Genomic DNA, 115,343 nt, shown 5'->3' with positions numbered 1-115,343 from the left:
GATTCATAAAGGCGTATTCCGTTTTCATTGCGGTTTACAGCCGGCATAATTCCTTCTTTCTCATAATATCGCAGCGCATGGATCGATAACCCTGTTTGCTCCGATACTTGACCAATGGTGTAGCTCAAATTCATGCCCTCCGTATCTATTCAATTTTTGTCCCTATTATCCATTCGCTAAAACGAGTAGCTCACCCTCTAAAAGGTGAGCTATTATTTATAGTTCCTGTCTCGTCGGTCTTACGATGATTTCATTGACGGCCGTATGTTCCGGCTGTGAGATGGCATAAAGGATCGCAGCGGCGATGGATTCAGCCGGGAGCGAAATTCGCAAAGACTCATTGATGCTTTTTTTAATTTCTTCATTCGAAATGGTGTCAACCAACTCCGTTCTCACTGCACCGGGGCAAATAATCGTTGTGCGGATATTGTTTCCCGCTTCTTCTTTCCGCAAAGCTTCCGTTATCGCCCGTACGGCAAATTTTGTTCCTGAATAGACGGCCCACGTTTTTCTCACGATGTGCCCTGTGACTGAGGAAACGTCGATAATGTGGCCTTGTTTTCGTTTTCTCATGTACGGCAGAACCGCACCAATGCCGTAAAGTACACCTTTCACGTTAACATCGATCATTTGATTCCATTCCTCTGTTTTCTTTTCGTGCAAAAAAGAAAGAGGCATGATCCCCGCGTTGTTAATCAGAACATCAATTTGTCCGAAGGCATCGATCGTAAAACGAACAAGCTCCTTCATCTCCTCCCTCAACGTCACGTCAGTCACTTTATATTCCACTATGCCTCCTTGATTTTCAAGAGCCAGCTTAAGATTCCTCAGACGCTCCTCTCGTCTTGCAGCTAGCACGACCCTAGCGCCGCTTTCGGCAAGCACCTTTGCGGCAGCTTCTCCGATTCCGCTGGATGCTCCCGTTAAAATCACGACTTTCCCTTCAACATTCATCATATCTCAAACACCCTTTCCTTCGTTTAGATATTGATAGTGTAAGACCTAGAGCGCACTCTAGATCAATGATTAATTTAAGATTCGGATACAGAAAAAAAAGAGCCCTCTCCCACTCGGAAAAGAACTCCATTTCCTTTTTAAAAAATAAAGCCCTGAATACAAGATGTACACAGGGCCAGTTTTATATCATTCTGTGAATATCTAAATCTTATTCATCCAATCCGATCGATAAATATTTCGTTTCCAAATACGGCTCGATGCCTTCCAGTCCGCCTTCGCGTCCGATTCCGCTTTCCTTCATGCCGCCGAACGGCGCCTGAACGGTTGACGGACCTCCGTCATTCCAGCCGAGGATGCCGTATTCGAGGCGTTCTGACAAATATATGCCGCGGCGGTAGTTTTCCGTGAAGAAATACGCGGCTAAACCGTAAGGCGTATCGTTGGCAATCTCAATCGCCTCATCGATCGTTTTGAAAGAAATGATCGGTGCGACCGGGCCGAATGTCTCCTCATGCATAATCGTCATCGATAGATCGACATCCGTCAGGACAGTCGGGTGAACGAAATAGCATGCTTTTTCATCATCGCTGTCATATTCGGCTCCGATTAGCACCTTCGCTCCTTTATCGACCGCATCATTGATTTGTTCGACGATTTTTTGGAAGCCTTTTTTATTGATGATCGGTCCGACTGTAACGCCTTCTTCAAGGCCGTTGCCGACTTTGAGTTTGGCGACTTCCGCGCGGAGCTTTTCGGCAAACTCATCTTTCACCGATTCGTGCACGATCAGACGGTTGGCACAGACGCAGGTTTGTCCGGCATTTCTGTATTTCGACAGCATCGCCTGCTTCACGGCGAGGTCGATGTTGGCATCCTCGTCGACGATCAGCGGCGCATGCCCGCCAAGTTCCATCGATACGTGCTTCACCGTGTCGGCGCTGTTTTTGATCAAATGCTTGCCGACGGGTGTTGAGCCTGTGAACGTAATTTTGCGGATCAGCGGATGGCTCGTAAAAATGCTGCCGATCTCCTCGCCGTCGCCGATCACGCATTGCAGAACGTCTTTCGGAATGCCGGCTTCATGTCCGAGACGCACCAGTTCGAGCGCCGTCAGCGGCGTATCGGGAGCAGGCTTAATGATAAACGTGCAGCCGGCCGCAAGTGCAGGCGCCGCTTTCCTGGTGATCATCGCCGCCGGGAAATTCCATGGCGTAATCGCCGCTACCGGGCCGACGGCCTGCCGCGTCACGACAATCCGCTTATTGGTAACAGATGCGGGAACCGTTCTTCCGTAAATGCGCTTCGCTTCCTCGGCATACCACTCGATATACCCTGCCGCATATATCACTTCGCCTGCCGCTTCCTTGTATGGTTTTCCGTTTTCAAGCGTGATCATTTCGGCCAGTTCTTCTTTATGCTCCATGATGAGGTCAAACCACTTCTTCAATAATGAAGCTCTTTCTGCGGCAGATGTTTTGGACCATTTCTGAAACGCCTTATGAGAACGCTCGACTGCTGCTTCTACTTCTTGTCGGGACTGTTGGGGAACGGTCTCGATTTTCTCTCCAGTCGCCGGGTTAAAAACTTCTAGCATGCTGGTCATGTTGAATCTCCTCCCCGTTTTGTTTTGAATTGCTATTGTATAAAACAATGCCGATCAACGTCCATCCAGCCAATATCAGCCATTCATACGGCCACGCGAGCGCAGCCGGCATGCCCGGCAGATAAAAGGCAAGAAAGATAACACTTAAGAGGATAGCAGATATACCAATCGTTTTCCACTTATTGATCTTGTACGGTCTGTTTAAGTCAGGCTCCGTTTTTCTCAGCTTCATGAACGCCGCCGATACGATCAAGTACCCGACGATAATGCCTGTTCCCCCTGCATTGACGATCCACACGAGGGCCGGCCGCCCTAAAAGCGGTGCGAAAAAAGCAAGCGCTCCAAGAAACAAAATCGCGTGTGTCGGCGTTTTATATGTCGGGTGGATATAGCCGAACCATTTCGGAACCATCCCTTTTTCAGACATCGCATAGAGGATGCGGCTCGCGCCAATGATAAAAGCGTTCCAGCTCGTGATGATCCCCGCCACTCCGCCGAGGACGAGCACCGTTCCGAACAATTGGCTGCCAAGCAGGTTCACCATCGCATCAGCGGTCGCCAAAGAGGACGACACAAGCTCGCTTTCCGATAATCCCAATGTCACGCCGAACACGATCAAAAGGTAGAAAATGACCGCACTGATAATCGAGATGATCAGCATTTTGCCGATGATTTTTTTAGGAGCCTTGATTTCTGCGGCAACCTGGGGAATCACGTCAAACCCGACAAACAAAAACGGGATCATGACGAGCACCGACATCATCCCGGAAAACCCGTCTTTAAAGAGCGGTTCGACGTTTCTATAATCGCCGTTGACCAGAGCGCCGCCCAGCAGCAAAAAACCCGTAGCGATGATCGCAATCGTAAACACCGACTGGAAGATAGCTGCCGGCTTAACGCCGAAATAGTTGAGGGCAGTCAGAACGACCGCGCCTCCGGAACCGATCAAAACCCATGTGAAATAGACATCCCAGCCGCCAAGCGTCCACAAAAACCCAAGATGTTCGACAGGCATCACATAGTCGATCACAGTCGGCAAAGCGACCGCCTCGAAGGTAATCACGGACACGTATCCGAACAGCACGCCCCAGGCCGCGATAAATGCGGTTTTCCTGCCAAACGCCCTGAGGACGAAAATCATCCCCCCGCCCGTTTCCGGGATCGCAGAAGAAAGCTCCGCATACGTCAAACCGATCAATATGACAAGAATTCCGCCGATGATAAACGCGAACATGCTGCCTAAAAAGCCGGCCGTCGAGATCCAGTCTCCGGACAGAACGACCCAGCCCCAGCCGAGCATAGCGCCGATCGCAAGGAACAGGACATCCATCTGTGACATTGATTTTTTCATTTGCTGTTTTTCCATGAACACCCCCCTCCCTAGTCCAGCACTGTTTGCAGCGCTTCTTCGATGATGGCGAGCCCTTCGTGAAGCAATTCATCCGTTATGACGAGCGGCGTCAGAAAACGGATGATATTGCCGTTGATTCCTGCCGTAAGTAACAGCAGCCCGTGTTCATTCGCATACTTGGCGATGGCAGCAGCCGCAGCTTTATCAGGCTCGCGCGTGTCCTGATCCTTGACGATTTCGATCGCCGCCATCGCGCCGAGCCTGCGGATTTCGCCGATCTGCGGATATGTCTGCTTCCATGCGAGCGCTTTGTCTTCGATCGCTTTTCCGATTTCTTCTGAACGCTTGTTCAGCCCTTCCTCTTCGATGATGTCGAGCACTGCAAGAGCGGCAACGCAGCCGAGCGGACTGCCGGCATATGTCCCGCCAAGCTCGCCGGGCGCCGCGGCATCAAGCATTTCCGAACTTCCGATCACCCCGCTGAGCGGAACGCCTGCGGCAAGCGACTTTGAAACCGTCACAAGGTCAGGCACGACATCGAAGTGCTCGATCGCAAAGTACTTGCCCGTCCTCGCAAACCCGGTTTGAATCTCATCAGCCACAAGGACGATGCCGTGTTCCTTGCAGAAGGCTGCGACATGCTGGACAAACCGTTTGGAAGGGATGATAAAGCCGCCTTCCCCCTGCACAGGCTCCATGACGACACAGGCAACCGTCTCAGGCGCGACCGCAGAAACAAAGAAATCGTCAAACGCCTGAATCACCATTTCGTCATAGCTCTCATCGCTCATCCCGAGAGGCTTCCGGTAATAGTAAGGAAACGGAGCCTGATACACCTCGGGAGCGAACGGCCCGAAACCGAACTTGTACGGTTTGACTTTGCTCGTCATGCTCATCGTCATATTCGTGCGCCCGTGGAATCCGCGCGTAAAGGAAACGACGGCTTGGCGTTTCGTATACTTTCTTGCGATCTTCACCGCATTTTCCACGGCTTCCGCACCCGAATTTAAGAAAATCGCTTTTTTCTCATGATCACCGGGTGTCAGCCGGCACAGTTTTTCCGCCAGTTCGAGATAGGGCTGATACATCATGACGTTAAAGCCCGGGTGGATCAGCTGATCGGCCTGCTGTTTGACCGCTTCGACGACTTTTGGGTGGGAATGCCCGACGTTTAATGTGCCGATCGCTCCGGCGAAATCGATAAAACGCCTTCCGTCAATGTCATATACAAGTGCGCCTTCCCCTCTTGCCGCAATGCTGCGGTTTCCGTTGCTGACGCCTCTGGCCACATACCGGTCCCGCTTTGCCTGCCATTCACCCGTTGTTAAGACTGCTGTGTTAAGACTCATCATCATCTCTCCCTTTGATTTATTTCTTATAATTCTGAATATTTTTTGGTATGATGAAAAGTACCAACTTAACATTTTTGATGGTACCAGTAGGAGGCGCGATGATTACGATTGCGATTGACCGTTCACAGGATGCGGATTTTATTTATCATCAAATTTATCAAAAGATCAAAGAGGAAATTTTCAGTCGAAACCTTATGCCGGGAAAAAAGCTCCCGTCAAAGCGGGAGCTCGCAGGAGCACTCAATGTCAGCATCAATTCCGTCAATGCAGCTTACCAGCAGCTTCTCGCCGAAGGGTATCTTTATTCTGAGGAAAGGAAAGGCTTTTTCGTGGAACAAATCGAGACGTTTCATGCCGCACGGCACACCGGTCCGCTCCGGCTCGATGAGGAATTGCGCGAAGAGGACGGCAATAAAGACGGCTGGATTTCGTTTTCTCATATGAGCGTGGATACGGCGCATTTTCCTTTTAAAACATGGTTTCGCTGCGAGCAAAAAGCCGCCGCTTCCCATACCGCCGAACTAGGGGAAATGACGCACCCGCAGGGCGCCTACAAAGTTCGGCAAACGTTCGCTCGCTTCATTGCGCTAGCGAGAGGCGTCAAATGCCATCCCGAACAAATCGTGGTCAGCGCCGGGACCCAGCCGCTCATTCACACCATCCAGGATCTCCTCCCTGAATCGGCGGTGTATGCAATGGAAGAGCCGGGATACAGCCGCATTTATCAACAGTTGAAAAATGAGCGGAAACGCGTGGTGACGATTGGGCTTGACCATAAAGGAATGCGCATTGACGATATTCACCGCCTGAATCCGGACGTGCTGTTCGTCACCCCTTCACACCAGTTTCCGACCGGAATCATCATGCCGGTGTCGCGAAGAATTCAGCTTTTGAACTGGGTATCTGACGGAGAAAACCGCTATATTGTCGAAGATGATTATGACAGCGAATTTAAATACGGAAGCGACACGATTCCCGCTCTGCAAAGCCTTGACCGGTCTGAGAAGGTCATCTACATCGGCACATTTTCAAAATCGCTTCTCCCGGGCTTGAGAATCAGCTACATGGTGCTGCCGCAAAAGCTTCTGAAACGGTACAGAAAAAGGCACCATTCCTCGATTCAATCAAGCAGCGCCCTGACGCAGTTTGCGCTTCAGGAGCTGATTGAATCGGGAGAGTATCAACGGCACATCAAAAAAATGAACCAGATCTATGAGGAAAAACGGACAAGATTGATCGGAAGCCTTGAAAAAACCTTCGCCGGCCGGGTCAAGATCAAAGGTGCGAGCGCAGGGCTGCACTTTGTCGCTGATTTTGACACAAAACGGAGCGAGGAAGAGGTTTTGGCGAGGGCAAGGGAAAACCTTGTCGAAGTGTATGGGATGAACCGGTTTATATTAAAGAAGAAAAACAACGCAGACGGCCAGGTATCGCTGGTGCTCGGATTTGCAAAAATCGGCATTGATGAAATAGACGAAGGCGTCTCAAAACTTTATGAAGCGGTATGCGGCTGAACATAAAAGCACCGGCAGGTTTGGACCTGCCGGTATCATTTTTGTTTACCACTGTTCTTTTTCAACCTGAAGGATCGCGCGGATCAATCCCGGAAACTGCTGTTCCAGCTCCTCTTTGCAAAGCGAATAGTAATGATGTTTCCCTTCGATTCGCACCTTGAGAATGCCGGCTTCCCTGAGCACCTTAAAGTGATGGGACAAGGTTGATTTCGCGACATTGATGTTCGTGCAGGCGCCGCACGTTTTTTCGGCTGTATCAGCCAAAGCTTTGACAATTTCCAGTCTGATCGGATCACTCAATGCGTGCAGAACCGAAGTTAATTTCATGTCTTTTATATTCATGGGTTAAATGTATCATAATCCTTACTTCAAGACAATTGTACCAGTTGGTGCAAAATGGTTGCAGCTTCATTACCGGGCATGTTACGATGCAATCGTTCGATGGTTTTCGAACAATGGCAAACCGTATACAAAGGAAAACAGAAGGTATCCTATATTTTATCTGGAGGTTTTTTACATGATCGTATTGCAGGCTTATATGAAAGTAAAACCCGAACAGCGCGAATCCTTTTTGGAGAGCGTACAGCCGCTGTTGAAGCATTCAAGGGCTGAAGCCGGAAACGCACAATACCAGCTTTTCGAAGACACCGAGAATGCCAATACATTTGTCATGCTTGAGCAATGGAAGGATCAAGAAGCGCTCGACGCCCATAATCAAACCGAGCATTTCCAAACATTTGTCAAAGCTGCGGGCGATCTGCTGGCAGAACCGCTGAACGTGTTGCGCACTGAAACCCATTAATATGGAAAGGACGGAGAGTCAAATGAATGAAGTGATGAAAACATTAACAGATCACAGGTCAATCCGCAGCTATACCGATGAGCCTGTAAGCCCTGAACAGCTTGACGCCATCATCCAGGCTGTCCAAGCCGCACCGACTTCGATCAACGGACAGCAGGTCACCGTCATTACGGTTCAGGATCAAAAACGGAAACAAAAAATCGCCGAGCTTGCCGGAGGACAGAAATGGATCGAAGAGGCTCCCGTTTTCCTTTTGTTCTGCGCGGATTTCAACAGAGCCAAAATCGCCCTCGAAAAAAACGGACAGCCTCTTGCGATTACGGACGGAACCGAATCTGTTCTCGTCGGGGCAGTCGATGCCGGCATCGCCCTCGGAACGGCTACTGCTGCCGCTGAATCGATGGGGCTCGGCACCGTACCGATCGGGGCAGTCCGCGGCCGCGCCGAAGAGCTGATTGAGCTTCTCGACATTCCTGAATTCGTCTTTCCTGTTGCAGGGCTTGTCGTCGGCCATCCGGCGGACCGCTCCGCGAAAAAACCGCGCCTGCCTGAACAAGCGGTAAGGCACAGCGAGACATACAACCATGATCTAAAGCCTTTGATCGACGAGTACGATGAAGTCATATCCGAATACATGAAAAAACGGACCAATGGAGCGGATTCAAGAAACTGGTCAGAAGGCATTTCTTCATATTACAGCCGCGTCTACTATCCGCACATACGGGAAATGCTTGAAAAGCAGGGATTTAAGCTTGAATAGGGATCTTCCTTAAGGCTATCGTCAATCGATAGCCTTTTTTTCACTCCACATTTCGATGTGCATCGAAGGATACACGATCTACAATGTGTTTAAAAAGGAGTGAAAGAAATGAAGCAGCTAAAAAAGTTCGAGACTTTTCAACGTCTCCATCATCAATCAGCCCCTTTTGTTCTGCCGAATGCGTGGGATGCGGCGAGCGCTGCCGTTTTTGAAAGAACAGGCTTTAAAGCCGTCGGAACGACCAGCGCAGGGATCGCCATGTCGTTAGGCTACAAAGACGTGGAACACCTCCCTTTTGAAACATTGCTTGATGTCCTCACAAACATTGCAGGTTCGGTCGATGTCCCCGTCAGCGCTGATATTGAAGCAGGCTATGACACGTCCCCCGAAGAAATCAGCGAAAACGTCCAAAAAATCGCTAAAACTGGTGTCGTCGGAATCAATATTGAAGACGGAACAGGGAATCCTGAACAGCCATTAAGCGACGCTTCATCGCAGGCGGAAAAAATCGCTGCGGTAAAAAAGCTTGACCTCCCCCTTTTTATTAATGCACGCACCGATTTGTACTGGCTCAGGCATTGTGATTCTGATTTCCGCCTACAGTCGGCCGTCCGGCGGGCAAACATCTACAGGGAAGCCGGCGCAGACTGCATATTCGTCCCCGGAGCTGTTGACACTAAAACCATTCATCAACTAAGGAATGGCATTTCCGGTTCGCTCAATGTACTGGCCGGCGCGGGCGCCCCTTCGGTCAAGCTCCTTTCCGACATGGGAATCGAAAGAATCAGCTTGGGATCAGGACCTTTCAGGGCAAGCATGACTCTTCTGAAAACGATCGGCGAAGAGATCATCAGCCGCGGAAGCTTCCGGCACATGACAGAAGGCGTTCTTTCCTATGATGATGCTGCAGAATGGATCCGTCCGCCAAAAAAGTGAAACAAAATCGTTGACGAGTCGGGAGTGCTTCTGCTAATATTTCGTTTATGAAAACTCATGGGTTTTTTCGTGACTCATGAGTTTTATCGTTTGTGAAAGAAGGAGTCAGGATGAAGGATAAAAAAGCAGACATTTTAACGGCTGCCAAAAAACTGTTTGCCCAAAAAGGCTATTCGAATGTTTCTATGCAGGCGATCGCCGAGGAATGCAAGGTGTCAAAAGCTTCGATTTATAAATTGTTTCAATCAAAGGAAGACCTTTTGCTGGCACTAATCAAATACAACCAGCAGGAAATGCTGAAAAGAGGTGCGATGCTGAACGCAGAATCCGCGCTGACACCAAAAGAGAAATTTGCCAAGAAAATCGCTCTGGAGATTACAGAGTTCAGAGAAAACCGCCAATTTATCAATTTCATTTCCAATGATACATCTCCGCATACAGCGGTCTTTAAAGAACATCTCAAACAGACGAGGTCAATGATCATCTGCTGGCACAGAGATTCGATCCTTCAAGCGTACGGAGAAGATGTGAAGCCGTTTATATGGGATCTCGTCATCATTTTCCACGGTCTGATGAGAGAATTTCTTTTTCTGTCTATCATCAAGAAGACGCAGCCGGATATTGAGACGATCCCAAGCTTTATTATGATGGTGATGGATCTGGTCGTAGAGAAAAAAAAGGCCGGAGATCCGAGCACATCATTGAATGAAGACATTATCGCTTCCTTTAGAAATTCGGCGTCATGCAGGATGCCTAATAAGGAAGAACTCTTATCCGGCCACTTGCAGAAGCTGAAAGAAGCGATCGATTCGCTTTCAAAAGAGGAATATGATGTCGATGAACTGCAGTCCGCCTCCGAATTGCTGAAAGAGGAATTATTCGCCAAAGAGCAGCGCGCATTTTTAATTCAGGCTCTCCTTGGTTACCTGGGACAAATTGAAAGGCTGCAACACCCCATTTCACAAATCAAAACGATATGTATAACAGAATAAGAGGGATGCACATGAGCACAGGAACGGAACACCAGACGTATAACAGAAAAATCATCGTAGGTTTACTTATGGCCGGAGCGTTTATTGCGATTTTGAATCAGACGCTTTTGGTCACCGCACTGCCTCATATCATGGCAGATTTGAACATAGATGCGACACAGGGACAATGGCTGACGACGGCATTTATGCTGACAAACGGCATCCTGATTCCGATTACCGCATTTTTAATTGAAAAATTCTCAAGCCGCGCCCTGGTCATCACAGCAATGGCAATCTTTACGGCCGGAACGGTCGTCGGCGCGTTTGCACCAAATTTCCCGGTCCTCTTGGCTGCGCGCATCATTCAGGCCGCAGGCGCGGGGATTATGATGCCGCTGATGCAAACGATCTTTTTAACGATTTTCCCTGTCGACAAACGCGGGGCTGCGATGGGGATGGTCGGATTGGTTATCGCCTTTGCGCCTGCCATCGGACCGACATTGTCAGGCTGGATCGTTGACAGCTTTACTTGGAGATACTTATTTTACATTATTTTGCCGATTGCCGTCATTGATCTTATACTCGTCATCATATTGATGAAAAACGTAACAAAGCTGAGAGAAACATCTCTCGATATCCTTTCGATTATCCTGTCAACTTTAGGCTTCGGCGGTTTGTTGTACGGATTCAGCAGCGCCGGGTCTGACGGCTGGGGAGACCAGACCGTCCTGATTTCTCTTTCAGTCGGCGCCGTATCCTTGATCTTCTTTATTATGAGACAAATGAAAATCAAAAGACCGATTCTCGAATTCCGCGTTTTTCAATCATGGACGTTCAGCCTTACGACATTGCTTGGAATGATCGTGTTTGCTTTAATGATCGGAACGGAAACGATTTTGCCGCTGTATACGCAAAACGTCAGATCGATTTCAGCTTTTGATTCAGGCTTGATGCTCCTGCCGGGTGCGGTCGCAATGGGCATTATGTCTCCGATCATCGGCAAAATTTTTGACAAGATCGGCGGCAAAGGGCTGGCGATTATCGGTTTTGCCATCTTGCTCTTAACATCGATTCCGTTTGCGGATCTGAAAGACGATACATCGATCACCTTCATCGTCATCCTTTACACGATCCGCATGGCCGGAACGTCGATGATCATGATGCCGCTGACGACGGCCGGTATCAATGCACTCCCGCCGCATCTCATCGCACATGGAACCGCGATGAACAACACGATGCGCCAAATCGGAGGATCAATCGGCACAGCCGTTTTGATCTCCGTCATGAGCAATTCGACGAAAAATGCAAGCACGACCAATCCGATAAACGCAGTCATTCACGGAATGAACTCCGCCTTTATCGTCGCCGCCGTGTTGGCGCTTGCCGGATTCATCCTCTCCTTCACGCTGAAGCGCAAAGTGCAGAAAGAAGGACAGCCGGCGCGTTGATGTTTGACACCAGTTCACATGTGAACTGGTGTTTTCTTAAATAAAAAGGCTGCCGGTGCCGGCAGCCTTGTTTTTATTTCAAACCTTTTTCGATTTCTTTCACCATCTCAGACACGGACTCAAGACCGCCGCCGGATAAATACCAGTAGCCCGGGTCAAGGTATGTGATGTGTCCGTTTTTATAGGCGTTTATCGATTTTACGATCTCGTTTTCGATGACTTCTTTAGCTGTTCCTTTTTCGCCGATGGCAGCGCTCCGGTCGATGACAAACAGATAGTCCGGATTCTTTTCTGAAATATATTCAGAAGAGACGATTTGGCCGTGAAGCGAAGCTTTAATCTGTTTATCGGCAGGCTGAACGCCGAGTACGTCGTGAACCAGCCCGAATCTTGACCCGCTTCCGTAGGCGCTGATTTGTTTATCGCTCGTCAGCACGACAAGTCCTTTTCCGCCTTTTTCTTTCGCCAGTTTGCTGACTTTTTCTACCTGGCTATCGATTTTGGCGAGCTCTTGTTTGACAGCGTCTTCTTTGCCGAAGATTTTTCCGATGATCTCTGTGTTTTCTTTAAAGCTGTTCATGTAGTTTTTCTGATCGAGCTCGATGTCGATCGTCGGCGCGATCTTTTTGAATTCATCATATTGGTCTGCCTGTCTGCCTTCGATGATGATCAAATCGGGATCAAGCTCGGCGATTTTTTCAAAATCAGGCTCTTTCAGTCCGCCGACGCTTTCGTATTTTTTATCATTGTATTGTTTCAAGTATGAAGGAAGACTTTGCTTCGGCAGGCCGGCAACACGGTCGCCGAGTCCCAATTTATCAAGCGTATCGAGCATTCCGAAATTGAAGACGACGATCTTTTTCGGATTTTTTGGAACATCTGTTGTATCGCTTTTATGTTTGATCTGAACGGATTCTCCCTTTTTCCCGTCCGTTTGCGCATCCTTGCTTCCGCATGCGGCAATAACTAAAACCGCAATCACAGCCATAAAGAACAACGATAGCTTTTTCAATGCAATCACCTCATCCTTTTTATGAAAAATAGACACAGATTTTTTGGTCTCCGATTTGCTGAATAGGTATGTCCATATCGTAAATTTCTTTCAGCACCGGTGTTTGTATGATGTCCTCCGTCGGCCCTTCCTTGACGATTCGCCCGTTTTTCAGGGCGACAATCCGGTCGGAATAGACGGAGGCAAAGTTAATATCGTGAATGACAATGACAATCGTTTTGCCGTGCTGAACGACAAGCTTTTTCAGCAGCTTCATTATTTCTACGGAATGCTTCATATCCAGGTTGTTCAACGGTTCATCAAGCAGGATGTAATCGGTGTCCTGCGCGATGACCATCGCGATGAATGCCCGCTGGCACTGGCCTCCGCTCAATTGATCCAAATGTTTATGCTCAATGTCTTTCAGCTTCATATAATCGATCGCCTGATCGACGTACGTCCAATCTTCCTTCGTCAGCCTCCCTTGCGAATACGGGAATCTCCCGAAGCTGACGAGCTCCCTCACGGTGAGCCTAATGTCGATCTTGTTGGACTGCTTCAGAATGCTGATTTTTTTGGCCAAATCATCGCTTTTATATGCGCTGATTTCCTTGCCTTCGATCCGAACCTCTCCGGAGTCCGGCGCGATCAGCCTGCTGACCATGGAAAGCAGCGTGCTTTTCCCGGCTCCGTTCGGCCCGATAAAGGATGTGATCTTTCCTTTTTGAATCGATACCGCTGCGTCTTCCACAACGGTTTGATCTCCGTATTGCTTCGTGACATGTGAGACTTCTATCATCATTTACGCTCCTTCAGCAGCAGGTAAATAAAATAAATCCCGCCGATAAAATCAATGATCACCACTAAAGTCGCCGTTAAACCGAACACCTTTTCAACGATGAACTGGCCGCCGACAAGGGCGGTGATGCTGAAAAGCACCGCTCCCGGAATCAAAACGCTGTGTTTGTACGTCTTGAAAAATTCGCGCGCAACATTGACAGCGAGCAGCCCCAAAAAGGTAATCGGTCCGACAAGCGCGGTTGATACAGAAACGAGCACTGCGACGATGATCAGCATTTTTTTCACCGTCCGGTCATAGTCGATTCCAAGGTTGACGGCATGGTCCCTTCCGAGCGACAGCACGTCAAAAATGCGGCGAAACCGCCATGCATAGGCCAGAACCGCGATGATGACGGCCGATGCGAGCAGTAAAATGTCTGTATTTACATTGTTAAAGCTGGCAAACATCTTGTTCTGCACAACCTGAAACTCATTCGGATCGATCAGCATCTGCATAAAGGATGACAGGCTTCTGAACAGCGTGCCAAACACGATCCCCACAAGGAGCAGCAAAAAGATATGCCGTCCCCCGCGGCGGAACATCAGCGCAAACAGCGCGAAGGAAAAGCAGACCATCAGCCCCGTCGACAGCAGGAAGTTCGCGTTTTTCCCGAGTTCGGCCAGCTGCGCGGCGCCGAAAAAGTAAATCACCGCCGTTTGCAGCAAAACATAAAGCGAATCAAGCCCGAGAATGCCCGGCGTTAAAATTCTGTTGTTTGTGATCGTTTGGAAGATCATCGATGAATAGCCGATCGCCGTACCGACTAAGATGATCGCCAATACTTTGGTCATTCTTCGCGGCAGCGCATATTCCCATACCGACGGCAATGCGTAAAACAAAAACAGGCCGGTGCAGACGGCTGCAGCCATGATGAGTACGAACATTTTCCGTTTAGAATCCATAGGCTTTTCTCCTTAAAAGCAAGTAAAGAAAAACGCCGCTTCCGATGATGCCGACCATCAGGCCGACCGAGATTTCATAAGGATAAATGATCAGCCGGCCCAATATGTCACAAAACAGGACAAAGACGGCGCCGAGAACCGCCGTGTGAGGCAGGCTGTTTTTCAAATGGTCTCCGCGATAAATCGAAACGATATTCGGAATGATCAGCCCGAGGAAAGGAAGCGTCCCGACCGTCAAAATGACGACTGACGAGATGACCGAAACAATGATCAGGCCGATGTTGATCACCCGCTGATAATTCAGCCCCAGATTGACTGAGAAGCTCTCGCCCATCCCGGCCACCGTAAATTTATTGGCAAACAGGTAGGCGATGATGACGAGCGGAATGCTCAAGTATAACAGCTCATACCTTCCTTTCATGACAAGCGAGAAATTCCCCTCAAACCACGCATTGACGTTTTGAATCAGGTCGTACTGATACGCTATGAACGTGGAAATGGCACTGACAACGCCCCCAAGCATCAAACCGACGAGCGGAATAAACACCGCGTCCTTAAATCTGATGCTGTCCAAAATCTTAAGAAACAAAAAGCTGCCGAACAGCGAAAAAGCACAGGCAAACACAATCTTTACAACTATGCCCGCTGAAGAAAACAGCATTATCGAAATGATGACGCCGAGCCTTGCCCAATCCATCGTCCCAGCCGTCGTCGGCGAGACGAATTTATTGCGGGTCAGCTGCTGCATAATCAGCCCGCAAATGCTCAGGCTCATTCCCGCAAGCACGATGCTGATCATTCGCGGAAGCCGGCTTATGTACAGCGTCTGAATGTCATCCTCGTTCAATCTGAATAGATCAAGGGGTGACAGTTGTTTGACGCCGATAAAAATTGAACTGAAACAAAGAATGATGAGCAGAAGCAGTAAATACCGCAATTTCATGCTGAATCGCCTCCCCCACGACAAAAAACATACCCTGCCCCAAAACGCTAATGATTATCATTATCAATAAGAGCCCATCCATCATCTTATCACCTTTTCTCACATAGTCAATATGATTCAGATTGAAAGAAAGCAAAAACCGCCCTCTAAAGTCCTCTTCAAAAAACACATTTGTTCATACAGGAAAGAAAAACCTTGATTCTTCCTGAAAAAAGCGTAATAATAAAAATTAAATTTATTGTGAAAATTAAAACTTTAGGAGATGTAAAACATGAAGGTCGTTAAATTTGGCGGCAGTTCGTTAGCAACCGGCGCTCAGCTTGAAAAGGTTTTTGACATCGTCGCACAAGATCCAAAGCGGAGAGCTGTCGTCGTATCAGCGCCGGGGAAACGGCATGCAGCAGACACGAAAGTAACCGATCTGCTTATCGCCTGTGCCGAACGGTATTTATCAAAAGGGGAGGCGCCTGAGCTGGTTGAAGAAATCGTCGGACGGTACGCCGATATTGCGCTGGAAGTCGGACTCGGAAATGAAGTCATCGGCCTGATCCGCTCCGATTTGCTCCGCCTGCTTCAAAGCGATAAACAGAGCCCGGAACGCTTTATCGATGCGATCAAAGCGAGCGGTGAAGACAATAACGCCAAACTGGTCGCGGCTTATTTCCGCCATCGCGGAGTTGAAGCCCATTATGTCAATCCGAAAGACGCAGGCCTTTTCGTAACGAGTGAACCGGGAAACGCCCAGGTGCTGCCAGAATCGTATGATAATCTGTTTCAGCTCAGACAAGAGCTGGGCATTATCGTATTTCCCGGATTCTTCGGCTTTAATGAGGAAGGCGAAGTGATTACGTTTTCTCGGAGCGGTTCAGATATTACGGGCTCGATTTTGGCGAACGGCTTAAAAGCGGAACTGTACGAAAACTTCACGGACGTTGATGCGGTCTACACGGTCAATCCTTCGATCGTTCCGCATCCGAAAGAGATCCGCGAACTGACATACAGAGAAATGCGCGAGCTGTCCTACGCCGGCTTTTCCGTCTTTCATGATGAAGCGCTAATTCCCGCTTTCCGCGCGAACATACCGGTGCAGATCAAAAATACGAACAATCCGTCTGCAGAAGGGACAAGAGTCGTCACAAAGCGCGACAACACGAACGGTCCGGTCGTCGGCATCGCCAGTGACAGCGGCTTTTGCAGCATATACATCAGCAAATATTTGATGAACCGCGAAATCGGATTCGGACGCCGCGTCCTTCAGATTCTTGAAGACGACGGACTGACATACGAACATATCCCGTCAGGCATCGACGACATGACGATTATTTTAAGACAGAACCAGATGGATGATACGATCGAAAACCGGATCATTAAGCGGATCAAGGATGAATTGGACGCCGATGAAGTGACGGTTGAGCACAACATTGCCCTGGTCATGGTCGTCGGTGAAGCGATGCGCCACAACGTCGGAACAACGGCAAGGGCGGCAAAAGCTCTGTCTGACGCTCACGTCAACATCGAAATGATCAATCAGGGCTCATCTGAGGTCAGCATGATGTTCGGCGTCAAAGAAGCCCAGGAAAAACAGGCCGTCCACGCTTTATACCAGGAATTTTTCGCCAAAGTGCTTGTCTGAAAAACCCCTTTTTATGGGGTTTTTTTGTTGTCAGAAAATATTCCGCCCCCATTTAAAATCTCTTGAAAAGGCCCGATATATAAAATAAATAAATGACGGGGGCAACAAACATGAATCTACTTAAAAATATCAAAATCAGGGGTAAACTGTTTATCATCATCCTGCTATCTGCGATTGCCCTGTTAATCGTCGGCCTTCAGGGCATAAACGGCCTCAACAAAATTTCAAAGGGATCTGAGGCCATTTATCAGGGGCAATTAGTCCCCAACCAATTATTTTCGAAGCTGAGGGCAAACAACCTTGAAATAGATGCGAACAATTTCGAACTGATGGTAACCGAAGACGACAGCATCAATGATCAGCTTCAAAAAGACGTTGAGAAAAAAAACGAAGAAAACAAAACCGCAATGGAGCAGATCGATAAGCTGGATTTGCCGGATAACGTAAAAGAAAAATACGAAACATTTAAATCAGAATATACGAAACTGCAAAATGCAAGCAACGACATGCTCAATTTGGCGATAGCAAATAAAAACAAGGAAGCGTACGCGTATTATTTAAAAAATGTGGAGCCGCAAAGAACGGCTGTCAATAAGCTGTTCGATGAGATTCAAACATTAAATTCCGAAAATGCAAAAACGAGATATCAGCAGGATACGAAAGAAGCAGGTTCGATTGTCATGCTGCTCATCATCGTGATTGCCGCAGCCCTTATCCTGTCCGTCACTTGCGGACTCCTGATGACAAGATTGATCGTCAGGCCGATTAAAGAGATTCAGAGATTATTTGCACAAACAGAGCAAGGCGATTTTACCGTCAAAGGAACGTATCAATCGAAGGATGAAGTGGGCATGCTGACGGCATCCTTTAACCAAATGGTAGCAGGTGTTCGCTCGATTATTGAAACGGTCGGCGAGACGTCCCATCAAGTGGCGGCTTCTTCTCAGCAGCTAAGCGCAAGCGCCGAGGAAAGCACAAAAGCGAGCGAATACATTTCCTCGACAATCCAGGAGCTTGCCTCAGGTTCTGAAAAACAGGCAGAAAGCGTTGAAAGCAGCAGAACCATCATTAAAGGGATGACCGAATTCGCCGGAAGAATTTCCTCCAATGCTGAAAAAGCCGCTTCAACAGCAGGCGAATCGGCGCAGATGTCAATCGAGGGAACGAAAGCAATCGAAAAAGTCGGCGCTCAAATGACGTCGATCAATGAAACGGTCGTCTCCCTCTCGGAAGCGTTTAAGCATTTGTCAGATCGCTCAGATGAAATCGGCAAGATTACCGAAGTGATTACGAGCATCGCCGAACAAACGAATTTGCTGGCGTTAAACGCGGCAATTGAAGCGGCAAGAGCAGGCGAACAAGGGAAAGGGTTCGCCGTCGTGGCGGATGAAGTCAGAAAGCTTGCCGAGCAGTCGGCCCACTCCGCAGAACAGATCACTAAATTGATCGCCATCATTCAGAATGATACAAAAGAGACGATGAATACCGTCATTTCGGCAACAGGCGAAGTCAAGGAAGGGCTTGTCGTCGTCAATGAAGCAGGCGGCGCTTTCCGGAAAATCGAGAGTTCGATTAAAGAAGCGGTTGCCCAAATCAACGATGTTACAGCTTTAGTAAGAAACCTGACAGCCGGTACAAACGAAATTGAAACAGCGATTTCCGGCGTACAGGAAGTGGCCGAAACAGCGGCCGAAAGCACGCAAACGGTCAGTGCAGCGACACAGGAGCAGCTTGCTTCAATGGAAGAAATCGCATCTTCCGCACAAATTCTCGCGCAAAACGCCGAAGAATTGCAGCACTTAATCGAGAAATTCAAAATCAAAGACTAAAAGAAAGAAGCCGCCTTTCATGCAAGGCGGCTTCCTTTTTAATCATCATCCCTTAATGTCAGCGGCAGGCGAATCACAAATTTCGTTCCTTTGTTTTTCTCGCTCGTAAGCTCCACTGTTCCTTGATGAAGGGCAACGAGCTGTCTGACGATCGACAGACCGAGCCCGTATTCTCCATAAGGCGTGTTCGTCCGCGACAGATCCGCTTTGTAAAAACGGTCCCAAATGCTTTCGATATCCTTTTCATCAATGCCGATTCCGGTATCCTCTATTTCGATCACCGTTTCCTTGTAGTCTTCCCATCCTCTCAGCCAAACGGTTCCATTCGTTGTGAATTGAATGCTGTTTTTCGTGATGTTGACGAGAATTTGGATCAGCCTGTCATAGTCCGCATGCACCATTACATGCTCCCCCACGTCAAGTATCAGTTTGTCGTTTTTTTCCTCCGCTTGAATCGCCAGCTGTTCTTTGATGATTTCAAATACCTCGATCAGCGGATAATGCAGCTTATTCAGCGTAATCTGGTTGGAGCGGATTTTCTCGTAATCGAGATTTTCGTTGACAAGGCGGATGAGCCGTTTCGTCTCTTCCGTAATCAGCTTCAGGCATTTTTCCTGCTGATTTTCCGGAATGGTCCGGCTGTTCAGCCCTTCCACCAAACCGCTGATCGTCGTGAGTGGCGTCTTTAATTCGTGGGACACATCTGTGATAAACTGCCGTCTCCGTTTCTCAAGCCGGTCGATTTCTTCGCTTGAGCTCTTTAATTTCTGTGCCATGACGTTAAAGTCTGCGCCGAGATCGCCGATTTCGTCCATATTGCGGTTTTCGATATGGATGTTATAGTCGCCCGCCGCCACCTTTTTCGTCGCGTCGCGCAGCTTTTGGATGCGGCCGACGTGGAATTTTGACGTCAGCCAGCTCAAAAGGAAAGCAAGCAGGATGACGCCTGCCGCCGTACACAGCATAAACCGGTTCATTTGGCTGATCATTTCTTCCGTGCCGCTGATCGGAGCCGTAAGCAGGATGCCTCCCTGGAACTCATTGTTGACGAAGTTCGGGAGCGCTACGACCGAGACTTCCTGATTAAAGCGCTGCAGGTCGGTTTTGACGACGACCGGCTTTCCTTCCTTCAGCTCTTTCCACTCTTCATCTTTCAGCAGCAATTTTCGCGGCCGCAAGTGGTCGGGAGTCATCAAGACCTCTTTTTTTGCATTGAAAAGAAAGAAATTGATCTGCCTGCTTTTTAAAATTTCGGCAAAAGGCTTCATGATCGGCTGATCTCCGGGAGGATGCTCTTCCATTTCCCCCATGATGCGGTAGCCGTAGGTTGTCAGCTCGCTGACTTTGCTCTGGTAGGCGAAATCTTTGACAAAGTGCGAAAACACCGCGCCCGTGATCGCGAAAGCCAGAATTAAAATACTGATGTGGCTGGTCAGCAGCTGATAAATATACTTAATCCTCATCAAACTTGTACCCTACTCCCCAAACGGTGTACAGAAAAGGCCGCGAATCGCTGCCGAGCTTTTTTCTCAGCCGTTTAATATGAACGTCAACGGTCCGCTCATCCCCGTAAAATTGGTAGCCCCACACTTGCTCAAGCAGCTGCTCCCTTGAAAAAACCTGTTTCGGGCTTTGCACCATATAATACAATAAATCAAATTCCTTAGGCGTCAGGTTCTTGATTTGTTCACCGTTTAAAAAGACCTCTCTCGTTTTTTTGTTGATTTGAAAGCATTCGGTTTCAAGAATGTCCGGATCAGCGGCGGCCGCTTGCTGCTCTGTGCTTTGATACCGTCTGCTGACCGCTTTGATTCTGGCCACGAGCGCCAGCGGGCTGAACGGCTTCGTCACATAATCGTCGGCGCCGAGTTCAAAGCCGAGCACCTGGTCAGATTCCGTATCCTTTGCCGTCAGCATAATAATCGGTACGGTGCTTTCTTCCCTGACCTTTTTGCAGATCGTGACGCCGTCCATTGACGGCAGCATCAAATCGATGATCAGCAAATCCCACTTGTCCGATTTAAATCGGTTATATCCCTCAAGTCCGTCATGGACGAATTCCGTCTCAAATCCTTCTTTCGCAAAAAACATTTCCGTCATTGTACATACGCTTAGATTATCTTCGATCATTAATATTTTCATGTAAATGCGCCTCCGCTAGACAACGTTAGATTCATTTTACACACGGCTCTCCTATTTCTCAATTCCTTGGCAAACATTTAAAAGACCGGCAACAGTTTGGTCATAATTTTTTCATAAGTACTGACTAATATGAAATCAGTAAGGCAAAAGTCCTGACGTTTTAATTTAAGTGATTCATAAACATATCAATATGGAGGAATAAATGATCATGAATTTTTTCAAACGCGCCTTTTGGAGCATGAAAGCGAAGAAAGGAAAAACACTGTTACAATTATTTGTCTTTACGATGATTTGCGTTTTGGTGCTTACGGGGCTTACGATCCAGTCAGCCGCCACAAAATCGGGCGAACTGGCAAGAGAACAGCTGGGGGGCAGCGTTACCCTGAAGGTTGACAGGGAAAAAATGATGCAAAAACAACAGAAGTCAGGGGAAAAACAACGATTTGAATCGACTCCGGTTTCCGTCAAATCAGCTAAAAAACTCGCAAGCCTTGACCATGTCAAAAGCTATAATTTCATCTCATCAACGTCTGCTTTAGCGGAAAATTTCGATCCGATTGAAACTGGCAGCAGCGATTCTGATTCATCTGATGCAAACAGCGGCCAGCAGTCTGCCGGGCCTGGCGGCAATGGGCAGGGCGGGCAAAAGATGATGCAGGCCGATGTATCGATCGAAGGTGTTACAAGCACATCTTTAGTCGACGATTTTTCTGACGGCACATCAAAAATCACGAAAGGGCGCGCTTTAACGAATGATGACGTGAATAAAAAAGTCGCCGTGATCGAAAAAAACCTTGCCGAAGAAAACGATTTGACAGTCGGGGACACGACCAAAGTCAAAGCAAGTACGGACGAAAACACAACGATCAAATTGAAAATCGTAGGAATTTACAAAACGACGGCTTCAGGTGACAACCAGGCGCAAAACTTCTCGTTTTTGAATCCGTACAACAAGATCTACACGCCGTATACAGCCGCATCGGCTTTAAAAGGAGACAACTATAAAAACGCGATTGACGAAGCCGTTTACAACATGGACGACGCTTCCAATATCGACTCTTTCATTGCGGCTGCCAAGAAAACAGGCATCGATTTGGACACATTCACATTGGATGCAAACGATCAATTATATCAGCAGATGGTCGGTCCTATCGAAAACGTAGCTTCATTCTCTAAAAATGTCGTCTATCTCGTCACGATTGCAGGAGCGGTGATACTCGGTTTGATCGTCATGATGTCGATCAGAGAAAGAAAGTATGAAATGGGCGTCTTAATGGCGATCGGCGAGAAACGCTGGAAGCTGATCGGCCAATTTTTGACCGAAATCTTGATGATCGCAAGTATAGCAGTCGCCCTCTCGGCATTGACCGGCAATTTTATCGCGGGTCAAATCGGGAATCAGCTCCTGGCCCAGCAGCTTGAGCAATCGTCGGACACCCAGACTGCAAGCGGAATGACCGGCCCCGGCAGCGGTATGCCGGGCGGTGGCGGCTTATTCGGCCAAAGCCCGGCTCAAGCCGAAGCCATTGACCAGCTCAACATTCAAGTATCGGTCGGAGATTTAATGGCGCTTGGGGGCATCGGCCTACTCATCGCCGTATTCGCAACATTGCTGCCATCGATATCCGTTTTGCGGTTCCATCCGAAAACGATTTTAACAAAACACGAATAGAAGGAAGGGAACATCATGGACAATATTTTAGAATTTAAAGATGTTTGTTATTGGTATAAAAATCAGGATCAGACGCTGTTTGAAAACGTCAATATCGGGTTTAAACAAGGGCGGTTTTACACGATTGTCGGAACTTCCGGTTCCGGCAAAACCACCTTTTTGTCCCTTGCCGGGGGGCTTGATGTTCCGAAAGAAGGAGAAATCCTCTATAAAGGCCGGAGCATTTCTAAGATGGGGCTCACCCATTTCCGCAATCAGCATGTTTCAATCGTATTTCAATCGTACAACCTTCTGCCTTATATGACGGCTCTGCAAAACATCACATCAGCGATGGAGATTACGGGATCGCAAATCAAAAACAAAGATCAATACGCATTGGACATGCTTGAGAAAGTCGGCATCAGCGAAGAAAAGGCGCGGCAAAAAGTGCTGACGCTGAGCGGCGGCCAGCAGCAGCGGGTGTCAATTATCCGCGCATTCTGCTGTGACTCCGATTTGATCGTCGCCGATGAACCGACGGGAAATCTGGATGAAGACACATCAAAAGACATCGTTAAGCTGTTTCAACACCTGGCCCATCAGGAAAACAAATGCGTGATCATGGTCACCCATGACGAACAAATCGCCAAGGTGTCAGATGTCAACATCAGACTATCAAGAGGCAGTTTCACGATCAAAGAGCGAAAAACTGCCGGATAAAGGCCGCGGCCGCATGTTGCTTGACTGCGGTTACCTGCATATACCCGCTTTCTTCCTTTATGAACGGCGGCGTCCTCAAGTGACGCCGCCGCTTTTTTTATGCGGCAAAGGCTTCCGCCGCCGCAAGCATGTAATAGGAAAGCCCGGTTTGCTCGTTTTCGAGCACGCTCCGATGAAAATCGTCTTCTACGAAAAAGCGCGCCTGCATCTGAAAATCGGCCACCGATATTCCTAAAAAGCCAATGTGCCGTTTGATCGATTCCTGGACTTGCCTGTGATCGTGCTTCAGCCCCGATCTGAGCGCATCTGCCATCCCGCTCATAAACCGGCTCGCTTCCGCGGCCTTTTCATTCATCTCTTCCGCATCGATCGGCTTTTCCGTCAATACATCGTATTCGTACGTCTCCTGTAAATATTGATTCTGCTCCTTTAGCGCATCCTCCCACTCTTCTCTGCTTGAAAATCCTTTAAACATTTGCGATTGATCCATAGCTTCTCCTTTCCGGGTGTGCCTGATCGATTCCTCAATCGTCTGAATGAGCTGCTGCATTCTTTTCTGCTTCGCAAGAAAAAGCTTTTTTTGCCCGTTCAAAACCGTCAGTCGATCAGCATCACCATCCAGCATTTGTTTAATGTCCTTCAGAGGAAATTCCAGCTCCCGGTAAAACAAAATCTCCTGAAGCCGCTCCAGCTCTTTCCTTCCATACAGGCGATAGCCGGCTTCCGTCACCTTGCATGGATATAAAAGGCCGATTTTGTGATAATGATACAGCGTTTTGATCGTGACGTTTGCCATTTCCGCCATCTGTTTTACCGAATAGAGCACATGAAATCACCTCGTTTGTTTATGGTAAAGGGTGCCCTAAGGTCAGGGTCAATGCTTTGCGCTTTTTTTATTTTTGCGTTTTTTAGCAAGCGCAATGAGGCAAATCAAAGCCGGCAGAATGATTTGCATCGGCAAATGGACGTATACAGGGACAAAACTGATTCCTTCTTTAATGTGTTCGGAAATGTTGCTGGCAATGGAAGCCGATAAAAGCAAAATGACGATGCCGACCACATGAACGGCTTTTGACGGCTTCTTCAATTTGAATAATGTAGAAAGCCCTTCAGTAACGGCATATATAAAAACACCCATCTTAAAGAATCCGCCAATCACGAGGACAAGCATGAAAAATACATCAAGTCTGTCCAAAAATTCTGCGACTTGTATCGTTTGGATCGTGCTCAGCAAAGGAAACCGCGAACGTTTATTGAGATCAACGCCGAGCACGCTGATGTTGATGGCTACATTGAGCGCCAAAAGAAAACCGCTGATGGCGATCGCCGACAATCCGGTTTTTTTGACCTTTTTCGGCTCATTGACAAAAGGAAGGATTAATGTCAAGACTATGATTTCGCCAAACGGAAAAAACAATGTTTGCGTAAACACGGCATGCAGGACAGGCCCCGGCCCGTTTCCCAGGACGGGCATCAGTTCATACGGTTTGATCAAACCGGAACTGACAATCAAAATGAAGCCTATTGCCGATATCACAAACATGACCCCAAATAACAGCTCCCCTGCACGGGCAAGCACTTCAATCCCCTTTCGCACGGTATAAATGCATACCGCGATTAACATTCCGTTGACAAAAAGGAGCGGTGTGTTCGAATAGGCAGATGTTAACACCATTTCGCCAAAATCCCGCAAAATCCTCGCCGCAATATATGCATAATAAATAATATAGAGAAAAGACACCGCCCAGCCGATCGGTTTTCCGAGAACCTTAAACATCGATTCGTAAGCCGTTGACTTGGGATCAAACTGATAAAAATAATGATGCATCAAAAACAGGACGAGACCGCCGGCAGTCCCGCCCAAAATTGCAATCCAGGCATCCTGTTCGGCAGATTGTCCGGGGATAACCAAAAGAGAACTGCCCAGTTCAAACAAAATGATCAATACGAACAGCTGCTTTGCACTGATTTTTGCCTTCTCCATTTCGCACGCCCTCCTTTTCTTCCCGTCAGCTTCCTTTCAAAATGCTTGGATTGCTTCTTAACCCGGTTCTCCGGACATACGCGTTTACTGTAATATCGACATCCAAATCGGGAAAATACTGATCAGCCCACTGGTGTTCGATTTTTTTCCATACCTCCGGGTAGCGTCTGTATACAACATCGCCGAATTGAAGGACATCTGTTTTATGTTGCTGGACAAGCTTGACGGTATCCTGCAATTCCTTCTTTAATTTGTCTGACGCTTTTTTTTCGATTTCATTAAGCACTTTCGGATCGTCCAAAAGAACCGGCACTGTCGTTTCTCCGACATCTCCCTCCATATTGACGTATACGGATATGGCCGGCTGATTATTTTTGAGCTTCGCTTCTACTTTCGTGTTTTGCCGAATGACGTCGAATGTAAGGGAGTCCTTTTTATTCATCAAATCGATCGTAAGATAGGATTGACGCACCTTATTCCGCAGCCATAAGACGCCCCTTGCATTCTCCCCTTCAAGCCAATCGGCAAGTTTTCCTTCTTTAAAAACGGCCAGGCCGTTTGCTTCAATCTGCGCCGCCGGATCGGTAGACTGAATGCTTTCCATCTTAGGCGCTTTCTTCTTGCTGCCGGTCAGCTTAAAGGAGGAAATGACCGGATGCCTCGATCGAGACGTTATACATTTGAGCACATCCTGAATGCTTGTTTTAAAATGCTCTCCCAATTGCTGTTCTGTAAATTGCAGCGTTTTGTTGATTTTATTTGCCGGAATTTTATCAACCGGCGTCAGGGCTTTAATCAAATCTTTCGCCTTTGCGCCGTGGGCAATAACGATCGTTGACGTCGTCCGAAAATCCGGGTCGCGGTCAAGTATATCGAGTATTTTGACGAGGCCCTCGTCTTTCGCCAGGTCTTCATCAACAACAACAAGATTTGTATGCGAATAATACAGTTCCCGCGAAATTTTTGTTGAAGCATGGCGGCTGATTTCGGTCAAATTGTTGCCGGGCACAGTTATGCTTGTGATAGGCGGCCGGTCTCCCCCTTGTCCGCCTTGGAGGCCGCCCGTCACGCTGATCGGATTGACAACCTGAAACGTCGCTTCATACTTTGTGTTTTCACCTTTATCAACCCCAAGGGCGGAGATCAGCGCCAGGTCTGTCAGCTCTCTTTTGTCCCAGCATCCTTGAAGAAGGAAAACGGCTGTCAGCATCAGCAACATTTTAATGCTGCGTTTCATTTCCATCACCCTTTGGCTGCTTTGCCTTCATGCTCCGGTCATCCGGAGGCTCCGGTTTTTGATCGTTCCCTTGACGGAGCTTATTGTCGTTGCCAAGCAGTTCCGGCCTTTTCTCATGCGTCCACCAGGGCGTCCGGAAAATTGCGTCTCCCCAATTTTTGGGAATAAACGGCGCAAACGGCGTCATATAAGGAACACCGAAGGAACGAATGCTGCTTAAATGGACAAACATGAAGATCAATCCGAGAATAATGCCGTAAAACCCTGTCGCCGCCGCGGCTATTATGAATAAAAAGCGAATTATCCGGGCGGAAATGGCCATTGCAAACGCCGGCGTCGCAAAGCTGGATATTGCCGTAATCGCCACGACAATGACCATTGCAGGGGAGACGATTCCGGCCTGCACCGCCGCTTGTCCGATGACGATGGCGCCGACGATCGACACAGCAGAGCCGATCGCCTTTGGTAGCCGGATGCCCGCTTCGCGCAATATCTCAAAGGAAATTTCCATGATCAAAGCCTCCACAACGGCCGGAAACGGAACGATTTCGCGCTGGGCGGCAATGACGATCAAGAGCTCCGTCGGAATCATCTCCTGGTGAAACGTTGTAGCTCCTACATAAACGGCGGGAGCGATCAACGATATAAAGAAAATGAGAACGCGTAAAAATCGGATAAATGTCGCAATATCAAAACGGGAATAGTAATCTTCGACAGATTGAAAAAACTGAATGAATACCGCGGGAACGAGCAAAACGAACGGCGTTCCGTCAACAAAGATCGCGACCCTTCCCTCAAGGAGATTGCCGGCGACCATATCAGGCCGTTCCGTATGATAAATCGTCGGAAATGTCGTAAATGAGACATCCTCGATCAGCTGTTCAATATAGCCTGATTCAAGGATGCTGTCCATTTCAATTCCTGCGAGCCTTTTTTTGACTTCTTTCACCGTTTTTTCATTGCAGATCCCGTTGATGTACATGATCGCAACATCGGTTTTCGTCACGCTGCCCATGTTCATTTTTTCGACCCAGAGGTTTGGATTTTTGATGATTTTTCTGACAAGCGAAATGTTTGTATCAAGCGATTCGATAAACCCTTCGCGCGACCCGCGAAACGCCCGCTGGTTTTCAGGCTCGTTAATGGAACGCTTTTCTCCCCCTTTTGTACTGGCGATTATCGCGCTCTGCGTTCGATCCACAAAAATGACGGTATCCCCGGCCATCAGCGAATTGAGAACCGCTGAAAAGCTCGTTTTCTGCTTTACACCGCCCAGTGAAACGGAGTCGGCGGAAATACAATCGATGACTTCCTGTCCTGTCTCTTTTTCATTTAGTTTCTCGGAGTTCGTGATCGATTCAATGAGAAATTCATGAATCGTCTTTTCATCCGCAATGCCGCCGACATAAACAATGGCTGTCTCTACTTTCGATTCGGCGCCGGTCTTCAGCCTGCGGATCACGATATCTGAGCTGTTTCCCGTTTTTTCTTTTATAAGATTAAGATTGTCAGCAAGTGAATAACGGACATCGCCTGCAACATGGTCGTTTTCCGGCGTTTCGTCCCCATTCATAAGAGATTCATGTTTTTGTTTCGCTTGATAACGGCCTTTAAAAAAGAATGGCATAGCTGTCAGAATCCCCTTTTTTTCTTGTTTTTCGTATTTTTCCTAACAACAGATCATTTATACCCGCTTAAGCGCATAGCGCTTCGTGAAAACAGAGAAAATAACGGGGAACGGAGAGTGGTGGTTATGAAGGTCATCGGGATCGGGGTTTTGCTGTTCATCTGCTTAATGACGTTTTCCATCGTGCTCGATTTTTATCAGGGGATGACGCTGCATGAGGCGGTGGTCAATAATATGACGTTCACCACTTTAGAGCTGGGCGAATATGTGATCATCCTTTTCTATTTTCTATTTCTCACGGCAGCAGCGATTTTGAACGGCAGAAAAAAGAAAAAAAGGACATAAAAAACGGGCTCCCTTCGCAATGGGAGCCTTGTTTCTCAAACGATTATGTTTCCTTTTACAACATCTGTCTGATGACTGTGAATCGTCCCTTTCACAACCGTGTTTCCGATGATTCTCGATTGTGTTGAAGCATCGGTTTGGATGGCTGTGATTCCGTCTGCCGAACGGCTGTGGATGGTATTGTTCATGATGAGGGAGCCTGTTGACTGGCTGATGAAGAGGATGATGGCCGGCCTTTCCTCTCTGACGAGAGAAACGGTATTGCCGATGAATTCATGCGTTCCAGACGTCATATAAATCGTCACGACAAGGGAGGAATCTTCAATCATATTGCCGAATATTTTCGTTTCCTTTTCCGTCGAGCAGTAGATCGCAAAATTTTTAAAACCGGTGATGGTGTTATTCTGAATGACGGCGGAAGCCCGATCTGTGACGGATAATGAATAGGATTCCGGCACGATTTGAAACGAGGCCGGTGAAATGAAGTTGCCTTCGATCACCGCGTTCCCCTGTGAGATCCAGACCCCTCTCGAAAACAATTTGATGACGTTTTGTTTCAATTGCACATCATCGCCAGAGCTTCTTACCCCGAGGATGACGCCCGTAATGCTGTTGTTGGAAAAGGTAATGCGGTCTGACTGGATAACGCTGAAGCCGACGCTTTTCTTTTTTTCCGGCACGCCGTTTTCGATATCATTTCCTTCAATGAAAACCTGTGATGCCGCATAAACCGAAATCCCCGCATTTTCAAAATTGTTTATCTTATTGCCTGAGACAAGAACGCTTTTGCCGCGGATATCCATGCCCGTCGAAAAGCCGGTGATCAAATTGCCTTTAATCACCGCATTACGCTCTTCCCCCAAGGTGTCTGTTCCCAGTCCGGCAATGCCCGTTTTCGGCCGGTCTGCATCCGGATTGTTTTCCAAAACATTGCCGGCAATGATCGTCTTGACCCCGTATCCATAAGAAATGGTGCCGTCTGCGTGGTTTCCTTCTATTAACACAGAGGCTCCGTTAAAATTGGTGACCGCGCTGTTTACATTGCCTTTGAAGACGTTATTTCGAATGGTGACATTGACAGGTTTTTCATAGAAGACAGATCCTTCACTGTAACCTTCGATATCGATGCCAAACCGCGGGGCCGTGCCGTTTCCGGTCCCTGCATCCCGAATGTTGCACCCTTCAACCAGTACGCCGTCACAGCCCGTGATCGAGATGTTATTTCTCCGGGAACGGCTGATGTTACAATTTCGCACCGTCACGTCCACTGAAGGTCTGTAGTCTTGACCGCCGGCGCTGATGATGATGCCGTCACCGGTAAAATCGGCTAATCTCACGTTTTCGATCAGCACACGAGACGCACCCTCGACACAGATGCCGAATCCCCATTCGTGCGTCGGCCTCGGCGTTGGCGTGTAAGTGTGATCATCCCTGTCACCGATGATTGCGCCTCCGGATATTTTAACGTTCGATTCACCGCCTATATAAAAGACAGAATATCCCCATGAACCGTTTGGCTTGACCTGCATGACCGCTTCGGCATCCATCTTGATTGCAATGCCGCCTGGTACATTGATTCCCGCGTTTCGAAAAGGGAATGCGGGATCGCCGTTTTGCGTCGCATCAATCAAGTATGTGCCATTCGGTATCCATACTGTATGGATGCCCATAGACTTCGCCCATTTCAGACATTCGTTGATTGCGTTTGTGCAATCTGTCTTACCGTCGCCGACAGCGCCGAATTTTGTCACATCGGCAACCGTCATTGTCATTTCCTCGGCTTGCGGCTCTGGCACAGTATATTCAGCCTCCTTTTGAAAAATCTTCTATTCTCTCATATATATGCCGCTCTATTAACATTCGCTTGTACAAAAATAGATAAAATTTTATCAAAAAATCTTTATATTAAACACTCCCCGAAAATCTTTTTTCTTACCTTATATAAAGCGCTTTATCAGCGGGGTCTTTTTCCCTAATCAATAGATAAATCAATTTAAGGTGTATTGACACGATCATTATATAAGAATATGATTTTTATAATAAGCTCAAAAATGAAGGAGTATTGCGAATGTCTAATCATCAAAATGAAATTATTCAAAACATTCCGCAAAAGGGGTTTTTTGGACATCCCCGCGGGCTCTTCACTCTATTTTTCACTGAATTTTGGGAGCGTTTCTCTTACTACGGCATGAGAGCGATCCTTATCTATTATTTGTATACACAAGTGTCCAAAGGCGGCCTCGGCTTTGATGAAAGCACGGCAAACTCGATTATGGCCGTTTACGGCTCCCTCGTCTATATGTCGGGAATCATCGGCGGCTGGATCGCGGACAGGCTCCTCGGCACGGCAAGAACGGTATTTTACGGCGGCGTGTTCATTATGTTCGGACACATTCTCTTGTCGTTCCCTGGCAGCGTCCCCGCTTTCTTCGCCAGCATGTTTTTGATCATCATCGGGACAGGCCTTTTAAAGCCGAACGTATCAAGCATTGTCGGCGACCTGTACAGCCCTGAGGATACCCGACGCGATTCAGGGTACAGCATCTACTACATGGGGATTAACCTTGGCGGATTCCTTGCACCGATTATCGTCGGCACTGTCGGCCAGACGTACAACTATCATCTCGGATTCAGCCTTGCCGCCGTCGGAATGTTCATCGGACTTGTCACATACGTGCTGACAAGAAAGAAAAACCTCGGACAAGCAGGTCAAGTCGTTCCGAATCCGATGACGCCGGCTGAACGGAAAAAAGTATTCGTGCGCCTCGGCCTCGGTGTTTTACTCATCGCCATCATCGCCGCTTTTTTCATTATGAAAGGCCTTTTGACGATCAACGTGTTTACGATGCTTGTCAGCATTCTCGGCATCCTGATTCCTTTGGCTTATTTCATCGTAATGTTTTGCAGCTCGAAAACGACAAGTGACGAAAAATCCCGTCTTATCGCTTATATTCCGCTGTTTATCGCATCGATGATGTTCTGGGCGATTCAGGAGCAGGGCGCCAATATCTTGGCAACGTATGCAGACAAACGGACTCATTTAGAATTTATGGGCCTGCAGTTGCAATCATCATGGTTTCAATCGTTAAACCCGCTGTTTATCGTCGTGCTCGCGCCGGTATTCGCGTGGCTCTGGATGCGTCTCGGCAACCGCCAGCCGTCGACTCCGACGAAATTTTCGCTCGGGCTGATTCTGGCCGGCTTGTCATTCATCGTCATGATTTTCCCTGCCTACATTAACGGCACTCAATCGCTTGCTAATCCAATGTGGCTCGTACTGAGCTTTTTGATTGTCGTGCTCGGGGAATTATGCCTCTCCCCAGTCGGCTTATCTGCAACGTCAAAGCTTGCTCCTGCTGCTTTCTCCGCGCAGACGATGAGCCTCTGGTTTTTGTCAAATGCTTCGGCACAAGCCATCAATGCACAGATCGTAAAGTATTACAATACAAACACTGAAATCGCCTATTTCGGAACGATCGGCGGAGTAGCTATCGTATTGGGATTGATTTTATTTATGCTCTCTCCAAAAATTCAAAAATTTATGAAAGGCGTTCGTTAATCGAACACCCGGCAGCCTGTCTATAAGACAGGCTGCTTTTTTTTAGAGGATTCGCTTTTGGTTTATCGAATAATTGAATATCAATTTGGAAATGGAGGCTGAAACAATGGAAATCACTGCAACGGCAAAATCCGGATTTACCGGAGTCGGCTTTACAAAAACCGTCACATTCGAAGAAGCCCATGCAAAAAAGCTGCACGGCGTCATTTTGCAATTGAAGAAGCGTTATCGGCAAATAATCGGCGTGAAGGATGACAGGGGAATGTGGGCGATTTCGAAACATTTCGGCGAAGAGCAATTCGATTTCTGCATTTTGATGGAAACAGACGGCCTGCCTGAAGTTCTTCCGGCGGGAATGATCAGCTTTCAGGTTCCTCCCCTGACATATGCGTATGCCAGGCACCCGCAGGATGAAAATCCGGAAGCAACTTATCGAAACGTCTATCAGTGGATTAAAGCAAACGGCTTTCAATTAAACGACAAAGCTTTCACACACATGGAGTTTTATCCGATAGACCAGGATCTAAGCGCACCCGAATTTGATATATACGTTCCAATCATTCGCTCTCCGCATTGAATCTGGACAAAGTTATTTGGAATTCCAGTATGCGGACTATAGAATTCTCCATCTGCATTGGATTAACCCGCTTCTTCTTTAGCAAAAATTAACATTTCTTTAATTTTCAACTTACATATATTTGCTATGATAAATTCCAATAAAAAGGAGGGTGTCATATGAAATATACTTTATCCAAAACGGCCGCTGCATCTGTTCTTGCAGCATGTATTTTCGTTTCTCCATGGAGCGGGCTTCCTCAAACAAAGGCAGCCGCCGCAAAAGACTTCACGGTGACTGCCGATATGGAAACAGAGCCTGTGAACAGCGCCGATGACGCCGCAGATGATCCGGCTATCTGGGTTGATCCAAAACATCCTGATAAAAGCAGGCTGATCACCACGAATAAACAATCCGGCTTAATCGTGTATGATCTTGAGGGAAAGCAGCTTGCCTCCTATCCATTCGGTCAATTAAACAATGTTGACCTTCGCTACAATTTCCCGCTGGGAGACAGGACGGTCGATATTGTCGGAGCATCCAACAGATCAGCCGGAAAAAACACGATCGAAATATACGCGTTCAACGGCGCTAAAGCCGAGCTGACATCGATCGTCAATCCGAAAAAGCCGATTAAAACGGCCATCAATGAAGTCTACGGATTCAGCTTATACCACAGCCAGAAAACCGGAAAGTTCTATGCGATGGTGACGGGAAAGGACGGCGAATTTGAACAGTATGAGCTGTCGGACAACGGAAAAGGACAAGTCGAGGGCAAAAAGGTGCGGGCATTTCAAATGGGCTCGCAAACAGAAGGACTTGCAGCAGATGACGAATACGGCAACTTGTACATCGCTGAGGAGGATGTCGCGATTTGGGCATTCAGCGCCGAACCGAACGGCGGCAAATACGGAAAGGTCATCGATCGGGCTGACGGAAGGCATCTGACCGCAGACATTGAAGGGCTGACCATTTATTACGGTGCAGACGGTACGGGGTATTTGCTCGCATCAAGCCAGGGCGATAACAGATACGCCATCTATGACCGCCAGGGAGATCACAAATATATCGGCGCGTTTACAATCGCAGACGGCAAAGCCATTGACGGGACAAGCGATACGGATGGAATCGACGTCCTCGGCTTCGGACTCGGCAAGAAATATCCGTACGGGATCTTTGTTGCCCAAGACGGCGAAAATACCGAAAACGGCGCGTTAAAGAACCAAAATTTCAAAATCGTCTCTTGGGAAAAGATCGGGGCAGCCTTGGATTCTTTACCTGCTCTGAAAGATCAGGTAAATCCCCGCAGCCTGAAAAACCGCGCAGAATAAGCGAGAAAAATCCGGAGAATCTGATATGCTCCCCTAAAGGTAGACAGATGAAATAAAAAAATCTGTTTGCCTTGGGGGAGTTTTTTCATGGCTGGAAAATGGTTTTCAAAAAAGGAAAAATTGAATATTCTATCAGAATGTGATCAGGAGAATAATTCGGTGAAGGAGATCGCAGAAAAATATGACATTCATGCCGAAACAATTCGTGAATGGAGAACATCGCATGATATGGCGGGTGTGGAGAGTTTGGAACGTTCAAAGCGCCATAAGTTCTATCCCGCAGAATTAAAATACAATGCCGTGAAAGACTTCTTATCCGGACGCTACTCTCAAAGAGAAATCTCGAGAAAATATAAGATTTCCAGTAAATCCGTACTCATGAAGTGGGTTGAGCTTTATAATGGTCATAAAACGTTAAAAGACAGCGGGAGAGGAAGGAATCGTTTGATGACCAAACGGAAGAACGTTTCATTGGAAGAACGGATTGAGATTGCGAAGGATTGTCTAGCTCATGGAAAGGACTACGCCAGATCAATGGAGATTCATCAAGTCTCCTACCAACAGGTGTATCAATGGGTGAAAAAGTATCAAGAAGGCGGAGAAGAGGCCTTAAAAGACAACCGAGGGAAAACGCAAAACCGAAGAAGAACTGACACCTGAAGAAAAAATTCAACGGGAAAACAAACGGCTGGAACAGGAAAATGAGCGTTTGCGCGCAGAGAATGCGTTCTTAAAAAAGTTGGAAGAGATCAAAAGGAGGCGGTTCTAAGTCAGGTTCGGTACGAAGATCGATATCTCGCCATTTTAGAGCTGAATCGAAAAGAAGGCTTTTCTGTCCAAATGTTATGTGAGATTGCCGAAGTTTCGCGCCAGGGGTATTACAAATGGAGGAGCCGAGTACCTTCAGCGAGAGAAAAACAGAATGAAAAGATTATCGCCAAAATGGCGCTACTTCACGAACAAATTGGCGGTATCTACGGATACCGCAGAATGACCTTAAACATGAACCGCCGCTTTAAAGAGCGCCTCAATCATAAGCGCATCTATCGGCTGATGAAAATTGCCAAGCTGGAGTGTGTCATTCGGCGGAAGAAAAAACGTTACGGCAAAGCGACGCCTCAACATGTGTCCGAAAATATCCTGAATCGAGAGTTTAAAGCGGACAAACCAAATCAAAAATGGGTGACTGATGTGACAGAGCTAAAATACGGCCATCGGAAAGCGTACCTCAGTGCCATTTTAGATCTTCATGAGGGAATGGTCGTGTCTTATGTGCTGGGGAAATCCAATAATAACGCCCTTGTGTTTAAAACCTTGAACCAAGCGCTTGAGGCAGCCCCAAACGCACGTCCTCTCCTTCACAGCGACAGAGGTTTTCAATACACGTCCCACCAGTTTAGAAGGATGATTGAAAACGCAAATATGACACAGAGTATGTCCCGCGTCGGCCGCTGTATTGATAACGGCCCCATTGAGTCGTTTTGGGGGAAATTAAAATGCGAGAAATACAGACGGAATTCGTACGAGACATTTGAGGCACTTCAAAGCGCAATTGATGAATATATCCACTTTTACAACCACGATCGTCTACAAGAAAAACTAAACGGCCTCAGCCCAGTGGAATACAGGGCTAAAGCCGTCTAGTGTGTTTTAGTTATTTCCACTGTCTACTTGACAGGGTGCAGATCAATCGTTCTCCGGACTTTTTATTCCGCACGATGGCTCCGGCGCAAAATGGCTGTTCCGTATGGCGGCAACTTAACGGTTCCCTTCTTGCGGGTTCCTTTCAGCACATCTGTAAACGCCTCATCCGGGAGGGCTACGTTTTCGTTTTCCTCTGTAAAGTTTAAGAGAAAAATATAGTCATGCTTGCCGTCTGTACGCATCTGGGCCGTCACCCCGTCCGGAAGGTCTGTATCGAGCACTTTTGCGATTCCGGTTCCTTCGATGAGCTTTGAAACGAAATCCTTTTGAAAAGACGTTTCATTTCTCGATGCGATATAGTAGGCTTTCCCCGCTCCGTACAAATTGACGGTGAGAGCAGGTCGGCCCGCGTAAAAATCTTCTTCGTAAAAGGCGAGCGCTTCGGCGCCTTCAAGATGAATCAAGTCGCAAAGTTCAGCCGCTTCATAGCGTCCGCTGAGCCCGAGCCGATTATCGGCGTCCATGACGATTGCGTTCTTCTGCCCGTCGTGAAGGGCATCGATTTCTTCAGACCAGATGCCAAGCATCTTTCTCAGACCACCGGGAAAGCCTCCGAGGAAAGCCAGATCGTTTTCATCGACAATTCCCGACCAGTATGTCGCGACAAAGGTGCCGCCTTCTTGGACAAACCGCTCGATCCGTTCGGCAGTATCCTGTTTCAGCATATAAAGCATCGGTGCGATCACCAGTTTATATTTCGAAAAATCGCCGTCCATATGAATGACATCGACAGGAACCCCCTCCTGCCAGAACGGCTGGTAAAACGATTTAACCGTCCGTTCGTAGTGGAGACCGATATTGCGCGGACCTTGGGCATCTTCCAGGGCCCAGCGGTTTTCCCAGTCAAAAATAAGCACAACTTCCGGTTCCGCCGTCGTACCGGCGATTTCATCAAGCTTGTCCAGCTTTTCACCGAGCTTTTTCACATCCTGAAAGACGCGCGTATGCTCAGAGCCCTCATGATCGACGACGGCACCGTGGAGCTTCTCGCTCGATCCGCGGCTTTTTCTCCATTGAAAATACTGGACGGTATCAGAGCCGTGGGCGACCGCCTGCAATGAGGACAGCTCATGCATGCCCGGGCGCTTCAGCTTGCTGACGTCGTGCCAGTTTGTCATGCTCGGCGTGCTTTCCATCAGCATAAACGGTTTGCCGCCTTTTAAGGAACGGTTGATATCATGAACGAAAGCGATCTCCGCCCCCAGCTCGTTGTCTGTCTGCCGATTGTTGTGCCATGCCGGATAGGAATCCCACGAAATGACGTCAAGCAGATCGGCGAACTTCCAATAGTTCAGGCCCGGGAATGTTCCCATGAAATTCGTCGTGACGGGCAGTTCAGGATGAAAGGAGCGGACATGGGCGATTTCGTGGCGGCAAAAATCAACCGTCTGATCAGTGACAAAGCGCTTCCAGTCCAAATTCAGGCCGTGAACGGCGTCTTCGCCGTGGGGCGCCGGGGATTCAACCTCGTCCCAATCTGTGTAGGTATGGCTCCAGAATCCCGTCCACCATGCATGGTTCAGCTGATCGAGCGTTTTGTACTTCGCCAGAAGCCATTCCCTGAATTTGGCCTGGCACAGATCACAGTGGCATTCTCCGCTGTATTCATTGGAAATATGCCAGCCGATCACAGCCGGGTGATGAGCGTACCGTTCGGCAAGCTTGCCATTGATCACCGCCGTTTTTCGCCGATAGACAGGCGAGGTGTAGCAATGGGCATGCCGCTTTCCGTGAAGGCTCCGCACCCTGTTCGCATCCGTTCTGAGCACTTCCGGATACTTTTTGGACATCCATGCAGGTTTGGCGCCGCTCGGCGTGGCCAAAAACGCATATATGCCGTTGTCCTTGAAAGCATCCAACACGCGGTCAAGCCAGTCAAACGTAAACCGTCCTTCTTCAGGTTCAAGGGAAACCCATGAAAAAATCCCGACAGACATCACATTGCAGCGGGACAGCTTCAATCCTCTTTTAATACGTCCGGGTAATTGAGCCACTGATCCGGATTATAATCGGCTCCATGCAGCAATCGGGGAACTTTCGGGCTGATCGGGGGAAATGATGTAACCATCCGCATTTCATCCTTTCGTCTTCATTTTCATAGAACGTGATGACAGCGGCGTCTCGCTACGTTAAACGATTTTAATATAAAGGTTCGTGTATTGCCGGGATCGTCCATTTGTTAGATTATATACGATTCTTTCCCGCTTCTTTCCTGCCTGCCGATCTGGATTTTATGGAATATTTGTAAAATATATTCTATAATTGTTATCATCAACAAATTCCGGTTCGGCATATACTTGACTAAAGCAACTATTATATTATAATTGACTAAAGCAACGATTTAACGAGAGAGAGGTTTTCATATGACGGAAGTCGACCGTTCCATCACGTTAGAATTCAGAAAGTTCAATCGATTTTACACCAATGTGCTCGGTTTTCTGAATGAACATATTTATGACAGCCCGTTTTCTCTAACGGAAACGCGGATATTATTTGAGATCAAAAATACGAGCCATTGCACGGCCAAGATCCTCCAGGATACGCTCGGCCTTGACCGCGGATATGTAAGCAGAATCATCAAACGGTTTGAAAAGGAAAACATGCTTTATAAGGAAAAAAGCGAAGAAGACAGCCGCAACCATTACCTGTATTTAACCGGGTTCGGCGAAACCATTTATAAAAAGCTCGAGGCAAAAGCAAACCAGCAAATTGAATATATGCTGGAGCATGTAGACGCTAAAAGCCAGGAAAAACTGGCTGCCGCGATGGAGACGATTGAATGCATATTGTCGGAGCAGCTCTCGCCTAAAGAATCTGCCGTTTCGATAAGAGACTACTATATTTCAGACGATATCAAGATGATCATTGAAAAACAGCGGCTATTTTATAAAGAGGCGCACGGGTGGGACCATACATTTTTGGACTACCTTCTCGAGACGTTTGACGCCGACATCGAAAAGATTTGGATCGCCGAAAGCGCCGGGAGGTTCGCCGGATGCGTCGGGCTCGTCAAACACGATGACCGCACCGTACAGCTCAGATGGTTCCTGGTCGATTCCGCTTTTCGTGGCAGGGGAATCGGCAGCAGCCTGCTCAGAACGCTCATGGATTATTGCAGAGAAATGAAATTTGAACGGATTTTTCTTTGGACTGTCAGCTCAATGGCTGAAGCGCGCCCTCTTTATGAAAAATTCGGATTCAGACTGACCGAGGTCAAGGATGAGGCGCCGTTATGGGGGCAGCGCCTTCAAGAAGAACGCTGGGACATTGAACTAGCCTGATGAAATGGGAGGAGCTATGAAACGAAAATTACACTACGCTTGGATTATCGTATTTGTGACATTTTTGACGCTGTTGGCGGTTCAGGGAGTCCGCCTTTCTTTCGGCGCCTTTATTCAGCCGTGGGAGGAAGAATTTTCGCTGGACAGGGGCACCATTTCGCTTATTTCCATGCTGAGCTTTATCGTCTATGGGGCCTCACAGCCTTTGATCGGCAGGCTGGTCGACAAGTTCGGCCCGAGGATCGTATTATCCTTCAGCACGCTCCTTGTGGGCTTGAGCATCTTTTTTACATATCTCGTCACCGCCCCTTGGCAGCTGTTTATTTTGTACGGGATCATCGCTTCGCTCGGGGTCGGTGGAGCGTCAAATGTCGCTTCAACCGTTATTGTGACCAATTGGTTCAATGAGAAGCGCGGACTTGCATTCGGGATTATGGAAGCGGGGTTCGGCGCGGGGCAGATGCTTCTTGTGCCGGGGTCTTTAATGCTGATTCACTGGTTCAACTGGAAGGTGACCGTCATCGTCCTTGGAATCTTTTTAATCCTGATCGTGTTTCCGATCGTTTTATTGTTTTTACGAAACGAACCGGCAGAAAAAAACCTGCTGCCGATCGGCGGCGCCAATGCGGAAGAAACGAAAGACGAACCATCCGGCAAGGCGAAAAAAGTTCCGTACCGGGCCGTCTTTTTGAACAAAAAATTTTGGTTTCTGATTTTGCCGTTTTTCATTTGCGGGTTTACGACAACCGGATTAATGGATACGCACCTGATCCCTTTTTCTCATGATCACGGCTTTTCAACCGAAGTCACCAGTGCCGCCGTCAGCCTGCTGGCCGGATTTAACATCATCGGCATTTTAATATCCGGAGTTGTCGCAGACCGCTGGAGCAGCCGAAAAATCCTCTGTTTTCTATACGCCGTGAGGGCGCTGTCCCTTGTCATTCTGCTGACAAGCCATCAGCCGCTGCTCCTTCTTGTGTTCGCGGTATTGTTCGGCCTGGTCGACTTTGCGACTGTCGCGCCGACGCAAATGCTCGCCACGCAGTATTTCAGACAGTATTCTGTCGGCTTTATTCTCGGCTGGCTGTTTCTCAGCCATCAAATCGGCTCGGCGCTCGGGGCTTATCTGCCCGGTGTATGGTACAGCCAGACAGGCAGCTACAATCCGTCCTTCTACTTGTCAATCATCATTTTGGCGGGAGCGAGCATTTTGAACATCTTGCTGCCCGAACCGCAAAAGGTGAACCGGATACCGGAAAATCAAACAACGTCCATCGAGCAAAACTGATCATAATAAAAACCTGTTTTTGCCCTATCAAAAACAGGTTTTTACTTTGCAATTAAATGATTTCATTATGAAACTTTATTTTTATTGTATATATCAAAAGCGACGGCAACGAGAAGAACGAGCCCTTTAATAGCCTGCTGCCAGTCGATGCCGAGGCCGAGCAGGGACATGCCGTTGTTCATGACGCCCATGACGAGGCCGCCGATAATCGCCCCGCCGATCGTGCCGATTCCGCCGTAGGCTGAGGCGCCGCCGATGAAGCAGGCCGCGATGGCATCAAGCTCAAACAGGTTCCCCGCTTTCGGCGTTGCCGCATTTAAGCGCGCTGCAAAGATCAGCCCCGAAAGCGCGGCCAAGACTCCCATGTTGACAAAGACGAGGAACGTCAGCCGTTTCGTTTTGATTCCGGACAGCTCGGCAGCTTTTTCGTTCCCGCCGATCGCATAGATTCTCCGTCCGACGACCGTTTTTTTCATGACAAAGGTATAGCCCGCAATCAGTACAAACAGCGTGACCAAAATGAGCGGAATGCCTTCATAGGTTGCGAGAATATAAGTAAACAGATTGATGATCGCGATGATAAACAATACTTTGACGGCAAACAGCCCTTTTCCCTGAATGTCGAATTGATATGTTTTCTGCATCCTTCTTTGCTGAAGCTGATATATAAGATAAAACACAGAGACCCCGATCCCGATAACGATTGTCGTCAGATGAAGCATGCCTCCGTTCAGCCAGTCCGGGATAAAACCCGAGGCCATCCTTTGAAAAGAAATGGGGAACGGCGCGATCGACTTGCCTTCAAGAACGATCATCGTCAGCCCCCTGAACAGGAGCATCCCCGCGAGCGTGACGATAAATGCCGGAATCTTCACATAAGCGATCCAAAAGCCCTGCCAGGCGCCGATCGCGGCTCCCAATAAAAGCGACAGCACGACGGCGGCAGAAAGCGGCATGTCATTCTGGATGATCATCATCGCTGATACGGCGCCGACAAATGCGGCGACCGAACCGACCGATAAATCGATATGTCCTGTGATAATGACAAGCATCATGCCGATCGCCAAAATAAGAATATAGCTGTTTTGCAATACGAGATTGGTAATATTCAACGGCCTGAGCAATATCCCGTCCGTCAAGATTTGAAAGAGCAGCATGATCAATACGAGCGCAATCACCATGCTGTATTTCCTGATATTCTGTTTATACATGGCGGCCAGCAGCTGAAGGTATCCGGGCTGCGCCCGGTCTTTATCGGTTTGCACCGGTGTCTGCATACGCCTCTCCCCCTTTCTCCGTGCGGATGGTCATGTATTTCATCAGCCGCTCCTGGTCGGCATCTTCTTTGGCAAATTCCGCAGTGATCGCACCCTCGCACATCGTATAGATCCGGTCGCACATTCCGAGCAGTTCGGGAAGTTCTGATGAAATGATGATCACCGCTTTTCCTTCCTCGGCCAGCTGATTGATGATCGCGTAGATTTCGTATTTGGCGCCGACATCAATCCCCCGTGTCGGTTCATCGAGAATTAAAATATCGGGCTCTGCAAAGATCCACTTGCTCAGCATGACCTTCTGCTGATTTCCCCCGCTTAAATTTCCCGTTTGCTGATACACGCACGGCGTCTTGATGTTTAATTTTTTGCGGAAATCTTCTGCTTCATGCTTTTCTTTCCGCTCATCCAGCACCATGCGGTGAGACACTCTTTCCAGTTTTGCAAGGGTGATGTTTTCTTTAATGCTGTTCATTAATATCAGGCCGTTTCCTTTGCGGTCTTCGGTCACATAAACGATGCCGTTTTTGATGGCATCCTCGGTATTTTTGATGTTTAGTTCCCGGCCGTCTTTTGTGAGCGTGCCGGAAATGTTTTTCCCGTAAGAGCGGCCGAAAATGCTCATGGCAAGCTCTGTTCTGCCCGCCCCCATCAATCCGGCGATCCCTGCGATCTCGCCTTTTCTGACGGACAGATTGGCGTTTTTGACGACTTTCCGCTCCTGCCTGAGAGGATGATGGACGGTCCAGTCTTTCGCTTCAAATATGACCTGACCGATACGTGCGTTTCTATCGGGATAGCGGTTTTGCAGTTCACGGCCGACCATGCCCTTGATGATCCGGTTTTCCGTCAATTCTCCGCTTTTCACGTCAAGGGTTTCAATCGTCTGACCGTCCCTGAGCACTGTAATCGAATCCGCTACCTTCGTAATTTCATTTAATTTATGAGAAATCATAATCGAGGAAATCCCCTGCCGTTTCAGCTCCAATAAAAGCTGAAGCAAATTCTCGCTGTCTGACTCGTTCAAAGCGGCAGTCGGCTCATCCAAAATCAACAGCTGCACTTTTTTAGCGAGCGCTTTCGCAATTTCCACCAGTTGCTGTTTTCCGACGCCGATTTGCGAAATCAGCGTGTCGGGCGATTCATGAAGGCCGACCTTTTTCATCAATTCGAGCGTTTCCTGCTTTGTTTTCCGCCAGTTGATGACCCCTCTTTTTGCCTGTTCATTTCCTAAAAACAGATTTTCCGCAATGGAAAGCTCAGGAATCAGCGCAAGCTCCTGGTGAATGATAACGATTCCCGCTTCCTCGCTTTGCTTAATATTCTTAAACCGGCAGACTTCCCCTTTGTATAAAATATCACCTGTATACGTTCCGTAAGGATATACGCCGCTTAACACCTTCATCAGCGTCGATTTTCCGGCGCCATTTTCCCCGCACAGCGCATGGATTTCGCCCGATTTGACGCGCAGGTTAACACTTTTAAGCGCTTTGACGCCCGGAAACTCTTTTGTGATGCCTCTCATCTCCAAAATGACATCCGGCATGACGTCACTTCCCTAATTCCGATTCTTTATAGTAACCGCTTTCGACCAAAACCTTTTTGTAGTTCTCTTTATCGACGACGACAGGCTCAAGCAAATAAGACGGGACGACTTTTTTTCCGTTGTCATACGTCTTTGTATCATTGACCTCGGCTTTTTTGCCCTTTAAGACCGATGTCGTCATCTCGACGGCCTTCTTCGCCAGCTCTCTCGTATCTTTAAAGATCGTTGACGTCTGCTCGCCTTTCATGATCGAATTGACCGAAGCAAGCTCTGCATCCTGTCCGGTGATGACCGGCAGCGGCTTTTTATCCGTTCCGTAGCCGGCTCCCTTTAACGATGAAATGATACCGATGCTGATCCCGTCATACGGCGAAAGCACTGCATCCAGCTTCGCCTTTGTATAATGGGCGCTCAGCAGATTGTCCATCCGCGCTTGGGCGGTCGCGCCGTCCCATCTTAATGTTGCTCCTTGCTCAAACGAGGTCTGGCCGCTTAAGACCTTCAGCTTCCCGGAATCGATATAAGGCTTCAAAACAGACATGGCACCGTCAAAGAAAAAGTGCGCATTATTATCGTCGGGCGATCCGGCGAATAGTTCAATATTAAACGGGCCTTTTCCGTCTTTTAAGCCGAGCTTTTCTTCGATATATTTGCCTTGAAGCTCGCCGACTTTGTGATTGTCAAATGTCGCATAGTAGTCGACATGTTCGCTGTTCATGAGAAGTCTGTCGTAAGAAATGACTTTGATATCCTGTTTGCTCGCTTTTTCGAGGACATCTGTCAGCGCTTCCCCGTCAATCGAAGCGATCACGAGGACATTGACGCCTTTCGTAATCATGTTTTCAATTTGTGATACCTGGTTTTCGACCACGTCTTCCGCATATTGAAGATCCGTTTTATACCCGAGCTTTTCAAACTCTTTCACCATGTACTTCCCGTCATACACCCAGCGTTCCGAAGATTTCGTCGGCATCGAAATTCCGACATAGCCTTTCTCTTTCCCTCCGCTCGCCTGATTGCCCGAGCAGGCGGCAACCGTTAGACAAAGCAACAGCAATGCAGTCAACAGCCAGCATTTCTTCACGCTTCATATCCCCCTTTTCATTTCTCCCATCGTGAATCAAGCCAACTGTACCATTTCCCGCAATATCCGTCTTTTGAATTAATTAACTATTTTTATAAAAATCAGACTTTTTTAAAGCGCTTACATTATGATTTTCTACCCGTTTGTTCAATTCCCGACATACGGCGGTACTGATTCGGCGTTACCCCGATCGTTTTTTTAAAAACGGTGCTGAAATAGTGCTGTGTATCATACCCGGTTTGCTCTGCGATATCATGAATCGGCAATGACGTCGTTTTCAAAAGGTGAACCGCTTTTTGCATGCGCATCTCCGTCAGCAGCTGCACAAACGTCATCCCGAGCTCACGCTTCATCATCCGGCTCAAATAGACGGACGAGACTTGCAAGGCATCTGCCGTCTGCATTAAAGAAAAATCCCTTTCAGCAAAATGCTCTTGCATATATTCCTTGGCGCGGGCCACAACCGGTGATCCCCTGAAAGACCGTGCCGCCTGTTCCCTGCAAAATTGATATGCTTCAGGTACGGTTTGCTCCCTTTCGGCAAGATTGATGAAGCAGGAGGAAACACCGGACTGCAACCCGTTCTTCATCATCTCCTCAAACGCCCTCTGTTCTTTTTCCGTCAGGATGCGCCATAAACAAACTCCTACAAGATGACCGTCTCCGAAAACAACGGCTGCTTCAGACTCTTCCTTGAAAAAACGTTCCGCTTTTTCTTTCACATGATTCGGCTTGATCGAAACATTCCCGGTGCTGACGACGCCGAGCATGTCCGGTATCCGCGGCGGAAGCCGGAGGCTCTCGAGCTGTGCGCAGACTTCCTCTTCGCGAATCTGCCCTTTTACCCAATGTTGAAACACATGCTCTTTCAAAAGGCTGAGATTTTTTTGAATATGCAATTGGTCGCGCTGCTTCTTTTTTTCGGCGGCAAGCGAGCTGCTGATATTCTGAAGCACTTTGTCGAGCTGGCCCGGTTCCACAGGCTTTAGCAAATAATCATCGACCTGTAAACGAATCGCTTCCTGGGCGTATGAAAACTGATCATAGCCTGTCACGATGACAAACCGGCACAGCGGCAGCGCCTGGCGCAGCTTCTTCATCAGCGTCAAACCGTTTACGGTCGGCATGTTCAAGTCGACGATCAATAAATCGATCGAATGTTTAAGGGCGAGCTCAAAGGCTTCCTCTCCATTTTCCGCCTCAGCCGCCACCTCCATGCGGTACCGCTCCCATGAAACGGCATCGCGTATCCCCTCCCTGATCCAAGGCTCATCATCAGCAATTAATACGCGCCATTCTTCACTCAAGTGCATTCACTCCCTTTTAAAATCGGCAGCCGGATTGTAACGGAGGTTCCCGCTCCTTTTTGGCTTTCGACCGTTAAACCGTACGGCTCCCCGAAAGTAAGGAGAATCCGTTCATGAACATTGATCATTCCGTAGCCTGCCGTGCTTCCCCCCATTTTCAACTGTCTGGAAATACGCGCTAATGCAGAAACATCCATTCCGGCTCCGTCATCTTCAACGCGTATGAACAGACAGCCGTCTGCTTCCTCTCCTTTGATGCTGATATGCCCCGGCTCCTTCTTTTCTTTAATGCCGTGATAAATCGCGTTTTCCACAATGGGCTGAAGGACGAGTTTGAGGATAAAGCGCTCACCCTCTATTGCAGGCGGAACAATCGAATAATTCAGCTTATCCCGGTATCTCGCTTTTTGGATTTTCAAATAGTTTTCAACATGGGCGAATTCGTCCGATAAAGGAATGATGTCCCGGCCCTTGCTTAACGATATGCGAAACAGCTTTGATAAAGCCTGCACCAAATCTGTCACCTCATGCGCACCTTTTTTTCTCGCCATCCAGTTGATCGTATCCAGGGTGTTGTATAGAAAATGGGGATTGATTTGCGCCTGCAAAGCTCTTAATTCAGCCTCCCGTTTTTGCCGCTCCTGTCTTTCGGTTAATGTCATCAGCTCTTTGATTCTGAGCATCAAGCTGTTGAAGCTTCTTCCCAAAAGGCCGATTTCATCCTGCCTGTCCTCTTCGTAAAGCGTCGAAAAGTCTCCGCCTTCTGCTTTTTGCATAAAAGAATTCAGCTTCAAAATCGGCTTTGACATCGAATGGGACAAATAATAGGAAGCCGTTATTCCCAAAAACGCTGCCGTAAGCAAAAACAGCATTACGTATAAGTGGATTTCCTTCACTTCAAAGACCGGTTCACCCGTTTTAAAGACGCCGATCGTCGTCCAGTTCGTAAAACCGGAAGTCTCATAAATAAACTGATATTCCTCTCCTTTGATCCGCTTCGTAAAGTCCCCCGAGCTTTTCCTTTGAAACCACTTCTTCGGCAAAAACAGCTGCGAAGATTCCGGTGAATAAATATTGCCGCCGTTTTCATCCATAATCAGCAAATAACCCGTTTTTCCCAAACGGATATTTTTCGTCGCTTCAGCGAGCACCCTCAGCTTCAGATCGATTAAAATGACGCCTTTGACACGCTGTGTCTCTGGATCGATCACGGCTCTGACGGCTGTGACGACTTCGTCTTCCCCGTAGCCGACATGGCTTCTGATATTCCGGTTAACGGGCTTTCCGATCATCTTGAAAATCCCTTCATTCTTCACGGCCTCCCGATACCACGGCTCCTCCGTCAAATCGGTCTTTGTCCGTTCATACATCTCATTGCTGATCATGTCCCCTCTGTCATTGACAACGAGAATGCCCGCCGCTTCAGAGTATAAAGAAGTCAGCCCCTGCAAAAACGTCCGCCGCATATAATCCGCTTCACCGTCTTCTTTTTGATGATGAAAAAACGCTTCCATTTCGTCATTCGTCGAAATCAAATATGTCAGGTTCTGCATGTGGCTGACATAGACCTCTGTCGTCTTATTCACTTCGCCGATTAATTGCAGCGTATGGTCGATCACCTGTTTTTCGATGATGCTTTCAACCGCCCACCCCGACAGAATGCCAAGACCGATCGACGGCAGCATGCTGATCAAAAGCAAAAGGCTGATCAGCTTATAGCGGATCGGTGCATTGTTGATCGCAAGCTTAATCATTCGCATAGTAGGATTCTACATTTTCCTTTGTGATAATCGTAATGCCCGTATCGATCGACGACGGAAGCGGGCGTGCGGTTTTCATGCCAGGCGGGAAATGGCGGCTCGAAAGGAACAGCATATGAAGCGACCAGTAGCCCATCTGCCACGTGTCCTGGCCGAGGGTTGCGGCAATCGATCCATCTTTGATGCCGTCCAGCGTTTTTTTGTCTTTATCAAAGCCGATGATGCTGACTTTTCCTGTCAATCCGGCGGATTTCACAGCCTGTGCCACCCCGCTGGCGCCATTCGCTTCAGTCGTGAAAATCCCTTTAATGTGCGGATTTTTCTTCAATAATGCTTCAGCCTGTTTTTTCGAAGCGAGTTCATCCCCTTTTCCGTCGAGAACCGCAGCAACCTTCATCTCCGGATAGCTCTGTTCGATCGTTTTCTTAAAGCCCTTCGTCCTTTCCTGATGATTGTATTGATGAGGCTGGGTGATCACGGCCGTTTCCCCTTTTCCTTTCAAAAGCTTCGCCATTTTATGGGCGGCCTCGGCGCCGGCTTCCCTGTTATTCGTGCCGATGTACGTCGAAGCATTGCTCCCCGGAGCGTCTGAATCAAAAAGAACGATTGGAATCCCCTGTTCGTGCGCTTTATTGATAACGGAATCGAGCACCTTCGGATCAATCGCCGAAACCGCGATCCCCGCCGGTTTTTTGGCGATCACCTGCTCCAGCACGGTCATTTGTTCATGGGCATCATAGTGAGCCGCACCTCGGTATTCGACAGACACATTGAAAAGCTGTGCAGCATCTTCAAAGCCTTTCAAACCGCTTTTCCAATATTCAATCCCGGACTGAAACGTCACCATCACGAACTTTTCCGACAGACTTCCTGTTAAAAGCCCGCCTCCTTCATCTGAAGGGGCTTTTTCGCCGCGGGAATAATTGTAGACATAAACAAAAAACAAACAAAGCAAGACCGCATATACCATCAGCAGCTTTTTCATCTTCATCCCCCTGTTGATACAGGAAACAAGACAGCGGTTTCAAACGGTTCGATTTCAGCATTATATTTTCCATAGCTTCTGATACAGACGTTGGAGAAGTCTTTGTCCCCTTTTTCCTCTTTGTGTATATGAAACACCTAAACTATTTGACATTTCGGGTGAAAAACCTTGTTCGGCCATTTTTTTCTTAACACAACCTTAAATTTCTCGAAAAAGTAAATAAATATCATAACAGAAGGACTAGGTCTTAAGGTCTATACATTGGTTGATAGAGTGCAGATTACTGGAAGTTTCAGCATTTCCATATTACACGCGATTTTCAGGGTCATGGTAACGGTTCATTTTTCCTATTCAACTTATTTATACCATGTAGTAACATTAAAAAGGTCCTTTTTCGAATAACTACCAATATGCCATTTGAATCAAGTCATTAGGAGGTGGCAGATCATGATCATCTGGGAAAAAACGAAGCTATTTACCATGCAAGGCACGCTCAACATCAAAAAAGAAGAGCTGGTACAGCTGAAAAATTGCGAAACCGAGCTGAAAGGCGTAAGAGAGGAATTTAACGATTCGAAAAGCAGCATCAAAAAGCCAGGACTTTCTGCGAAAACGTGGCAGGGCAGTCTTGCCGACTCTTTTAAAGACGTCAGAAATGATATGAAATCAGCCTATGACGATATTTGCGGTAAACAATTTGATGATCTGTTTGAAAAATTAAACGAGGGCATCAAATCATTAAACAGCGAAATCGACTCGCTCGGCAAAGATATCAGCTCACTTCATACAAAGATTGAAAAGCTGGAAAAAGAAGCGAAAAAAGCTCACCACTAAAGGAGTCTGAGAACATGAGCCAAGAAATCAAAGTCAAAACTGGTGAAGTCAAACAAGCACTCTCAAAGCTGAAGCATTCGGCACACGCGCTCAAGCCAAGTGTTCCGACGGACATTAAAGGCCAAAATAAGCTCGATGTCGCCGACAAAATCGAAGACATGAACAAAGACTTAAAAAAGCTGACAACAGCCTACGCTTCAGCGCTCTCAAAACAAATCGCCCAAACCGAATCAGCCGTAGAGATGGTGAAAGATACAGACAAAAAGCTGGCATCATCGATGAAAGCAAAATAGAAGGAAGGGAATCGCATTGAAAACATTAGATGTCCAGGCCTTTCAAAAAGGCCTTGATCAAACGCTCTCAGAATTGAAAAATCAGAAAGACGACATTTCAAAAGTCAAGCAAAGCGTCAAAGGCATCACCTCTCTCGACGACGCTTTAAAAGGCGCAGGCGGCGAAGCGATCCGTTCCTTCTATGAAGAGTGCCACACGACTTTTCTTCTTTTTTATGAATCTTTTATTTCCGACTATAAAGGACTTTTAGAAAAGACGAAAAGTGCGCTTCATTCCCTGGAACCCAACCAAGACGGATTCATCTCACAGAGCTTTCTCGAAAACGAACTCCATGACGGCGTCAGCCAGGCTGAATCGCTGACAGCAAGACTGACGGCAAAAGCCAATCAGACAGCCGCCACAGTCAGCCACATTGTCAGCCTCCCCACCTTAGATGACACCGCCGTCAACGAAAACGCCAAAAAAGCCCAAAGACAAATCAGCGACACGCTCGAAAAGCTCCACACCTTTGACCGTGAACAGACGAAAGCGTTGGAAGCGGCGAGGCAAGATTTGGACACGATGATGCAGTATGTCGAGCAGCTGGAGAAGATGTATACGGGGCCGAGGATTGAGATTCAGGATTATCAGAGCGGGTCGGTATTGGCACAAAAGAGTAAAACGAGCGACAGTTCAACAATAGATGGGATTGACGATAGCCCAATGCAACGAATGCTGGAAAAGATCATAAAAAACAGTGATCAAACATCTTCTGAAGATGAAAAAGAAGTTAAAAGCAGTTCAAAAAAGAAAAATGAAAAAATTGAATATACATATGATAAGAGCGGTCTTTTAGGATTCTATGGAGCAGGTAATGTGTATGGATCTGTAAAAGTAGATGGGGGATTAACAATTAAAGGCGAGTTAAGCTTATTCGACACAAATAAAGCATTTAGAGACAAAGGGATGTCCGAAAAGCCTACTTCCTTTAAAGCAATAGATGCGAAGTTCACCACCACAATCCCCAAACTTCAAGATACACCAAAATATATTTTAGCTGGAGAAACAGTCGGTTCAAAAATAGAAGTGATATAATAGACGCAGAAATTGGACATGAAAAATCCCCAGTTTCTTTTGAAGCCAAATTTGGTCATGCGCAGGCAAATGCAAACATTTCCGAATACACTGCTTCCATAGGAGGCGAAGCAAGTGTTGCTGAGGCTGAGATAACCGTAAATCCTTTAAATTGGTTTGGTTATGAACCGTTAAAAGAATGGTTCAACATTGATATAGATCCCTATGTTGGTTTAGGTGTTTCTATAGGAAGTGTAGGGGTTGGGGGCAGTGTCGGTTTGGAAAATGAAATCTATGCGGCAGATGGCGTCGGTTTATCATTCAAGTTTGGGGCTAAATTAGAGGAAGAATAGGAGAGTCAAGATGACGAATGATACTGATTTTTTTGCAAAACGAATAAATTCAGCAATCATTGTTGCTTCATTGTTGGGACCATTTGCTTGGTTATGTATGCTAATAATTTTAACTGTACTAACAACTCAAGAGCATATGCCAATTAAAATTTTCATGGATTGTGTATTACAAATATCTTTCTTTTTCTTAGTGATACCTTTATGTCTGCATATCTACAGAAAAAAAGTATTACTTAAAAAACATCCTCATCTAGCTAAGAAAAAACGACAACGTTAGGAGCCTATTAGATGACAGAAGTTAAGCAAGAATATAAGTGGCTGCCAATTGGCAGCATTGTCAAACTAAAAAACATTAAAAAAGCCGTAATGGTGTACGGCCGCGATCAAATTCAATCTTCAAGCAAAAAAAATTTTGATTACGTTTCAGTACCATACCCTGAAGGAAATATTACCGAAGAATTCAATCTATTTTTCAATCATAACATGATTGAAGAGGTATTATTTGAAGGTTTTATCAATGATGAAGAAATCATGATGCAAAAAAAACTAAACAAAAAACGAAAAAAACCTTCAGACGCTGATGAGGTGTAACTTTTGTCTAAATTCCTAATAAAGCGAAGGAATAAGGTTATTCTTATTGTTTATCTTATTTTTTTATTTGGCATTACTGCTTCAACTTTAGTGATTCCAGCACTTGATTTTAGAGGAAAGATATTTATACTTTGCTTTAATTTTCTTTCAGCCACAGGTTTCGCCTTTCTAATCTACATTGTTTTGAATAGGATAATGAAAGACTGAGCATCTCCACCGGGATGCTTTCTCTTTATGCTGATTTTGAACAGCAGAGGTACTAAATTCCTGAAATTAAAAGAAATTTTAAACCAGATACATACGAGGACTCTGCCAACCGTCAATATAAATTATGTTGTTAATTGAATCATATGTTAAAAACAAGAATATTTAACGCTCATGTGAACGATATGAAAAAATGATTTATCTCAACCCTGAAAATCCGTCCCAAAAAATAACAAATCTATTCGTTTTCCTTCTTGTAGGTACCGGTTATTTTGTTTGCAGACGTCTTCAAAGATATAACTGGTTCTTAAGAAAACTATATTTCGCTCTTTACCTGCTCGGAAAAGGAATTATAAGTATCGTGATCTTCTATATTTTATCTTCAATTCTTCATTTTATTTTTAGAGTTTAAATCAAATTCAAGACTGGAGAGATAGAAATGCGCAAATTTTTACAAAAACCGAGAAACAAAGCGATCTTTGGCGTCTATCTGTTTTTCGTGTGCGGTTCCCTTATCACCATTCCCTTTAACCCCGAAATGGGCTGGGGGGAAAAACTGTTTATGATCTGTTTTAATATCATTTCAGCGACGATATTCGCGTTTATCTTTTATGTCTTGTTAAATAAACTGATGAAAGATGAAGACCGCAAACATCCGGCAGACCCTGAAAGAAACGGGATCAACCAGGTCATTTGGAAAAAGTACAAAAAGCCGCTGATCCTGTTTTTTTATTTTGGAGGCTTGTTTGCCGTCTGTGGGGCTGTCCTTCCCATGCCGATGTATACCGTTGCTGAAAAGCTCGTGATCCTTTTGATCGCCATTGTTTTGCTCACAATAGGCTGTATCCTGGCTTATAAAGTGACGAATAAAATGCTGCAGAAATAATTGAAAGGACCATGGCATACCATGGTCCTTTTCTTCATTTCCTTAATTCCTCCAGCGTTTCCTCCCACCGCTTTAAAACGGCGGCCTCATCCTTTAACTCAATCTGAACCCCGGAGATGATGTCTGCGTATTTTGCGATGTCTTCCCGGGCCGCTTCGACGGTGCCTGAAAATCGTGCTCTCGGATGTTTCGCATCTTTTAGTTCGGGCAGTTCGGACAATGACAGCCTGACATAATGGGCTTTGCCTTTCCAGCATGTGACGAGCATCGCCCGGCCTGTTCGGGCGATGTTTGCAGTTGTTTTCGTGCCTTGCCAGAGAGCCAGGCGGACATCGGTCTCGTTCAGGGCGAGGATTTCGCCGGCGCTGATCATGGCGGTGTGGGGCCAGCCGTCTTCTGTGACGGTTTGCAGCATCATCGCTTCACACCGTTTAGAAGCGAGGTTTTTGCCGTCCAGCAGCTCCAGCAGTTCGCGTGATATTTGAGATGGCATGCCGGACACCCGCCTTTAGTATTTTCGTTTCGGAACGGCCGGAACTTGGACGGCCGTTTCGACTTCGGCCGGATCGATTTTAAACGACGGATTGTATTTTTCCGGGTTTGTGATCGTCTCAGGCTCTGATGATCTCCATGTGAAAAAGCAGTGCTGGCATTGGTAGACTTCCCATGCACCTTCTACCGGAGACTTGCTGACGGTTTCCGCTTTTTTCGAATCACAGCGTGGACATGTATGCATAGTAAAACACTCTCCTATCTTATCGATGTAGTAGATCCATTAATTTCTTTTCCCATTCCTTCGTGTTGACAGGGGAATCGAGCGGCTGTGAATAGTGCCCTCTTGTTTCCGGCGCAACAGGTGTTGTGGCATCCAGGATCATTTTGTGGGTAATACCCGCCGGTTCAGAACCTGGATCAAGCGCCAGGACGGATAGATCCGGGATGATCACTGCATCGTGTTTTGGATGCATTTTCGTCGATAGCGCCCACATAACCTGCGGAAGGTTAAACGGATCGACGTCTTCGTCAACGACGATCACCATTTTGCAGTAGCCGAGGCCGTGCGGAGTTGTCAGCGCGCGCATGCCGACTGCTTTAGCGAATCCGCCGTAGCGGCTTTTTGTTGAGACAATGGCGATCAAACCGTGCGTATACATCGCGTTTACCGCGACAATTTCATTCGGATATGCCTCTTTTAGCTGCTGGTAGAGCGGCACACATGTATTAATGCCGACCATGTAGTCAACCTCAGTCCAAGGCATGCCTAAATAAAGGTGTTCAAAAATCGGGTTGTTGCGGTGGTAGACGCGTTTGATTTTGATGATCGGCATGCTGCGTCCGCCTGAATAGTGGCCGGTAAACTCGCCGAACGGACCTTCATACTCCCGTTCGCCCGCCAGAATTTCACCTTCGAGAACCACTTCCGCTCCCCATGGGATATCTAAATCAGACAGTTTTGATTTGACGATTTTGTAAGGTTCGCCTTGCAATGCGCCTGCCATTTCGTATTCCGATTGATCGTATAATAGCGGTGTGGATGCCGCTGTTGTAATGACCGGCTCACAGCCGAGCGCAATCGTAACAGGCAGGTTTTCGCCGCGTTCTTCAGCCTGGCGCAAGTGGATCGCAATGTCATGCTGAGGGACGGGCTGAATGCCGAGGCGGTCTTTTCCTTTTACCTGCAGTCTGTATATGCCGACATTTTGCTTGCCGAAGTGTTCCGGATCTTCAACGTCTCTGGAAATAACGCAGGCCTTGTCTAAATAAAAGCCGCCATCGCCCTGATTGATGCGGAAGAGCGGCAGTATGTCAAACAGGTTGATGTCTTCTGTGATTTCGTTTTCGTGAAACGGCGCCGTCTCCTCTCTTTGCACCTTGACAGGAAACTGGTCATAGCGGCGCGCAAATTCAAAGAATTGTTCTTTGACGGGCGTGTCTTTTGGAAGGCCCAGCATCAACGCGTGGTTCGGCCAGGAACCGATGACATTCAGCGCGATTTGAGCATTGTTGTAGCCGTAAATATTGTTGAATAAAAGAGCGGGCGACTTGTCTCCGAGGTTGTTGGCGGCGCGTGCGGCGGCTCCCAAATCGGGTTCCGGCTTCACCTCTTCCTGAACTTCAAGAAGCTGTCCTTCTTTTTTCAGCGTGTTTAAAAAATCTCTAAAGTCTTGATATGCCATTCTGTTGTCCTCCTTATGTCTTCTGTTTCATTCCTTCCCAGCGCTTTGCATCGGACAGATGGATCCCAAATTGGTCCAGCGTCCGGAATACGATATGGTCGACCATTTCAGTCAAGTTTTGGGGATGGTTATAAAAAGCCGGCATGGGCGAGAGAATCATCGCCCCCATTTTGGTCAGCTCAAGCATGTTTTCGAGATGGATTTGGTTGAGCGGGGTTTCCCTTGTTAACAGAACGAGTTTTTTCCGTTCCTTTAGCATGACATCCGCCGAACGGGTCAAAAGATTGTCCGCCAGCCCCGTGCGGATGCCGGCCAATGTTTTCATGCTGCACGGAGCTACAATCATTCCGTCCGTTTGAAAGGAACCGCTCGAAATACGGGCTCCCTGGTCTTTATGGGAATACGTAAAAGAAGCGAGCGCCTCTAAATCCTTTACGGTGTACCCCGTTTCATGCCGGATTGTTGCGCCGGCCCACGGAGAGATGACAAGATGCGTCTCAACGCCGGCTTTATTCAGCCAATCCAGCATCCGCACGCCAAAAACGGCGCCCGTTGCACCCGTTATTCCGACAATGATCTTCATATGCGTCCTCCTTTCTCTTCTGTGATGCCTCCAATTCAAATGATACGCCTCTAATTACCATATTGAAAATATCTATAATATCTATATATAATACTTTTAAGGTATAAAAAGGAGTGTTCCCGAAAATGGATATCCGTCAGTTGAAATACTTTGTCACGATTGCGGAGGAAGGAAAAATTACAGCGGCGGCAAAGCAGCTGCATATCGCCCAGCCGCCGCTTTCCAGACAGTTGAAGCAATTGGAGGAAGAACTCGGAGTCGTGCTATTCGACCGCAACAAAAAGAAGAGTCTGACACTGACCTATGAAGGGGAAGTTTTTTATAAAAGGGCGAAAGACATTTTGCATAAGCTTCGGGATTCGATTCTCGAAGTGCAGGAATTGCGCGAGGAAGTCGCCGGAACGCTTGCCGTCGGCTCAACGATCTACTGTGCCGCGCTTTTGTTGTCAAAAGTGTCGCAGATCAGAGAGAAATATCCCAGCCTGCTGTTTAATATTTGGGAGGGAGAGCCCTCACGGCTTCACAAACTGCTGGAAAACCGGCAGATTGACGCGGCTATTACGACAACTCCTTTTTACAGCAAAAACGTCGAATCGAAAAGTCTTCCCGACATCCCCTGCAAGCTTGTCCTTCCGGGAAATCAATCATACGGCCTCAGCGGGAAAGCCGACATGAAAGAAATTTCAAAACTGCCGTTAATCCTGCTTAGGCCGTCAGATGGAAAAGGTATATACGACAAGGTCGTCGAAGCTTTTCAAAAATCAGGCGCAGAGCCGAAGGTCGTCTGCGAGTGCCATGACTCCACAACGCTCCTCAGCCTCGTCACCTCGGGGTTCGGGGCGACGATTCTGCCGCTATCGATGCTGCCTGAGCATTTTGCCCGGCACGTTCAGACGCTGGAGATAAAAGACAACCCGTTTATTTTGACACCGTCGGTCGTCTGGCGGGCAAACAGCTTTTTGCCGAAGCCTGTGAAGGAGTTTTTGGCTTTGTTTTAAGAACATTTAGTTACCGATAGATAAAGCCTGTATCGCAGATTACCGATACAGGCTTTTTTTGAACATTTCTTCTTCCACTAACGCGGAAGCGGCTCTGCCAATATGACAGCTCCGTATTTTTGCATCCTGAGGATTTAATAAAAGCGGGCGGCTTCGGTTTTTTAATCTTTTTTCCATCACTTCTGCCATCTGTCTCGAATTTGGATTTCCTTCATTTTGTAATTGATCAATGATATTCATATAATCCGTTTCATTTCGGTTCTGACTTAATTTATATGCTGCCTGAATTTCTCCCACCTTAATCTTGAATCCAACAATACCTTTCAGTTGACTTTCTAAGAGTTGAGGAGAAAGTTTGTCCCATAAAATTGGATGTTCTCGATGTTTTTCGTATTTTTCCATCATGATTGTTAATTCCTCTACTAATTCATCTTTCTCTAAAATGCTTGCTTTACCATATACATGGACGGCTTGATAATTCCATGTTGGTACTTCTTCATGCGCATACCAAGAAGAAGAAATGTAAGCGTGCGGCCCCTGAAACATAACAAGCACATCTTCACAGGATTCAAATGTTCTCCACTGGGGATTTCCATAAGCCACATGCCCAGTAATATAGCAATCATCACCTTTTTTATTTAATCCCAATGGCAAATGAGTGGCAATCGGTTTCCCTCGTTCTGTCGTGACAATCGTGCCAAAAGAGTTTTCTTGTACAAAGTCCCAAATTTCATCAGCATTTGTAACCTTATAATATTTTGGAATATACATAATCATCCCCTCCCCTTTAAAAAAAGTTATATGATTGTTTTCGTCATGATAAAATCCGTTTGTTCTTCATCGCCCATATAAAAAGAATGGGCTCCAGTTTGAACAAACCCCATTTTCTTGTAAAAAGCGATCGCATTTTCATTTTTTTCCCACACGCCTAGCCAGACTTTCTTTTTGTTGAACTCCTGTGCGATTTCCAAAGCTTTATTTAGCAGATATTTACCAAGCCCGTGTTTTTGAAAATTGTTCTTTATATAAATCCTCTCGATTTCAAGTGATTCATCACCCATCTCTTCAGACTGGGCATCATTGATATTGACCTTTAAATATCCGGCGACTTCATTATGATAATAAACAAAAAAGAATTGAGAAAAACTATTGGATAGTTCTGTTTCTAACTGTTTTAAGTTAAACGCCCTTTCCAAATAGGCATTCATATTTTCGGGTGAATTTTGATGCTTAAATGTCTCATTAAATGTTTCATAACTAATTTCTTGAAGTTTGCGCAAATCCTCACGGGTACACTTTTTTATATTGATCGTCATTTCAATATGGCGCTCCTTTATCAATAGTTTCTCTTGTTTCCCTTTTTTACAAATTCCCAGTCTTTTTCTATATTTTTTCTTACTCTTTGAAGAAGATTGAAAATGGTTTCCGCTTCTTCTTCGGAAAATCCCGCTAATGCGACACGATTCGAATGAACATTTTCTCTTTTTATAAAAGGAAATACCTCTTTTCCCTTTTCTGTTGGATAAAGTTTTTTTATTTTTTTGTTGTATTCATCATCTTTCCTTTCAATAAAGCCCTTCATTTCCAGTTTTTTTATTGCACGGGCTGCGGTTGTCCGGTCTACTTTAATCATTTCGGCCAACTTTTCTTGAATGATTCCCGGGTTTTCGCAGATTCGGACAAGGTACAAATATTGCCCTTTTGTAAGGTTATGTTCTTTAAACTCGATATTGCTTATAGAATCCAATGCCCTGGCAATCATTCCAATTTCACGAAGAATTTCCTTCATAATGACCTCCATAGTACATATTTTAGTTGCAAATACAATAAAAATGGCGTACATTTAATATAACCCAAATTTGTTGCATTCGCAATAAAAATCATAGTGAAGAGGTCGAGCAAAGTGAAATATGTTTTTTATGTATTGGGAATTTTAATACTAACCCTTGGTATTTCTTTCACGGTCCAATCAGACCTTGGAGCTTCACCTTTTGACGCACTTTTGGTGGGACTGTCCGTAAATGCGGGGCTGAATGTCGGAAGTTGGGAAATCATTATAGCTTTCATGTTGATATGTTGTAATTCAATTTTAAAAAGACAAAGACCGGAAGTGTTGGGGTTGTTGACAGCATGTATAACGGGTATCGGCATTGATATGTGGCTTTTTTTATTGCACTTTTTTGTAACACCGGACCGATGGTACAGCAAAGTTGTTTGTTTTGGAATCGGCTTAGTTGTTATCGGATTAGGAACAGCAACATATTTGCACGCAAATTTTGCACCGGTTCCAACTGACCGATTAACATTAATCATACAAGAATTAACTGGAACAAATCTGTTTTTTTCGAGAACATTCATTTACCTCGTATTCTTGGTTATGGCAGTGGTTTTCAATGGACCAATCGGCGTTGGAACTTTGCTAACCGTATGTTTAGGGGGGCTAATACTTAATTACTGTATGCCTTTTACTAAAAGAATATTAGACCGCATATTAACACACTCTCGTCCATCACCAAATGATAGAAAAGATTGTTCGAAAAGAGAAAAAGCCCCTTCGCACACATAGCCAAAGGAGAACTTGTTTGCTCAGGAATTAAAACCGTCCTTTGAAGAGAAGATCAAAAAGGCTGCCGATTTTCACGGCAGCCTGAAGCACATGATGCGCTCTTGTTGTTTACAGCAGTTTTTTTCCCAGCAGCGACTCGACCAGTTCGACGGCCGCTTCGCCGGTTTTGTTTTTATGGTCCAATATCGGGTTGACTTCGACGAATTCGGCGGACGTGATGATATCTGCGTCATAAAGCATTTCCATCGCCAAATGGCTCTCCCTGTAGCTGATGCCGCCGACGACCGGCGTTCCGACTCCCGGCGCATCGTTTGGATCAAGCCCGTCTAAATCGAGGCTTAAATGGATGCCGTCACAGTCCGCTGACAAATATTCAATCGTCTCCTCGATGACCCGCGTCATCCCTAAACGGTCGATTTCATGCATCGTATACACCTTCATGCCCGTTTTGCGGATATATTCGCGCTCTCCTTCATCAAGGGAGCGGGCGCCGATGATGACGACGTGCTCCGGCTTGATTTTCGGCGCATAGCCGTGAAGATTGACGAGCTTTTCATCACCCAGGCCGAGACTTACGGCCAGCGGCATGCCGTGGATATTGCCGGACGGCGACGTTTCGATGGTGTTCAAATCTCCATGCGCATCATACCAGATCACGCCGAGCTGCTGAGAATGCTTTGCAACGCCGGTCAAAGTCCCGATAGCAATGCTGTGGTCTCCCCCTAACACGAGCGGGAAGCGGCCTTTTTCGATGACATGGTCGACAATATCGGCCAATTTTTGATTGCCTTCCAAAACAGATGCCAAATTTTTTAATCCCTCATCATGTTTAGGCTGATCGCGGTTGATCGGCACATCCCCGAGATCCTCGATATCGTACCCCAAATCGGTTATCCGTTCGACAATGCTTGCGTAGCGGATGGCGCTCGGTCCCATATCGACGCCGCGCCTTGCCTGTCCCAAATCCATCGGCATTCCAATCAGAGAAATCTGTTTGTTCATCAGCCATCACCTCATCGTTCGTTTTGTTTTTGCAGTACCATAAAGCTTTCTTCTTCGTGCGGCTTTGCCGCGCGGCGCTTTTTAACAAAAAAATGATAGACGATATAGCAGCATAACATAAATACGACTCCGCAGATCAATGCCATTCTCTGCTCTGAATCAAAGGCAAGGCTCACAAGCACGGTGCTGTTTAAAATAAATCCTACAAGCGGCAACACCGGATAGAGCGGCGTTTTGAATTTCAAATCCTCGACCTTTCCGCCTTCTTTTATATACCGTTTCCGGAACAGCAGCTGTGACAGCGTGATCGTGATCCAGCCGATTTGCGCACTCAGTCCCGCCAGCGACAGCATCAGCATATACAGCGTTTCAGCTTTGATAAACTTCGAGAAAAGCGACAATCCGGCAAAGCCCAAGGTTATCAAGAGCGCATTCATCGGAATGCCTCTTTTATTGACTCTGCTTAACGAAACAGGGGCCATCCCTTGTTCAGCCATCGAATAAAGCATCCGCGTCGATGCATATAAGCCCGAATTAGCAACCGATAACAGCGCGATTAAAATGACAAAATTCATCAAATCGGCGGCATATGGAATCCCGATTTGATCAAAAACGACGACGAACGGACTTTTCACGACTCCTGCCTGTTTCCACGGAATCAATCCCGCAAGCACGAACACAGACAGGCCGAAAAACACAAGCGTCCGCCAAACCGTTTGTTTAATAGAGCGCGGCACCGTCTTTTCCGGATTTTCGCTCTCCCCCGCCGCAATTCCGATCAGTTCTGTTCCCTGGAAGGCAAAGTTGACCGTGATCATCGTAATAAATACGGCGCTTAAACCGTTTGGTAAAATACCGTTTTCGACGAAATTGGAGAAAAACGGTGCAGGCTGTCCGCCTTTCATGTCAATCAATCCGAACATGGCTCCGCCGCCTAAAATGATAAAAAGAATAATTACGATGATCTTGATGCCTGACAGCCAAAACTCCGCCTCACCGAAAGCCTTTGCCGACAGGGCATTCAGCAAAAACAGCAGCCCGCAAAAAATCAGGCACCAAATCCAGGCGCTCGTATTGGGAAACCACCGATTCATCAGCTGTCCCGCGGATAGAAATTCCAAAGCCGCTGTGACCGCCCAGCCGAGCCAATAAATCCAGCCGACGGCAAATCCTGTCGCCGGTCCGATAAACTTAGTCGCATACGTTTGAAAAGAGCCTGAGACGGGCATTGCCACCGCAAGCTCGCCGAGACATAACATTGTGAAATACATGATCAGCCCGCCCGCCAAATAGGAGAGGATCGCTCCAACGGGTCCGGCTTGACTGATCGTAAAGCCGGTTCCCATAAAAAAACCGGTACCGATCACGCCGCCGAGCGAGATCATAAATAAATGCCTCGATTTCATCGTCCTTTTCAATGTGTGTTGTTGATCTTTTTCATGGTTCAAACCTTTCACACCCTTCAAATACTTCTCCCTGTATTATGCACCCCTTATGCGTCTACCTGATACTAAAATCCCTTAAATCCGACAAAATCATTATTTTTAAAATCTTCTGAATCATTCCCTTATATTTCAATTTTTGACAATTTTCGCAGACCGGGCGAAAAAACGGGCTGAACAACCCCTTATTGCTCAGCCTTTCGCCTTACTTCGACAACACGCGGGAAATTTTTGCGATGGCCCAATCAAGATCCTCTTTGGATATGACAAGAGGAGGCGCAAAACGGATAACCGTCTCATGCGTTTCTTTGCAGAGCAGTCCCTCTTCCTTCAAGCGTTCACAGTAAGGCCTTGCAGCCTCTGAAAGTTCAACTCCGATGAAAAGGCCTTTTCCGCGAACCTCTTTGATTTTCGGATTGTCGATTTGCGAAAGCTTTTCTTTAAAATATTCTCCAAGCTCCAAAGAACGTTCGGCAAGCCTCTCATCTTCCAATACGTCAAGCGCGGCGATAGATACGGCGCATGCGAGCGGATTTCCGCCGAAGGTCGATCCGTGGGAGCCTGGATTAAATACGCCGAGAACGTCGCGGTTTGCCGCGATGCATGAAATCGGAAACACGCCGCCCCCGAGTGCCTTCCCTAAAATGTACATATCCGGAACAACTTCTTCCCAATCGCAGGCAAACATCTTGCCCGTACGCGCCAAGCCTGATTGAATTTCGTCGGCGATAAACAGGACATTATGCTCCTTGCAAATCTCGGCTGCCTGCTTAAGATAGCCTTCCGGCGGAATGACGATTCCAGCTTCCCCTTGGATCGGCTCAAGCAGGAACGCCGCCGTGTTAGGCGTAATCGCTTCTTTCAGCGCCTCGGCATCCCCGTACGGAATCAGCTTGATGCCAGGCAGCATCGGTCCGAAGCCGCGCTTGTATTCTTCTTCTGATGAGAGAGAGACCGCAAGCATCGTCCGCCCATGGAAGTTTCCTGTACAAGCGATGATTTCCGCTTGATTGTCGGCAACGCCTTTAACATCATACGCCCAGCGCCGCGCCGCTTTGACCGCAGATTCAACCGCTTCTGCGCCGGTATTCATCGGCAGCACCATGTCTTTTCCCGTCAATGATGCGACCTTTTCATAGAAAGGGCCGAGCTGGTCATTGTGAAAAGCTCTTGACGTCAAGGTGATTTTATCGGCCTGATCTTTCAGCGCCTGAATGATTCTCGGGTGTCTGTGCCCCTGGTTGACTGCGGAGTATGCGCTCAGCATATCCATATATTTGTTTCCTTCAGGATCTTTTACCCATGCCCCTTCAGCCTCGGAAATGACGATCGGCAGAGGATGATAATTGTTGGCACCGTATTGTGCCGTCTGCTTCATAATTTCTTCGGACTTTGATAAAACAGTCATTCAGATTCCTCCTTCTTGTGTGGCGGACAACAGCCAGATGTTGTTTTTCTTTCTCGCTCTTTCATATTTGCAAGTTTCGTGCCAAGTGAGAAAACTGCGAATTGTGAAGGAATGCCGGCGGTCCCTCCGCAAATATTTTTGCACTTTTCAAAGGGAGTGCAGAATTTCTATGTATAAAAATTTTGCACACTGAAGCGTTCGTGGCTTACAATAAAAGCAGTTTCAAACAAAGGGGGAAATACATGTGCTAAGGGATTTTGAACTGCTGAAGCTGATTTTTCAGCGGATTATCAATGAACTTGATATCGGTCTGCATATCGTCGATGAAAACGGCACATCTGTCGTTTATAACAATAAAATGATGCAAATCGAAGGAATGGATGTCGAGGATGTGCTCGGCAAAAACCTGCTAGACGTGTTTACGTTTGCCGATCAGCATGACAGTACGCTCGTCCAGGCTCTCCAGTACGGGAAAACGATCAAAAACGTCAAGCAGACATACTTCAATAATAAGGGCCAGGAGATTACGACCGTCAATCATACGTTTCCCATTTTGAAAGACGGGAATATTAAAGGTGCGATTGAGATTGCAAAAGACGTCACAAAGCTGGAGCGGCTCATTAGGGATAATATGAATAAAACGGAAAATGCGAAGTACACATTCGACAGCCTGATCGGCGCGAGCCCGGCGTTTACGGAAGTCTGCGAACACGCAAAGCGGGCGACCCGCACCTCTTCATCCATCCTGATCGTCGGAGACACCGGAACGGGAAAAGAGCTGTTTGCCCAAAGCATACATAATGGAAGCCAGAGGTCAACAGGTCCGTTCATTTCGCAAAACTGCGCCGCCCTCCCCGAAAGCCTTGTCGAGGGCCTTTTATTCGGAACGGCAAAAGGAGCGTTCACGGGTGCAGTCGACCGCCCCGGCCTTTTTGAACAGGCACAGGGAGGCACGCTGCTGCTTGATGAAATCAACTCGCTCGATTTAAATTTGCAGGCGAAACTGCTGCGCGCCATCCAGGAGAAAACGATCAGACGAATCGGCGCTTCAAAAGACACGCCGATCGACGTCAGAATCATCGCGACGATGAACGAAGATCCGGTCGATGCCATCAGCGCCCAGCGGCTCCGCAAAGATCTGTTTTACAGGCTGAGCGTCGTCACATTGTTCGTCCCGCCGTTAAAAGACAGAAAAGAAGATATCATCCCTCTCGCAAACCATTTTATTGATAAATACAATGTGCTGTTTCAAATGGAGGTCAAAGGATTGGAAAACGATGTCGCCGATTTCCTTCTTTCTTATGATTGGCCGGGAAACGTCAGAGAGCTTGAGCATTTGATCGAGGGCGCGATGAATTTAATGACATATGAAGAAAAGATCGATCTTACGCACCTTCCTTTGCAATACCGGGCAAAATCGAAAGCATCGGACAAGCTGCCGAAACATCCGGGCTTCGACCTTTTTGCCCAGCAGCCTTCCGGATCGGCTCCTCCTTTAAAAGAGCAGATCGAGAATGCCGAGAAATATTTTATTCAAAAAACGATCAAAAAATGCAACAACAACATATCCCAAGCGGCACGGTCGCTCGGAATCAGCAGGCAGAGCCTCCAATACCGTTTGAAAAAATGGGGGATCCGGCCTGATCGGGAACGGGGATGAAGCTTCTTTATTTTCATCACTAAAAACGTATTTCTTGACTCATACTAAAAAAAGTTTATGCTTTACTTTTGGAAGACCCTTAAGTAAAATCATATCAAATAAATCCAATAAGAAAAGTGGGGAATAAAATGAAAAAAGCAATATTCGCAGTTCTCATGACGCTTTTGATCACCGTAGCTGCAGCTTGCGGAGCCTCCGGTGACAATGCTGACAATAAAAACACAGGCAGTGACAAAAACCTTTGGTCACAAATTAAAGATAAAGGCGTTCTCACCATCGGTACGGAAGGAACGTACGAACCTTTCACATACCATGACAAAAAAGCCGACAAATTAACCGGGTACGATGTTGAAGTCATGCAGGAAGTCGCAAAGCGCCTCGGACTGAAAGCAGAGTTTAAAGAAACGCAGTGGGACAGCATGTTTGCCGGTCTTAACTCAAAGCGCTTTGATGTCATCGCGAACCAGGTCGGAAAAAAAGGCCGTGAAGACAAATACGATTTTTCTGATCCATATACAACATCACAGGCAGTCGTCGTCACAAAAGCCGACAACAACAGCCTGAAATCTGAAAAAGACGTTAAAGGAAAAAAAGCGGCACAATCATTGACGAGCAACTACAACGACCTGGCTAAAAAAGCGGGCGCGAATATCGAGGGCGTTGAAGGAATGGCCCAGTCTTTCCAATTAATCCAGCAAGGCCGCGTTGACCTCACATACAACGATAAGCTCGCAGTGCTCAACTATTTGAAAACATCAGGCAACAAAAACTTGAAAATCGCTTTTGAAACAGGCGAACCTCAGACGACTCATTTCGCTTTCCGCAAAGGCAGCGGCGAGCTGGTTGACAAAGTGAATTCAGCGCTTAAAGACATGAAAGAGGATGGCACGCTTTCTAAAATCGCGAAGAAATGGTTTGGCGAAGATGTTACTCAATAATATTCAGACGGCCATCGGTACAGCCATCCCGTGGGATCTTGTACGGGAATCGTTTTGGCCGATTTTTGTAAGGGGAATCTATTATTCGATTCCCCTTGCCATTCTCTCTTTTATATTCGGGATGATCATCGCCCTCATTACGGCGCTGGCGAGAATGTCAAAATCGCGCATTTTAAGGGCGATTTTCGGCATTTATGTTTCGGCGATCCGCGGAACGCCGCTGCTCGTCCAATTGTTTATCATTTTTTACCTATTCCCGGCGTTTCAGGTCACGATTGATCCGTTCCCAAGCGCTGTCATCGCGTTTTCATTGAACGTCGGCGCTTATGCGTCAGAAATCGTCCGCGCTTCCATCCTGTCGGTTCCAAAAGGGCAGTGGGAAGCCGCTTACTCGATCGGAATGACCCAGAAGACGGCGCTCTCAAGAGTCATTTTGCCGCAGGCTGTGCGCGTTTCGATTCCGCCATTATCCAATACATTTATCAGCTTGATTAAAGATACATCTCTCGCATCGCAGATTCTGGTCGCCGAATTGTTCAGAAAAGCCCAGGAAATCGGCGCCGCCAATCTCGATCAAATTTTAGTTATTTATATCGAAGCCGCATTCATTTACTGGATCATCTGCTTTGTGCTGGCGATCGTTCAGCAGCTGGTTGAGCGGCGCGTGGACCGGTATGTGGCCAAATAAGGAGGGATCAGACAATGCTTTCGATCAAGGGGCTTAATAAATCGTTCGGTGAAAACGAAATTTTGAAAAAGATCGATTTGAATATCGAAAAAGGAAAAGTAATCGCCATTTTAGGACCTTCCGGTTCGGGAAAAACGACGCTGCTCCGCTGCCTGAACGCGCTCGAAATTCCAAACCGCGGCATTCTTTCGTTTGACGACTTTACGATCGATTTTTCAAAGAAACAAAAACAGGCCGACCTGCTTCGCCTGCGGAGAAAGTCGGGAATGGTGTTTCAGGCGTATCACCTGTTTCCGCACCGCACTGTACTCGAAAATGTGATGGAAGGACCCGTCAAGGTTCAAAAACGCGATAAAGCGGAGGTCAAAAAAGAAGCGATCCAGCTTTTGCAAAAAGTCGGCCTTAAAGAAAAAATGGATCTTTATCCGTTTCAGCTTTCGGGCGGACAGCAGCAGCGCGTCGGCATTGCCCGCGCCCTTGCGATCAAGCCGGAGCTGATGCTGTTTGACGAACCTACATCCGCCCTCGATCCCGAGCTGGTCGGAGAAGTGCTGAAGGTCATGAAAGACCTGGCAAACGAAGGCTGGACAATGGTCGTCGTCACCCATGAAATCAAATTCGCGCAGGACGTCGCGGATGAAGTCGTGTTTATCGACGGAGGCGTGATCGTTGAACAGGGGCCGCCTGGGCAAATCTTCTCTGCCCCGAAGGAAGAGCGGACCAAACAATTTTTAAATCGGATTTTGAATCCGGTATAAACGAAAAAACAGCCTGACCGGTCAGGCTGTTTTTGTCGTTTATTCGGCTATTTTAAAGCGGGATGCCGCTTTATTCAGCTCCTCAGACAGAGCTGAAAGCTGCTCGATCGCTGATGCGATCTCCTGCATGCCTGCGCTTTGCTGCTCGGCTGCTGCCGCCACTTCTTCAGAACCTGCCGCCTGCTCTTCTGTAACAGCGGAAATCTGCTCCATGGCTGAAGAGATCTTTTCATACGATTCCTCTACTTTTAACAGCGATTTCAGCAATTGATCCGTTCTCTCGGCAAATTGAGAAATCCCTTTAAAGATTCCTGAAAAATTCTCATACGTTCCATTGATTAAAATCTGTCCTCTATCGACGGCTTCATTGCCCTCTTCAATGCGCTCCATCACAAGACGGCTGCTTTCCTGCGTTCCCGCCACCAGCTGTGAAACGGATAAAGCGGCTTCAGCCGAGCGTTCGGACAGCTTTCTGACTTCCCCTGCGACGACCGCAAAGCCCTGACCTTCTTCTCCGACGCGCGCGGCTTCAATCGAAGCATTCAACGCCAGCAAATTCGTCTGTTCGGCAATTGAAGAAATCATTCCGATGACTTTTTCGATTTCGTCGGTATGGTTCTGCATCTCTTTAGCGGCTTGCTTCGACTCTTCCATGACGTTTTTGATCGTATTGGTTTGCTGCAGCGTTTCTTCCACAAGCTCCTGGCCTGTTTTGGAATCTTTGCTGACGCCTTCGGCAACCTGCTTCATTTCGTTCACTTTTTCGGTCACGTGCGAGATCTGTTTGTCTATTTCAGCAGTGGATGTACTGCAGTCAGTAACCGATGAAACGACCTCGTTGATTCCCTCGCTCATGCTGTTCATCGATTCTGCGACCTGAACCGCGCTCTCGCTCGATTCAGAGGAGACATTTTTCAGCTGAAGGCTCGTTCTTGATACCTCTTCGGAAGATGCTGAAATGTGCCCGATCAAATTCCGCAAATTATCGCTCATCCGCTCGAACGAAGCCGCTAATTTGCCGACTTCATCGCTGCTCTTAACGGTTACTTCAGCTGACAGATCACCGTCTGCGATTTTTTCCGATGCATTCATCAGCTTCCGAATCGGCTTGGAAATGTATGTACCGAGGAAATAAGCCATCAGCATCCCGATCAGCATCACAAATAACGAAATGCCGAGCGTATACCATTTCGCTTTCTCAGCCGTTTGCGGAATGACGGAAGCATCAAGGTCAATGCCCAATATGCCGGTCTGCTGCCCTTGAGAGTCAGTAAGCGGCAGAAAAATCGATTGATGAATTCCGTACTTGTCTTTATATACATCGCTTACCGTCGTTTTATTTTCAGCCAACGCCTCTTTCATCTTAGCTGAAAAAGCATATGGCGTCCCGAAATCATCGGCCGTATCAGATAAAATGATGATTCGTTCTTTTCCTCCCTGATTGGAAAGGATGTAAAGATTTTCGAGCTTGTTTTTCTTTTTCAGCTCATCCACCGTTTTTTTCGTCTGTTGATACAGATCGCTGTCTGCGGATGTAATGTCCAGTTTATTGCCTTTTATCCGATTGATTTGGTCTTCCGCAAGATTAATGTCTGTGTGAAGACGGTTTTGAAATTGCTGTTTTAATTGCTCTGACAAGTCCTTGCTGATCACATTAAAAACGGCCGAAAAGCAGGCGATCGTAATGATCAAAACCAACGCGACGCCGGCCATGATTTTAACGGAAATGTGTCCTGTCAACTTTTTCTTAAGCGTATTCATCATCCATATCCCCTTTTACTTCGTCATGGCAGATTCAAACTGCCGGCAGACTTCTTCTATTTTTTCTTTTAAGTAGGCGACGATATGCGGCACGTGCTCAGGCAATGTATAAGGAGAAATCACGAAAAATTTGCTGACGTACAGCGGAACTTCGATCCCTTCCCGCGTCCCGGCGATCAGGTGCTTTTTCGTATCGCCGAAAAACATTTTGTCCCGATGCTCCCCAAGCTTCTCGAATAATTTTTCATTCAGCAGATTGTTCCTCTTTAGCTCCTGAACGCTGCATTCTCCCGACATCTCATCGGCAAATCTCGGCGCCCCTTCAGGATAGATCCGGAACAGCGTTGACATCCCGTGGTTGTCGGGGTTCATAATGTCCGCCTGCGGAATCTGGCGGATGAGCTCCCCGCGGAAATGATGATTGACGTCAAGGAATTGGCCGAGGAGCTTTTGATAGCCTTCTCGCCCAAACGACAACAGCGCACTGTACATGCTGATGGAGCTGGCCATCCGTGAACATTCCAGCGTATAGCCCGTATGATACTCGCCATAGCCGCGGTGGCCGACATAAGGCGTCTCCTCAGGATCGAGGTCAATTCGTTTCAAATCATTGGCATCTTTGACAAGGAACAGGCTTGTGACATAAGGCGTCTGGCCGAGCTTTTGAAAATCAAAGCAAAGCGAGTCGGCTTCGTGCAAGTGCTGCATTTTCTCCTTGATCGGCTTGATCATGCTGAGGACGCCCGGACTGAAGGATAAAGCGTTCTCATCCAGATCATAATCATTAAAAAACGCAAAAAATCCGCCAAGTGCAGAATCGGCGTGGATGTGCGGTACAGGCAGTTCAAAATCGCGGGATACCTCTTCAGCGGCAAGCCGCACGCCACGGACGTCATCGATCCCGATCGCATCCGTTGTTCCCGTCGTGGCGACGATATAAACCGGAATACCGCCATTTTCGCAAACCTCTCTCATCTTTTTCCGCAAATCGCCCGTGTCCATTGAGTGATCAAGGTTGGTTTTGACTTTGATCAGGCGATCGCTGCCGAGCCCTGTCGCTTCCATTGACTTAAACAAGCTGTAATGCGCAGCTTCTGAACAGAAGGCATAGAAGTTCCCAGGAACGCCTTCCTTAAGTGCAGATGGCGCCATTTTCGCAATCGCGATCCGAAGTCCGGTGAAGACCGCGCCTTGTCCGCCCCACGTCGTATAACCTCCGCTTTTTTCGGCATCATAGCCCGCCAGCTTTGACATCATCGCGATGACCTTCACTTCAGCCTCTGCGCCGGCCGGCCCGTACACATCCCACAAATTATTGCCGTTGACCATGAAGGCCGTGATCATTCCTAAGATTCCCGGAATGCTGGCCATCGGAAGAATGTTGGTAAAAAAGTATTTTGAATGGTACGGATGGCTGTGCAAAAGCTTCAGCAGCTCTTCATTGACATCTTCCATCGGACGTCCTGAAACCGGAATTTTGCTTTCGGAAATCAATTTTTCATAAAAAAGTCCTTCCCGGTCCTTCACTCCATTGAGGTTGACCTGATCCGGATTTTTCAAATCGTCGACTCCGCGGATCAGCTGCTCGATGAGCGATAAAAATTCGCTTCTCTTCGCTTCATTTCCGTCTTCGCTCGGAAACCATTTCTGTACATCTGATGTCTTGCTTTGTTGCATGTTTCTCTCTCCTGACTGTATTTATGTTTATTTCAAAAAAATATCTCACTCGCCATATCGGGCAATATACCTAATTTTTTAGGATTTCTAGCCAATTTTCTTTAAATTGTTTTATTTTTGCGGTTTTTGCGGTTAATGTAAAAAACTTCTTAACGCATTGTTAAGAAGTTTAAGTAAAATTATGTTTAAAAAACATGTTCTATTAACCTTTAAAAAGAAGCTTTCGGATTGAAGGGCTTAAACGCGGGACAAAGGCGAACAAGAGGGGGCAAACCTGCCGGCTAAAAGGCAAAATAACGATAAATCTCCATTCTATTTCATTCGGAAAACCTTTCGTTTCTATTCATTGTACATAAGGACTGGGTAAGCTCTCTAAACTGCTTTTCGATCGGTGTCAGCTGATGATGCAAACGGGTGATCATATACGTATTGACGTATCGGCAGGAAGGCGGCGCCTCCAAAAACGGCCCGGCCTTAAAGCGTTTTGCGACTCTTTTGGAAACGAGGGAAATGCCCATGCCGATTGAAGCAAGCTGGACGAGCGTCTGCATGTCGCCGACCTCGATCGTTTCGCCGCGGGTGATGTTCATGTCCGCGAACATATTGTTCAAGATCGAGAGATACAAACATTGATCTGAAAGGATAAGGACGTTTTTGCCCTCTATGTACTCTTCCAATCTCGTCCTTTCTTCAATCCCTTCCCCGATGATAACCATTTCCTCCACACCCGATTGTTCGTAATGGATGTTTTTGTTGTTCATTGATCCGATCGTATATGCTATATCAATATTTCCCAGAAGAAGCTGTTCCTCGATATATTCCGTCGATCCCGTTTTCAGCGTCACTGATAAGTTCGGATACAATTGATAAAGCCTGCTTAATGACGAACCCGCCAATTTCGTTCCCCCGATCGATAGCATCGTGCCGACCCGGAGCTGTTCATCGTACATTTTCATTTTATTTTCTGTTTCTTCCCATAACAGCAGCATTTTTTTAAACTGCCGGTAGAGGATTTCCCCTTCTTTTGTCAACCGGACGCCTTTCGAACTTCTGATGAACAGCTCCTGTCCGTAATGAGCTTCTATTTTTTTAATCTTGGCCGTCATATTGGATTGCAGATGATTCAGTTTAACGGCGGCAGCCGATATGCTTTGCAGCTCCGCTGCGGAAACAAACGCCTTCATGTTTTCTATATCCATCAGTTCCCTGCCTTCCCATCAAAAAAATTGATATAAGCATCATATATTAACATTTTTCATGATCATCATATCTCATTATACTGGTGAAAAGCACATAATGGAATTGGAGGGATCATTGATGAAGCATGGTATGATCAAAACGGGAATCATCGGAGGCTCAATGAATAATCAATGGGCCAGCCGGACTCATATTCCGGTTCTTACGGAACATCCGGATTTTCAGATTACGGCGATCGGAACGTCCAACATGGAATCCGCAAGAGTGAGCGCAGCGGCAATCGGCGCACCGCTCGCGTTTGCAGATCACCGGGCATTGGCGGGATCTAAGGATGTCGATTTAGTCGTTGTCAGTGTAAAGGTTCCGTTTCATGATGAAGCAGTCACCGCAGCAATTCGGGAGCAAAAGCACGTGTATTGCGAATGGCCGCTTGCGATCGACACAAACCAAGCGAAGAAGCTGGCTGAATTGGCAAAGAAAACGGGCATCCGCCATGCCGTCGGACTGCAGGCAAGGCAATCCCCGGAAATCAACTGCTTAAAGCAGGCGGTTCAAAAAGGCGACATCGGAAGGGTGCTGTCTTGCACGATGCACGTCTCCACGCACGGAAAAGGCGGGGTAACGGACGAGAAAAGCAGCTATCTGCTGCAAAAGGAAAACGGCGCTGATCTGCTCGCCATCAACGGCGGTCATTCGCTTGATGCACTTTGCTATATACTCGGCGGCTTCAAAGAACTGTCCGCATTGATGAATATCAATTATCCGGAAGCCGTCATCACTGAAACAGGCGAAACGATTGCCAAAAATACCGCTGATCAAATCGTCATAAACGGAACGCTTGCGAGCGGCGCATCAGCATCCGTTCATATTCAAGGCGGCGTGTACCCGGCATTTCGTTTAGAAATCCAAGGGGAAAAAGGCGCTTTCCGGCTTTCACAGCAGCGTTCACTCGGACATGTGCAATTCGGCGGCCTTATACTTGAAAAAATGGCCTATCCCGAGGTTTCAGCTTTGTTAACAGGCGCTGACCATATCCGTTGGCAGCACGTCAGACAGTCAGCAGAAAAAGACGCTCACCCGGCTGGATATGTTGAAAAAGCGTATCGCGTGCTGGCGAAAGATATTCTTGAAAACGAGCGGAACATTCTCGACTTTGATGATGCCGTGAAGCTGCACATGCTGCTGGATGCGGTTCGGGAGTCTGCTGAAACAGGGCAAACCGTCGTTTTGAATTAGCCAAAAGGCTTGTTTCACAGGCTTTCGGTCGATAATTCCTATTCTGATCGGCATCGGATTGTGTTACAATAACACTCGATTGTTTTTTTCGGAAAGAGGGGAATCGATTGAAGCGGGAATTCGTTCTGCGCTGGCTTTTTTATTTTGTCGGATTGATTGTGTTGTCTTTTGGGGTTTCTCTTACAATTGAAGGAAAAGCGCTCGGCATCGGTCCGTGGGACGCGTTCCATTATGGACTGTTTGTCCTTTTGGGGCTGTCCGTCGGCCAATGGTCGATCATTGTCGGAGCAGTCATCGTCGGCTTGACCTCGCTGTTTACAAAGGCTTGGCCGAAAATCGGCGCCTTGTTAAACATGCTGTTGATCGGTATTTTTATAGATTTTTTTAACTTCATCCTTCCAGACCCTGAAACACACGTCTCAACGGCCGTCATTTTTCTTTTAGGCATCGTTTTTACCGGTTATGGCGTCGGCATTTACGTGTCAGCCAATCTCGGCGCGGGTCCGCGCGACTCCCTGATGCTTTTGATCTCTGAGAAAACGGGCTGGAATGTGCAGTGGGTCCGCAACGGCATGGAGCTGACGATTTTGTTTATCGGCTGGCTGCTCGGCGGCCCGATCGGCATCGGCACCGTACTGACCGCAATTTTGACAGGCGTGATTTTGCGCTTTTCGCTGCCGCAGTCCAAACGGCTCCTTGCATACGCTGTATCAGGACGCCGTGCTGAAGCGGCCCGGCCGGTTCAGTTTTCATTGAGGAAAAACGGATAAGAGGAAACCAGGACGACTGTTCCGGTTTCCTCTTTTTTTACCGCCGGCTGTTCACCTAACTGCCGATCCTTTATCTCATTGTACATTTCCTCAATCTCGCATTTTCCGGATTTTTGCTTTTTGACGGATGGTCAATTTGAATAAATCAATCATATATATTTAGCGTTTCTTCACAATCGGAATCCAAATCTGTGTGACATGGTCTTCAGCCAGGATGTTCCCGTCTACCGGGTAGGTTTCTAATTCGGGGACGTCTGCATGTTCATAACCTGTAGCCGCAAACCATTCCGAGAAAATCCGCTCCCATGTTGCCTGAACGGTTGGATTCACGGGACCTGCGGCATCGAACACGGCCCACGTTAATGCGGGGACTTCTTTCACGATACAGCCCTCAGGAAGATCTTCGGTCGTTTTTTCGACGCCGATGACATAGGTGAATGTGTCGGCTTGCTCGCTAAAATCCATGCATACACCGAGAAAGCCGAGCGGTCCGGCGAACGGTTTCAATGATTCTGTAAAGCCGTTTCGGTTCAGCTCATCCCAAAACGCCGGAATCTCGACTTTGTTTTGCTCCATACTTACATTTGTCTGAATAGCTTTGCCCATGATGTGAAACGATTCTTTCTGGACGATCTTATAATTCATGTCCTCTGCTCCCTTGATTTGAATTTGAAAGGAAAGACGGGGAAATGCCTTGAGCGTCCGGCCTTTTTCTCGCGCCTGTGAAGGGCTCATTCCGTGAAGCTTGCTGAACGCTTTAGAAAACGATTCAGGTGTGTTGTATCCATACTTCAAAGCGACATCAATGACTTTTGCATCTGATGAAGCCAGTTCCTGGGCTGCAACGGTCAGCCTCCGTTTGCGGATGTAGTCAGCGAGCGTACTGCCCGTCAGCATATAAAACATGCGCTGAAAATGAAATTTTGAACAGCAGGCGATCTTTGCAATATCTTCATGGCGCAATTCCTTGTCAAGATTCTGTTCGATAAAATCAATGCTATCAGCCAAACGATTCACGACTTCCATTGTTGTTTCTCCTTTCAGTTCCCACCATATCAGTCAAAGGTCAGGAATTCCTGTCATTCTGTGCTTTGTTGTGACAGAAAAGGCCGGCTGTCTGCAAACAGCGATTTGACCGCTTCCGGAAAACGCTTCGCAAACCGCTCGAATCTGTGCGCTCCGCCTTCATCAATGACAAATTTGAGATGTTCCCCTGACACCCCGCTTTCTGATAAAATGCGGAAGGCTTCCTTTGTTCTCGGAATCATTTCTTTCTGAAGATTGTCCCGGTCTGTTCCCTCCGTGCTCCCCACATCCATATAAATGCGCAGATCTGGATTTAGAAAGGTGTGTCCGCGCATATATTCAATCATTCCTTTAAACCAAAAGGAACCCGACAGGCTTCCGATTTTCCCGAACGTTTGCGGTTCCAAATATGCTGTATACATCGAGATGAGCCCGCCGAACGACTTCCCGATGATCCCGGTGTTTTCGCGGCTCCCATCTGTCAAATAGTTCCGGTCGATAAACGGCTTTAGCTGCCTTGCCAAAAATTCGGCGTAATGAGCGCCGTTTCCTCCGTATGTATGATCCGTTTTTTTTAAGTGAGGCTGCGGAAAAGGGGTATACTCGTTTTCCCTGTCTTCTGAAGCCACGCCGATCATGATCAGTTCCGGCATTTCCCCGCGGCGGCAGAAATGTTCAATCATCTCTAAGCTATCGCTAAACCCCGGATTAAACAGATCCCCCCTGTCATGAACGTAAAGCGCCGGATAGCGTTTTCGGCCAGTCTGATATGAAGGAGGCAGATAGATCAATAGCTCTCTGCCGGAAAACGTGTCATTTATCAGTGTTCCATTCATCGTTTTTTAACTCCTTTCGTCTACCTTTCATGTTTGCTACAATCAAAATAGATTAAATTTCATGTAAAGAGGTTGCACGTGATGAAGATTTACGCTGTTTCTATGAATGAGCTTCCGAATTCCGGCCAGTTCGAACGAATGATGGCCATGGTGTCTGAAGAAAAGCAGGACAAGGTGAAGCGATACAGATATCCGGAAGACGCCAATCGGACGCTGATCGGGGAAGTCCTCATAAGAAAGATCATCAGCGAAACGTTCGGCCTGGCGAATGAACAAATTGCATTTACCTCCGGCCGGTATGGGAAGCCGTCTGCTCTCGGCTTGCCGAACTTTCATTTCAATATCTCCCATTCCGGAAAATGGATCTTATGCGCAGCCGGAAGCTCCCCGGTCGGAGTGGATGTCGAAAAAATCAAACCGGTCAATTACGATATTGCTGAACGTTTTTTTTCCTCCGAAGAATATCGCGACTTGATGGAAAAAAGCGAGCCTGAACGGCTATCCTATTTCTATCATTTATGGACGATGAAAGAAAGCTTTGTCAAACAGGCGGGAAAGGGCCTGTCTTTGCCGCTTGATTCGTTTTCCGTCAAGCTCGCAGAAGACGGCCGCGTTTCACTGAAGGTTCCTTCAGGCCACCCGCCTTGTTATATGAAAACGTATGAGCTTGACCCCGATTATAAAATGGCGGTCTGTTCCGCTGAGCCCGATTTTCCCGGCAAAATTGAAATTAAAGGGTATGATGAGCTGTAAAAGGCTGTGATCTAAAGAATCACAGCCTTTTTTTAATAACGCGATGTGCAGATCGTCTGTTTTAACAGCTCGATACCGCGCGGAATATCCTCCTCTTTTACATTGGTGGTATTGATTTTCAACAAATTTCGTTTTTGAAAACCTGCTAAATAATGGGCATCGACAGGCTCCAGCAAAACGCCGCGCTTTCTCATGTTTTTGATGATCCGGGACGCCGGGAGTTTGCGGTCCAAGACGAGATGGGTATGGACGCATGGCTGATCAGGAAGGTGAAAGTCAACAAGTTCTCCCGCTGATCCGGCGAGCTCACTCAGCAAGCCATGCAAAAGGCGCGACCGTTTTTCGTATGAAGCGCGGATTTTTTGCTTATGCCTTTCGAACATTCCGCTTTTTAAATAGATTTCCAAAGCGGCCTGCGACAGCATCGAACTGTCGATATCCGTCAGCCGTTTGTATTGATTAAACGCCTCTGTCAAAGAATCCGGCAGCACGGCAACACCGACGCGCAGCCCGGGAAAAATGATTTTAGAAAAATTTTTCAAATAAATCACGCGTGAGGAAACATCGTAGGAAAACAGCGGGTCCGCCTTCTGATTCCCCTCTAAATCTCCTAAAAAATCATCCTCGACGATGAAAACGCCGTACTTCTCCGCCAATCGGACGATGCTCTTTTTTTCTTTTTCGGTATAGGAGCTTCCGAGCGGATTGTGAAACCTGGGCATCGTATAGAAAAACTTAATATCTTCTGTGCGAAAAAGCAGCTCTAACCGCTGCAGATCGATTCCTTGCGCCGTCCGTTCGATCCCGGTCACCGGAAGCCGGTGAACTTCAAGATATTTGAGCAGCAAATGGTAGGTTGGCTGTTCAATCAGGATTTTCCGCTTCTGATCGGGAAAAGGGATCGAAGCAAGCAATGACAAAGCCTGCTGAACGCCTGACGTGATGAAAATATTGTCCTGCTTCGTAAAGACCTGTGCATTTGCGAGCTCTTTTTGGACGACTTCGATCAAAGACGGAAGGCCTTTCGGCGTTCCGTATATAAATAAATCGTTTTTGTACGTATCAATGGCTTTGTTGATGCAATGCTGAAAATCGAGGTACGGAAAAACATCAGGATCAGGGGCGGATGCCGCGAAATCAATGACGCTCCTCTCCCTGTTCAGCAGCTTGTTCGTCTTTTTCACGACGTAATAGCCGCTTTTTGGCACCGAGTAGATCATATGCCGCTTTTCCAGCTCGCTGAGCGCCCGGATCACCGTGCTTTTGCTTACGCGAAACTCGCCTGCAAGCGTACGGATTGACGGGAGCTTATCCCCCTCTTGAAATGAGCGTTCCTCGATCAACGACTCCAGTTTATTCATCAGCCCGACGTATTTTTGCATGCTTGTCTCCTTCTCCAAATCTGTATCGGTACAGATATGCTTTTTTTGTATTGTATCAAACTTTTCCGCCGTATATGATGACAGAGACCGGTCAAATCACATGTATTGCATGCATACGATTCGGGGTGATCCTATTTGCATAAATCTGCTTATGTTGCAGCTTTGTTATACGCCTTTATCATCGGTTTTTCATTTTTGTTCGTAAAACTGGCGCTTGCAGCGGCGGGACCGCTTGACCTGCTCGCACACCGCTTTACCGCCGCATTCTGCGCCGCGCTCATTCCCCTTTTGTGCGGCTGGGTCAAGATCGGCATCCGCGCGAAGGACGTGCTGTTGATTTTGCCGCTCGCTTTATTTTATCCGGTGATGTTTTTTGGTTTTCAAGCCTTTGGGCTCGTCTATACGTCTTCCTCGGAAGCGGGGATTATACAAGCCTCGATCCCGATTTTGACGATGCTGTTGGCTTCTTATTTTTTAAAGGAACGCTTCAGCAGGCGGCAGTTCTTTTTCACGGTTTTGTCAGCGGCTGGCGTGGCTTTCATTTTCTTAATGAAAAGCGCGGGCGTTAGCAGCACCAATGTAAAAGGAGCTGTACTGATCCTGCTGTCGGCGTTTTCTTCAGCAGGCTACAGCGTCTTGGCCAGAAAGATGACAAAAAGATTCAGCTCATTGGAATTAACGTATGTGATCACGGCCGCGGGCTTCGTCTTTTTCAACGGAATCGCCGCGTTCGACCATATGACTGATGGGACGCTTAACGATTTCTTCGCGCCATTCCGGCATCCGGCCTTTGTACTGGCGATTCTTTATTTGGGTTTGCTGTCATCGTTTGCGACATCCTTCTTGTCAAACTATGCTTTATCGAAAATTGAAGCTGCGAAAATCAGCTTGTTTAATCATTTGGCCACATTGGTGACGATTTTGGCGGGTGTTGTTTTGCTGCAGGAAACGCTCGCATGGTATCATATCGCCGGTTCGATCGTGATTATTGCCGGAATCATCGGCGCTACAAGAAAAGAAAAGCGTCCTCAATTAAAAAAACGGAAAATCGGCTGACAATCGCCGATTTTCCGTTTTATCGTATTGTTTGGCCCGCTTCCGCGAGGATCGACCTGATGCATGCTGCAACTTCCTCCGTTTTTGAGAGGAGAAACATGTGACCGCCTTCAAACGTATGAAATTCGGCTTCCCTGACCCACTTTTTCCAGCCGGAAGCGTCTCTCATGCATTTCTCATCTTGATCGCCGTTCAATATGTATACAGGCGAGTTGACAAGCGAATGATCGGTGTGAACAAACGACTCCAGCGCGCGGTAGTCTGCCCTGAAGGATGGGAGGAAATAGTTGATGACTTCCCTGTTCCTTACGAGCTCATCGGGGATTCCGCCAAGCTGGATGATATGGTCGAGAAAGGCATCATCATCATAATGGGACACCTTTTTCCGCTTGCAATCAGGGGGCTGGATCGCCGAAATAATGACGGCGCTCGGAAAGATTCCTTCCTTTTCGAGCTTCTGCGCCATTCTGTATGCGACTATTCCCCCCATGCTGTAGCCGAACAGCACAAACGGACGCGTCAGCTTCGGCTTCAGTGCCGTCTTGTACATCCCGATGAGCGCCTCCAAATCATCGACAAGCTCCATTTGATTCGTCCCGTGGCCGGGCGGTTCGATCGCCATCATGTCACAGTCCGCTTTTAAGCAGTCATAAAGCGGCCGGAATGATGCAGAATAGCCCCCTGCATACGGAAAACAAATCAATTGCATGCCGCCCGAAGACGGCCCGAAAGTTTTCAATATATCGTTCATGATTATACACCCCCGTTTACAACGGCACGCTCGCTTAAAGCCCGTCTGACTATCTCCGCGTTTTGTTTTACAAAGCCGTCAGCGAGCATTTCATCATGCGTTCCGTACCCTTGATATTCTCGATAAGACGCCCTTGTTCCTTCTTTCCACGAAGAAAGCCATACCGGGAGCGGTTTTTGCGACTCGGATTGAATAAAGTGAATATCGGAGTCAACCTGTCCTTGATGGATCAAGCCGACAAAATACGAATAGTACGCTTCAAGCTTTCCGGCAATGCCTTCCGCAACTGCTTCGATTTGCATGTATTCGTTGTTTTTGTTGACTTCTAGCAGCGCTGCGACGTCATCTTTGACAGTGCGGCCTTCCAAATCGCTGACATTGTTTTTCATATACGAATCGATCATGATCAGCCTGTCGACTTCACGGCCGCTTTTTTCAAGCTGCTGCGCCACTTCAAAGGCAAGGCCGCAGCCTGCAGAGTAGCCGAGCAATGTCAGCGGACCTTCAGGCTGAAGCTTCGTGATCGTGTTCGCAAAACGCTCGACTCTGTCTCCCGCTTCGATAAAATCAAAGGCGCAAATCTTATATTCCGGCAATTGTTCGGCAAGCTTGCCGTACATAATGCCGTATCCGAGAACGGGCGGGAAAGCGAATACGTATCGGCCGGCTTCCGGATTGAACACGGTTCTATCGGCTTCATCCGTTTTGCCTCCGCCGTCTATATACGCAGCCATTGCCGCAATTGTCGGAGATTCGAATATGATGTTCACCGGAACTTCCGCCCCCAGCTCCTTCAATATCCGGGAGATGACAGCCATCGCCTTCAATGAATGGCCTCCGATTTCGAAAAAGTTCTCGTCTATGCCGATGTGCGGACGGCCGAGCACATCTGACCAAATCCTCTCCAGCTTGGCTTCCGTTTCATTGCGGGGTTCCCTGCGCTCCTCTCGTACCGAGGCTTCTCCTGCTTCCGGAAGAAGGCGCCGGTTCACTTTTCCGTTCGGCGTCAGCGGCAATTCTTCAAGTATGAAATAGACAGGCGGCACCATATAGGCCGGCAGCTTTTGCGCAAGGCGGCCGCGAATCGCTTCTTCCGTGACGCCGCCGGAAGCCGGAACGACATAAGCTGTCAGCGTTAAATCGCCGCTTCCGCTTCGTGCAGCAAGGACAACAGCTTCTTTTACGCCGGGACAACGGGTAAGCTGTTCCTCAATCTCGCCAAGCTCAATCCGGTGCCCCCGGATTTTCACCTGATCGTCAATCCGTCCGGCAAATTCGATATTGCCGTCCGGAAGCCATCGGGCCAAGTCCCCGGTCCGGTACATGTTTTGGCCAGGGATAAACGGGTGCGGGACGAATTTCTCCGCTGTCAGATCGGGTCTGTTCAAGTAGCCGAGCGATACGCCGGCTCCGCTCAGGCACAGCTCGCCGACCGCTCCGAGCGGCTGAAGCTCGTTTTTCTCCGTCAAAATGAAAGCCGCAGTCTGATTCAATGGTTTGCCGATCGGAATCGAAACTGCTTCACTGCTCACGCTGTCGACGGGATAGAATGTCGCAAACACGGTCGTTTCGGTCGGGCCGTATACATGGATGATCCTTCCCGGCCCCATTTCCGCCAGCGCCTTTCTGACATGGCTGACAGACGAGCGTTCGCCTCCGAACAGCACTTTGCGCAGTCCTTTCATCCAGCCGGTTCCTGAGTCGACGAGAAGATTAAACAACGCCGTTGTCACAAACATGACAGTAATCTTTTCTTTCTCTATCGTTTCCGTGAGCCCGCTGATATCGAGAATGGTGTCCTGACCTGCGACCACCAGTTTTCCGCCGTTCAAAAGAGCGCCGTACAGGTCAAACGTAAATCCGTCGAATGCGTAGTTAGACAGGGACAGCAAGGTGTCCTGGCGGGTGATGTCGATGTAATTCGTGTCTCTGACGACTCTTGTGATGTTGGCGTGTGTCGTCAGGTTGCCCTTCGGTTTTCCGGTCGTTCCCGATGTATACATGATATACGCAAGATCGTCAGGGTCAATGGCTATCCCAAGGCTTTCTCCGCTTTCACCGGAAACGGCCGGATCATTGATCAACACCGTTTCGTTTTTAAAGGAAAGCGACACGGTTCGTCCGGCGAGCTCCTCTTGAGTCAGCAGGCACAGCGCACCGCTGTCTTCAAGCATGTATTGGATGCGGTCATCGGGATATTCCGGATCGATCGGCACATAAGCCCCTCCCGCTTTTAAAACAGCGAGAATCGCGGCGGCCATGTCCGGCGAGCGGCGGAAAAAGAGGGCTACCGCCTTCTTTCGGCCCACTCCTTTTTTTCTCAAGTAGCGGGCGAGCCGGTTGGCCCGGTCGTTCAATTCACGATATGTAAGCGTGCAGCCCGCCGCCGACACGGCCGGTTCGTTAGGCATGAATTCAGCATAATGCTCAAACCATTGCGGAATCGCCATAGCGGATGTTGTTTTCTCCTCAGGCGCATTAAAGTCATACAGCAGTTGCTTTCTTTCGTTTTCAGGGACGATGGTGATGCCATTAAGCGGCTGATCCGGATTGCCGGCAATCCGGCTGATCGCTTCTATGAGCTGATCCTTTAAGCGCTCCACAAACGATGTATCAAAGACATTTCCGTTGTAAGCGAACTTCAGCATCATTTCTTCGCCCGGCGATGCAAGCAGATTCAAGTCATAGTTCGATTTTTCAAACACGCTGACACGCCCCATTGAAAAGCCGAGATCGTCTTCCTCCTGCTGTTTGTTCGCTTCCTGGAGCGGATAGTTTTCAAACACGATGATATGATCGATCAGATCAGGCGACGCCGTTTTGCTTTGGATATCGTAAAGCGGCACGTATTGGTGCGGCTCTGATTCGAGCGTCTGCTTCTGCAAGCGGGCGATCAGCTCCGAAAAGGTCGTTTTGTCGCCGAATGTGACCCGCTTCGGAACAACATTAATAAATAAGCCGACCATATGCTCGACGCCTTTTATTTCGGCGGGACGCCCCGAGACCACGGTTCCGAATATCAAGTCGCGCGAACGCTGATAGCGGCTGAGGAGCACCGACCATACCGCCTGAAGCGCCGTGCTCAGCGTCGTATTGCGGGCTTTTGCGAGTTTTGCAAAAGCTTCCGTTTCGGCTTTCGGCAATGTAAACAGCAGCTCTTCAGGCTGATAGCCTGTTTGATTCGTCTTTTTCCGCTGTTCGGCAAACGTCGTCTGCCCCTCAAATCCGGCTAAATATTCTTCCCAATAGGAAAGCGATTTTTGTTTGTCCTGTTGTTCGAGCCATTTGATATATTCTTTGTACGGTTTGACAGGTTTCAAGCTGTAAGACTTGTTTTTCCGGAGTGCATTGTACACTTTGAACAGCTCTTGAACGACAATGCCGAAGCACCAGCCGTCAAGCAGGATGTGGTGGTAGCTCCACACCCATTCATACGCATCTGCTCCCGTTTTGAAAATCGCCGTTCGCATCGGGATGTCTTTTGACAGATTAAAGCCTTTTCGTTTGTCTTCCTGTTTATAATCCTCGATACGCTCTTTCTGCTCCTCTTCGGAAAGCCCTGATAAATCGACTTCTACCACATGAAAATGCCTTTCTTTTAAGACGACTTGAACAGGCCTTTTCATTTTTTCGTGAACGAATATGGTCCGGAAGATATCATACCTTTCGACGATCACGTTCATGCTTTTTTCCAATAGATCTTTTCGAAAAGAGCCTTTTACCTGCATGCTGATCTGTTCAATATAAAAGCTCTGTCCCGGATGCAGCAGAGTATGAAACAGCATCCCTTCCTGCATTGGAGATAAGTAGTAAATATCCTGCACATGCTCTTTTTTAAACTGGCTCACGTTTTGTCCCCCTTTCACGGAGTTGCCCGCTTGGGAAGCGGGCAACTCGCACAATGTTTATTTCAAATTTTCTTCAAGCACATCAAACAAGTCGCCCATCTCTTCCATTTCAAGACCGCCGGCGCTGAAGTCGCTAGGCGTGAACTCCCGCTCCTTTTTGGCCGTGCAATGGTCGATCAATGAAAGCAGATGATGCTTAAACCGTTCGATCCTTTCCTGCACGGTAGACCTGTCAAACTCCTTTGTATTAAAGGAGCAGGACATGATGAGTTTTTCATTGCTGATGATGCCGCTGAAGCTCAGGGCGTAGAGGGCTTCCGATTCTTCCGAAACCTGATGTCCCATATCGTATGGAGACGGGCCGAAAAATTCAGTCTGCACTTCATTGTCTATCTGCCCTAAATAGTTAAAGCTGATCTCCGGCTTGATGGAGAAATCGATATCGCCGGCTTTTTGCCGGTCTGTTACATACCTGAGAATGCCGTAGCCGACTCCCTTATCAGGGATCTGCCGGAGCGTTTCTTTTACGGTTTTAATAAGCTCCGGCAAACCTCCCTCGCCGGCTTTTAAGATAACCGGATATTGGGCGGTGAACCATCCCACTGTTCTCGAGATATTCATATTCGGCATGATTTCTTCCCTGCCGTGCCCTTCCATATTGATACAGACCCCCGATTGATTCGTCCATTCCCGGATCGTCAGGCTCAAGGCGGAAAGGAGAATATCATTGATATCCGTACCGTACGGCTCATGAACTTTCGTCAATAAGAGACGCGTTTCTTCCTCGGTCAGCTCGAACTTGGCAGCGGCTGTGTCTTTTGTTTTTCTCTCGCTGACAATGCGGTCTTTCGGCAATGCCGGCACCCGTTCTTTTTCCAGTTCGCGCCAATAGCCGCACGTCTTGAGGAACTGTTCGGACTGCGCATAAACCGCAAGCTCTTCGGCCCAGTCTTTAAACGAATCGGTTTTATCAGGGAGGACAATATCCTGATTCTTTGCGGCTTGCTGATAGCCCGCTGCAAAGTCTTCCAGCAAAATCCGCCATGACACGCCGTCCACGACGAGATGGTGGATGACGATCAGCAAATGGTCCCCATCAGCCGTCAGATACTGCTCTGCTTTCATCAGCGGGCCTTTCGCGATATCAAGGCTTGCCTGCAACCGCTCCGCTTGGGCAGCGATCTCCGCTTGAGCGTCTGAGACGTACTGGAGATTCACCACTCGGAAGGCAAAAGCCCTCTCATCCGGTCCGCGGTTGTATTGAATGATCCGGCCGCCTTCTTTTCTGTAAACCATGCGCAGTGCGTCATGATGACCGGCTAATGATTGCAATGTTTGTTCAACAATCTCAGGGTCGAAGCCTGACGGCGCGTGAAGCATAACCGACTGATTCCAGTGGTGCTCATTCGAAAACGAGCGTTCGAAGAACCAGCGCTGAATCGGTGAAAGTATCACTTCGCCTTCGACAGGCCCCTGGTCGGCCGGCTTTCCTTCCGTCGATTCGATATAAGAGCTGATCCCGCCGATCGTCGGGTGCTGGAACAAGTCTTTCATCTCAAGCTTCAGGCCGTGCTGCTGTAAGCGGCTCGCCATTTGAATCCCTTTGATCGAATCCCCGCCGAGCGTGAAGAAATTGTCGCTGATCCCGATTCGTTCGACGCCGAGAACCTCCTGCCAAACATCCGCCAACAGCTGTTCGGTCTCACTTCGCGGCGCTTTGTATTCAGCTGTCTGCACGGTAAGGTCCGGCTGTGGAAGCGCGCGTTTGTCGACTTTTCCGTTCGCCGTAATCGGCAGCTCGCTGAGCTGCACCCAATATGCGGGCACCATGTAATCAGGCAGCGTCTTCGCTAATTGGTCCGCGAGGCGTCCTGTATCAAGCGGTTCGGCTGATGTCACATAGCCGCAGAGCGCTTTGTTGCCATGCGCATCCTCGATGTCAGTGACGGCTGCTTCTTGTACTCCTGGAAGCTTCGCAAGCTGTACTTCGATTTCAGAAAGCTCGATCCGGAAGCCGCGGATTTTCACCTGCTGGTCGATCCTGCCGATATATTCGATCCGGCCGTCCGGAAGCCACTTAACGGCATCGCCCGTCCGGTACATCCGCTCGCCCGGTACAAACGGGTCTGCCGTAAAGCGCTTCTCCGTTTCTTCCGGCTTGTTGAGATAGCCGCGCGCTAAGCCGCGGCCGGCGATGCACAATTCACCCGTGACACCGGCAGGCTGTACCTCATTGTGCTCTCCGAGCACGTAAACGCGGGTGTTGGCGATCGGTCTGCCGATCGAAAGCATTCCTTCGTCAGGGTCAATCGCCGTGCTTGTCGCCACGACCGTGTTTTCCGTCGGGCCGTAGTTGTTGACGAGCGTATAGCCGCGCTTTTCGACCCGCTTCAGCTTGTCGCCGCCCGTCAGAAGCACGCGCAGCGATTTGTTGTCAAGCTCCATAAACTGCTCGCACAGCTGAGTCGGGAGGAACGTGATCGTGATGCCGTGTTCTTCAAAATACTGATTCAGGCGGACGATATCCATCCGGATCGCTTCATCGATCATGTGCAGCTCGCTTCCGGCGATCCAGTACGGGAACATCTCCCACACGGATGCATCAAAGCCGAAGCCGGCGTATTTCGCGCTCTTGTCGCGTTCAGTGACAACGAATTCGTCATTGTGCCAATAGCACAAGTTCACAAGCGAATGGTGCTCGACCATGACGCCTTTCGGCCGGCCCGTCGTACCTGATGTGTAGATTAGGTAGGCCAGGTTGTCCGGTTTTGCCTCTGACTGCGGATTCACCTCGTCTTCTGAAGTCACTTCCCCGGCTAACACGGCATCAAGCAAAATTGTTTCCCCGCAGAAGCCGTCAGGCACGGCTGTACCCGTTTGCGTCAGCAGGAGCTCCGCTCCGCTGTCTTCCAGGATGTATTTGACCCTTTGTTCAGGATAGGCGGGATCGATCGGCACATAAGCCGCTCCTGCTTTCAAAATCGAAAGCACTCCGGCCGCCATTTCGAGGGAAGGTTTGACCATGATGCCGATCCGCTGTTCCGGCCGCGCTCCCTTTTCGATAAGCAGGCGGGCCAGACGGTTTGCGCGGGCGTTGAGCTCCCGGTACGTCCAGCGGCGGCCGTTGAATACCGCTGCACCGTGATCAGGCGTGCGGCTGACCTGTGCTTCGAACAGCTCGTGGATCGTTTTGTCTGACGGAACGTCAAGCGCCGTGTCGTTCCACGCTTCGACGATCCGTCGTTTTTCCGCTTCATCCAGCAGGGAGAGTTCTGAAAGGCGGATATTCGGATTGTCAGCAACCGCTTCGAGCAGATTGAGCAAATACCCGCTCCAGCGCCTGATCGTTTCTTTCTTAAACAAATCTGTCGCATATTCGAATTGCAGACCGATTTCGCCGTCTTTCTCAAACGCTCCCAGCGTCAAATCGAACTTGGCAGCGGCGTGCGATATGTCATACGGCTTAATCGTTACACCGTCCAAATCGAATGTTTCCTTATCAGGATCTTCCACCGTCAGCATGACATTGAAAAGCGGGTTTCGGCTCATATCGCGGGGCAGATCAAGCTTGGCAATCAGATCTTCAAACGGATAGTCCTGATGATCAAGCGCAGCCAGGCTTCTGTTTTTAACATCTTCCAAAAACTCGCGGAATGTCGCGTCCTGCGGCACATGGTTTTTAAGAGCCAGCGAGTTGACGAACATGCCCGGCATGTCTTTCAATTCTGAATGTGTTCTGCCGGCAGTCGCAGACCCTACGACAATATCTTTCTGGCCGGTGAGACGGTTTAAAAAGATATTGAAAACGGCCAGCATGACGATATTCAGCGTCGTTTTCGTCTCCGTCGCAAGCCTCCGGATGTTGAGCGCTGCGGGCTTCGATGTTTTAAAGTGAACCTGATCCCCGCTAAAGCTTTGCACCGGAGAGCGCGGGAAGTCCAGCGGCAGGCCGAGTTCCGGCACGGCTTCTGAAAACTCGTTCAGCCAGAATTGTTCCTGCTTCCGAATGGTTTCCCGCTGCACGGGCCCGGTTTGCCATACGGCATAATCTTTGTAATGCAGCTTACGCTCAGGCAGAGATTCGCCTCTGTAGAGCCTTGCAATTTCTTTCACAAAAAGGCTTCTCGAAACGCCGTCGGCAATAATGTGGTGCGTATCGATCAACAGCAGGTGGCGTTGTCTCCCGACTGACAGCAGCTCGGCGCGGATGAGCGGAGCGCTGCTTATATCAAACGGCCTGATAAAGCGGCTGATTTCTTTTTCGGCTTCGCCTTCTTGAACAGGCGTGACCTTCAGCTCGATGTCCGCTTTGTCATGGACTTTTTGAACAGGGCTGCCGTCGATTTCGGCAAACGATGTACGCAGCGACTCATGGCGATCCACCAATGCCAGAAGCGCCCGTTTTAAGCGCTCGATATCAAGGTCGCCTTCCATCAAGAACACTGACGGCATATTGTAGCCGGTGCCGTTTTTTTCGAGATGATGAAGGACGTACATCCGTTTTTGTGCGGATGATACCGGATACCAGTCGCTTTTTTCAGCAGGCTGTATCGCGCTCTGTACGGATTGATCTTCAGACGACTCGATATAGCGGGCAAGACGGCGCACTGTCGGATATTCGAAAAGCGCTTTAAGCGGCACCTTTTTGTGCAGCTTGGCTTGAATATCTGCAGTCAGCATCATCCCTTTCAAAGAATGTCCGCCCAAATCGAAGAAGTTGTCTTCGGCACCGATCGGCCTGATGCCGAGAACGTCTTCCCACATAAGGCACAGCTCTTTCTCGAGATCTGTTGACGGCGGCTCATAAGAGTCGCTTTCGCCGTTTGGCGCCTGCGGCTCAGGCAGGGCATTGCGGTCAACTTTGCCGTTGGCCGTCAGCGGAATCGCATCGACGGTGACAAAGTATGACGGCACCATGTACGCAGGCAGTCTTTCGGAAAGATGCTCCCTCAGCTCGGAAGATGCGATTGTTTGCTTCGACTGAATATAGGCGCACAGCTCCTCCAATCCCGAATCCGGCGCAAAAGCGAGGACAACCGCTCTTTCCACATCCCTGCACTCTTTCAGGGCGTCTTCGATTTCCTTCAATTCAATCCTGTATCCGCGGATTTTCACCTGATCATCGGTACGTCCTAAAAATTCGATCTCCCCATTCGGAAGACGGCGGACGAGATCGCCCGTTTGATACATGAGAGTCCCCGGTGCATAAGGGTTTTCTATAAACCTCTCGGCTGTCAGCTCCCGTTTGTTCAAATAACCGCGCGCAAGCCCTTTTCCGGTTATAAAAAGCTCACCCGGCGCTCCGGCGGGGACAAGGCGGCGGGATTTATCCAATACCAATGCTCCCGCACCCGGAATCGGCCGCCCGATCGCCGGACGTTTGACAAATTCGCTAAGCCCGTCTGCATCGATCGGTTTGGCGATCGTGCCGATCGTCGTCTCCGTCGGCCCGTAATGGTTGATAAAACGGGCTTTCGGATAATGGAAATGGTACCGCTCCACATCGGCCGGATTGATCTTTTCTCCCCCGAGCACGATCAGTCTCAGCGGCTCAAGCGCCTTAGATAAAGCAAAGCTTTGCGTCTGCACGATCGTATGGAACAGCGACGGCGTCAGCTTGATATATGTGATCGCTTTTTCATTGATATAGCGGCATAGCCGGTCCGGTTCCGTGTATGTTTCTTTCGGGATGATATGAAGCTCCCCTCCGGCAAGAAGGACCGGGAACAAGCCCGTATACCCGAGATCGAACGCGAAGGATGACAGGAGCACCGACTTATCCGATTCAGCAAGCTCCGCTTCGCTTACAAACCAGGAAACATAGTTCACAAGATTGCAATGTTCAAGCTGAACGCCTTTTGGAGCGCCCGTCGTTCCTGATGTGTAAATGATATAGGCGAGACTGTCCCCGTCATTGACTGAATCAGGACGCTCCTTCTTCACACCCGGATCAATGTCTTTCTCAATATCTATGAATATTCCTTTATATATATCAGAAAGGGATGCTTGATAGGCTGATTCCGTAACCAGCAAGCTGGCTCCGCTGTCTTCAAGCATATACCGGATCCTGGCAGGCGGCATTTCCGGATCGATCGGCAAAAATGCGCCTCCGGCTTTCATGACGCCAAGGATGGAGACGATGACGTCAGCGGAACGGTCGAGCATAATGCCGATGACATCTTCTTTGCCGGCGCCTTTTCCGCGAAGAACGTATGCAAGCTGATTGGCTTTTTCATCAAGCTCCCGGTATGTGAGCTTTGTGTCTCCGCACACGACGGCTGTCCGCTCAGGCGTTTTTTCAACCTGCCGTTCAAACAGTTCATGAAACGGTGCGTCTTCCCCCCGGTCTGCCCCGCTGTGTACTGCTTCAGCAAGCAGCGCCTTCCGTTCGTTGTCAGAAAGCAGATCGATATCTGCAAGCTTGACGCCGGGGTTTTCACAGATCGTTTTGACCACGTTCAGGAAGTGTCCGCTCCAGCGCCTGATCGTTTCCTCCTTAAATAGAGCGGTCGCATAATCAAAGCTCAAACCGATTTCCCCGTCGTGTTCGACGGCTTCAAGAGACAGGTCGAACTTTGCGGTGCGATGGCGCACGGAATAGGAAGAAATCTGCAAGCCTCCCAAACTCAAAGCAGCCATGTCCATGTTTTGCATGTTGAAAAATACGCTGAACAGCGGGTTCCGGCTCGTGTCTCTCTCCAGAGGCAGCTTTTCGATCAGCTCTTCAAGCGGGTAGCTTTGCTCGGCAAACGCTTGAAGGCTCGTTTCTTTGACCTCCTGCAAAAACTCTTTGAACGTTTTTTGCCCTTCAGGACGATTGCGGAGGGCGAGTGTGTTGACAAACATGCCCGGGATGTCATTCAGATCGGGATGGGTTCTCCCGGCAACAGGCGATCCGACAATGATATCGTCCTGTGCCGCATACTTCGCCAAAAAGATATTGAACGCAGCAAGCAGAAACATATAAAGCGTTGTATCAGACTCGGAAAGGAGCCTCTGAATCTCGCTTGCAAGCTTTTTATCAATTCCAAAGACAACCCGCTCTCCTTCAAAGCTGCGTTTTGCAGGACGCGGATCGTCGTACGGCAGATCCAGCACAGGGAGCTCGCCTTTGAATACGTCAAGCCAATATTGCTCCTGTTTTTTAAGCTTGCCCGTTCGTTCCTGTTCGTTTTGCCAGACGGCGAAATCTTTGTAATGCAGCTTTTGGGCAGGCAAATCGCCGCCATGGTAAAGCTGCGCAAGATCGCGGATGAAAATGCCTGTCGAGCTTCCGTCCGTAATAATATGGTGCATATCGATCAACAGCAGATGGCGCTTTTCCTCCAATTGAACGAGCTCCGCCCGGACGAGCGGCGCCTGATCCAGTTGAAACGGGCGGATAAACCCGTCGATTTTCGACTCGGCCTCCGCTTCTTCCGCTTGTGAAACCGTTAGCGTAAACGGCACGTCCTCATGAACGTGCTGGACGATGTCCCCGTCTATGACGGCAAACGAAGTCCGGAGTGTTTCATGACGGCTGATTAAAGCCCGAAACGCAGATTCGAGACGGTTTTGGTCCAAGTCGCCCTCCAGCAGCAGCACCGCCGGCACATTGTAGCTTGTGCTCGCTTCTTCGAGCTGATTAAGAATGTACATCCTCCTTTGCGCGGAGGATACCGGATAATAAGAGCTTGACGGGGCTGGTTCGATCGGATGGACGACTTCCTCTTTTGATTCCCCTTGAAGAAATTCGGCAAGCCCTCTGATCGTCGGCGTTTCAAACAATATCTTGATAGGGACCTCTTTTTGCAATTGCTCTTGAATCTTGGCCGTAAGCATCATCGCTTTCAGCGAATGCCCGCCGACTGAGAAGAAATTGTCATCGATGCCAGGACGCTTGATGCCGAGAATCTCTTCCCAGATCGCGGCGAGAATTTCTTCCGTTTCATTTTCAGGAGGTTGGTATAGGGCATCCGCTTCCTTTGCAGCCGGCTCAGGAAGCCTGCGTTTATCGACCTTTCCGTTTGCCGTAAGCGGCATCGCCTCAAGCCGGGTGAAATGAGACGGGATCATATACTCAGGAAGCGGCTTGGACAGCTCTGAGCGCACGTCAGCAGCTGACCGATCGCCCGTATAATACGCGCAGATTTCGTTCTCGCCCGCATCGTTTTCCTGGATGATGGCCGCTGCTTCACGAATGCCGTCAAGCTGCGCCAACCTTGCTTCGATTTCGCCTAATTCGATCCGGAAGCCGCGCACCTTCACCTGGTGATCAATCCGTCCGAGAAATTCGATGTTTCCGTCGGGAAGCCGTCTTGCCAAATCGCCTGTCCGGTAAATCCGCCCTCCTTCTCTAAATGGATCGCTGACGAATTTTTCGGCGGTCAGCTCAGGCCGATTCAAATAGCCGCGCGCCACGCCGTCTCCGCCGACACACAGCTCGCCGGGCACGCCGATCGGGAGAAGCTGTTGTTCGTCATCAAGAATATAGGCCGTTGAATTTGCAATCGGCTTTCCGATCGGGATCGCGTGCTCATATTCCCGGTCGATGCAAAAGCATGTCGAAAATGTCGTGTTTTCCGTCGGGCCGTAGCCGTTCCAAAGGGAGAGTGCGGGACATGCGCGCCTGACCTTGTTGACGATGCCCGGTACGAGCGCATCTCCGCCGATGATGATATCTTTTGCGGTATTGAACATGTTCGGATCTTGATGTGCGAGCTGATTGAAGAGCGGTGATGTCAGCCACATCGTCGTGATGCCGTTCTCTTCCAAAAACGCTTTGAACGCTCTCGCATCAAGAAGCGTTTCTTTCGGAACGGGAAAGAGGGTCGCTCCGTTCAATAATGCGCCAAACACCTCGAACGTACTGGCGTCAAAGCTGACCGCTCCCGTCTGCGCCATGTTCACTTCGGCATGAAGCGGAATATATCCGGCGTTTTTGACGAGGCGGACGATATTGCGGTGCTCGACCATGACGCCTTTCGGCTTCCCTGTCGAACCAGATGTATATATGCAGTACGCGAGATCATCAGGCTTCGCGATCGTTTCAAGATTGGCGGAATCTTCACGTTCAAGCGAGTTATCATCAGCCGCAATCGTTTTATACCCGTCGAAAGAGCGCTTTGTTCCCTGCTTGATGACGACGATGTTTGCACCGCTGTCTTCCAGCAAAAAGCGGATTCGATCTTCGGGGTAGTCCGGATCAATCGGCACGTATGCGCCGCCTGCTTTCAGCACCGCCAGCATGCCGACGGCCGATTCAAGCGACCTCTCCATCATGACCGCTGCCCTTCCCCCATGCATCAGGCCGTTTTCCTGCAAACGCCGCGCAAGCTGATTGGCTTTTTCATTGAGCCTGCGGTACGTGATGCTCGATCCGTTGTAAACGACAGCCGCTTTTTCAGGCGTCTGTTCCGCCTGTTCCTCAAACAGTTCCGGAATCGACTTGTCCCGCGGATAGTCCGTTTTTGTATCATTGAAGGCAAGCAGCGCTTTTTGTTCCTCATCTGATAAAATCCCGGCCCGCCTTGCCGGTGATTCCGGATCGGACACGGCGATCCTGGCGAGCCTTGTCAGGTGCTCCGCCGCCTTCTCAACGAAGGAGGCGTCATAAACCGCACTGTTGTATTTCAGCTTGAGCGTCCATTCTGTTCCCGGGTATACGATCAGGTTAAAATCGTAGTTCGTTTGTTCAAAGGCCGCTCCCGCTTTGATGGAAAAGCCTAGACGCTCCTTCATCGCCCCGTTTTCCAACTCTTTATCCAATGGGTAGTTTTCAAACGCAACCAGATGGCTGATGAGACGGCCCTCTAAAGCGGAGCTCTTTTGAATCTCATACAGCGGGAGATAATCGTATTGCTCCGCTTCGATGGCATGCTGCTGCGCCTGCTTGAAAAGTTCGGCAAATGTAGCGTTTTTCCCGATTTTTAAGCGGACCGGGATCGTATTGATAAATAAGCCCGCCATATGTTCGATGCCGTTGACCTCGGACGGGCGTCCGGACACAACCGTGCCGAACACCACGTCATCTGCGGCATTGTATTTGGCAAGAACCGCTCCCCACATCGCCTGAAACAGATTAGGCGCCGTCACGTTATAGCGGTTGGCCGCCCTTTGGACGGCATCGACCAAATCCCGCTCCCATACCAATGTGAACTCTTCATTCTGATAGACCCCTTCGGCCTCTCCCGCTTTTCGGCCCGGGATGACACTCGGGCTTTCCACATCGCCGAGGCGCTTTTCCCAATAGGCCCCGGCTTCTTCCTTGTCTTGCCGGCCGAGCCATTTGATATAGTCGGCATAAGGCCTGCCTTGATCAAGCGGAGCCGGACGGTTTGAACGAACCGCTTCATAGTTTTCAAAAAGCCGCTTCATCAATATGCCCATGCTCCAGCCGTCCATCACGATGTGATGATTGCTCCAGATGAGCTGATATTGCTGATCGGCAAGCCGGAAAACCGCCACTTTAAAGAGCATATCTTTCGCAAGGTTAAATCCGGCTTTCTGAACGTCCTGTTTATATTGTCCGATGCGCATGTTTTGCCGCGCTTCATCCCATCCGGCGATATCTTCAAAATGAACCTTCGTTCCGCGCTCGGCCAGGACGACTTGACGCGGCTTTTGCAATTGCTGATAAACGAAAACCGTTCTGAGAATATCGTAAGAACGCACGAGCAGATTCACGCTTTTTTCAAAGATCTCTAAATCAAAATCCCCGTCTATGAAAAGCTCCAGCTGTGTGAAGTAAGAGGAAGATTCCGGATCAAGCATTGCGTGATACAGCATCCCTTCCTGCATCGGTGTCAAAGGATATACCTTTTGAATCTTTTGTTTCCCCATAAGCCACCTCGTATGTTTTGTTAGAAAATTTCCATCAATTTATCAAGTTCTTCAAGTGTCAAATCGTCGTCTCCAAGATCACTCGGGGTCAACTCGTCTCCATCTTGAGTCAGACAATGATCGATCAGTTGCAGCAAATAAGCTTTAAAGCTGCCGGCGACAGTTGAGATTGTGCTTTCTTTAAATTCCAATGAATGATAAGCGATCGACATCGTCAGCACGCCGTCCTCGATAAAACCGACGATGTCAAGAGCGTTCGGCTTCTCAGTATCGGGGCTCAGAGGATCGCCGGACGGGAGTTTCGACCGGGTGAACCGACCCGATTCAGACATTTCCGTGAACTGGCCTAAATAGTTGAAGCTGATCTCCGGTTTGACCCGCCCGCTTTTTTTGCCTTCTTCTGTTAAATAGCGATAGATGCCATAGCCGATTCCTTTATGCGGGATGTGGCGCAGATCTTCTTTGACCTGTTTGATTTGATAGCCCATATCATCGGAATGGCGCATCTGAATCAGTGCAGGGAACTGGCTCGTAAACCAGCCGACGGTTCTTGACATATTCAAGCCGTCAATGATGTCCTCACGCCCGTGTCCCTCCAGCGTGACGATGAAATCGCTTTGTCCTGTCCATTCTTTTACGGCAAAGCCCAACGCCGTAAGCAAAATATCATTCATTTCCGTGTTGTACGCTTCGTGGACTTTTGTCATGAGCTGTTCCGTTTCTTCTTTCGTCAACGAGAATTCAACCGTTTTCGTATGGCGCATCCGCTTATCGTCTGCTTCGGCATCTTTAGGGAGCGGCACGGCCGCCGTCTTCTCGATTTCCTCCCAATAGCCGATCTCCTTGGCAAACGTCTTGGAACCGGCATACTCACTCAATCGTGCCGCGTATTCTGCAAAGGAATGTGATTTTTCCGGAAGGACGATCGGCTCGCCTTTTTCAGCTTGAAGCAATCCTGCCGCAAAGTCCTCCAGCAAAATCCGCCATGACACACCGTCCACGACAAGATGGTGAATGACGATCAGCAAATGGTCGCCTTGGCCGGTTTTGAAGATTGCCGCTTTCAGCAGATGTCCCTGCGACAAATCGATGCTGCTTTGAATTCGATTGGCTTCTTCCAAAATGGAAGCCTCCAATTCAGCGCCTGATTGGTGCAGGTGAATGACCTCAGGCTGAACCTCCGCAGCTTCAAGCCCTCTGTTGTATTGAACAACGTTCTCTCCATCACGCTTATAAATGATGCGCAAGGCATCATGATGCGCCATCAGCCCGCTTAAAACCTGTCCGGTAATCTCAGGGTCGAAGCCTGACGGTGCATGAAGCATAACCGACTGATTCCAGTGGTGCTCATTTGTAAACGCACGTTCGAAGAACCAGCGCTGGATCGGCGTAAGCATCACTTCGCCTTCGACAGGCCCCTGATCGATTGCTTTATCATCAGCCGTCTCTACATAAAAACTGATCTGTTCGATTGTCGGGTGCTGGAATAAATCCTTCATCTCAAGCTTTAAGCCGTGCTGCTGAAGGCGGCTCGCCATTTGAATCCCCTTGATCGAATCCCCGCCGAGCGTGAAGAAATTGTCGCTGATCCCGATTCGTTCGACGCCGAGAACCTCCTGCCAAACATCCGCCAACAGCTGTTCGGTCTCACTTCGCGGCGCTTTGTATTCAGCTGTCTGCACGGTAAGGTCCGGCTGTGGAAGCGCGCGTTTGTCGACTTTTCCGTTCGCCGTAATCGGCAGCTCGCTGAGCTGCACCCAATATGCGGGCACCATGTAATCAGGCAGCGTCTTCGCTAATTGGTCCGCGAGGCGTCCTGTATCAAGCGGTTCGGCTGATGTCACATAGCCGCAGAGCGCTTTGTTGCCATGCGCATCCTCGATGTCAGTGACGGCTGCTTCTTGTACTCCTGGAAGCTTCGCAAGCTGTACTTCGATTTCAGAAAGCTCGATCCGGAAGCCGCGGATTTTCACCTGCTGGTCGATCCTGCCGATATATTCGATCCGGCCGTCCGGAAGCCACTTAACGGCATCGCCCGTCCGGTACATCCGCTCGCCCGGTACAAACGGGTCTGCCGTAAAGCGCTTCTCCGTTTCTTCCGGCTTGTTGAGATAGCCGCGCGCTAAGCCGCGGCCGGCGATGCACAATTCACCCGTGACACCGGCAGGCTGTACCTCATTGTGCTCTCCGAGCACGTAAACGCGGGTGTTGGCGATCGGTCTGCCGATCGAAAGCATTCCTTCGTCAGGGTCAATCGCCGTGCTTGTCGCCACGACCGTGTTTTCCGTCGGGCCGTAGTTGTTGACGAGCGTATAGCCGCGCTTTTCGACCCGCTTCAGCTTGTCGCCGCCCGTCAGAAGCACGCGCAGCGATTTGTTGTCAAGCTCCATAAACTGCTCGCACAGCTGAGTCGGGAGGAACGTGATCGTGATGCCGTGTTCTTCAAAATACTGATTCAGGCGGACGATATCCATCCGGATCGCTTCATCGATCATGTGCAGCTCGCTTCCGGCGATCCAGTACGGGAACATCTCCCACACGGATGCATCAAAGCCGAAGCCGGCGTATTTCGCGCTCTTGTCGCGTTCAGTGACAACGAATTCGTCATTGTGCCAATAGCACAAGTTCACAAGCGAATGGTGCTCGACCATGACGCCTTTCGGCCGGCCCGTCGTACCTGATGTGTAGATTAGGTAGGCCAGGTTGTCCGGTTTTGCCTCTGACTGCGGATTCACCTCGTCTTCTGAAGTCACTTCCCCGGCTAACACGGCATCAAGCAAAATTGTTTCCCCGCAGAAGCCGTCAGGCACGGCTGTACCCGTTTGCGTCAGCAGGAGCTCCGCTCCGCTGTCTTCCAGGATGTATTTGACCCTTTGTTCAGGATAGGCGGGATCGATCGGCACATAAGCCGCTCCTGCTTTCAAAATCGAAAGCACTCCGGCCGCCATTTCGAGGGAAGGTTTGACCATGATGCCGATCCGCTGTTCCGGCCGCGCTCCCTTTTCGATAAGCAGGCGGGCCAGACGGTTTGCGCGGGCGTTGAGCTCCCGGTACGTCCAGCGGCGGCCGTTGAATACCGCTGCACCGTGATCAGGCGTGCGGCTGACCTGTGCTTCGAACAGCTCGTGGATCGTTTTGTCTGACGGAACGTCAAGCGCCGTGTCGTTCCACGCTTCGACGATCCGGCGTTTTTCCGTTTCATCGATCAGGGAGAGTTCTGAAGGGCGGATATTCGGATTGTCAGCAACCGCTTCGAGCAGATTGAGCCAGTACTTGCTCCAGCGACTGATCGTTTCATCTTTAAAAAGAGCTGTATTATACTCCATTTCAAACCGGACAATATCGTCTTCTTCGGCTGCGGCCAGCGTCAGATCAAACTTGGCCGTTTTGTGTTCAAACTCGTATGGACAAAGGGTGACGCCTTCCATTGACAATGCCCGCAAATCGGCATTTTGCATCGAGAATACGGCATCGAACAGTGGATTTCGGCTCATATCGCGCCGGACTTCCAATTTTTCAACCAGTTCTTCAAACGGATAATCCTGATGCTCATAGGCACCAAGCGAAGTTTCCTTGACTTCCTTTAAAAACGCGGCAAACGTTTTTTCTCCTTGCGGATGCGTCCTCATCGCAAGCGTATTGACAAACATCCCGATGATCTTGTCCAGATCAGCGTGCGATCTTCCCGCTGCCGGCGATCCGACCACAATGTCTTTCTGTCCGCTGAGCTTCGACAAAAACGCGCTGTAGGAAGCGAGAAGAACCATATACAGAGTCGTTCCCGTTTCTTGAGCAAGCTTTCTCAAAGCCCGGACAAGCTTCTGATTGATCGTAAAGGCGATGCGGTCGCCTTCAAACGTTTGAACGGACGGACGCGGATAATCTGTCGGCAGCGCGAGAACCGGCAGTTCGCCGCCAAGCTCTCTCAGCCAATATTCTTCAAGCTTTTTGTCGCGTCCGGTTTGCAAAAATGCCCGCTGCCAAACGGTGTAATCCTTATACTGAATGCGAAGCGGTTCAAGCGTTTCCCCGGCATAGAGCCTTGTCAGTTCATCGATCAGCACGCTGACGGACGCGCCGTCTGAAATGATGTGGTGCATATCGACAAACAAAAGGTGCTTCTCTTCTGCAAGGCGGATGAGATTCATCCTGAACAGCGGCGCTTCGGCCAAATCAAACGGCCTGATGAATTCCTTGATCAGCTTTTCGGCTTCACGCTCCTCAGCGTTGATTACGTCAACCGTAAAGCCGGTATCCTTCCGTATCCGCTGTACAGGCTCTCCATCCTTGATGTGAAACGATGTTCTGAACGCTTCATGGCGCATGACGAGCATTCGTGCTGCCTCTTCCAGCCGTTTCAGATCAAGCTTTCCTTCAAGCCGAAGAACGGATGGCATGTTATAGCTTTTCTCGGCGCCCTCAAGCTGCTGAAGGACATAGATCCGTTTTTGAGCCGATGATACCGGATAAGCCTCCTGTTCTTTAGCGGGTTCAATACGGACGGAAGAGGTTTTCCCCGCCTGTTCCGCGGTTTTCGCCAGGCTTTCAACCGTCGGCGACTGGAACAGATCTTTCAGCCGCAGTTCGACATTCATCTCCTGCTGAATGCGGGCGATGAGAGCCATCCCGAGCAAGGAATGGCCGCCGAGTTCAAAGAAATTGTCGTGCACGCCGACTTTCGGAACGTTGAGCACCTCTTGCCAAAGCCCGGCAAGCTGCGCTTCTGCGCGATTTCTCGGCGCTGTATATTCCGTTTGCGCAATTTGCGCTGCATCAGGTTCAGGCAACGCCCTTCTGTCGACTTTTCCGTTGCCTGTCAGCGGAAGCTCCTCCAATTGCATAAACACCGACGGAATCATATAGCCCGGCAGACCAACGGCTGCGTGCTGGCGAAGCTCGCGGTTTGACAGCTCCCGGTCGGCAACGATATACGCGCAGATCATTTTGTCTCCCGCTGTCCCATCGACCGCCAAAACGGCGGCTTCCTGAATCGCATCATGCGACAGCAGATGATGCTCGATTTCGCCGAGCTCGATTCTCTGACCGCGGATTTTGACCTGATGGTCGATCCGGCCGATAAATTCGATGCTTCCGTCGGACAGCCATCTCGCCAGATCGCCTGTGCGATATATCTTTTGGCCCTTTTTAAACGGATGCGGAACGAATTTTTCCGCCGTCAGATCCGGCCGGTTAAAATAACCGCGGACAAGTCCGTCCCCTCCGACGCACAGTTCTCCGGCAACGCCTCTCGGCTGTATGTTTCCGAACGGGTCAAGAATCAAAACCTCCGTATTGCTGACAGGCTTTCCGATCGGAACGGTCTGCGCATTTTCAGGCACATCATTGACCGGATGATAAGTCGTGAAGACGGTGCTCTCAGACGGCCCGTACATATGAAGGAGCTTTCCTTTTCCGGCCGCCTTAAGCGCCCTTTTGACATGGTCGACCGACGCCCGTTCGCCGCCGAACAGCACCCTGCGCAGGTTCTTCATACAGCCGGGGCGCATATCTGTCAGGAGATTGAACAAAGCGGTCGTAATCATTAAAACGGTGACGTTTTCTTTTTCGATTGCACCGGCGAGCCGCTCCATGTCAAGGATCGTCTCCTTGGAAACGATGACAAGCTTGGCGCCGTTTAAAAGCGACCCGAAGACATCAAACATAAAGGCATCAAACACATAATTTGAAATGGACAGTACGATATCGGTACCCATGATCTCCATATAGTTCGTATTTTTCACCGTACGCAAAATGTTCCGGTGGGTGACCATGTTTCCTTTCGGCATTCCCGTTGTGCCTGATGTGTACGTCAAGTTCGCCAGCGCTTCAGGAGAAACCGGTACGTTCAGGTTGCGCGCGTCTCCCCGGTAAAGATGTTCATCATCAAGGATGATGGTCCCGCCCGTAAATTCCGCTGCCTCGGCCAGCGGCTTCAACGCCTTTTGCGTTAAAAGAACAGAGGCTCCGCTGTCATGGAAAAAGTGTTTGATCCGCTGCTCCGGATGATCCGGATCAATCGGAACATAAGCAGCTCCGGCTTTTAGCACCGCAAGAATGCCGACGACCATTTCGGCCGATCTGGCGGTAAGAACAGCGGCTGTCGTACCATTTTCCACCCCGTTGTCCCGCAGATGTCTTGCCAGTTGATTCGCTCTCTCGTTAAGCTCTCCATAAGTGAAGACAGTACCTTCAAATTGCAGCGCCGGACGGTCTTCCGCTTTTTCCGCCTGTTCTTCAAACTGCTGAATGATCGTTTTCTCTCTCGGATAATCGCTTGCGCCCGGATTGAACTCGACGAGCTGCCGATTCGTTTCTTCCTCTGTCAGCAAGCCGTACTCCCCTATCTTCCGGGACGGGTCGGCCGTAATTTCCCGAAGCAGATGGAGATAGTGTTTCAGCATCCGTTCAGCCGTTCCTTTTCTAAACAGCTTTGTGCTGTAATCCAAATCGATGACGATTTCGTCCCGCTCTTCTTTCGCCTGGAGCGTCAGATCAAATTTTGCGATCTTGACATTCGTCTCATGGATTGACAGACGCAAGTCGCCGATCAGCGGCATGTCATCCATTGCATTCTGCAAAATAAACATCGTGTCAAAGATCGGATGGCGGCTTAAATCGCGCGGGACATTCAGCTTTTCGGCAAGCCATTCAAACGGATAGTCCTGGTGTTCAAAGGCATCAAGCACCGTTTGACGCACATCGTCAAGCAATTCGGTAAACGTGTGCTGCCGGTCTACTTTCGAACGGATCGCCAGCGTATTGACAAACATTCCGACGATGCCTTCGAGGTCAGAGTGTCTGCGGCCCGCTGTCGGCGTCCCGACGATTACATCATCCTGTCCGGTGTATTTGGCAAGCAGTGCATTGTAAGCGGCAAGCATGACCATATACAATGTCGCACCGTTTTTCTCGGCCAGTCCGTTCAATTTATCCTTCACCGCTTTCGGCAGTACGGCTGACACCCTGTCTCCTTCAAAGCTTTGGACGGCCGGTCTCGGCTCATCCGTCAAAAGCTGCAATACAGGGAGTTCGCCGGAAAAGACGTTTTTCCAGTACTCCTCTTCCTTTTGAAAGCCGCCTTCCGCCTCATCCCTTTGCCAAGAAGCATAATCTTTATAATGGAGGCGCACATCCGGCAGCTGTTCGCCGTTATAGAACTTGGCAAGGTCATGCAGAATGATCGAGATGGACACCCCGTCTGAAATCAGGTGATGCATATCAAACAAAAGCATGTGTCTTGTATCTTCAATACGGACGAGCCCGACTCTCATCAAAGGCGCTTTCTCAAGATCAAAGCGGCGGACGAACGATGTCAGCATCCGTTCTTCATCCATGCTTCCGCCCTCGATCATCTCAAGTTTGAACCGGACCTGTTGATGAATTTTCTGCCTCGGCTCCCCATTGACCGATAGAAATGAAGTGCGAAGCGCCTCATGCCTGTCGACAAGCTTTTGAAACGCTTCTTCAAGACGATGGAGGTCAAGCGTTCCTTCAAGCATGGCAGCGGCCGGCATATTGTAGCCGATTCCGGCATCCTCCAGCTCGCTCACGATATAGATCCGCTGCTGGGCCAATGACAAAGGATAATGTTCGCTTTCAGCCGCAGGCTTAATTTCGGCAAACCCTTTCCGCTCAGCTTCAGCAATATACTCACTAAGACCGGCTACAGTCGGTTTTGCAAACAGGACGTTGAGCGGAACTTCGACGCTGAACGCTTTATGGATTTTTGCCAGCATCGTCATGGCTTTCAGCGAATGTCCTCCCAATTCAAAAAACTGGTCATGAATACCGACTTGTCCAGCGCCGAGCACATCCCGCCAAATATCAGCGATTTTTTGTTCGCGGTCGTTTCTCGGCGCGGTATATTCGGTTACGCCTGATACCGTCACTTCGTGGCGGAGCAGCGCTTTCCGGTCCACTTTGCCGCTCGGCGTCAGCGGCATGTCGTGAAGCTCGACAAAATAAGAAGGCAGCATATAATCAGGCAGATGTTTGGACAAGTGCTCCCTTAATGCCGGCGCTGAAACCGCGCCGCCTTTTTTCGGAACGACATATCCGCAAAGCTCATCACCGCCTGCGCTCGGGCGGGCGAGCACAACCGCTTGTTCGATATGTTCCATCCCTTGCAGAACCGATTCGATTTCCCCAAGCTCAATCCGGTATCCGCGAATTTTCACCTGATCATCTTTCCGGCCGACAAATTCTACCGTGCCGTCGGGAAGCCATTTTACCGCATCGCCCGTTCGATACATGATGCCTCCCGGAACAAACGGATCAGCCGAAAATCTTTCCGCGGTCAGCTCCGGAAGTTTCAAATATCCGCGGCCGACTCCGGCGCCTGCTATGTACAATTCGCCTTCGGCACCATCCGGCAAAAGCGCCCCGTTTTCATCCAAAATGTAAAAGCGGTTGTTGCCGATCGGCTTGCCAATTGGGACATAGGCGGTGTTATAACGGACGTGTCCGTCATTTGGAATCGTAAACGCCGAAGCATCGACACACGTTTCCGTCGGTCCGTAGACATTCGTGATGAGCGGCCTTGAATCGGCCGTTTTCGAAAACAATTGAAGAAGCTTATCGACCGTGTTCCATGACAGCGCTTCTCCGCCTGTGAGGATATGTTTCAGCTTGATTCCATGCAGATCATCCGCCGCAAGCAAAAGCTGCAAATGAGACGGTGTACAGTCTGTAATATCAATGTGATGGCGGCGGTAATAAGCGGCCAACGCGCGGCCGTCGGAAACGGTCTTTTTCGGAACGATGTACAATGACTTACCCAGTATAAGGGATAAGAAAATCTGCTGAACCGAAGCATCGAAATGGAACGGAGCCAAAAGCGCCAGCTTCAAGTCATCCTCCTTCAACGTATCGACTGCCTGCTGAAGCCCCCTGACAAGGTGGTGAACCTGCCTGTGCTCAATCATGACCCCTTTCGGGCGGCCGGTTGTACCGGACGTATAAATGATGTATGCGAGATGCTCCGCCCCTGCCGAAGAAGGCAGATTCCCGGCCTCTTCCGTTTCGGCGACCGCTTCGGCAAACAGCAGCGTTTCAGCTGTCTCAGCGTGAAATTCGCCGTCGGCAATGACCACTTTGGCATTTGAATCCTTGAGCATAAAATGAATTCTTTCTTCCGGAAAACCGGGATCGATCGGCACATAAGCGCCCCCTGCTTTGAGGATGCCCAAAATGGCTGTCAGCGTCTGTTCAGACCGCTCCATCAACACGGCGGCCGGCTTATCCGGACCGATTCCCCTTTTGCGAAGCGCCTTTGCCAAGCGGTTTGCCTGCTCGTTTAACTCCCGGTATGAGAGGTGTTTCCCTTCATAGAACACCGCTGTTTTATCGGGAATCTCGGCCGCTTTTTGTTCAAACAAACCGTGCAGCGTCATCTCTTTTTCGTTTTTCAAAAGAGAAGCGGATGACCGCTGCAGAAGCATTTCTTTTTCTTCATTCGAAACCACGGCAAGGTCGTTGATTCGTTTATGCGGCGAAGTCAAAGCATCCTCCAATAACGTCATGAGCCGCTCGTACAAAGCGGACATTTCACGGCTGCTGAACAATTCGCTTCTGTAGTCAAAGTCGATCGCAAGCGTTCCCGTATCCCATCTTTCTTTCACATGAATGGAAATATCATTCATTTCGCTTCCGCTGAAAATCGGCTCGGTCAAAAACGAAACCGTTTCTTTTTGCTGCCATTGCATGACCTGATACTCAAGCGATACGGCGAACAGCCTGTTGATATTCGGCTCTCTTTCCCGCAGATCATTGATCAGCAGATTGTACGGATATTTTTGATGCCTGATGACTTTGAGCTGTTCTTTCATCCTTTCCTGCACAAATGCAGTAAAGTCCTGGTGCGCATCAATGTGCGCTTTCATCGGAATTGTCGAAACGAACATCCCAAGCATCTGCTTTTCTTTTGCATTTGTCCGGTTTCCCATAAAGGTGCCGAGCACAATATCGTTTTGGCCGGTTACCCTGTGCATATAAATGTGTAAGATTGACAGGAACAAGGAGAGTACGCTTATGTTGTTTTCTTTACAATACGTTTGAATTTTTTTATGCAGGGAAGGAGAAATCTCTTTCGAAAGTCGAACCGCCTCAAGACGGATTTGGTAAGAATCGCTTTGCTTCAGAGATACGGGTTCAGGAATCGATTCATATTGAGCGTTCCAATACGCCCTATCTTTTTCGAACCGTTTGGACCGTTCATATTCTAGTTCACTCTGAATGTGCTCCGTAAATGATGCCTGAACGGCTTCGAAGTCTTGTTCCCCTTTCTCCAGTTTCAAGTAGATGTCTGTGATGCGGTTTCCCAGGAGCGTCATAGAAATGCCGTCTGCAATGGCGTGATGAACTTTTGTAAAAAACCAGCTTTCTTCCGGACTGATGCGGACGACGGCAAACGTAAACAACCGGCTTTCATACAGCGGTATAGGCCGCTGCGCTTCAGCTTGTCCCCATCTCAAAACCTCGTCCACACCGCCGTATTCTTCAGCATCAATGTATTCGATATCAAAAGGTTCATATTCGGCTATATACTGCTTCGGTTCGCCTCCTTCAGCCAGCTTCAGCCTGAAGCGCATCGTTTCATTCGTGCGGACGAATTGCCGGATGGCCTCGGTCAATAAGCCTGGATCTATTCCCGATTCCGATTTCAGCTTTCCAAAGCCGCTTAAATTCGACACGCTTGTACCGGGATAAAACGTCTCTGTATACCAAATTCGTTTTTGAGCATGTGTCAGCGGGTAATACACCGTGTTGTCCATTTCTTATGTTCCTCCTTCATGCGTTTTATGTATCACGGCTTAATGGCACCGCAACCCACATTGCGGTGTGCCGGTGAGTGAAAAAAGCTTCCACAGATCAGCCATATCCATTAAAATGTTATATTTCCAATAAAATGAAATAGTCCACCCGAATAAAAAACGGGTGGACTCCCTGTTTATTCGGCAACCTGTCAACCGTAGCGCCGTCCGCGCCTTAGGCCATGGCTTTGCGTCCCTGCGTTTCCGCAGGTTTGCCTTTATCTGTTTTTACTGAAATAAATTCATTTTCTGCTCACAGTTCACTTTAAATGAAAATATTGTTTTTTTCACCGAAAAATAGGTGAAAAGATTCATGCGCGATACCGAAAACTAGGCGGATGGATTGATGCGCGATTCCGAAATTTCAAAAAAATAATGCGGTAAAACGAAAAAACATCGCTTAAAACCGCAATTTTCAATCAGGAAGTAAAGAGTTTATGAACATTCGATAGGTATTATGATGGTAATATATTTTAGGAAAATCTTATCTTAAAAAATCATTAAGCCGGATTACACTGCGTTTTAATGACCTTTACAAATTTACCGAAAATAAAATGATATTGATATAATTTTTCTAGTCTGTCGTTTTTTTGAAGATAGACCGCAAAAACCGGTGCAAGCCTTGTGCTGATTCTCCGACCAGCAATCAGCCTTTTTCATTGCGGCATAAAAAGACCGGCCCGGCTCAGGGCGCAGGGCTCAACATTTGAACCAGGGCGGCCGGGGTCTTTTGAACAGGTACTGCGGCTGTCCCTTTGTCACCGGGCACATGCCATTCTCTTCGAAACGCCTGTATCGCAGCGATGTTGTCCCGCTTGGCGGCTTCATTCTTTTTGACGCAAAAAAAGCAAGCAGGCGGAAAAAACCTGCTTGCCATAAGCGTGGCAGTGCGCAACCTACATCGTCTTTGAAAGCCCGATCGTCCGCTCGATGATGATGAGCGCGATCACAGAGACCGCAATGAAGATAACGGAAATCGCATTGACGCTCGGATCAAATGTCTGTTCAATATAGCTGAACGTCCTGACCGGAACGGGTGTGACTGCCGGAGAAGAGACGAACAGACTGATAGAAATCTCTCCAAACGACGTCACGGCGGAAAATACGGCGCCTGCTACCATTCCCGGTTTGATCAGGGGCAGAATCACCCTAAAAAAGGTTTGAACAGGACCTGCTCCGAGGTTCATTGACGCAAGCTCAAGCTTCGGATCTAAATTCGATACGCTGACGCCGACCGTCCGTACGACGTACGGGAGACTGATCAGCATATGCCCGATCACCAGCCCCGTCATGGTTCCGTTTATCCCCATCATCGTAAATAAATAAAGAAGAGCCACTCCCAGCACGATTTGGGGAATCATCAGCGGTGAGAGTATAAAAGATTGAATGGCGTTTTTCCCCGGAAACCGCAGCCTTGCCAAAGCATAGGATGCAGCGGTTCCAACGATGACCGTCATCGGCGTCACAATCACGAGCAAAATCCCGCTGACCCAAAGCGATTCTATCCATTCCGGACTGCTGAAAATCCCTTCAAACCAACGAAGCGAAAAATCCGTCGGCGGGAACGTCGGATACTCTGACGGACTGAATGCCGACAGAACAATCACGCATACAGGCAGCGTCAAAAAAAGATAAACGACAAGGCCGGCTGTCCACACGCATATATCAATCCACTTTCCTGAAGACTTGCGGCGGAATCTTTGACTAGCCATTCATTCTCGCCTCCCAGCGCTTGAGAATCATTCCGAGAAGGCCGACGATCAAACATACAGCGGCCAATAAAGTAAAGGACATGGCAGCAGCAAGCGGCAAATTAAACACTTGCAGCACCTGCTGGTAGATCGAGAGCGGCAGCAGGGGCTGCATTCGTCCTCCAACCAATAGAGGCGTAATATAGCTGCCTGCGGCAAGAGAAAACACGATGACCGCCCCGGTGACCATACCGGGAAGCGAGAGCGGCAGCGTAATGCAAAAAAATGTCCGCAGCCTTCCCGCGCCGAGACTCATTGAAGCATGCTTCACATACGGACTGATATCGCTCAAAGAAGTCGCGATCGGCAAAACGGCAAACGGCAGCATCACCTGAACGTATGCAATGATGACCGCGTTCATATTCCACAACAGCGGGAGCGGCTTTTCGATCATATTCATGCTGATCAGCGTCTCATTGACAAGCCCGTTTTGCGAAAGAAGCACAATCCACGAAAACGTCCGGATGACGACGCTGGTCAACAGAGGCGAAACGAGCAAAATATAAAATAATGCACGCCATTTGCGGTTTGGCGCGTGAACGAGCAAATAAGCCGCCGGATACGCCATCAAAAGGCACAGGACGGTTGTTTTTAATGCCGTCCAAAGCGTAGTGCCGATCGTTTTCAGGTAGACGTCTGATGTAAACACCTCAATATATTGTGAAAAGCTGTACGTTTCCAGCGTATTCATCATCGCGTCGACGTCCCTGAAGCTTAAGATCAGCAAAAGAATAAACGGAAATACGAGAAACACGCCGAGAAACAAAAGAGCCGGAAGCAGCAAAAACCAATGAAACCGCTTCTGATGGTCAGCCGCCATTTTCATCACCCTTTATTTCAAGAGGCACGAGGTCTTCCGGCTTCCACGAAATATAAACCCTGTCCCCCGGCTTCGGCAGCTCAGGAAACTGCGGATCCGGAGCCTCAATGACCAGCTCTCCCTTTGCAAAAGCCGCCTTCAGCCGAAGGGCGTTTCCGATATAGCTGACATCAGTCAGTGTCACATGCTGCACATTCACCCGTGCTTCCGGCTTATCAAGGGAAACCGAAATCCGCTCGGGGCGCAGCATGAATAATACGGAGGAATAGGGCTCCTTTACAACACTCCGGCCGACCTCAAACAAAAGCGGAACACCTTCCCGAACTTCAAAACCTGAAGCCGCATAACGATACCCGCCCGTCGGCTCCCGCGTATCTTCAGCCCGGGCTTCAATAAGATTGACCTGTCCGATGAATTCTGCGACAAACCGGTTGGCCGGTGTACGGTATACGTCAAGAGGGGTTCCAAGCTGCTGAAGTTTTCCATCGCCGAGAATCCCGACTCTGTCAGACAGGCTTAAAGCCTCCTCTTGATCGTGTGTCACCAGAATCGTTGTGATGCCGACGCGTTTTTGAATGCGTCGCAGTTCAAACTGCATGTCTTTTCGAAGCTTTGCATCCAGATTACTTAACGGCTCATCAAGCAGCAAAACAGAAGGCTGAACCGCCAAAGCGCGGGCGATCGCCACCCGTTGGCGCTGACCTCCGCTAAGCTGGTGCGGCATCCGTTTTGCATACTGTTCGAGCCTCACCAAAGAAAGGCTTTCCATCACCCTCTCTTTAAGCCTCCGGCGCGGCACCTTTTGAACCTTTAAACCGTATGCGACATTTTCAAACACATTCAAATGCGGAAATAATGCATAATCTTGAAAAACCATTCCGCAGTTTCGATGATAAGGCGGCAAATCAGTTACGTCCTGTCCCCCTATAGAAATAAGTCCGGAGGTCGGTTTCAGAAATCCGGCTATAATATTAAGGAGAGTGGACTTTCCGCAGCCGCTCGGGCCAAGGAGAGAGAAAAACTCCCCTTCCCTGACTTCAAGCTGTACGTCTTCCAATGCGATGTTGTTCCCGAAATGCCGGCTGACATGCTGTATCTGAATCGCGCTCATGATTGTCACCTATTTCCCGCCAAGTACTTGATTCCAGCGATTTGTCCAATTGCTTAATTCCGCCGCTGCTGTTTCATAGTCGACCCATTTTAGATTTTTGTAATAATCTTCGCCGACTTTGACTTTGCCTTTCAGCTTGTCGCTGTATTTCACTTTTTTATTAGTCATACCGTAAAATGTCCTGTCAGAAAAATCACTTTGGACATTCGGACTGATCAAATGGTTTAACAGCTTGTACGCATTCTCTTGATTAGGGCTCCCTTTCATCACAGCCCAGCTGGCAAGGGCTGCGACCGCACCTTCCTCGGGATAGGCAAATCCAAGGTCTAAACCGGAATCCTCAAGTGAAAAAGCCCGCCCGTCCCAAAACGGCACAACCCATGCATCGCCGCGCTCGAGAAGCGTCTGAATCGATCCTGGGTTATCGGGAAATGCCGTCACATTTTTCTTCAAATCCGCTAAACTGTTAAACGCTTTATCTACGTCTTTTTTATTGGATTCCAAGCCGCCTTGCGCATTAATTAACCCGGCAAAGAACTGAAGCCCGGCCGAATATGTCGGAGAAGAGATGGCGACATGCCCCCTGTAGCTGGAGTTCCAAAGATCCGTCCACCGCTTCGGCTCCTGGGGAACGAGATCTTTGCGGTAGGCGATCCCAAGCTGCCCCATGCTGAAGCCGGCTGCATACTGCTCGCCGCCTTCAGTGAATCGTTTTTGAACGGTGTGATACAAATCCTTTACATTTGGAACCTTCTTTTCATCGATCGGCTGCAACAGTCCTGCCGCTTGAGCTCTTTGAATCGTATCCGGCTGCAAAATCAAAAGGTCGTACGGCGGATTCTTCCCATTGGACGCTTTGACCTTTGTAAACCACTCAGAGTCCGTCCCAGAGACGACTTTAACTTTCAGACCGGTATCTTTTTCAAACGATTCGATGCTCGGCTTGATATGTTTTTCCCAATCGCCGCCATACACACCGATCACAACGGTATCGGACTTTTTGCCGCCCTGGCCGCCGCCCCCGCATGCCGAAAGAAGAAGCATACTGATAAGAGACAGAATAAACAAAGCAGATATTTTTCTTTTCATTGTTTCCTCTCCATTTTCGCATTATTTTTGCCTGGTCAGTTTCTCAAAGACGGCTCTGACAGCCTCTTTACTGATCGGGCCACAATCTTCTTTTGAAACATAATCGTGCACGAGATGTTTAACATGCGATCTTTGATTTGCCGGAAGCTTTCGCAGCAATCTGGCGAGGGCGGAGCTGGCTTCTTCAGTCCAGCGGCGGTCATATTCCTCTCTCGCCTTCCCAAAGTCCCAAGGCTTTCTGGCTTTGGCGGCTTTTTCTTTTCTGATTTGATCCGTTTTTTCGCGATCAACGCTGAGGCTGCCGTCATCATGCCTCTCCAGCATGACGCCGTATTCTTGCAGAGCGGCTTCCTCGCTCAGCAGCTCTTCTTCAACTTCTTTCAGAACGAGGTCGGCATCCCTGCTGAACGGATCGCCCCATCCCCCGCCGCCGGGAGAATGAAGGCTGACGATGTCTCCTTGCTCCAGCTTCAAAACATCGATCTTCGGCATCGATTTTTCGTGCGGCAGATCCGGATGAAGACGGACACGTCCCAGCGCCCCCGCCCTTCCGCCGGCAAGGCCCCAAGGCTGAAAACGCAGGCGCTCCATTCCCCTTGCGGTAACAATCGACTCCGGCGCCGCCGCTTCAAAATCGAGACCGATCGCGTGGCCGCCGCGGTGCAGGCCCGCTCCGGCGGTGTCCTTGATAAGCTCATAACGGTGAACATAAATATCAATATGCTGTTCAAGGTTTTCGATCGGCGTGTTTTTTAAAAATCCGGATGCATGATCGATTCCGTCCGCACCGTCCATATCATGCTGTCCGCCTCCTCCGCCGCCCATCGGCTCGACCACCGCCATCTTCCTGCCGCCCGAAGATTCGTCGGGAACAGACAAAACGACGATCGCCGACTGTCCGGCGCCCGCTGCGGGAACGGCTTCAGGAAGCGCTTTGGCAAGCGCGCCAAGCACGGCATTATACAGCCTCATGGTGATCGAATGGCGTATGCCGACCGCCGCCGGATATTCCGGATGAACGAGCGTTCCTTTCGGCGCAATTACTTCAATCGGCCTCGTAAGCCCGCCGTTAACCGGAATAAACGGATCTTCACTGATGATAAAATTAATCAGACCTTGGAATAAAAATGAATGTTTTGATCCATTTGTAACGAGGTTAAAAGCCGTCTGTACCTGCGGATCGCAGTCCGAAAAATCAAGTGTGATCCTTCCGGCGGCGACTTTTGCCGAAACGGCAAGCCGTATCGGTACGTCAGAGATCATGTCATCATCAAGATAATCCGAAAAACTGTACGTTCCGTCCGGAATGCGGCCGATAACTTGAGCGGCTCTCATCGACGCCTGTTCGAGCAGGTCGTCCATTCCCTGCCGGACGGCTGCTTTTCCAAACTTCCCGATCATCGCCTTCAAGCGGCTTTCGCCTGTATTGACTGCCGCAATCATCGCATTGATGTCTCCTTCATTTAAATCCGGAACCCTGCTGTTGGCCCGGAGTATTCGCAATATTTCACGATTTTCCCGGCCCGCTTTGTAAACCTTCACAGGGGGTATTCTCAGCCCTTCCTGATGGATGTCCGTCGCCGTTGGCGAAATGCTGGCCGGCACCATTCCCCCCACATCGCTGCAATGGACGAAAGCCCATGCATAGCTGATGATCTCCCCGTCGATAAAAATCGGTTTGAAAACGTGAATATCAGGCAGGTGAGTCGCCAACCCGTCGGTTGAGTAAGGGTCGTTCGTGATGACGATGTCACCGGGTTCAAACGGGCCGCTTTCTTCAATTGCCCGCTTTAGCGACAGCCCTAAAAAGATCGTCACGCCAACCGTCTTCGGATAAACGAAAAATTCTCCTTCAGGCGTTGCCAATGCGGTCGCAAAATCAGCAGATTCCTTCACAAACGTCGTAAACGAGGTCCGCTCGATGACATGGCCCATTCCCGAAGCGATAGCGTTAAAATAGCTTCTCATCATTTCCAGCCGTGCAGGATCTGTACGCATTACCGTCCGCTCTCCTTCCGTTCGATGATCAGATTGCCCGCCTGATCTGCAGTGCCTTGCCAATTTGGCAGAATCAGCGTCGTTGTGTCATCCTGCTCAATAACGGCGGGGCCGTCGACCTTATGTCCGCACTGCAGGCTGCTGCGGTCAAAAACATCCGCCTGATGCGTTCTCCCTTTTATCACGATCGTTTTTCGGCCTGAAGCTTGCACATGCGAGCCAGCAGGCCGGCTGATTTTTTTCATCGGCGGCTTCGGCGTCCTTCCTATGATCCTGACGCGCATATTCATCAGTTCGATGCTTGTATTTTCGTCGCTGTGTCCGTATTGGCGGTCATGGAGCAAATGGAAGGATTCCGCGATTTCCCCGGCGCTGCTTGCTTCGAGCCATTCCGGCGAAACCGGCAGTTCGATCTCATATGCCTGTCCCTTATAACGGGCGTCTAGCAGGAACAAAAGAGAGGCGCCTGCGAGCGTCTTCACACGCTGTTCATCAAGCCATTTTTCGGCTTGCTTCGAAAGCTTTGCAAACTCCTCTTTTAATTCGGTCATCGTCACTTCTTCAAGCAGCACCTGTCTTGAAAAGACGGCATCATAGACAAAATCTGCGGTCAATGCCCCCAAGGCGGAAAGCGTTCCCGGACTTGGAGGAATCAGCACGTTCTTTGCCTGAATTTCCTCTGCGAGAAAATTCGCCGTCACGGGTCCTGCTCCCCCAAACGCCAGCAGGGTGAATTCCCGGGGATCGACCCCCCGCTGCTCCATCACGCTGCTTAATTCTGTGTACATATTGGCTACAGCCACCTGGATCATTTGGTCAGCAGCCCCGCGCACATCAGTGTCCAAATAATTTGCGATCGGCAGGAGCGCCTCTTCTGATTTTTCGCGGTAAAGCTTCATGTTTCCCGAAGCAAACCGGCCGGGATTCAAATAGTCGCAAACGAGAAATGCATCTGTAAGCGCGGCCTTTTTTCCCTTTCCATAACAGGCCGGTCCCGGATCTGAGCCGACCGATTCCGGCCCGACCTTCAGGAGGCCCCCTTTATCAATCCAGGCAAAGGAACCGCCGCCCGCTCCAATCGAATACATCGCAACAGACGGGATGGTGACGGGAAAGCCCGAAATTTGGTTCGACTGCGTCAACGCCGCTTTTCCTTCTTCAACGATCGAAATATCAGCGCTTGTTCCTCCGACATCAAAGGTGATCACATTTCGCGTGCAAGCTGATTCCGCAGCACGGATCGCTCCGATGACCCCTGCGGCCGGCCCGGAAAACAGGGTTTTGACAGGTGCTTTTGCAGCCGTTTCAATGTCCATTAATCCGCCGTTCGACTGGGTGATAAATGGTGTCGCCGGAATTTCCGCCGAGGCGAGTCTCTCGTTCAGCGTGTCAAAGTAGTGTCGTACATTGGGCTTTATGTATAAATTTGCGACAGCCATCACCGTTCGCTCATACTCTCTCATTTGCGGCCACAACTCAGATGACATGACCACTTCAAGCTCAGGAGCTTTCAGTTTGATTCGCTCAGCTGCCTGATGTTCGTGCAAAGGATTGCGGTAGCTGTGCAAAAATGATACAACGATGCCTTCCAAGCCTTCTGCCAAAGCTTTTTCGACCGCATGATCAACCTCTTCCAAATGGAGCGGAATTTTTTCTGATCCGTCGTGAAGCATTCTTTCTTTAATTGGAAATACGTAATTGCGGGGAATGAGCGGCTCCGGCATGCGCGACCTGAAATCGTACGGAATCGGAAGACGCAGGCGCTGAAGGGAGAGAATATCGCGAAATCCCTCGGTCACAAACAAAGCGATGCGCGCCCCTTTTCGCTGCAGCAGCGTATTCAAGCCTATCGTCATGCCATGGACAAAATAATGAATCTGTGAGGGATGAATCTTCTTCTCCTTTAAAAGGGCTAAACCATTTAGGATGCCCCTGGCCGGGTCGTCGGGGACTGTCGGCGTCTTGACCGCGGTCAGGCTGCCATCCTGGGGATTTAACAAAGAAAGATCGGTAAAAGTTCCTCCAATATCGATTCCAAGGCGGTATCCATCTTCATTCAAAGCCGCATCCTCCCTTTACTAGACAATTTTCGACAAAAATCCCTCAATTTCTAAAATATGTGACTATAATATTAATAAAGTGAAGGAAAGTAGTCAAATTCCTTTTTTTCATTTTTCCAAGTCTTTTTTCTTTTAAGATAGCATAAGAACCTAATTCTAATCGTGTTGTTCACAGTATTTCACATTTTTACCGAATGAAAAACTTCTTTCCCTGAGCGTCATTGGACTTCAAAATAACTAGGCATAACGACTTCCCGGGTCAAATATCAGGACAATAGAACCGAAAATAAGTAATCTAAAGGATTCATTTCCATAAAAATTCAGGATTTATTCACCATCTGCGTGATGCAAAGTGGTAAACTCATCACAAAAGGATTGAGAAAGGGCATGAAGCATGAAAGTCTATGAAGCAAATTCTCTATTAGCGGCTATGAAGAAGCGGCTGGAAGAGTACAAAAGTTTTAGAGAAGGACTTGTCAGCTTGAAACACGCTTTTCAAGGTGTTGCAGATTTGGATGACGAATTTCAAGGAAAAGGCGCGGACAACATCAAAGCGTTTTACAGCGGCCAAGCCGGGATCGTCGACGACTGGCTCGATCTGGTCGACATGCAGATCCAGTTTTTGAATGGCGTATCAGGCGCCATGGCGGATGCCAGGCTTTCCTCCGGCACATTTGTCGACATGGAATTTCTTGAGAACCAGCTCATTCTTGCCTGCACGAATTCCAAAACGATGGTGTCGGAACAGAAAAAAGAGCTTACAGGCATTTTAGAGAAAATCGATGATTTAATTACCTTGCATACCTTTTCGGCGTCTGAGTTCGAACAGCATATACACGCTGCTCACAAGGTGCTTACAGATACAATTCAAGCGGTCCATGATCTTGACCGGCTTCTCATGAAGGAATACGAAGCATCCGAGATCGCACAGCAGCTGATCAAAAAAGACCACGCCGCATTAATCGGCGCAACCGGCAAAGGAAAAAGCGCAGCACCCATCCGCTACAACCCAAAGGCTTATCAGGAAACGGAAGCCTATCGACTGAAAAAAGACATCCATAAACGGGCCGAAAACTATATCAAAATAAAAAAAGACGAGGCAAAGGCCCGGACGACGGCAGACATACATGAAGAGCCCGCTAATGGGACAACGGGATAAAACATTCATACGCTCCATATTACAGCTCCGCAGATCAGCGGAGTTTTTTTCTTGTTACCCTCTGTCAAACCGGGCCGTTATATCCGATATGTTAAATACACCGGAAATTCAGGGAGGATTGATATTTATGGAAAAACGGCTTAAGGTGAAATTGGGGACAAAAATCAATCTTCTCGTTCTCACCGTCATCCTTATATTCTCGGCTGTGCTGGGGATTTTTATCGTAGCGGATCTTTCGAAAAATCTGGAGAAGATGGCAACGGAAAAAGCCAGAAGCGACTTAAATCTCAGTTACCGTTATTAGAACGAAACGCTTCAAGGCGATTGGGAAATAAAAGGAGACAAGCTTTACAAAGGCGCAACCCTTATCAACGGCAATGAAGAGATCGTTGACAAAATCGGAAAAGACACCGAAGATACGGTCACCATCTTCCAAAACGATACACGCGTCTCTACAAATGTGATGAAAGACGGAAAACGGGCTGTCGGAACCCAAGTGTCGGCAGAGGTTGCAGACGTCGTTCTGAAAGAAGGAAAAAATTATTACGGAAAGGCTGAAGTCGCAGGAAAACTGTTTCAAACCGCTTATATGCCGATCAAGGACCGGGAGGGGCACATCATCGGCATCTTCTATACAGGAGCCAGCCAGGAGCTGATCACAAGCACTCTTCAATCCTTTTTGGGGATTTTCGCTATAGCCCTCGGCATTTCAGTAGCGATCTCCATTCTGCTTGTCATCCTGTTTACCAAAAGGATCAACAGACGGCTTAAAAAGCTGACG

General features: G+C 48.6%; 83 protein-coding genes, 4 pseudogenes and 1 riboswitch (2 of these 88 running past the window's edge). Of the genes and pseudogenes, 37 read left to right on the top strand and 50 right to left on the bottom strand.

Annotation, left to right across the window (positions count from 1 at the left end):
- From NSQ39_RS02630 to gabT, 5 genes are all read right to left on the bottom strand, one after another.
- On the bottom strand, positions 1-128 hold the 5' portion of the coding sequence (locus NSQ39_RS02630; protein ID WP_175076926.1) for a MerR family transcriptional regulator. 229 nt of this gene lie to the left of the window's left edge; 128 of the gene's 357 nt are visible here — the first part of the coding sequence; the start codon lies at positions 126-128; its stop codon lies off the left edge, out of view.
- Between the two features lie 88 nt (positions 129-216).
- Positions 217-957: an SDR family oxidoreductase gene (locus NSQ39_RS02625; protein WP_175076925.1), complete on the bottom strand. Its 741-nt coding sequence runs from the start codon at positions 955-957 to the stop codon at positions 217-219.
- 208 nt (positions 958-1,165) lie between these two features.
- Positions 1,166-2,560: a succinate-semialdehyde dehydrogenase gene (gene gabD / locus NSQ39_RS02620; protein ID WP_046131067.1), complete on the bottom strand. Its 1,395-nt coding sequence runs from the start codon at positions 2,558-2,560 to the stop codon at positions 1,166-1,168.
- Positions 2,535-3,926 carry an APC family permease gene (locus NSQ39_RS02615; protein WP_175076924.1) on the bottom strand — a complete coding sequence of 464 codons (1,392 nt, stop codon included), beginning with the start codon at positions 3,924-3,926 and terminating at the stop codon, positions 2,535-2,537. Before NSQ39_RS02615 ends, gabD begins: the two co-directional genes overlap by 26 nt.
- A 14-nt stretch (positions 3,927-3,940) precedes the next feature.
- The gene (gabT, locus tag NSQ39_RS02610) at positions 3,941-5,260 is read right to left on the bottom strand and encodes a 4-aminobutyrate--2-oxoglutarate transaminase (RefSeq protein WP_175076923.1); all 1,320 of its coding nucleotides are present in this window, start codon (positions 5,258-5,260) and stop codon (positions 3,941-3,943) included.
- Positions 5,261-5,361: 101 nt separating this feature from the next.
- Here gabT and gabR point away from each other — a divergent pair, with 101 nt between their 5' ends.
- Positions 5,362-6,777, top strand: coding sequence for a MocR-like transcriptional regulator GabR (gene gabR, locus NSQ39_RS02605; protein ID WP_046131070.1), 1,416 nt, complete (start codon positions 5,362-5,364; stop codon positions 6,775-6,777).
- Positions 6,778-6,822: 45 nt separating this feature from the next.
- Here the strand turns inward: gabR and NSQ39_RS02600 are convergent, their stop codons facing one another.
- Positions 6,823-7,119 carry an ArsR/SmtB family transcription factor gene (locus NSQ39_RS02600; protein WP_046131071.1) on the bottom strand — a complete coding sequence of 99 codons (297 nt, stop codon included), beginning with the start codon at positions 7,117-7,119 and terminating at the stop codon, positions 6,823-6,825.
- A 175-nt stretch (positions 7,120-7,294) separates the two neighbouring features.
- Between NSQ39_RS02600 and NSQ39_RS02595 the strand changes: the two genes are divergently transcribed.
- The 5 genes from NSQ39_RS02595 (at position 7,295) to NSQ39_RS02575 (ending at position 11,694) form a co-directional block, all read left to right on the top strand.
- Positions 7,295-7,579 carry a putative quinol monooxygenase gene (locus tag NSQ39_RS02595; protein WP_046131072.1) on the top strand — a complete coding sequence of 95 codons (285 nt, stop codon included), beginning with the start codon at positions 7,295-7,297 and terminating at the stop codon, positions 7,577-7,579.
- 22 nt (positions 7,580-7,601) lie between these two features.
- Positions 7,602-8,339, top strand: coding sequence for an NADPH-dependent oxidoreductase (locus tag NSQ39_RS02590; protein ID WP_046131073.1), 738 nt, complete (start codon positions 7,602-7,604; stop codon positions 8,337-8,339).
- A gap of 108 nt (positions 8,340-8,447) precedes the next feature.
- The gene (locus NSQ39_RS02585) at positions 8,448-9,275 is read left to right on the top strand and encodes an isocitrate lyase/PEP mutase family protein (RefSeq protein WP_175076922.1); all 828 of its coding nucleotides are present in this window, start codon (positions 8,448-8,450) and stop codon (positions 9,273-9,275) included.
- Between the two features lie 110 nt (positions 9,276-9,385).
- The gene (locus NSQ39_RS02580) at positions 9,386-10,267 is read left to right on the top strand and encodes a TetR/AcrR family transcriptional regulator (protein WP_216899453.1); all 882 of its coding nucleotides are present in this window, start codon (positions 9,386-9,388) and stop codon (positions 10,265-10,267) included.
- A gap of 11 nt (positions 10,268-10,278) precedes the next feature.
- Complete coding sequence (locus NSQ39_RS02575) at positions 10,279-11,694, top strand: MDR family MFS transporter (protein WP_175076920.1); 1,416 nt, start codon at positions 10,279-10,281, stop codon at positions 11,692-11,694.
- Between the two features lie 73 nt (positions 11,695-11,767).
- Here the strand turns inward: NSQ39_RS02575 and NSQ39_RS02570 are convergent, their stop codons facing one another.
- From NSQ39_RS02570 to NSQ39_RS02555, 4 genes are read right to left on the bottom strand one after another with little or no spacing between them, the layout of a single operon-like run.
- Positions 11,768-12,706: a siderophore ABC transporter substrate-binding protein gene (locus NSQ39_RS02570; protein WP_216899452.1), complete on the bottom strand. Its 939-nt coding sequence runs from the start codon at positions 12,704-12,706 to the stop codon at positions 11,768-11,770.
- Between the two features lie 19 nt (positions 12,707-12,725).
- Positions 12,726-13,484 carry an iron ABC transporter ATP-binding protein gene (locus tag NSQ39_RS02565; RefSeq protein WP_046131075.1) on the bottom strand — a complete coding sequence of 253 codons (759 nt, stop codon included), beginning with the start codon at positions 13,482-13,484 and terminating at the stop codon, positions 12,726-12,728.
- Complete coding sequence (locus NSQ39_RS02560; RefSeq protein WP_046131076.1) at positions 13,484-14,428, bottom strand: iron chelate uptake ABC transporter family permease subunit; 945 nt, start codon at positions 14,426-14,428, stop codon at positions 13,484-13,486. Before NSQ39_RS02560 ends, NSQ39_RS02565 begins: the two co-directional genes overlap by 1 nt.
- Positions 14,418-15,371 (bottom strand): ABC transporter permease, encoded by a 954-nt coding sequence (locus NSQ39_RS02555; protein WP_046131077.1) that lies wholly within the window; start codon positions 15,369-15,371, stop codon positions 14,418-14,420. Before NSQ39_RS02555 ends, NSQ39_RS02560 begins: the two co-directional genes overlap by 11 nt.
- A 271-nt stretch (positions 15,372-15,642) precedes the next feature.
- Here NSQ39_RS02555 and NSQ39_RS02550 point away from each other — a divergent pair, with 271 nt between their 5' ends.
- Both NSQ39_RS02550 and NSQ39_RS02545 read left to right on the top strand, forming a co-directional pair.
- Entirely contained in the window at positions 15,643-17,004 is a 1,362-nt protein-coding gene (locus tag NSQ39_RS02550; protein WP_046131078.1) for an aspartate kinase, read from the top strand.
- A gap of 110 nt (positions 17,005-17,114) precedes the next feature.
- Positions 17,115-18,833, top strand: coding sequence for a methyl-accepting chemotaxis protein (locus tag NSQ39_RS02545; protein WP_046131079.1), 1,719 nt, complete (start codon positions 17,115-17,117; stop codon positions 18,831-18,833).
- A gap of 38 nt (positions 18,834-18,871) precedes the next feature.
- Here NSQ39_RS02545 and NSQ39_RS02540 read toward each other — a convergent pair whose 3' ends face one another.
- Positions 18,872-20,296, bottom strand: coding sequence for a sensor histidine kinase (locus NSQ39_RS02540; RefSeq protein ID WP_046131080.1), 1,425 nt, complete (start codon positions 20,294-20,296; stop codon positions 18,872-18,874).
- Positions 20,286-20,975, bottom strand: a complete 690-nt coding sequence (locus NSQ39_RS02535; protein WP_046131081.1) for a response regulator transcription factor — start codon at positions 20,973-20,975, stop codon at positions 20,286-20,288. Before NSQ39_RS02535 ends, NSQ39_RS02540 begins: the two co-directional genes overlap by 11 nt.
- Before the next feature lie 208 nt (positions 20,976-21,183).
- Between NSQ39_RS02535 and NSQ39_RS02530 the strand changes: the two genes are divergently transcribed.
- Together NSQ39_RS02530 and NSQ39_RS02525 are read left to right on the top strand one after the other, a co-directional pair.
- On the top strand, positions 21,184-22,647 hold the full coding sequence (locus tag NSQ39_RS02530) for an ABC transporter permease (protein WP_341014103.1): 1,464 nt from the start codon (positions 21,184-21,186) through the stop codon (positions 22,645-22,647).
- A gap of 15 nt (positions 22,648-22,662) precedes the next feature.
- The gene (locus NSQ39_RS02525; protein ID WP_046131082.1) at positions 22,663-23,346 is read left to right on the top strand and encodes an ABC transporter ATP-binding protein; all 684 of its coding nucleotides are present in this window, start codon (positions 22,663-22,665) and stop codon (positions 23,344-23,346) included.
- Positions 23,347-23,443: 97 nt separating this feature from the next.
- Here the strand turns inward: NSQ39_RS02525 and NSQ39_RS02520 are convergent, their stop codons facing one another.
- The 4 genes from NSQ39_RS02520 to NSQ39_RS02505 are packed head-to-tail and all read right to left on the bottom strand — an operon-like array spanning position 23,444 to position 28,194.
- Positions 23,444-24,172, bottom strand: a complete 729-nt coding sequence (locus NSQ39_RS02520; protein ID WP_216899448.1) for a MerR family transcriptional regulator — start codon at positions 24,170-24,172, stop codon at positions 23,444-23,446.
- Between the two features lie 48 nt (positions 24,173-24,220).
- A complete protein-coding gene (locus tag NSQ39_RS02515; RefSeq protein ID WP_046131084.1) occupies positions 24,221-25,330 on the bottom strand; it encodes a GerAB/ArcD/ProY family transporter in 1,110 nt (369 codons plus the stop codon).
- 25 nt (positions 25,331-25,355) lie between these two features.
- The gene (locus NSQ39_RS02510; protein WP_216899446.1) at positions 25,356-26,567 is read right to left on the bottom strand and encodes a Ger(x)C family spore germination protein; all 1,212 of its coding nucleotides are present in this window, start codon (positions 26,565-26,567) and stop codon (positions 25,356-25,358) included.
- Positions 26,551-28,194, bottom strand: coding sequence for a spore germination protein (locus NSQ39_RS02505; protein WP_175076919.1), 1,644 nt, complete (start codon positions 28,192-28,194; stop codon positions 26,551-26,553). Before NSQ39_RS02505 ends, NSQ39_RS02510 begins: the two co-directional genes overlap by 17 nt.
- A 126-nt stretch (positions 28,195-28,320) precedes the next feature.
- Here NSQ39_RS02505 and NSQ39_RS02500 point away from each other — a divergent pair, with 126 nt between their 5' ends.
- Entirely contained in the window at positions 28,321-28,539 is a 219-nt protein-coding gene (locus NSQ39_RS02500) for a hypothetical protein (RefSeq protein ID WP_048405950.1), read from the top strand.
- A 35-nt stretch (positions 28,540-28,574) separates the two neighbouring features.
- Here the strand turns inward: NSQ39_RS02500 and NSQ39_RS02495 are convergent, their stop codons facing one another.
- On the bottom strand, positions 28,575-30,311 hold the full coding sequence (locus NSQ39_RS02495) for a right-handed parallel beta-helix repeat-containing protein (protein WP_216899459.1): 1,737 nt from the start codon (positions 30,309-30,311) through the stop codon (positions 28,575-28,577).
- Between the two features lie 296 nt (positions 30,312-30,607).
- Between NSQ39_RS02495 and NSQ39_RS02490 the strand changes: the two genes are divergently transcribed.
- The 5 genes and pseudogenes from NSQ39_RS02490 to NSQ39_RS02470 form a co-directional block, all read left to right on the top strand.
- Positions 30,608-32,098, top strand: a complete 1,491-nt coding sequence (locus tag NSQ39_RS02490) for a peptide MFS transporter (protein ID WP_216899444.1) — start codon at positions 30,608-30,610, stop codon at positions 32,096-32,098.
- A 106-nt stretch (positions 32,099-32,204) separates the two neighbouring features.
- A complete protein-coding gene (locus tag NSQ39_RS02485; RefSeq protein WP_046131089.1) occupies positions 32,205-32,675 on the top strand; it encodes a GyrI-like domain-containing protein in 471 nt (156 codons plus the stop codon).
- A 158-nt stretch (positions 32,676-32,833) separates the two neighbouring features.
- On the top strand, positions 32,834-33,985 hold the full coding sequence (locus NSQ39_RS02480) for a phytase (protein WP_175076918.1): 1,152 nt from the start codon (positions 32,834-32,836) through the stop codon (positions 33,983-33,985).
- A gap of 87 nt (positions 33,986-34,072) precedes the next feature.
- Positions 34,073-34,645 carry a transposase gene (locus tag NSQ39_RS02475; RefSeq protein WP_341014094.1) on the top strand — a complete coding sequence of 191 codons (573 nt, stop codon included), beginning with the start codon at positions 34,073-34,075 and terminating at the stop codon, positions 34,643-34,645.
- Positions 34,646-34,723: 78 nt separating this feature from the next.
- A pseudogene (locus NSQ39_RS02470) lies at positions 34,724-35,629 on the top strand (IS3 family transposase); the annotation flags it as partial.
- Between the two features lie 62 nt (positions 35,630-35,691).
- Here the strand turns inward: NSQ39_RS02470 and NSQ39_RS02465 are convergent.
- Positions 35,692-37,757, bottom strand: a pseudogene (locus tag NSQ39_RS02465) (beta-galactosidase).
- 295 nt (positions 37,758-38,052) lie between these two features.
- On the opposite strand from NSQ39_RS02465, the gene NSQ39_RS02460 reads away from it, so the two are divergent.
- The gene (locus NSQ39_RS02460; RefSeq protein ID WP_046133053.1) at positions 38,053-38,970 is read left to right on the top strand and encodes a bifunctional helix-turn-helix transcriptional regulator/GNAT family N-acetyltransferase; all 918 of its coding nucleotides are present in this window, start codon (positions 38,053-38,055) and stop codon (positions 38,968-38,970) included.
- A 16-nt stretch (positions 38,971-38,986) separates the two neighbouring features.
- Positions 38,987-40,258 carry an MFS transporter gene (locus tag NSQ39_RS02455; RefSeq protein WP_046133054.1) on the top strand — a complete coding sequence of 424 codons (1,272 nt, stop codon included), beginning with the start codon at positions 38,987-38,989 and terminating at the stop codon, positions 40,256-40,258.
- Between the two features lie 65 nt (positions 40,259-40,323).
- Here the strand turns inward: NSQ39_RS02455 and mmsB are convergent, their stop codons facing one another.
- The 6 genes from mmsB to NSQ39_RS02425 form a co-directional block, all read right to left on the bottom strand.
- Positions 40,324-41,535: a multiple monosaccharide ABC transporter permease gene (mmsB, locus tag NSQ39_RS02450; protein WP_046133055.1), complete on the bottom strand. Its 1,212-nt coding sequence runs from the start codon at positions 41,533-41,535 to the stop codon at positions 40,324-40,326.
- Positions 41,510-43,078, bottom strand: a complete 1,569-nt coding sequence (mmsA, locus tag NSQ39_RS02445) for a multiple monosaccharide ABC transporter ATP-binding protein (protein ID WP_046133056.1) — start codon at positions 43,076-43,078, stop codon at positions 41,510-41,512. The genes mmsB and mmsA overlap by 26 nt, the downstream gene beginning before the upstream one ends.
- A gap of 4 nt (positions 43,079-43,082) precedes the next feature.
- On the bottom strand, positions 43,083-44,162 hold the full coding sequence (chvE, locus tag NSQ39_RS02440; RefSeq protein ID WP_046133057.1) for a multiple monosaccharide ABC transporter substrate-binding protein: 1,080 nt from the start codon (positions 44,160-44,162) through the stop codon (positions 43,083-43,085).
- A 125-nt stretch (positions 44,163-44,287) separates the two neighbouring features.
- The gene (locus NSQ39_RS02435) at positions 44,288-45,475 is read right to left on the bottom strand and encodes a response regulator transcription factor (RefSeq protein WP_435868487.1); all 1,188 of its coding nucleotides are present in this window, start codon (positions 45,473-45,475) and stop codon (positions 44,288-44,290) included.
- Entirely contained in the window at positions 45,466-47,229 is a 1,764-nt protein-coding gene (locus NSQ39_RS02430; RefSeq protein ID WP_046133059.1) for a cache domain-containing sensor histidine kinase, read from the bottom strand. Before NSQ39_RS02430 ends, NSQ39_RS02435 begins: the two co-directional genes overlap by 10 nt.
- Entirely contained in the window at positions 47,216-48,214 is a 999-nt protein-coding gene (locus NSQ39_RS02425; protein WP_341014091.1) for a substrate-binding domain-containing protein, read from the bottom strand. The genes NSQ39_RS02430 and NSQ39_RS02425 overlap by 14 nt, the downstream gene beginning before the upstream one ends.
- A 447-nt stretch (positions 48,215-48,661) precedes the next feature.
- Here NSQ39_RS02425 and NSQ39_RS02420 point away from each other — a divergent pair, with 447 nt between their 5' ends.
- The 6 genes from NSQ39_RS02420 to NSQ39_RS02395 all read left to right on the top strand — a co-directional run bounded on the left by NSQ39_RS02420 (position 48,662) and on the right by NSQ39_RS02395 (position 52,429).
- On the top strand, positions 48,662-49,048 hold the full coding sequence (locus NSQ39_RS02420; RefSeq protein ID WP_202049170.1) for a YwqH-like family protein: 387 nt from the start codon (positions 48,662-48,664) through the stop codon (positions 49,046-49,048).
- Positions 49,049-49,062: 14 nt separating this feature from the next.
- Positions 49,063-49,341, top strand: coding sequence for a YwqI/YxiC family protein (locus tag NSQ39_RS02415; RefSeq protein WP_175075202.1), 279 nt, complete (start codon positions 49,063-49,065; stop codon positions 49,339-49,341).
- Between the two features lie 73 nt (positions 49,342-49,414).
- Positions 49,415-50,416 carry a ribonuclease YeeF family protein gene (locus tag NSQ39_RS02410; RefSeq protein ID WP_445662404.1) on the top strand — a complete coding sequence of 334 codons (1,002 nt, stop codon included), beginning with the start codon at positions 49,415-49,417 and terminating at the stop codon, positions 50,414-50,416.
- Positions 50,417-50,758: 342 nt separating this feature from the next.
- Entirely contained in the window at positions 50,759-51,025 is a 267-nt protein-coding gene (locus NSQ39_RS02405) for a hypothetical protein (RefSeq protein ID WP_046133062.1), read from the top strand.
- An 11-nt stretch (positions 51,026-51,036) separates the two neighbouring features.
- Complete coding sequence (locus NSQ39_RS02400) at positions 51,037-51,339, top strand: DUF4176 domain-containing protein (RefSeq protein WP_046133063.1); 303 nt, start codon at positions 51,037-51,039, stop codon at positions 51,337-51,339.
- Between the two features lie 643 nt (positions 51,340-51,982).
- Positions 51,983-52,429, top strand: coding sequence for a hypothetical protein (locus NSQ39_RS02395; RefSeq protein ID WP_046133064.1), 447 nt, complete (start codon positions 51,983-51,985; stop codon positions 52,427-52,429).
- A gap of 34 nt (positions 52,430-52,463) precedes the next feature.
- On the opposite strand, the gene NSQ39_RS02390 is transcribed toward NSQ39_RS02395, so the two are convergent.
- The 4 genes from NSQ39_RS02390 to NSQ39_RS02375 are packed head-to-tail and all read right to left on the bottom strand — an operon-like array spanning position 52,464 to position 55,189.
- A complete protein-coding gene (locus tag NSQ39_RS02390) occupies positions 52,464-52,922 on the bottom strand; it encodes a pyridoxamine 5'-phosphate oxidase family protein (RefSeq protein WP_046130954.1) in 459 nt (152 codons plus the stop codon).
- A 15-nt stretch (positions 52,923-52,937) separates the two neighbouring features.
- A complete protein-coding gene (locus NSQ39_RS02385; protein ID WP_046130953.1) occupies positions 52,938-53,165 on the bottom strand; it encodes a non-oxidative hydroxyarylic acid decarboxylases subunit D in 228 nt (75 codons plus the stop codon).
- Between the two features lie 19 nt (positions 53,166-53,184).
- Positions 53,185-54,606 (bottom strand): non-oxidative hydroxyarylic acid decarboxylases subunit C, encoded by a 1,422-nt coding sequence (locus tag NSQ39_RS02380; protein ID WP_046130952.1) that lies wholly within the window; start codon positions 54,604-54,606, stop codon positions 53,185-53,187.
- Positions 54,607-54,619: 13 nt separating this feature from the next.
- Positions 54,620-55,189 (bottom strand): UbiX family flavin prenyltransferase, encoded by a 570-nt coding sequence (locus NSQ39_RS02375; RefSeq protein ID WP_175075204.1) that lies wholly within the window; start codon positions 55,187-55,189, stop codon positions 54,620-54,622.
- A gap of 125 nt (positions 55,190-55,314) precedes the next feature.
- Here NSQ39_RS02375 and NSQ39_RS02370 point away from each other — a divergent pair, with 125 nt between their 5' ends.
- The gene (locus NSQ39_RS02370; protein ID WP_046130950.1) at positions 55,315-56,187 is read left to right on the top strand and encodes a LysR family transcriptional regulator; all 873 of its coding nucleotides are present in this window, start codon (positions 55,315-55,317) and stop codon (positions 56,185-56,187) included.
- Between the two features lie 153 nt (positions 56,188-56,340).
- Here NSQ39_RS02370 and NSQ39_RS02365 read toward each other — a convergent pair.
- From NSQ39_RS02365 to NSQ39_RS02355, 3 genes and pseudogenes are all read right to left on the bottom strand, one after another.
- Positions 56,341-56,958, bottom strand: a pseudogene (locus NSQ39_RS02365) (FMN-binding negative transcriptional regulator); the annotation flags it as partial.
- Positions 56,959-56,984: 26 nt separating this feature from the next.
- On the bottom strand, positions 56,985-57,503 hold the full coding sequence (locus NSQ39_RS02360; RefSeq protein WP_046130958.1) for a GNAT family N-acetyltransferase: 519 nt from the start codon (positions 57,501-57,503) through the stop codon (positions 56,985-56,987).
- Positions 57,504-57,523: 20 nt separating this feature from the next.
- On the bottom strand, positions 57,524-57,976 hold the full coding sequence (locus NSQ39_RS02355; RefSeq protein ID WP_046130949.1) for a MarR family winged helix-turn-helix transcriptional regulator: 453 nt from the start codon (positions 57,974-57,976) through the stop codon (positions 57,524-57,526).
- 114 nt (positions 57,977-58,090) lie between these two features.
- On the opposite strand from NSQ39_RS02355, the gene NSQ39_RS02350 reads away from it, so the two are divergent.
- Positions 58,091-58,753 carry a YczE/YyaS/YitT family protein gene (locus NSQ39_RS02350; protein WP_341014089.1) on the top strand — a complete coding sequence of 221 codons (663 nt, stop codon included), beginning with the start codon at positions 58,091-58,093 and terminating at the stop codon, positions 58,751-58,753.
- Between the two features lie 108 nt (positions 58,754-58,861).
- On the opposite strand, the gene rocF is transcribed toward NSQ39_RS02350, so the two are convergent.
- From rocF to NSQ39_RS02335, 3 genes are all read right to left on the bottom strand, one after another.
- Positions 58,862-59,755: an arginase gene (gene rocF, locus NSQ39_RS02345; RefSeq protein ID WP_341014088.1), complete on the bottom strand. Its 894-nt coding sequence runs from the start codon at positions 59,753-59,755 to the stop codon at positions 58,862-58,864.
- An 11-nt stretch (positions 59,756-59,766) separates the two neighbouring features.
- Entirely contained in the window at positions 59,767-61,161 is a 1,395-nt protein-coding gene (locus NSQ39_RS02340; protein ID WP_373688003.1) for an amino acid permease, read from the bottom strand.
- 241 nt (positions 61,162-61,402) lie between these two features.
- Positions 61,403-62,605, bottom strand: a complete 1,203-nt coding sequence (locus tag NSQ39_RS02335) for an ornithine--oxo-acid transaminase (protein WP_046130946.1) — start codon at positions 62,603-62,605, stop codon at positions 61,403-61,405.
- Between the two features lie 244 nt (positions 62,606-62,849).
- Between NSQ39_RS02335 and NSQ39_RS02330 the strand changes: the two genes are divergently transcribed.
- The 4 genes from NSQ39_RS02330 to NSQ39_RS02315 all read left to right on the top strand — a co-directional run bounded on the left by NSQ39_RS02330 (position 62,850) and on the right by NSQ39_RS02315 (position 66,649).
- Positions 62,850-64,265, top strand: a complete 1,416-nt coding sequence (locus NSQ39_RS02330) for a sigma-54 interaction domain-containing protein (RefSeq protein ID WP_046130945.1) — start codon at positions 62,850-62,852, stop codon at positions 64,263-64,265.
- Positions 64,266-64,393: 128 nt separating this feature from the next.
- Positions 64,394-65,203: a cystine ABC transporter substrate-binding lipoprotein TcyA gene (gene tcyA / locus NSQ39_RS02325; RefSeq protein WP_046130944.1), complete on the top strand. Its 810-nt coding sequence runs from the start codon at positions 64,394-64,396 to the stop codon at positions 65,201-65,203.
- Positions 65,190-65,891, top strand: coding sequence for an amino acid ABC transporter permease (locus NSQ39_RS02320; RefSeq protein WP_046130956.1), 702 nt, complete (start codon positions 65,190-65,192; stop codon positions 65,889-65,891). The genes tcyA and NSQ39_RS02320 overlap by 14 nt, the downstream gene beginning before the upstream one ends.
- 14 nt (positions 65,892-65,905) lie before the next feature.
- Positions 65,906-66,649: an amino acid ABC transporter ATP-binding protein gene (locus NSQ39_RS02315; protein WP_046130943.1), complete on the top strand. Its 744-nt coding sequence runs from the start codon at positions 65,906-65,908 to the stop codon at positions 66,647-66,649.
- A 39-nt stretch (positions 66,650-66,688) separates the two neighbouring features.
- Here NSQ39_RS02315 and NSQ39_RS02310 read toward each other — a convergent pair whose 3' ends face one another.
- The 3 genes from NSQ39_RS02310 to NSQ39_RS02300 all read right to left on the bottom strand — a co-directional run bounded on the left by NSQ39_RS02310 (position 66,689) and on the right by NSQ39_RS02300 (position 71,286).
- Positions 66,689-68,410, bottom strand: coding sequence for a methyl-accepting chemotaxis protein (locus NSQ39_RS02310; RefSeq protein WP_175075205.1), 1,722 nt, complete (start codon positions 68,408-68,410; stop codon positions 66,689-66,691).
- A 15-nt stretch (positions 68,411-68,425) separates the two neighbouring features.
- Entirely contained in the window at positions 68,426-70,087 is a 1,662-nt protein-coding gene (locus tag NSQ39_RS02305) for a pyridoxal phosphate-dependent decarboxylase family protein (RefSeq protein ID WP_175075206.1), read from the bottom strand.
- A gap of 317 nt (positions 70,088-70,404) precedes the next feature.
- Positions 70,405-71,286 carry a LysR family transcriptional regulator gene (locus NSQ39_RS02300; RefSeq protein ID WP_175075207.1) on the bottom strand — a complete coding sequence of 294 codons (882 nt, stop codon included), beginning with the start codon at positions 71,284-71,286 and terminating at the stop codon, positions 70,405-70,407.
- A gap of 118 nt (positions 71,287-71,404) precedes the next feature.
- Here NSQ39_RS02300 and NSQ39_RS02295 point away from each other — a divergent pair, with 118 nt between their 5' ends.
- A complete protein-coding gene (locus tag NSQ39_RS02295; RefSeq protein ID WP_046130939.1) occupies positions 71,405-72,520 on the top strand; it encodes a Gfo/Idh/MocA family protein in 1,116 nt (371 codons plus the stop codon).
- Between the two features lie 107 nt (positions 72,521-72,627).
- A complete protein-coding gene (locus NSQ39_RS02290) occupies positions 72,628-73,290 on the top strand; it encodes a YczE/YyaS/YitT family protein (protein WP_046130938.1) in 663 nt (220 codons plus the stop codon).
- Positions 73,291-73,449: 159 nt separating this feature from the next.
- Here NSQ39_RS02290 and NSQ39_RS02285 read toward each other — a convergent pair whose 3' ends face one another.
- Together NSQ39_RS02285 and NSQ39_RS02280 are read right to left on the bottom strand one after the other, a co-directional pair.
- Positions 73,450-74,316 carry an AraC family transcriptional regulator gene (locus NSQ39_RS02285; RefSeq protein WP_046130937.1) on the bottom strand — a complete coding sequence of 289 codons (867 nt, stop codon included), beginning with the start codon at positions 74,314-74,316 and terminating at the stop codon, positions 73,450-73,452.
- Between the two features lie 53 nt (positions 74,317-74,369).
- The gene (locus tag NSQ39_RS02280; RefSeq protein WP_341014087.1) at positions 74,370-75,152 is read right to left on the bottom strand and encodes an alpha/beta hydrolase; all 783 of its coding nucleotides are present in this window, start codon (positions 75,150-75,152) and stop codon (positions 74,370-74,372) included.
- Between the two features lie 81 nt (positions 75,153-75,233).
- Between NSQ39_RS02280 and NSQ39_RS02275 the strand changes: the two genes are divergently transcribed.
- Positions 75,234-75,905, top strand: a complete 672-nt coding sequence (locus NSQ39_RS02275; protein ID WP_046130936.1) for a 4'-phosphopantetheinyl transferase family protein — start codon at positions 75,234-75,236, stop codon at positions 75,903-75,905.
- 32 nt (positions 75,906-75,937) lie between these two features.
- Here NSQ39_RS02275 and NSQ39_RS02270 read toward each other — a convergent pair whose 3' ends face one another.
- Positions 75,938-77,287, bottom strand: a complete 1,350-nt coding sequence (locus NSQ39_RS02270; protein WP_341014086.1) for an aminotransferase-like domain-containing protein — start codon at positions 77,285-77,287, stop codon at positions 75,938-75,940.
- 135 nt (positions 77,288-77,422) lie between these two features.
- On the opposite strand from NSQ39_RS02270, the gene NSQ39_RS02265 reads away from it, so the two are divergent.
- The gene (locus NSQ39_RS02265; RefSeq protein WP_216898855.1) at positions 77,423-78,343 is read left to right on the top strand and encodes a DMT family transporter; all 921 of its coding nucleotides are present in this window, start codon (positions 77,423-77,425) and stop codon (positions 78,341-78,343) included.
- 19 nt (positions 78,344-78,362) lie between these two features.
- On the opposite strand, the gene NSQ39_RS02260 is transcribed toward NSQ39_RS02265, so the two are convergent.
- From NSQ39_RS02260 to NSQ39_RS02215, 10 genes and pseudogenes are all read right to left on the bottom strand, one after another.
- The gene (locus tag NSQ39_RS02260) at positions 78,363-79,094 is read right to left on the bottom strand and encodes a thioesterase II family protein (protein WP_216898853.1); all 732 of its coding nucleotides are present in this window, start codon (positions 79,092-79,094) and stop codon (positions 78,363-78,365) included.
- Positions 79,095-79,096: 2 nt separating this feature from the next.
- Complete coding sequence (locus NSQ39_RS02255) at positions 79,097-82,942, bottom strand: non-ribosomal peptide synthetase (protein ID WP_216898851.1); 3,846 nt, start codon at positions 82,940-82,942, stop codon at positions 79,097-79,099.
- A gap of 57 nt (positions 82,943-82,999) precedes the next feature.
- Positions 83,000-93,763 carry a non-ribosomal peptide synthetase gene (locus NSQ39_RS02250; RefSeq protein ID WP_065894154.1) on the bottom strand — a complete coding sequence of 3,588 codons (10,764 nt, stop codon included), beginning with the start codon at positions 93,761-93,763 and terminating at the stop codon, positions 83,000-83,002.
- A gap of 20 nt (positions 93,764-93,783) precedes the next feature.
- Positions 93,784-104,535: a non-ribosomal peptide synthetase gene (locus tag NSQ39_RS02245; protein ID WP_341014085.1), complete on the bottom strand. Its 10,752-nt coding sequence runs from the start codon at positions 104,533-104,535 to the stop codon at positions 93,784-93,786.
- A 179-nt stretch (positions 104,536-104,714) separates the two neighbouring features.
- A riboswitch (cyclic di-GMP riboswitch) is annotated at positions 104,715-104,801 on the bottom strand.
- Positions 104,802-105,470: 669 nt separating this feature from the next.
- Complete coding sequence (locus NSQ39_RS02240; RefSeq protein ID WP_175075211.1) at positions 105,471-106,286, bottom strand: ABC transporter permease; 816 nt, start codon at positions 106,284-106,286, stop codon at positions 105,471-105,473.
- Entirely contained in the window at positions 106,279-107,145 is an 867-nt protein-coding gene (locus tag NSQ39_RS02235) for an ABC transporter permease (protein WP_236809511.1), read from the bottom strand. The genes NSQ39_RS02240 and NSQ39_RS02235 overlap by 8 nt, the downstream gene beginning before the upstream one ends.
- The gene (locus NSQ39_RS02230) at positions 107,135-108,256 is read right to left on the bottom strand and encodes an ABC transporter ATP-binding protein (RefSeq protein ID WP_175075213.1); all 1,122 of its coding nucleotides are present in this window, start codon (positions 108,254-108,256) and stop codon (positions 107,135-107,137) included. Before NSQ39_RS02230 ends, NSQ39_RS02235 begins: the two co-directional genes overlap by 11 nt.
- Before the next feature lie 9 nt (positions 108,257-108,265).
- Positions 108,266-109,345: an ABC transporter substrate-binding protein gene (locus tag NSQ39_RS02225; RefSeq protein WP_175075214.1), complete on the bottom strand. Its 1,080-nt coding sequence runs from the start codon at positions 109,343-109,345 to the stop codon at positions 108,266-108,268.
- Positions 109,342-111,343: pseudogene (locus NSQ39_RS02220) on the bottom strand (hydantoinase B/oxoprolinase family protein). The gene NSQ39_RS02225 and the pseudogene NSQ39_RS02220 overlap by 4 nt, the downstream one beginning before the upstream one ends.
- On the bottom strand, positions 111,343-113,403 hold the full coding sequence (locus NSQ39_RS02215) for a hydantoinase/oxoprolinase family protein (RefSeq protein WP_175075216.1): 2,061 nt from the start codon (positions 113,401-113,403) through the stop codon (positions 111,343-111,345). The pseudogene NSQ39_RS02220 and the gene NSQ39_RS02215 overlap by 1 nt, the downstream one beginning before the upstream one ends.
- Before the next feature lie 394 nt (positions 113,404-113,797).
- Here NSQ39_RS02215 and NSQ39_RS02210 point away from each other — a divergent pair, with 394 nt between their 5' ends.
- The 3 genes from NSQ39_RS02210 to NSQ39_RS02205 all read left to right on the top strand — a co-directional run.
- Positions 113,798-114,562 carry an LXG domain-containing protein gene (locus NSQ39_RS02210; protein WP_175075217.1) on the top strand — a complete coding sequence of 255 codons (765 nt, stop codon included), beginning with the start codon at positions 113,798-113,800 and terminating at the stop codon, positions 114,560-114,562.
- A 127-nt stretch (positions 114,563-114,689) separates the two neighbouring features.
- Positions 114,690-114,866, top strand: a complete 177-nt coding sequence (locus NSQ39_RS23030) for a hypothetical protein (protein ID WP_373687998.1) — start codon at positions 114,690-114,692, stop codon at positions 114,864-114,866.
- Between the two features lie 27 nt (positions 114,867-114,893).
- Positions 114,894-115,343 carry the start of a methyl-accepting chemotaxis protein gene (locus NSQ39_RS02205; protein WP_373688001.1) on the top strand. Its footprint extends 1,047 nt past the window's final position, so 450 of the gene's 1,497 nt are visible here — the first part of the coding sequence; its start codon is at positions 114,894-114,896; its stop codon lies off the right edge, out of view.

Source organism: Bacillus sp. FSL W8-0848, from assembly GCF_038007805.1.
GTDB classification, from domain to species: domain Bacteria; phylum Bacillota; class Bacilli; order Bacillales; family Bacillaceae; genus Bacillus; species Bacillus glycinifermentans.
This window is presented reverse-complemented; position numbering and strand designations above follow the sequence as displayed.

Coding starts and splice junctions, on each gene's coding strand:
- NSQ39_RS02475 (WP_341014094.1), top strand. CDS start 34,073: ATGGCTGGAAAATGGTTTTCAAAAAAGGAAAAATTGAATATTCTATCA.
- NSQ39_RS02505 (WP_175076919.1), bottom strand. CDS start 28,194: ATGCCATTCTTTTTTAAAGGCCGTTATCAAGCGAAACAAAAACATGAA.
- NSQ39_RS02355 (WP_046130949.1), bottom strand. CDS start 57,976: ATGAAGGAAATTCTTCGTGAAATTGGAATGATTGCCAGGGCATTGGAT.
- NSQ39_RS02455 (WP_046133054.1), top strand. CDS start 38,987: ATGAAACGAAAATTACACTACGCTTGGATTATCGTATTTGTGACATTT.
- NSQ39_RS02540 (WP_046131080.1), bottom strand. CDS start 20,296: ATGAGGATTAAGTATATTTATCAGCTGCTGACCAGCCACATCAGTATT.
- NSQ39_RS02305 (WP_175075206.1), bottom strand. CDS start 70,087: ATGCAACAAAGCAAGACATCAGATGTACAGAAATGGTTTCCGAGCGAA.
- NSQ39_RS02380 (WP_046130952.1), bottom strand. CDS start 54,606: ATGGCATATCAAGACTTTAGAGATTTTTTAAACACGCTGAAAAAAGAA.
- NSQ39_RS02285 (WP_046130937.1), bottom strand. CDS start 74,316: ATGGAAGTCGTGAATCGTTTGGCTGATAGCATTGATTTTATCGAACAG.
- NSQ39_RS02385 (WP_046130953.1), bottom strand. CDS start 53,165: ATGCATACATGTCCACGCTGTGATTCGAAAAAAGCGGAAACCGTCAGC.
- NSQ39_RS02550 (WP_046131078.1), top strand. CDS start 15,643: ATGAAGGTCGTTAAATTTGGCGGCAGTTCGTTAGCAACCGGCGCTCAG.
- NSQ39_RS02320 (WP_046130956.1), top strand. CDS start 65,190: ATGTTACTCAATAATATTCAGACGGCCATCGGTACAGCCATCCCGTGG.
- gabT (WP_175076923.1), bottom strand. CDS start 5,260: ATGAGTCTTAACACAGCAGTCTTAACAACGGGTGAATGGCAGGCAAAG.
- NSQ39_RS02425 (WP_341014091.1), bottom strand. CDS start 48,214: ATGAAAAAGCTGCTGATGGTATATGCGGTCTTGCTTTGTTTGTTTTTT.
- mmsB (WP_046133055.1), bottom strand. CDS start 41,535: ATGCAGACACCGGTGCAAACCGATAAAGACCGGGCGCAGCCCGGATAC.
- NSQ39_RS02495 (WP_216899459.1), bottom strand. CDS start 30,311: ATGACAATGACGGTTGCCGATGTGACAAAATTCGGCGCTGTCGGCGAC.
- NSQ39_RS02310 (WP_175075205.1), bottom strand. CDS start 68,410: ATGAATACGCTTAAGAAAAAGTTGACAGGACACATTTCCGTTAAAATC.
- NSQ39_RS02370 (WP_046130950.1), top strand. CDS start 55,315: ATGGATATCCGTCAGTTGAAATACTTTGTCACGATTGCGGAGGAAGGA.
- NSQ39_RS02240 (WP_175075211.1), bottom strand. CDS start 106,286: ATGGCTAGTCAAAGATTCCGCCGCAAGTCTTCAGGAAAGTGGATTGAT.
- NSQ39_RS02270 (WP_341014086.1), bottom strand. CDS start 77,287: ATGCAAAAATACGTCGGGCTGATGAATAAACTGGAGTCGTTGATCGAG.
- NSQ39_RS02480 (WP_175076918.1), top strand. CDS start 32,834: ATGAAATATACTTTATCCAAAACGGCCGCTGCATCTGTTCTTGCAGCA.
- NSQ39_RS02405 (WP_046133062.1), top strand. CDS start 50,759: ATGACGAATGATACTGATTTTTTTGCAAAACGAATAAATTCAGCAATC.
- NSQ39_RS02535 (WP_046131081.1), bottom strand. CDS start 20,975: ATGAAAATATTAATGATCGAAGATAATCTAAGCGTATGTACAATGACG.
- NSQ39_RS02260 (WP_216898853.1), bottom strand. CDS start 79,094: ATGAACGATATATTGAAAACTTTCGGGCCGTCTTCGGGCGGCATGCAA.
- NSQ39_RS02225 (WP_175075214.1), bottom strand. CDS start 109,345: ATGAAAAGAAAAATATCTGCTTTGTTTATTCTGTCTCTTATCAGTATG.
- NSQ39_RS02560 (WP_046131076.1), bottom strand. CDS start 14,428: ATGGATTCTAAACGGAAAATGTTCGTACTCATCATGGCTGCAGCCGTC.
- NSQ39_RS02395 (WP_046133064.1), top strand. CDS start 51,983: ATGCGCAAATTTTTACAAAAACCGAGAAACAAAGCGATCTTTGGCGTC.
- NSQ39_RS02360 (WP_046130958.1), bottom strand. CDS start 57,503: ATGACGATCAATATAAAAAAGTGTACCCGTGAGGATTTGCGCAAACTT.
- NSQ39_RS02525 (WP_046131082.1), top strand. CDS start 22,663: ATGGACAATATTTTAGAATTTAAAGATGTTTGTTATTGGTATAAAAAT.
- NSQ39_RS02245 (WP_341014085.1), bottom strand. CDS start 104,535: ATGGACAACACGGTGTATTACCCGCTGACACATGCTCAAAAACGAATT.
- gabD (WP_046131067.1), bottom strand. CDS start 2,560: ATGACCAGCATGCTAGAAGTTTTTAACCCGGCGACTGGAGAGAAAATC.
- NSQ39_RS02335 (WP_046130946.1), bottom strand. CDS start 62,605: ATGACTGTTTTATCAAAGTCCGAAGAAATTATGAAGCAGACGGCACAA.
- NSQ39_RS02580 (WP_216899453.1), top strand. CDS start 9,386: ATGAAGGATAAAAAAGCAGACATTTTAACGGCTGCCAAAAAACTGTTT.
- gabR (WP_046131070.1), top strand. CDS start 5,362: ATGATTACGATTGCGATTGACCGTTCACAGGATGCGGATTTTATTTAT.
- NSQ39_RS02280 (WP_341014087.1), bottom strand. CDS start 75,152: ATGAATGGAACACTGATAAATGACACGTTTTCCGGCAGAGAGCTATTG.
- NSQ39_RS02300 (WP_175075207.1), bottom strand. CDS start 71,286: ATGGATATAGAAAACATGAAGGCGTTTGTTTCCGCAGCGGAGCTGCAA.
- mmsA (WP_046133056.1), bottom strand. CDS start 43,078: ATGCCGGATGTCATTTTGGAGATGAGAGGCATCACAAAAGAGTTTCCG.
- NSQ39_RS02515 (WP_046131084.1), bottom strand. CDS start 25,330: ATGGAGAAGGCAAAAATCAGTGCAAAGCAGCTGTTCGTATTGATCATT.
- NSQ39_RS02545 (WP_046131079.1), top strand. CDS start 17,115: ATGAATCTACTTAAAAATATCAAAATCAGGGGTAAACTGTTTATCATC.
- tcyA (WP_046130944.1), top strand. CDS start 64,394: ATGAAAAAAGCAATATTCGCAGTTCTCATGACGCTTTTGATCACCGTA.
- NSQ39_RS02510 (WP_216899446.1), bottom strand. CDS start 26,567: ATGAAACGCAGCATTAAAATGTTGCTGATGCTGACAGCCGTTTTCCTT.
- NSQ39_RS02230 (WP_175075213.1), bottom strand. CDS start 108,256: ATGAGCGCGATTCAGATACAGCATGTCAGCCGGCATTTCGGGAACAAC.
- NSQ39_RS02375 (WP_175075204.1), bottom strand. CDS start 55,189: ATGAAGATCATTGTCGGAATAACGGGTGCAACGGGCGCCGTTTTTGGC.
- NSQ39_RS02430 (WP_046133059.1), bottom strand. CDS start 47,229: ATGCGAATGATTAAGCTTGCGATCAACAATGCACCGATCCGCTATAAG.
- NSQ39_RS02460 (WP_046133053.1), top strand. CDS start 38,053: ATGACGGAAGTCGACCGTTCCATCACGTTAGAATTCAGAAAGTTCAAT.
- NSQ39_RS02590 (WP_046131073.1), top strand. CDS start 7,602: ATGAATGAAGTGATGAAAACATTAACAGATCACAGGTCAATCCGCAGC.
- NSQ39_RS02595 (WP_046131072.1), top strand. CDS start 7,295: ATGATCGTATTGCAGGCTTATATGAAAGTAAAACCCGAACAGCGCGAA.
- NSQ39_RS02530 (WP_341014103.1), top strand. CDS start 21,184: ATGAATTTTTTCAAACGCGCCTTTTGGAGCATGAAAGCGAAGAAAGGA.
- NSQ39_RS02250 (WP_065894154.1), bottom strand. CDS start 93,763: ATGGGGAAACAAAAGATTCAAAAGGTATATCCTTTGACACCGATGCAG.
- NSQ39_RS02555 (WP_046131077.1), bottom strand. CDS start 15,371: ATGAAATTGCGGTATTTACTGCTTCTGCTCATCATTCTTTGTTTCAGT.
- rocF (WP_341014088.1), bottom strand. CDS start 59,755: ATGAACAAACAGATTTCTCTGATTGGAATGCCGATGGATTTGGGACAG.
- NSQ39_RS02565 (WP_046131075.1), bottom strand. CDS start 13,484: ATGATAGAAGTCTCACATGTCACGAAGCAATACGGAGATCAAACCGTT.
- NSQ39_RS02585 (WP_175076922.1), top strand. CDS start 8,448: ATGAAGCAGCTAAAAAAGTTCGAGACTTTTCAACGTCTCCATCATCAA.
- NSQ39_RS02400 (WP_046133063.1), top strand. CDS start 51,037: ATGACAGAAGTTAAGCAAGAATATAAGTGGCTGCCAATTGGCAGCATT.
- NSQ39_RS02275 (WP_046130936.1), top strand. CDS start 75,234: ATGAAGATTTACGCTGTTTCTATGAATGAGCTTCCGAATTCCGGCCAG.
- NSQ39_RS02575 (WP_175076920.1), top strand. CDS start 10,279: ATGAGCACAGGAACGGAACACCAGACGTATAACAGAAAAATCATCGTA.
- NSQ39_RS02415 (WP_175075202.1), top strand. CDS start 49,063: ATGAGCCAAGAAATCAAAGTCAAAACTGGTGAAGTCAAACAAGCACTC.
- NSQ39_RS02485 (WP_046131089.1), top strand. CDS start 32,205: ATGGAAATCACTGCAACGGCAAAATCCGGATTTACCGGAGTCGGCTTT.
- NSQ39_RS02435 (WP_435868487.1), bottom strand. CDS start 45,475: ATGCACTTGAGTGAAGAATGGCGCGTATTAATTGCTGATGATGAGCCT.
- NSQ39_RS02315 (WP_046130943.1), top strand. CDS start 65,906: ATGCTTTCGATCAAGGGGCTTAATAAATCGTTCGGTGAAAACGAAATT.
- NSQ39_RS02490 (WP_216899444.1), top strand. CDS start 30,608: ATGTCTAATCATCAAAATGAAATTATTCAAAACATTCCGCAAAAGGGG.
- NSQ39_RS02600 (WP_046131071.1), bottom strand. CDS start 7,119: ATGAATATAAAAGACATGAAATTAACTTCGGTTCTGCACGCATTGAGT.
- NSQ39_RS02625 (WP_175076925.1), bottom strand. CDS start 957: ATGATGAATGTTGAAGGGAAAGTCGTGATTTTAACGGGAGCATCCAGC.
- NSQ39_RS02235 (WP_236809511.1), bottom strand. CDS start 107,145: ATGGCGGCTGACCATCAGAAGCGGTTTCATTGGTTTTTGCTGCTTCCG.
- NSQ39_RS23030 (WP_373687998.1), top strand. CDS start 114,690: ATGGAAAAACGGCTTAAGGTGAAATTGGGGACAAAAATCAATCTTCTC.
- NSQ39_RS02420 (WP_202049170.1), top strand. CDS start 48,662: ATGATCATCTGGGAAAAAACGAAGCTATTTACCATGCAAGGCACGCTC.
- NSQ39_RS02390 (WP_046130954.1), bottom strand. CDS start 52,922: ATGCCATCTCAAATATCACGCGAACTGCTGGAGCTGCTGGACGGCAAA.
- NSQ39_RS02340 (WP_373688003.1), bottom strand. CDS start 61,161: ATGAAATCGAGGCATTTATTTATGATCTCGCTCGGCGGCGTGATCGGT.
- NSQ39_RS02615 (WP_175076924.1), bottom strand. CDS start 3,926: ATGGAAAAACAGCAAATGAAAAAATCAATGTCACAGATGGATGTCCTG.
- NSQ39_RS02210 (WP_175075217.1), top strand. CDS start 113,798: ATGAAAGTCTATGAAGCAAATTCTCTATTAGCGGCTATGAAGAAGCGG.
- NSQ39_RS02295 (WP_046130939.1), top strand. CDS start 71,405: ATGAAGCATGGTATGATCAAAACGGGAATCATCGGAGGCTCAATGAAT.
- NSQ39_RS02500 (WP_048405950.1), top strand. CDS start 28,321: ATGAAGGTCATCGGGATCGGGGTTTTGCTGTTCATCTGCTTAATGACG.